Source organism: Shinella sp. 20P9.1.1, from assembly GCF_057798995.1.
The window spans coordinates 113,611-227,338 of sequence record NZ_JBYOLC010000007.1; the positions used below are offsets into that span (position 1 = coordinate 113,611).

General features: G+C 63.6%; 99 protein-coding genes, 1 other RNA gene, 1 pseudogene and 1 riboswitch (1 of these 102 cut by a window edge). Of the genes and pseudogenes, 63 read left to right on the forward strand and 38 right to left on the reverse strand.

The genetic code is table 11. The features are described 5' to 3' along the window. Positions 1-28: 28 nt before the first annotated feature. A riboswitch (FMN riboswitch) is annotated at positions 29-175 on the reverse strand. A gap of 104 nt (positions 176-279) precedes the next feature. The 5 genes from AC27VQ_RS14060 to AC27VQ_RS14080 form a co-directional block, all read right to left on the reverse strand. Beyond that, positions 280-1,341 (reverse strand): ABC transporter ATP-binding protein, encoded by a 1,062-nt coding sequence (locus AC27VQ_RS14060; RefSeq protein ID WP_313525771.1) that lies wholly within the window; start codon positions 1,339-1,341, stop codon positions 280-282. 9 nt (positions 1,342-1,350) lie between these two features. After that, a complete protein-coding gene (locus AC27VQ_RS14065) occupies positions 1,351-2,133 on the reverse strand; it encodes an ABC transporter permease (RefSeq protein ID WP_313525774.1) in 783 nt (260 codons plus the stop codon). After that, complete coding sequence (locus AC27VQ_RS14070; RefSeq protein WP_488716749.1) at positions 2,130-3,020, reverse strand: ABC transporter permease; 891 nt, start codon at positions 3,018-3,020, stop codon at positions 2,130-2,132. The genes AC27VQ_RS14065 and AC27VQ_RS14070 overlap by 4 nt, the downstream gene beginning before the upstream one ends. 84 nt (positions 3,021-3,104) lie before the next feature. Continuing rightward, positions 3,105-4,211: an ABC transporter substrate-binding protein gene (locus AC27VQ_RS14075; protein WP_313525780.1), complete on the reverse strand. Its 1,107-nt coding sequence runs from the start codon at positions 4,209-4,211 to the stop codon at positions 3,105-3,107. Between the two features lie 100 nt (positions 4,212-4,311). Then, entirely contained in the window at positions 4,312-5,190 is an 879-nt protein-coding gene (locus AC27VQ_RS14080) for a MurR/RpiR family transcriptional regulator (RefSeq protein ID WP_409530355.1), read from the reverse strand. A 247-nt stretch (positions 5,191-5,437) separates the two neighbouring features. On the opposite strand from AC27VQ_RS14080, the gene AC27VQ_RS14085 reads away from it, so the two are divergent. From AC27VQ_RS14085 to AC27VQ_RS14120, 8 genes are all read left to right on the forward strand, one after another. Next, positions 5,438-6,196, forward strand: a complete 759-nt coding sequence (locus AC27VQ_RS14085) for an N-formylglutamate amidohydrolase (RefSeq protein WP_488716750.1) — start codon at positions 5,438-5,440, stop codon at positions 6,194-6,196. 119 nt (positions 6,197-6,315) lie between these two features. Further along, complete coding sequence (locus AC27VQ_RS14090) at positions 6,316-7,899, forward strand: amino acid permease (protein WP_488716751.1); 1,584 nt, start codon at positions 6,316-6,318, stop codon at positions 7,897-7,899. Between the two features lie 102 nt (positions 7,900-8,001). Then, positions 8,002-9,366, forward strand: coding sequence for a glutamine synthetase family protein (locus AC27VQ_RS14095; RefSeq protein WP_488716881.1), 1,365 nt, complete (start codon positions 8,002-8,004; stop codon positions 9,364-9,366). Positions 9,367-9,485: 119 nt separating this feature from the next. Further along, positions 9,486-10,865 carry an aldehyde dehydrogenase family protein gene (locus AC27VQ_RS14100; RefSeq protein WP_488716752.1) on the forward strand — a complete coding sequence of 460 codons (1,380 nt, stop codon included), beginning with the start codon at positions 9,486-9,488 and terminating at the stop codon, positions 10,863-10,865. Continuing rightward, on the forward strand, positions 10,865-12,010 hold the full coding sequence (locus tag AC27VQ_RS14105) for an iron-containing alcohol dehydrogenase (protein ID WP_488716753.1): 1,146 nt from the start codon (positions 10,865-10,867) through the stop codon (positions 12,008-12,010). Before AC27VQ_RS14100 ends, AC27VQ_RS14105 begins: the two co-directional genes overlap by 1 nt. Positions 12,011-12,178: 168 nt before the next feature. Continuing rightward, the gene (locus tag AC27VQ_RS14110; protein ID WP_488716754.1) at positions 12,179-12,916 is read left to right on the forward strand and encodes an AAA family ATPase; all 738 of its coding nucleotides are present in this window, start codon (positions 12,179-12,181) and stop codon (positions 12,914-12,916) included. 231 nt (positions 12,917-13,147) lie between these two features. Next, positions 13,148-13,864 carry an AAA family ATPase gene (locus AC27VQ_RS14115; protein WP_488716755.1) on the forward strand — a complete coding sequence of 239 codons (717 nt, stop codon included), beginning with the start codon at positions 13,148-13,150 and terminating at the stop codon, positions 13,862-13,864. 229 nt (positions 13,865-14,093) lie between these two features. Further along, positions 14,094-15,617: a methyl-accepting chemotaxis protein gene (locus AC27VQ_RS14120; RefSeq protein ID WP_488716756.1), complete on the forward strand. Its 1,524-nt coding sequence runs from the start codon at positions 14,094-14,096 to the stop codon at positions 15,615-15,617. A gap of 132 nt (positions 15,618-15,749) precedes the next feature. On the opposite strand, the gene AC27VQ_RS14125 is transcribed toward AC27VQ_RS14120, so the two are convergent. Beyond that, positions 15,750-17,126 carry a L,D-transpeptidase family protein gene (locus tag AC27VQ_RS14125; RefSeq protein WP_488716882.1) on the reverse strand — a complete coding sequence of 459 codons (1,377 nt, stop codon included), beginning with the start codon at positions 17,124-17,126 and terminating at the stop codon, positions 15,750-15,752. 268 nt (positions 17,127-17,394) lie between these two features. On the opposite strand from AC27VQ_RS14125, the gene AC27VQ_RS14130 reads away from it, so the two are divergent. Beyond that, positions 17,395-18,249, forward strand: coding sequence for a DUF4432 family protein (locus tag AC27VQ_RS14130; protein WP_488716757.1), 855 nt, complete (start codon positions 17,395-17,397; stop codon positions 18,247-18,249). Positions 18,250-18,319: 70 nt separating this feature from the next. Further along, positions 18,320-18,658 (forward strand): protein tyrosine phosphatase family protein, encoded by a 339-nt coding sequence (locus tag AC27VQ_RS14135; protein ID WP_488716758.1) that lies wholly within the window; start codon positions 18,320-18,322, stop codon positions 18,656-18,658. A 36-nt stretch (positions 18,659-18,694) separates the two neighbouring features. Here the strand turns inward: AC27VQ_RS14135 and AC27VQ_RS14140 are convergent, their stop codons facing one another. From AC27VQ_RS14140 to AC27VQ_RS14155, 4 genes are all read right to left on the reverse strand, one after another. Next, entirely contained in the window at positions 18,695-20,344 is a 1,650-nt protein-coding gene (locus AC27VQ_RS14140) for a thiamine pyrophosphate-binding protein (RefSeq protein ID WP_488716759.1), read from the reverse strand. Continuing rightward, a complete protein-coding gene (gene caiB / locus AC27VQ_RS14145; protein ID WP_488716760.1) occupies positions 20,341-21,537 on the reverse strand; it encodes a succinate--glutarate CoA-transferase in 1,197 nt (398 codons plus the stop codon). Before caiB ends, AC27VQ_RS14140 begins: the two co-directional genes overlap by 4 nt. A 167-nt stretch (positions 21,538-21,704) precedes the next feature. Then, positions 21,705-22,649 carry a DMT family transporter gene (locus tag AC27VQ_RS14150; protein WP_488716761.1) on the reverse strand — a complete coding sequence of 315 codons (945 nt, stop codon included), beginning with the start codon at positions 22,647-22,649 and terminating at the stop codon, positions 21,705-21,707. Beyond that, positions 22,646-23,605, reverse strand: coding sequence for an alpha/beta fold hydrolase (locus tag AC27VQ_RS14155; RefSeq protein ID WP_488716762.1), 960 nt, complete (start codon positions 23,603-23,605; stop codon positions 22,646-22,648). Before AC27VQ_RS14155 ends, AC27VQ_RS14150 begins: the two co-directional genes overlap by 4 nt. 286 nt (positions 23,606-23,891) lie before the next feature. On the opposite strand from AC27VQ_RS14155, the gene AC27VQ_RS14160 reads away from it, so the two are divergent. The 4 genes from AC27VQ_RS14160 to metF all read left to right on the forward strand — a co-directional run bounded on the left by AC27VQ_RS14160 (position 23,892) and on the right by metF (position 28,475). Then, on the forward strand, positions 23,892-24,533 hold the full coding sequence (locus tag AC27VQ_RS14160) for a ribonuclease T2 family protein (RefSeq protein ID WP_488716763.1): 642 nt from the start codon (positions 23,892-23,894) through the stop codon (positions 24,531-24,533). 198 nt (positions 24,534-24,731) lie between these two features. Then, positions 24,732-26,381 (forward strand): energy-dependent translational throttle protein EttA, encoded by a 1,650-nt coding sequence (gene ettA, locus AC27VQ_RS14165; protein WP_313525829.1) that lies wholly within the window; start codon positions 24,732-24,734, stop codon positions 26,379-26,381. Between the two features lie 185 nt (positions 26,382-26,566). Further along, entirely contained in the window at positions 26,567-27,568 is a 1,002-nt protein-coding gene (locus AC27VQ_RS14170) for an ArsR/SmtB family transcription factor (protein ID WP_488716764.1), read from the forward strand. Between the two features lies 1 nt (position 27,569). Further along, a complete protein-coding gene (gene metF / locus AC27VQ_RS14175) occupies positions 27,570-28,475 on the forward strand; it encodes a methylenetetrahydrofolate reductase [NAD(P)H] (protein WP_488716765.1) in 906 nt (301 codons plus the stop codon). Positions 28,476-28,959: 484 nt separating this feature from the next. Here metF and AC27VQ_RS14180 read toward each other — a convergent pair whose 3' ends face one another. The 4 genes from AC27VQ_RS14180 to AC27VQ_RS14195 form a co-directional block, all read right to left on the reverse strand. Beyond that, entirely contained in the window at positions 28,960-29,892 is a 933-nt protein-coding gene (locus AC27VQ_RS14180) for a DMT family transporter (protein WP_488716766.1), read from the reverse strand. 115 nt (positions 29,893-30,007) lie between these two features. Beyond that, positions 30,008-31,216 (reverse strand): lytic murein transglycosylase, encoded by a 1,209-nt coding sequence (locus AC27VQ_RS14185; protein WP_488716767.1) that lies wholly within the window; start codon positions 31,214-31,216, stop codon positions 30,008-30,010. A 188-nt stretch (positions 31,217-31,404) separates the two neighbouring features. After that, complete coding sequence (locus AC27VQ_RS14190; RefSeq protein WP_488716768.1) at positions 31,405-32,184, reverse strand: glycoside hydrolase family 25 protein; 780 nt, start codon at positions 32,182-32,184, stop codon at positions 31,405-31,407. Positions 32,185-32,347: 163 nt separating this feature from the next. Beyond that, complete coding sequence (locus tag AC27VQ_RS14195; protein ID WP_313525847.1) at positions 32,348-33,016, reverse strand: outer membrane protein; 669 nt, start codon at positions 33,014-33,016, stop codon at positions 32,348-32,350. Between the two features lie 249 nt (positions 33,017-33,265). Between AC27VQ_RS14195 and AC27VQ_RS14200 the strand changes: the two genes are divergently transcribed. Beyond that, positions 33,266-34,810 carry a putative bifunctional diguanylate cyclase/phosphodiesterase gene (locus AC27VQ_RS14200; protein WP_488716769.1) on the forward strand — a complete coding sequence of 515 codons (1,545 nt, stop codon included), beginning with the start codon at positions 33,266-33,268 and terminating at the stop codon, positions 34,808-34,810. A 65-nt stretch (positions 34,811-34,875) separates the two neighbouring features. Beyond that, positions 34,876-36,279, forward strand: a complete 1,404-nt coding sequence (locus tag AC27VQ_RS14205) for a serine hydrolase domain-containing protein (protein ID WP_488716770.1) — start codon at positions 34,876-34,878, stop codon at positions 36,277-36,279. On the opposite strand, the gene AC27VQ_RS14210 is transcribed toward AC27VQ_RS14205, so the two are convergent. Beyond that, on the reverse strand, positions 36,264-36,665 hold the full coding sequence (locus AC27VQ_RS14210) for a ketosteroid isomerase-related protein (protein WP_488716771.1): 402 nt from the start codon (positions 36,663-36,665) through the stop codon (positions 36,264-36,266). The genes AC27VQ_RS14205 and AC27VQ_RS14210 overlap by 16 nt on opposite strands. An 81-nt stretch (positions 36,666-36,746) precedes the next feature. Here AC27VQ_RS14210 and AC27VQ_RS14215 point away from each other — a divergent pair, with 81 nt between their 5' ends. Next, a complete protein-coding gene (locus tag AC27VQ_RS14215) occupies positions 36,747-37,334 on the forward strand; it encodes a GNAT family N-acetyltransferase (protein ID WP_488716772.1) in 588 nt (195 codons plus the stop codon). A 22-nt stretch (positions 37,335-37,356) separates the two neighbouring features. Here AC27VQ_RS14215 and AC27VQ_RS14220 read toward each other — a convergent pair whose 3' ends face one another. The 3 genes from AC27VQ_RS14220 to AC27VQ_RS14230 form a co-directional block, all read right to left on the reverse strand. Continuing rightward, positions 37,357-38,292, reverse strand: coding sequence for a transglycosylase SLT domain-containing protein (locus tag AC27VQ_RS14220; protein ID WP_488716773.1), 936 nt, complete (start codon positions 38,290-38,292; stop codon positions 37,357-37,359). Positions 38,293-38,423: 131 nt separating this feature from the next. Continuing rightward, on the reverse strand, positions 38,424-39,053 hold the full coding sequence (locus AC27VQ_RS14225; RefSeq protein ID WP_488716774.1) for a LysE family translocator: 630 nt from the start codon (positions 39,051-39,053) through the stop codon (positions 38,424-38,426). 67 nt (positions 39,054-39,120) lie between these two features. Then, positions 39,121-40,335, reverse strand: a complete 1,215-nt coding sequence (locus AC27VQ_RS14230; protein WP_488716775.1) for a pyrophosphate--fructose-6-phosphate 1-phosphotransferase — start codon at positions 40,333-40,335, stop codon at positions 39,121-39,123. 220 nt (positions 40,336-40,555) lie between these two features. Between AC27VQ_RS14230 and AC27VQ_RS14235 the strand changes: the two genes are divergently transcribed. The 20 genes from AC27VQ_RS14235 (at position 40,556) to aqpZ (AC27VQ_RS14330) (ending at position 61,399) form a co-directional block, all read left to right on the forward strand. Beyond that, positions 40,556-41,122, forward strand: coding sequence for a hypothetical protein (locus tag AC27VQ_RS14235; protein ID WP_488716776.1), 567 nt, complete (start codon positions 40,556-40,558; stop codon positions 41,120-41,122). Positions 41,123-41,263: 141 nt separating this feature from the next. Further along, positions 41,264-42,004 carry a DnaJ family molecular chaperone gene (locus AC27VQ_RS14240; RefSeq protein ID WP_313525872.1) on the forward strand — a complete coding sequence of 247 codons (741 nt, stop codon included), beginning with the start codon at positions 41,264-41,266 and terminating at the stop codon, positions 42,002-42,004. Then, positions 42,001-42,762 (forward strand): N-acetylmuramoyl-L-alanine amidase, encoded by a 762-nt coding sequence (locus tag AC27VQ_RS14245; protein ID WP_488716777.1) that lies wholly within the window; start codon positions 42,001-42,003, stop codon positions 42,760-42,762. Before AC27VQ_RS14240 ends, AC27VQ_RS14245 begins: the two co-directional genes overlap by 4 nt. Positions 42,763-43,191: 429 nt before the next feature. Then, positions 43,192-43,686, forward strand: a complete 495-nt coding sequence (locus AC27VQ_RS14250; RefSeq protein WP_488716883.1) for a lytic transglycosylase domain-containing protein — start codon at positions 43,192-43,194, stop codon at positions 43,684-43,686. Positions 43,687-43,754: 68 nt separating this feature from the next. Then, positions 43,755-44,936 carry an NAD(P)/FAD-dependent oxidoreductase gene (locus tag AC27VQ_RS14255; protein ID WP_488716778.1) on the forward strand — a complete coding sequence of 394 codons (1,182 nt, stop codon included), beginning with the start codon at positions 43,755-43,757 and terminating at the stop codon, positions 44,934-44,936. A 41-nt stretch (positions 44,937-44,977) separates the two neighbouring features. Continuing rightward, positions 44,978-45,373: RNase P RNA component class A (gene rnpB, locus AC27VQ_RS14260), an RNA gene on the forward strand. A 420-nt stretch (positions 45,374-45,793) separates the two neighbouring features. Continuing rightward, complete coding sequence (mraZ, locus tag AC27VQ_RS14265; RefSeq protein ID WP_298100622.1) at positions 45,794-46,234, forward strand: division/cell wall cluster transcriptional repressor MraZ; 441 nt, start codon at positions 45,794-45,796, stop codon at positions 46,232-46,234. Between the two features lie 14 nt (positions 46,235-46,248). Continuing rightward, entirely contained in the window at positions 46,249-47,274 is a 1,026-nt protein-coding gene (gene rsmH / locus AC27VQ_RS14270; RefSeq protein WP_488716779.1) for a 16S rRNA (cytosine(1402)-N(4))-methyltransferase RsmH, read from the forward strand. Between the two features lie 3 nt (positions 47,275-47,277). After that, positions 47,278-47,685 carry a cell division protein FtsL gene (gene ftsL, locus AC27VQ_RS14275; protein WP_488716780.1) on the forward strand — a complete coding sequence of 136 codons (408 nt, stop codon included), beginning with the start codon at positions 47,278-47,280 and terminating at the stop codon, positions 47,683-47,685. Then, a complete protein-coding gene (locus AC27VQ_RS14280; protein WP_488716781.1) occupies positions 47,685-49,427 on the forward strand; it encodes a peptidoglycan D,D-transpeptidase FtsI family protein in 1,743 nt (580 codons plus the stop codon). The genes ftsL and AC27VQ_RS14280 overlap by 1 nt, the downstream gene beginning before the upstream one ends. Positions 49,428-49,491: 64 nt before the next feature. Then, on the forward strand, positions 49,492-50,943 hold the full coding sequence (locus AC27VQ_RS14285) for a UDP-N-acetylmuramoyl-L-alanyl-D-glutamate--2,6-diaminopimelate ligase (RefSeq protein ID WP_488716782.1): 1,452 nt from the start codon (positions 49,492-49,494) through the stop codon (positions 50,941-50,943). Further along, the gene (locus AC27VQ_RS14290) at positions 50,940-52,373 is read left to right on the forward strand and encodes a UDP-N-acetylmuramoylalanyl-D-glutamyl-2,6-diaminopimelate--D-alanyl-D-alanine ligase (protein ID WP_488716783.1); all 1,434 of its coding nucleotides are present in this window, start codon (positions 50,940-50,942) and stop codon (positions 52,371-52,373) included. Before AC27VQ_RS14285 ends, AC27VQ_RS14290 begins: the two co-directional genes overlap by 4 nt. A 118-nt stretch (positions 52,374-52,491) precedes the next feature. Further along, positions 52,492-53,592 (forward strand): phospho-N-acetylmuramoyl-pentapeptide-transferase, encoded by a 1,101-nt coding sequence (mraY, locus tag AC27VQ_RS14295; RefSeq protein WP_488716784.1) that lies wholly within the window; start codon positions 52,492-52,494, stop codon positions 53,590-53,592. An 8-nt stretch (positions 53,593-53,600) separates the two neighbouring features. Beyond that, entirely contained in the window at positions 53,601-54,998 is a 1,398-nt protein-coding gene (gene murD / locus AC27VQ_RS14300) for a UDP-N-acetylmuramoyl-L-alanine--D-glutamate ligase (protein WP_488716785.1), read from the forward strand. A 69-nt stretch (positions 54,999-55,067) separates the two neighbouring features. Next, on the forward strand, positions 55,068-56,222 hold the full coding sequence (gene ftsW / locus AC27VQ_RS14305; protein WP_313525906.1) for a putative lipid II flippase FtsW: 1,155 nt from the start codon (positions 55,068-55,070) through the stop codon (positions 56,220-56,222). Between the two features lie 9 nt (positions 56,223-56,231). Then, positions 56,232-57,353: an undecaprenyldiphospho-muramoylpentapeptide beta-N-acetylglucosaminyltransferase gene (gene murG, locus AC27VQ_RS14310; protein WP_488716786.1), complete on the forward strand. Its 1,122-nt coding sequence runs from the start codon at positions 56,232-56,234 to the stop codon at positions 57,351-57,353. After that, the gene (gene murC, locus AC27VQ_RS14315; RefSeq protein WP_488716787.1) at positions 57,350-58,765 is read left to right on the forward strand and encodes a UDP-N-acetylmuramate--L-alanine ligase; all 1,416 of its coding nucleotides are present in this window, start codon (positions 57,350-57,352) and stop codon (positions 58,763-58,765) included. The genes murG and murC overlap by 4 nt, the downstream gene beginning before the upstream one ends. Further along, entirely contained in the window at positions 58,762-59,736 is a 975-nt protein-coding gene (murB, locus tag AC27VQ_RS14320) for a UDP-N-acetylmuramate dehydrogenase (RefSeq protein ID WP_488716788.1), read from the forward strand. Before murC ends, murB begins: the two co-directional genes overlap by 4 nt. Positions 59,737-59,878: 142 nt before the next feature. Continuing rightward, a complete protein-coding gene (aqpZ, locus tag AC27VQ_RS14325; protein ID WP_488716789.1) occupies positions 59,879-60,565 on the forward strand; it encodes an aquaporin Z in 687 nt (228 codons plus the stop codon). A gap of 147 nt (positions 60,566-60,712) precedes the next feature. Then, positions 60,713-61,399, forward strand: coding sequence for an aquaporin Z (aqpZ, locus tag AC27VQ_RS14330; protein WP_421591474.1), 687 nt, complete (start codon positions 60,713-60,715; stop codon positions 61,397-61,399). 75 nt (positions 61,400-61,474) lie between these two features. On the opposite strand, the gene AC27VQ_RS14335 is transcribed toward aqpZ (AC27VQ_RS14330), so the two are convergent. Continuing rightward, positions 61,475-62,779 (reverse strand): MFS transporter, encoded by a 1,305-nt coding sequence (locus AC27VQ_RS14335; protein WP_488716790.1) that lies wholly within the window; start codon positions 62,777-62,779, stop codon positions 61,475-61,477. 438 nt (positions 62,780-63,217) lie between these two features. On the opposite strand from AC27VQ_RS14335, the gene AC27VQ_RS14340 reads away from it, so the two are divergent. From AC27VQ_RS14340 to ligA, 8 genes are all read left to right on the forward strand, one after another. Next, positions 63,218-64,144: a D-alanine--D-alanine ligase gene (locus AC27VQ_RS14340; protein ID WP_117366537.1), complete on the forward strand. Its 927-nt coding sequence runs from the start codon at positions 63,218-63,220 to the stop codon at positions 64,142-64,144. Further along, positions 64,132-65,052, forward strand: coding sequence for a cell division protein FtsQ/DivIB (locus AC27VQ_RS14345; protein WP_409530354.1), 921 nt, complete (start codon positions 64,132-64,134; stop codon positions 65,050-65,052). The genes AC27VQ_RS14340 and AC27VQ_RS14345 overlap by 13 nt, the downstream gene beginning before the upstream one ends. Beyond that, complete coding sequence (ftsA, locus tag AC27VQ_RS14350) at positions 65,049-66,380, forward strand: cell division protein FtsA (RefSeq protein WP_298099189.1); 1,332 nt, start codon at positions 65,049-65,051, stop codon at positions 66,378-66,380. The genes AC27VQ_RS14345 and ftsA overlap by 4 nt, the downstream gene beginning before the upstream one ends. 101 nt (positions 66,381-66,481) lie before the next feature. Further along, the gene (gene ftsZ / locus AC27VQ_RS14355; protein WP_488716791.1) at positions 66,482-68,221 is read left to right on the forward strand and encodes a cell division protein FtsZ; all 1,740 of its coding nucleotides are present in this window, start codon (positions 66,482-66,484) and stop codon (positions 68,219-68,221) included. Between the two features lie 325 nt (positions 68,222-68,546). Beyond that, positions 68,547-69,503, forward strand: a complete 957-nt coding sequence (gene lpxC, locus AC27VQ_RS14360; RefSeq protein ID WP_488716792.1) for a UDP-3-O-acyl-N-acetylglucosamine deacetylase — start codon at positions 68,547-68,549, stop codon at positions 69,501-69,503. 155 nt (positions 69,504-69,658) lie between these two features. Continuing rightward, positions 69,659-70,525, forward strand: coding sequence for an outer membrane protein assembly factor BamD (locus AC27VQ_RS14365; RefSeq protein WP_313532365.1), 867 nt, complete (start codon positions 69,659-69,661; stop codon positions 70,523-70,525). A gap of 17 nt (positions 70,526-70,542) precedes the next feature. Next, entirely contained in the window at positions 70,543-72,213 is a 1,671-nt protein-coding gene (gene recN, locus AC27VQ_RS14370) for a DNA repair protein RecN (protein ID WP_488716793.1), read from the forward strand. A 64-nt stretch (positions 72,214-72,277) separates the two neighbouring features. After that, the gene (gene ligA, locus AC27VQ_RS14375) at positions 72,278-74,437 is read left to right on the forward strand and encodes an NAD-dependent DNA ligase LigA (protein ID WP_488716794.1); all 2,160 of its coding nucleotides are present in this window, start codon (positions 72,278-72,280) and stop codon (positions 74,435-74,437) included. Here ligA and AC27VQ_RS14380 read toward each other — a convergent pair. The 4 genes from AC27VQ_RS14380 to AC27VQ_RS14395 all read right to left on the reverse strand — a co-directional run bounded on the left by AC27VQ_RS14380 (position 74,424) and on the right by AC27VQ_RS14395 (position 78,846). Further along, complete coding sequence (locus tag AC27VQ_RS14380) at positions 74,424-75,338, reverse strand: M23 family metallopeptidase (RefSeq protein WP_488716795.1); 915 nt, start codon at positions 75,336-75,338, stop codon at positions 74,424-74,426. The two genes, ligA and AC27VQ_RS14380, sit on opposite strands and share 14 nt — an antisense overlap. A 124-nt stretch (positions 75,339-75,462) precedes the next feature. Beyond that, positions 75,463-75,873 carry a TIGR02588 family protein gene (locus AC27VQ_RS14385; RefSeq protein WP_488716796.1) on the reverse strand — a complete coding sequence of 137 codons (411 nt, stop codon included), beginning with the start codon at positions 75,871-75,873 and terminating at the stop codon, positions 75,463-75,465. A 7-nt stretch (positions 75,874-75,880) separates the two neighbouring features. Then, a complete protein-coding gene (locus AC27VQ_RS14390) occupies positions 75,881-76,723 on the reverse strand; it encodes a TIGR02587 family membrane protein (RefSeq protein ID WP_488716797.1) in 843 nt (280 codons plus the stop codon). A 71-nt stretch (positions 76,724-76,794) separates the two neighbouring features. Continuing rightward, positions 76,795-78,846 (reverse strand): DEAD/DEAH box helicase, encoded by a 2,052-nt coding sequence (locus AC27VQ_RS14395; protein WP_488716798.1) that lies wholly within the window; start codon positions 78,844-78,846, stop codon positions 76,795-76,797. A 280-nt stretch (positions 78,847-79,126) separates the two neighbouring features. Between AC27VQ_RS14395 and panC the strand changes: the two genes are divergently transcribed. From panC to AC27VQ_RS14415, 4 genes and pseudogenes are all read left to right on the forward strand, one after another. Continuing rightward, complete coding sequence (gene panC, locus AC27VQ_RS14400; RefSeq protein ID WP_488716799.1) at positions 79,127-79,990, forward strand: pantoate--beta-alanine ligase; 864 nt, start codon at positions 79,127-79,129, stop codon at positions 79,988-79,990. Position 79,991: 1 nt separating this feature from the next. Further along, positions 79,992-80,816, forward strand: coding sequence for a 3-methyl-2-oxobutanoate hydroxymethyltransferase (gene panB, locus AC27VQ_RS14405; RefSeq protein ID WP_421591484.1), 825 nt, complete (start codon positions 79,992-79,994; stop codon positions 80,814-80,816). A gap of 129 nt (positions 80,817-80,945) precedes the next feature. Next, positions 80,946-81,623: pseudogene (locus tag AC27VQ_RS14410) on the forward strand (AzlC family ABC transporter permease); the annotation flags it as partial. A 52-nt stretch (positions 81,624-81,675) separates the two neighbouring features. After that, positions 81,676-81,987: an AzlD family protein gene (locus AC27VQ_RS14415; protein WP_488716884.1), complete on the forward strand. Its 312-nt coding sequence runs from the start codon at positions 81,676-81,678 to the stop codon at positions 81,985-81,987. Here AC27VQ_RS14415 and AC27VQ_RS14420 read toward each other — a convergent pair. From AC27VQ_RS14420 to AC27VQ_RS14435, 4 genes are all read right to left on the reverse strand, one after another. Continuing rightward, positions 81,977-83,812 carry an aminopeptidase P family protein gene (locus AC27VQ_RS14420; protein ID WP_488716800.1) on the reverse strand — a complete coding sequence of 612 codons (1,836 nt, stop codon included), beginning with the start codon at positions 83,810-83,812 and terminating at the stop codon, positions 81,977-81,979. The two genes, AC27VQ_RS14415 and AC27VQ_RS14420, sit on opposite strands and share 11 nt — an antisense overlap. Positions 83,813-84,345: 533 nt before the next feature. Continuing rightward, entirely contained in the window at positions 84,346-85,224 is an 879-nt protein-coding gene (locus AC27VQ_RS14425; RefSeq protein WP_488716801.1) for a 50S ribosomal protein L11 methyltransferase, read from the reverse strand. Between the two features lie 68 nt (positions 85,225-85,292). Beyond that, entirely contained in the window at positions 85,293-85,892 is a 600-nt protein-coding gene (locus AC27VQ_RS14430) for an SCO family protein (RefSeq protein WP_421591489.1), read from the reverse strand. Between the two features lie 110 nt (positions 85,893-86,002). Beyond that, positions 86,003-86,161, reverse strand: a complete 159-nt coding sequence (locus tag AC27VQ_RS14435) for a hypothetical protein (protein WP_257948693.1) — start codon at positions 86,159-86,161, stop codon at positions 86,003-86,005. Between the two features lie 291 nt (positions 86,162-86,452). On the opposite strand from AC27VQ_RS14435, the gene AC27VQ_RS14440 reads away from it, so the two are divergent. Both AC27VQ_RS14440 and AC27VQ_RS14445 read left to right on the forward strand, forming a co-directional pair. Beyond that, a complete protein-coding gene (locus AC27VQ_RS14440; protein WP_421591491.1) occupies positions 86,453-88,426 on the forward strand; it encodes a methyl-accepting chemotaxis protein in 1,974 nt (657 codons plus the stop codon). A 2-nt stretch (positions 88,427-88,428) separates the two neighbouring features. Then, a complete protein-coding gene (locus AC27VQ_RS14445; protein WP_117366518.1) occupies positions 88,429-88,893 on the forward strand; it encodes a chemotaxis protein CheW in 465 nt (154 codons plus the stop codon). A gap of 76 nt (positions 88,894-88,969) precedes the next feature. Here the strand turns inward: AC27VQ_RS14445 and AC27VQ_RS14450 are convergent, their stop codons facing one another. The 7 genes from AC27VQ_RS14450 to AC27VQ_RS14480 form a co-directional block, all read right to left on the reverse strand. Further along, complete coding sequence (locus AC27VQ_RS14450; RefSeq protein WP_488716802.1) at positions 88,970-89,476, reverse strand: CreA family protein; 507 nt, start codon at positions 89,474-89,476, stop codon at positions 88,970-88,972. A gap of 62 nt (positions 89,477-89,538) precedes the next feature. Next, positions 89,539-90,285: a copper homeostasis protein CutC gene (locus AC27VQ_RS14455; RefSeq protein ID WP_488716803.1), complete on the reverse strand. Its 747-nt coding sequence runs from the start codon at positions 90,283-90,285 to the stop codon at positions 89,539-89,541. A gap of 19 nt (positions 90,286-90,304) precedes the next feature. After that, positions 90,305-91,360, reverse strand: coding sequence for a dipeptidase (locus tag AC27VQ_RS14460; protein ID WP_488716804.1), 1,056 nt, complete (start codon positions 91,358-91,360; stop codon positions 90,305-90,307). 85 nt (positions 91,361-91,445) lie between these two features. Then, positions 91,446-92,606, reverse strand: coding sequence for an N-acetylglucosamine-6-phosphate deacetylase (nagA, locus tag AC27VQ_RS14465; RefSeq protein ID WP_488716805.1), 1,161 nt, complete (start codon positions 92,604-92,606; stop codon positions 91,446-91,448). Continuing rightward, complete coding sequence (locus AC27VQ_RS14470; RefSeq protein ID WP_488716806.1) at positions 92,603-93,625, reverse strand: SIS domain-containing protein; 1,023 nt, start codon at positions 93,623-93,625, stop codon at positions 92,603-92,605. Before AC27VQ_RS14470 ends, nagA begins: the two co-directional genes overlap by 4 nt. Before the next feature lie 24 nt (positions 93,626-93,649). Beyond that, a complete protein-coding gene (locus AC27VQ_RS14475) occupies positions 93,650-94,414 on the reverse strand; it encodes a GntR family transcriptional regulator (protein ID WP_488716807.1) in 765 nt (254 codons plus the stop codon). Continuing rightward, the gene (locus tag AC27VQ_RS14480) at positions 94,411-95,298 is read right to left on the reverse strand and encodes a glucosamine kinase nucleotide-binding domain-containing protein (RefSeq protein ID WP_488716808.1); all 888 of its coding nucleotides are present in this window, start codon (positions 95,296-95,298) and stop codon (positions 94,411-94,413) included. Before AC27VQ_RS14480 ends, AC27VQ_RS14475 begins: the two co-directional genes overlap by 4 nt. A 197-nt stretch (positions 95,299-95,495) precedes the next feature. Here AC27VQ_RS14480 and AC27VQ_RS14485 point away from each other — a divergent pair, with 197 nt between their 5' ends. The 9 genes from AC27VQ_RS14485 to AC27VQ_RS14525 all read left to right on the forward strand — a co-directional run bounded on the left by AC27VQ_RS14485 (position 95,496) and on the right by AC27VQ_RS14525 (position 107,134). Then, positions 95,496-96,389 (forward strand): N-acetylmuramic acid 6-phosphate etherase, encoded by an 894-nt coding sequence (locus AC27VQ_RS14485; RefSeq protein WP_488716809.1) that lies wholly within the window; start codon positions 95,496-95,498, stop codon positions 96,387-96,389. Positions 96,390-96,434: 45 nt separating this feature from the next. Next, positions 96,435-97,694, forward strand: coding sequence for an ABC transporter substrate-binding protein (locus AC27VQ_RS14490; RefSeq protein WP_313531388.1), 1,260 nt, complete (start codon positions 96,435-96,437; stop codon positions 97,692-97,694). A gap of 286 nt (positions 97,695-97,980) precedes the next feature. Next, positions 97,981-98,934 carry a carbohydrate ABC transporter permease gene (locus AC27VQ_RS14495; protein WP_488716810.1) on the forward strand — a complete coding sequence of 318 codons (954 nt, stop codon included), beginning with the start codon at positions 97,981-97,983 and terminating at the stop codon, positions 98,932-98,934. Positions 98,935-98,948: 14 nt separating this feature from the next. Beyond that, positions 98,949-99,788 (forward strand): carbohydrate ABC transporter permease, encoded by an 840-nt coding sequence (locus tag AC27VQ_RS14500; protein ID WP_313531392.1) that lies wholly within the window; start codon positions 98,949-98,951, stop codon positions 99,786-99,788. Between the two features lie 8 nt (positions 99,789-99,796). Next, a complete protein-coding gene (locus AC27VQ_RS14505; RefSeq protein ID WP_488716811.1) occupies positions 99,797-100,849 on the forward strand; it encodes a Gfo/Idh/MocA family protein in 1,053 nt (350 codons plus the stop codon). Positions 100,850-100,860: 11 nt separating this feature from the next. Beyond that, complete coding sequence (locus AC27VQ_RS14510) at positions 100,861-101,862, forward strand: ABC transporter ATP-binding protein (protein WP_313531395.1); 1,002 nt, start codon at positions 100,861-100,863, stop codon at positions 101,860-101,862. 186 nt (positions 101,863-102,048) lie between these two features. Further along, positions 102,049-103,356, forward strand: coding sequence for an efflux RND transporter periplasmic adaptor subunit (locus AC27VQ_RS14515; protein ID WP_488716812.1), 1,308 nt, complete (start codon positions 102,049-102,051; stop codon positions 103,354-103,356). Positions 103,357-103,367: 11 nt separating this feature from the next. Next, positions 103,368-106,505 (forward strand): multidrug efflux RND transporter permease subunit, encoded by a 3,138-nt coding sequence (locus AC27VQ_RS14520; protein ID WP_488716813.1) that lies wholly within the window; start codon positions 103,368-103,370, stop codon positions 106,503-106,505. 5 nt (positions 106,506-106,510) lie between these two features. Continuing rightward, positions 106,511-107,134 carry a TetR family transcriptional regulator gene (locus AC27VQ_RS14525; protein ID WP_488716814.1) on the forward strand — a complete coding sequence of 208 codons (624 nt, stop codon included), beginning with the start codon at positions 106,511-106,513 and terminating at the stop codon, positions 107,132-107,134. Here AC27VQ_RS14525 and AC27VQ_RS14530 read toward each other — a convergent pair. From AC27VQ_RS14530 to AC27VQ_RS14545, 4 genes are read right to left on the reverse strand one after another with little or no spacing between them, the layout of a single operon-like run. Further along, entirely contained in the window at positions 107,126-107,374 is a 249-nt protein-coding gene (locus AC27VQ_RS14530) for a hypothetical protein (protein ID WP_488716815.1), read from the reverse strand. The genes AC27VQ_RS14525 and AC27VQ_RS14530 overlap by 9 nt on opposite strands. After that, complete coding sequence (locus tag AC27VQ_RS14535) at positions 107,375-108,598, reverse strand: aminomethyl transferase family protein (RefSeq protein WP_488716885.1); 1,224 nt, start codon at positions 108,596-108,598, stop codon at positions 107,375-107,377. A gap of 5 nt (positions 108,599-108,603) precedes the next feature. Then, a complete protein-coding gene (locus AC27VQ_RS14540) occupies positions 108,604-110,160 on the reverse strand; it encodes a phytoene desaturase family protein (protein ID WP_488716816.1) in 1,557 nt (518 codons plus the stop codon). Continuing rightward, on the reverse strand, positions 110,147-111,766 hold the full coding sequence (locus AC27VQ_RS14545) for a phytoene desaturase family protein (RefSeq protein WP_488716817.1): 1,620 nt from the start codon (positions 111,764-111,766) through the stop codon (positions 110,147-110,149). The genes AC27VQ_RS14540 and AC27VQ_RS14545 overlap by 14 nt, the downstream gene beginning before the upstream one ends. Positions 111,767-111,929: 163 nt before the next feature. Between AC27VQ_RS14545 and AC27VQ_RS14550 the strand changes: the two genes are divergently transcribed. The 3 genes in view from AC27VQ_RS14550 to AC27VQ_RS14560 are tightly spaced (at most 41 nt apart) and all read left to right on the forward strand, a layout consistent with a single transcriptional unit that may run on beyond the window. Then, the gene (locus AC27VQ_RS14550; protein WP_488716818.1) at positions 111,930-112,748 is read left to right on the forward strand and encodes a methyltransferase domain-containing protein; all 819 of its coding nucleotides are present in this window, start codon (positions 111,930-111,932) and stop codon (positions 112,746-112,748) included. 41 nt (positions 112,749-112,789) lie between these two features. Then, positions 112,790-113,455, forward strand: a complete 666-nt coding sequence (locus AC27VQ_RS14555; RefSeq protein WP_117367042.1) for a TetR family transcriptional regulator C-terminal domain-containing protein — start codon at positions 112,790-112,792, stop codon at positions 113,453-113,455. 29 nt (positions 113,456-113,484) lie between these two features. Further along, on the forward strand, positions 113,485-113,728 hold the start of the coding sequence (locus tag AC27VQ_RS14560) for an ABC transporter substrate-binding protein (RefSeq protein ID WP_313530862.1). It continues 839 nt past the right edge of the window; 244 of the gene's 1,083 nt are visible here — the first part of the coding sequence; it begins with the start codon at positions 113,485-113,487; its stop codon lies beyond the right edge, outside the window.

The window sequence follows — 113,728 nt, forward strand, 5'->3', positions numbered from 1 at the left end:
GCGCTCCGCCTCACGCGGCGGTCTTCCTGCTTGCTCTCTTCCATCCGGACTTTAACCGTCGGCTCCGGCATCGCACCGGATCTGCTGACCCTTCCATTCGCGGAAGGCGCTCGCGGGCTCCGGAATTGCTTCCGATACCGCCGGTGGGGAGTTTCACCCCGCCCTGAGAACGAAGGAAGATTAACGAGCAAACGCCCGCGGATCAAATCCGCGGGCGACGCAAAAGGCGCAATTCACGACAGATTTTTCCAAGGCTTTGGAAAGGCCTGGAAAAAATGGCTAGTCGCGGATGATCAGGAGGTCGGTTGCGGTGAAGCGCAGGGTCGCGGTCTCGCCAACGGCCGGCGGCACGAGGCCGGGGCTGTTGAACATGTCGAAGGAGATGACCGCGGTGCCGACCTTCATGCGGGTGCGGATGACAGAGCCGAGGAAGTTGGACGAGATGACCTCGCCCGTCAGCGCGGTATCGCCCTTGGCGTCGGCGGCAATCGAACCGGCTTCCGGGCGCAGCGCCAGCGAGATCGTGTCGCCGGCCTTCACGTTGCCGAGCGGTTCGCGCAGCGTGACACCCTGGTCGCCGATCGAGATGCGGTTGGAGGCGGTATCGACGACCTTCGCCTCGATGAGGTTCAGCGTGCCGACGAAATTGGCGACGAAGCGGGTGGCCGGGCGGTTGTAGATTTCCGCCGGCGCGCCGATCTGGTCGGCCTTGCCGGCGTTCATCACGACGATGCGGTCGGAAATCGACAGAGCCTCTTCCTGGTCATGCGTCACGAAAACTGTGGTGATGCCGAGCTGCTGCTGGATCATGCGTATTTCTTCGCGCAGCGACACGCGGATCTTGGCGTCGAGCGCCGAGAGTGGCTCGTCGAGCAGCAGGACCTGCGGCTTGGGGGCGAGCGCGCGGGCAAGCGCCACGCGCTGCTGCTGGCCGCCGGACATCTGGTAGGGGTAGCGGTCGGCGAGGTGGTCGAGCTTGATCAGGCCGAGCATCTCCTTGACGCGCTGGTCGATCTCGGCCTTCGGGCGGCCGGCGACCTTGAGGCCGAAGGCGACGTTTTCGGCGACATTCATGTTCGGGAACAGCGCATAGGCCTGGAACACCATGCCGATATTGCGCTGGTTGGGGCGCAGGTTCGCCTGGCTCTTGCCGTTGATGGTGATCGTGCCGCCCGAGGGTGTCTCGAAGCCGGCGATCATGCGCAGGACCGTGGTCTTGCCGCAGCCCGAGGGCCCGAGGAAGGAGACGAATTCGCCCTTCTCGATGGCCATGTTGAAATCCTTCACGACCTGCACGGGGCCGAAGGACTTCTGGATGCTGGTGAGGTTGAGGAAGCTCATGAAAGGTCCTTAGGCGGGGCTTTGCGCGCCCTTCTGGAAACGGGAAACAAGCTGGATCAGGCCGAGGCAACCCCAGGTCAAGGCGAAGGACATGACCGCGAGTGCTGCCGGCTCATAGGCGCGGTTGGCGCCGAGCAGCTGCATGTAGGGGCCGAAGGCCGGGCGGTTGAGGAGTGCGGCCATGGTGAACTCGCCGATGACGATGGCAAAGGTCAGGAAGGCGCCGGAGAGAACCGCGACGAGCACGTTCGGCAGGATGATCTTGGCAAGGATCGTCGTCCAGCCGGCGCCGAGGCTTTGCGCCGCTTCGGTCAGCGTTGCGATGTCTATCGAGCGCAGGCCGGTATCGACGGAGCGGTACATGTAGGGCAGCGCCAGCGTCGCATAGCCGAACATCAGCAGGATGTTCGTGCCGGTCGTCGTGCCGGTCAGCGGCAGCCAGCTCGAGGTGTTGTAGAGCCTGATATAGCCGAAGACGATGACGATGGCTGGGATGACCAGCGGCAGCAGCGTGACGAATTCGATGTAGGGACGCAGGCCCGGCAGCTTGAGGCGCACCCAATAGGCGGTGGGCACCACGAGCAGCACGCCGAAGACGATGGTCGCGAGCGCCATCAGGATCGAATAGGTGAACGTCTCCTGGAAGCGCGGATCGCCGAGCACGACGGCATAGGCATCCAGCGAATAGACGCCGCGGCGCATCTTCAGCGAGAAGTTGGTCATGCCGAGAAGCGGCAGGATGAAATAGAGCAGCCCGAAAATGAGGGCGCCCCAGGCCCAGAACTTCTTCATTTCAGCCACCTTTCGCTGCGGGCGCGCAGCCAGATGTAGATCGTGTTGGCGATCCCGGTCACGACGATCATCCCGAAGGCGAGCGCATAGCCGAGATGCGGATTGCCGAGCACGTCGCCGCGGATCTGCGCGAAGAGCAGGATCGGCACGATGTTGAGCGAGGAGCCGGTGAGCGCGATGGCCGTGGCGACGGCGCCGAAGGCATTGGCGAAGAGAAGCGCCAGCGTGCCGAGGAACGACGGCAGCAGGATCGGGAAGGCGACCATGCGCCAGTACTGCGCATTGGTGGCGCCGAGGATCTGGGCGGCCTCACGCCATTCCCGCTTCAGTCCGTCGAGCGCTGGCGTGATGATGAGGATCATCAGCGGGATCTGGAAGAACAGGTAGGTGACCGTCAGGCCCCAGAAGGACAGGATGTTGAAGCCGAGCGCGCGCAGATCGATGCCGATCTGGGTCTTCAGAAACACCGTGAGAAGGCCGACCGGGCCGAGCGTCGCGAGAAACGCGAAGGCGAGCGGCACGCCGGCGAAGTTGGAGGCGACGCCGGAAAAGGTCAGAAGCGGGCCGCGGATCCATTTCGGCAGGCCGCCGAGGACAGCGGCGGCGGCGACGGAAAAGCCGATCAGGCAGCCGAGCAGGGCCGACGCGATGGAGATCTTGATCGAGATCCAGTAGGCCGAGAGGATCGAGGTGGTGAAGAGACCCCGGATATTGTCCAGGGTGAAGCTTCCCTCCGGCGTCTGGAAGGCCCCGACGACGATGCGCATCGTCGGCATGATCAGGAACAGCAGGACGAAGATCGCGAACGGCGCCGCGCCAAGCCAATGCAGCGGGAGGCGGAAGGGCTCCCGTGCCGGCGGTCTGGCGGCTGAACTGTCTGATGACATTAAGAAAACCTCTGATGGGTTGCCGTTATTGGCATACCGCAATCGTCGCCCCGGCCAACGAGCCGGGGCGACGAAGAATGTCGCTTACTGCACGTTCGCGCCGACGACCTTGTCCCATGCGCCGGTGACGGCAGCCTTGTTGGCGTCGACTTCCTCGAGCGTCGGGAAGTAGGCCTTTTCATAGGATGCTGCCGGCGGCAGGGCGTCGATCAGGTCCTGCGGAACCTTGCCGGCCTTGACCATGGCGTTGAAGCGGGTCGGGTGGCAATAGCCCTTCAGCCAGCCGAGCTGACCTTCGTCGGAATAGAGGTGCTCCATCCACAGCTTGGCAGCGTTCGGGTGCGGCGCGTAAGCCGAGATGCCCTGAACATAGACGCCGGCGAGAACGCCGGAAGCGGGAACGACGACTTCGGTCGGCGGGTTGCCGTTCAGCGTCTTGGCCCAGCCGAGCGCGTTGTAGTCCCAGGCGACGACGATCGGGGTCGAACCCTGGGCGAGCGTGCCGGACTTGCCGATGACGGGGACGAAGTTACCGGCCTTGTTCATTTCCGCGAAGTAGGCGAGACCTGCCTCACCGGCTTCCTTGCCCGACTTCGCACCCTTGCCGAGACCGGCGGCGAGAACGGCGAGAATGGCCTGGTTGGAGGCGCGCGGGTCACCGGCGAGAGCGACCTGACCGGCATATTCCGGCTTCAGGAGGTCGGCCCAGTCCTTCGGCGTGTTGGCGACGAGATCCTTGTTCACCAGAAGCGACATCACGCCGTAATAGTCGCCGTACCAGTAGCCTTCGGCATCCTTGACGGTATCCGGGATTTCGTCCCAGGTGGAGACCTTGTAAGGCTGCAGCAGGCCTTCGGCCTTGGCCTGCGGGCCGAAGGCGAGACCGACGTCGATCACGTCGGGCGACTGCGGACCGGCATTGTCCTTGTTGGCCTTGATGGCTTCGACTTCGTCAGCCGAGCCGGCATCGGGGTTCAGCTCGTTGACCTGGATTTCCGGATACTTCGCCTTGAAGGAAGCAATGACGTCGCCGTAACCGCACCAGTCGTGCGGCAGTGCGATGGTCGTCAGCATGCCTTCCTTCTTCGCCGCTGCGATGAGCTCGGCGCTCGGCTCGGCGAAGGCGAGCGAGGGGATGGCAATCGCAATTGCCGTGGAGAGCGAAAGCAGACGTTTCGTATGTGACATCACAGGTATTCTCCTTTGGTGTGTCAGTCAACTTCGGCGAAGCTGATACTGCTGGTGTATGAAGCTTATGTGACAGTTTTGTTTCGGTTTTTTCGTATTGCTGTCAGGGCTTGCCGGGAACCTCCGGCCGCGGTTTGCGAAAAAGCCGGCTGGCCTCGAAGAGGCCCTCCAGCGTCTTCATTCGGTCGCTGGTTTCCTCCCAGCCCGAGCTCTGGACGGCCTCGATCAGCGCCTCGACGATGAACAGCGTCACGACGGACGAGTCCCACGCCGAGGGCGCCTCGATATGCACGCGAAAGATTTTGGCGGCGGCCTTGGCGACGGGGGAGGCCCACTGATCGGTGAACAGGATGATCTCGATGCCGCGTTCGCGGGCAACCCGGCCGAGCGTCTCCATCTCCTGCTCGTAGCGCCTGATATCGAAGATCACCAGAACGTCGCCGGCCTTCATGTTCAGCACGTAATGCGGCCAGGAACTGGGATTGGAGGCGATCTGGGTGACGTTCGGGCGGATGACCTGAAGATGGGTGAACAGGTAGTCGGCCAGCGCCTTCGTGATGCGGCCGCCGATGATGTAGATGCTGCGCTGACGGTCGGCGAGGAGGGCGGCCGCGCCGTCGAATTCGGCGGTTTCCACCTGCGACAGCGTCTGGCGCAGGTTGGTCATGATCGCGTCGGCGAAGCGGTTGAGGATATGCGTGCCGGGTGCATTCGCCGCCCAGCGATCGTGTTTGGTGATCGGGTTCGACAGCGTCGCTTCAAGCTCGTGATGCAGCCGGGCCTGGAAATCCGGAAAGCCGCGAAAGCCGAGCTTCTGCACCATGCGCGCAACCGTCGGCGTCGACACGCCGGCGTTTTCCGCCACCGTCGTGATGGAGCCGAGGCCGGAGACGGGATAGTTGTCGAGCAGCGATGCGGCGAGCTGCTTTTCGGCGCGGGTCAACGCGTCGAAATGCGCACCGATCACATCCGACACCGTCATGGATGCTTGGTTGAGCGTCAAGTTATTCCCCTGCGCCCCGGTCTTTGCCGGGGTTTCAAACGATAAAACGCGCTGTCACAATTCGAGTCAAATGTTTTTTTGAAGAGATTTTTTCAAAACCCCGTTGACACCGGCAAATCCGTGAAGAATTCTTTTCATTAATGATAAGAGCAGCTCCAGCAAAAGTGCGAAGCGGTTTTGCGCTCGGAGTTGCGTAAAATGAAAAGCCGGTCGAGGGGATCAGGCTATGGGAATTCTGACTGGAGAGGAGGGCGATCCTGTCGCCCTTGAAAACGTGTCTGCCCGCGGCCGGGTCATCCTCGTCTGCGAGCACGCCTCACGTCTTCTGCCCAAATCGCTCGGCACGCTCGGCCTCTCGCAGGAGGCGCTGTCGAGCCATATCGCCTGGGATCCCGGTGCGCTCGCCGTTGCCCGCCGTATGGCGAAAAGCCTTGATGCGACGCTGGTTTTCCAGCGTTTTTCCCGTCTCGTCTATGATTGCAACCGCCCGCCGGAATCGCCTGCCGCCATGCCGGAAAAGAGCGAGGTGTTCGATGTGCCCGGCAATGCCGGGCTCGATCAGGCGGCGCGCGATGCGCGCACCGAAGCGCTCTACCTGCCGTTCCGCGCTACGCTCACCGAGCTGGTGCGCAGCCGCATAGCCGAGGGCAGGGCGCCCGTCATCGTGACCATGCACAGCTTCACGCCCGTCTATTTCGGCAAGCCGCGCGAGGTCGAGATCGGCATCCTGCACGATGCCGACACGCGCATCGCCGACGGCATGCTGACCGCTGCCAAATCGGCGGGTCTCTATACCGTTCGCCGCAACGAGCCCTATGGGCCGGAAGACGGCGTGACGCACACGCTTCGGGAACATGGCCTGGCAAACGGCCTGCCCAATGTGATGATCGAGGTCAGAAACGACCTCATCCGAGACGAAGTCGGCCAGGGGGTCGTGGCCGACTATCTGGCGGGATTGCTCACCGAGAGCCTTCCTGCCGCATAATCAAGAAAAAGACCCGGGGAGCGGCATGGCCGCGGCGCATATCCCACGCATTTCGTGGGCCTCAGACACAGGCGGTCTCTCGGCAATTCCGCCAGAGACCAGTCGAACAGGGGAAAAACATGTCAGATTATTCCGATAACGATAAACACGAGGATATGCAGGTCCTGCATTCCATGGGATACGCGCAGGAACTCGAGCGGCGCATGAGCCAGTTCTCGAACTTTGCCGTATCCTTCTCGATCATTTGCATTCTCTCCGGCGGCATCAACTCGCTGGCGCAGGCCACGTCGGGCGCGGGGGGCGCCGCGATCGGCATCGGCTGGCCGCTCGGCTGCTTCGTTTCCCTCGTCTTCGCCGTTGCCATGGCGCAGATCAGCTCGGCCTATCCGACGGCCGGCGGCCTCTATCACTGGGGTTCCATCCTCGGCAACCGCTTCACCGGCTGGCTGACCGCCTGGTTCAACCTGCTCGGCCTCGTCACCGTTCTCGGCGCCATCAACGTCGGCACCTACTATTTCTTCATGGGTTCGTTCGGCACGCCGTATTTCGGCATGGAAGACACGACGCTCACCCGGATCATCTTCCTGGCGGTCATCACCGGCGCACAGGCCCTGGTGAACCATATGGGCATCGGCCTCACCGCCAAGCTTACGGATTTCTCCGGCTACCTGATCTTCGCCACGTCGATCGCGCTCGCCATCGTCTGCCTTGCGGCCGCCGACAGCTACGATATCGGCCGCCTCTTCACCTTCTCGAACTTCTCCGGTGCGGCCGGCGGCAATGTCTGGCCGGAAAATTCGGGCACCTGGGTGTTCCTGCTCGGCCTGCTCCTGCCGATCTACACGATCACCGGCTATGACGCTTCGGCGCATACGTCGGAAGAAACCGTCAAGGCGGCAACCTCGGTTCCGCGCGGCATGGTCTCGTCCGTTCTGTGGTCGGCGCTGTTCGGCTACATCATGTTGTGCTCCTTCGTGCTGCTGATCCCGGCTTCCGTCACCAATGCCGACGGCACGACGATGGATGGCATGGCCGCTGCTGCCGCGCAGGGCTGGAACGTCTTCTTCTGGGCGATGGACACGCAGGTCAACGCGACCGTCAAGGACATCCTCTACTTCCTCATCCTGGTGTCGCAGTGGCTCTGCGGCCTTGCGACGGTGACCTCCGTCTCGCGCATGATCTTCGCCTTCTCGCGTGACGGCGGCCTGCCGTTCTCGCGCGGTCTGTCGAAGGTCAGCCCGAGCTACCGCACGCCGGTCGCCGCCATCTGGACGGGTTCGATCCTCTCGGTCCTGTTCGTCTGGGGCTCGTCGCTCGTCTCCATCGGCGAAACGCCTGTTTATACCGTCGTCGTCTCGTGCACGGTCATCTTCCTGTTCTTCTCCTTCGCGATCCCGATCGCGCTCGGCCTCTTCGCCTGGGGCACCTCGAAGTGGGACAAGATGGGGCCGTGGAACCTCGGCGAAGGCGTCTTCAAGCTGTTCGCCGTCCTGTCGATCATCGCCATGGCGCTGATCTTCATCCTCGGCATCCAGCCGCCGAACGACTGGGCGCTCTATATCACCGTCGGCTTCCTGATCCTGACCGCGATCATCTGGTTCGGCCTCGAAAGCCGCCGCTTCAAGGGCCCGCCGATCGGCGACGAAGTCATCCGCCGCAAGGCCGAGATCGCCGCTGCCGAAAAGGCTGTCGGCCAGGTCTGATCCTCTTGAATAGCGCGGGGGCCGCGCCTGCGGCCCCCGTTTCCATTTCCGACCGATGCGCGGCACTCGCCGGGCACATTGCTGGGACCAACGACCATGAGCATGACCTACACATTCGATGACCTGAAGAAGGATGTTGCCGAGGGCCGCATCGACACCGTTCTCGCCTGCCTCGTCGACATGCAGGGCCGCCTCATGGGCAAGCGTTTCCAGGCAGAATATTTCGTCGAAAGCGCCTATGAAGAAACGCATAGCTGCAACTATCTGCTCGCTACCGACATGGAGATGGAAACCGTCTCCGGCTACAAGTCGACGAGCTGGGCCGCCGGCTACGGCGACTATACGATGAAGCCGGACCTCGCCACGCTGCGCAAGCTGCCCTGGCTCGAAGGCACGGCCCTCGTGCTCTGCGACGTGCTCGACCACCACACCCATGAGGAAGTGCCGCATTCGCCGCGCGCCATCCTCAAGAAGCAGGTCAAGCGCCTGGAGGCCATGGGCCTCAAGGCCTTCATGGCCAGCGAACTGGAATTCTTCCTCTTCGACCAGTCCTTCGACGATGCCCGCGAGAGCGGCTATCGGGATCTGCGCCTCGCCTCGGGCTATAACGAGGACTACCACATCTTCCAGACCACCAAGGAAGAGGACGTGATGCGCGCGCTGCGCAACGGCCTGCAGGGCGCCTGCATTCCCGTCGAAAACTCCAAGGGCGAGGCCTCGGCCGGCCAGGAGGAGATCAACGTGCGCTACGCAGATGCGCTCGCCATGGCCGACCGGCACTCGATCATCAAGAACGCCACCAAGGAAATCGCCTGGCAGCGCGGCAAGTCCGTCACCTTCCTCGCCAAGTGGAACTATTCCGCCGCCGGCTCCTCCTCGCATATCCACCAGTCGCTCTGGACGCTGGACGGCAAGGAAGCGAAGTTCTTCGACAAGGGCGCCAAATACGGCATGTCCGACCTGATGCGGAACTATGTCGCCGGCCTGCTCGCCCATGCCAGCGAGATCACCTATTTCCTCGCGCCCTATATTAACTCCTACAAGCGCTTCGTCGCCGGCACCTTCGCGCCGACCAAGGCGGTCTGGAGCAAGGACAACCGCACCGCCGGCTACCGCCTGTGCGGTGAGGGCACCAAGGGTATCCGCATCGAATGCCGCGTCGGCGGCTCGGACCTCAACCCCTATCTCGCCATGGCCGCACTGTTGGCGGCCGGCATTGCCGGCATCGAGGAGAAGCTGGAGCTTGAGGCGCCCTTCGTCGGCGATGCCTATGGCGGCAAGGACATCCGCGAGATCCCGAAGACGCTGCGCGGTGCTTCCGCCGCCCTGAAGGACTCCAAGATGCTGCGCGAAGCCTTCGGCGACGACGTCGTCGATCACTACGTTCGCGCCGCCGAATGGGAGCAGGAAGAGTACGATCGTCGCATCACCGATTGGGAGGTGGCGCGCGGCTTCGAGAGAGCGTAAGGCTCAAGCCAGTCAAGGTCGAACCGGCCCCGGCGCATAACCCTCCAGGGATATTTGCCGCGTGGCTGGATCGGCTATTGTCCGGCGCGAAAATTCATATCGGAAACAGGAAGTCGATCATGACTGTGATCAAATGCATATCCCCCGTGGATGGCTCGGTTTACGCCGAGCGTGAGGCGATGCCGCTGGCTGCCGCACAAGAGGTTGTCGCGCGCGCGAAGAAGGTGCAGAAGGCCTGGGCGAAGCGTCCGCTGGAAGACCGTATCCAGCTCGTGCTGAAGGGTGTTGCCCGCGTCAACGAGATGGCCGACGAGATCGTGCCTGAGATCGCCTGGCAGATGGGCCGCCCGGTCCGCTACGGCGGTGAATTCAAGGGCTTCAACGAGCGTTCCAACTACGTCGCCGAGATCGCCGGCTCGTCGCTGGCGCCGATCGTCATCGAGGACAGTGCCAAGTTCGAGCGCCGCATCGAGCGCGAAGCGCACGGCGTCGTTTTCGTCATCGCGCCGTGGAACTATCCCTATATGACGGCGATCAACACGATCGCGCCGGCGCTGATGGCCGGCAATGTCGTCATCATCAAGCATGCCGCCCAGACGCTGCTGGTCGGCGAGCGCCTGGTGCGCGCCTTCAACGAGGCCGGCGTGCCGGAAGATGTCTTTCAGAATGTCTTCCTCGATCATGACACGACCTCAGCGCTGATCGCCGGCAATGCCTTCGACTTCGTCAACTTCACGGGCTCCGTCGAAGGCGGCCGCGCCATCGAGCGCGCTGCTGCTGGCACGTTCACGCCTGTCGGTCTCGAACTCGGCGGCAAGGATCCGGGCTACGTCATGGAAGACGCGGACCTCGACGCTGCCGTCGATACGCTGATGGACGGCGCGACCTACAATTCGGGCCAATGCTGCTGCGGCATCGAGCGCATCTACGTCAACGAGAACCTCTACGACGCCTTCGTCGAGAAGTCGGTCGCCTGGGTCTCCAACTACAAGCTCGGCAACCCGCTCGACCCCGAAACGACGCTCGGCCCGATGGCGCACAAGCGTTTTGCCGCGACGGTTCGCGCGCAGATCGCTGACGCCGTCTCGCGCGGTGCCAAGGCGCTGGTCGATCCCAAGCTGTTCCCGGCCGATGACGGCGGTGCTTACGTTGCCCCGCAGATTCTCGTCGATGTCGATCACTCCATGGAATTCATGACGGAAGAGACCTTCGGTCCCGCCGTCGGCATCATGAAGGTGAAGAACGACGCCGAAGCGCTCGCTTTGATGAACGATTGCAAATACGGCCTCACCGTCTCGCTGTGGACGAAGGACAGCGACCGTGCCGCCACCATCGCCCGTGATCTCGAAACCGGCACCGTGTTCCAGAACCGCGCCGACTATCTTGACCCGGCGCTGTGCTGGACCGGCGTCAAGGAAACGGGCCGCGGCGGCTCGCTCTCCGTCATCGGCTTCCACAACCTCACCCGTCCGAAATCCTATCACTTCAGGAAAGCATAATGTCCATCACCGCCAACTGGAGCTACCCGACAGCCATCAAGTTCGGGGCAGGCCGCATTTCGGAACTTGCCGATCATTGCAAGGCCGTCGGCATGAAGAAGCCGCTGCTGGTCACCGACCGCGGCCTCTCCACCATGCCGATCACCAAGAACGCGCTCGACATTCTCGAAGCCGCCGGCCTCGGCCGGGCGATGTTCGCCGAAGTCGATCCGAACCCGACCGACAAGAACCTCGAAGCCGGCGTGAAGGCCTTCAAGGACGGTGGCCATGACGGCGTCGTTGCCTTCGGCGGCGGCTCGGGCCTTGATCTTGGCAAGGCCATCGCCTTCATGTCCGGCCAGACGCGCCCCGTCTGGGACTTCGAGGATATCGGCGACTGGTGGACCCGCGCCAACCCGGCTGGGATCGCCCCCATCGTCGCCGTGCCGACCACGGCCGGCACCGGTTCGGAAGTCGGCCGCGCCTCCGTCGTCACCAATTCCGAGACGCACACCAAGAAGGTCATCTTCCACCCGAAGATCCTGCCTTCGGTGACGATCTGCGACCCGGAACTGACAGTCGGCATGCCGAAGGTCATCACCTCGGGCACCGGCATGGACGCCTTCGCCCATTGCCTCGAAGCCTATTGCTCGCCGTTCTATCATCCGATGAGCCAGGGCATCGCGCTCGAGGGCATGCGCCTCGTCAAGGAATACCTGCCGCGCGCCTATAAGGACGGCACGGATATCGAAGCCCGCGCCCACATGATGTCGGCGGCCGCCATGGGCGCCGTCGCCTTCCAGAAGGGCCTTGGCGCGATCCACTCGCTGTCGCACCCGGTCGGCGCGATCTACAACACGCATCACGGCATGACCAATGCCGTCGTGATGCCGCCGGTGCTGACCTTCAACCGCCCGGCTATCGAAGCGAAGATCAACAGCGCTGCCGCCTATCTTGGCATTGCCGGCGGCTTCGATGGTTTCTTCGACTATGTGCTGCGCCTGCGCGAAGAACTCGGCGTGCCTGACAAGCTTTCGGCGCTCGGCGTCGGCACGGACCGGATCGACGAAATGTCGGAAATGGCCATCGTCGACCCGACGGCCGGCGGCAACCCGGTGGAGCTGACGCTCGACGCGGCCATGCGCCTCTTCGTCGAGTGCATCTGAGCACAAGGACGCGATCATCATCGGGGCGGCGGTCAATCGATCGCCGCCCCTTTTTTATGACAATGGTTACCAATTGCGTCGCATGATGCCTGTCATCAGAATGTCATGCGACTGTCATGATTTGCCCGCTTCCGGTGCAGCCAGACGGTCCGATGCGGCGGTAGTAGAATGGCGGTCATATCGGTAGCGAACGCCAAGGGCGGCTCGGGCAAGACCACGGCGGCGGTCCTGCTGGCGACGGAATTCGTCGAGCGCGGCGAACGCACCGCGCTTCTCGATTGCGACGATCTGAAACTCGCCGCCGGCTGGGCGCGCATGGCGCGGCTTGGCGAAGGGCTGACGCTGGTCGATGCCGTCGCCGTTTCCAATCTCGCCGGTTACCTCAAGGCGCTGCGCGCCACACATACACATATCGTCATCGATCTCTCGGGCGCGCGCGATGCGCTCGTCGCCTTCGCCGCCGGGCTTTCCGATCTCGTTCTGGTGCCGGTGCAGGGCTGCGCCATGGACAGCCGTGGGGCCGCGCATGTGCTGGAACTCATCGATCTCGTCAGCGCCAATTCGCACAAGCCGATCAACCGAGCCGTCGTGCTGTCGCGCGTCAATCCGCTGGTGACCACCCGCGCGCTGCGCAGCGTGAAGGCCCTGCTCGACGGGGCGAAAATTCCCGTCATCGGCACGCCGGTCATCGAGCGCGCCGCATTCCGCGACATGTTCGAGACGGGCGGCACGCTCTATTCGATCGCCGCCGACCGCACCAGCAATCTCGACAAGGCGATCCTCAACATGCAGACTCTTGCCGACGAGGTGCTGCATTTCGCGTCGGGCGGCGAGAGCCGGAAACCCGTGCTGCGCGCTGACATCGGCCCTGCAATGCGGGTAGTTCAGCCTGCGATGGCCTTTTAGGCGCCCTGAATTCTTACCGTTAACAATTGACACAAGCCCGGAGAATGCTGGTTTTCCCGGGTTTTTTCTTTGCAGGCGTTAATTTTTCGGCGCGGCCTCATTAATCTTCGCGATCCGCAAATTTCCATTTCGTTAACCATCTTTTGAAAGATTTGATTAAGCGGGCGCCATCTCCACCGGGTCGTCTGACGAGAGCGATGACCAAGCTCGCAGCATTTTTACGAGGAAAACATGCCAGTCATCACATTTGCCAATGCCAAGGGCGGCGCGGGCAAGACCACCGCGGCGCTCATCCTTGCCACCGAGCTTGCAAGCCAGGGGCACCGCGTCACCATTCTCGATGCTGATCCGCAGCGCTGGATCAGCCACTGGCACGAGATTTCCGGCCGCCAGCGCAACATCGCCGTTATCTCCGAAGTCTCGATGGCCTCCCTCCAGTGTCATATCCGCGAGAACCGCGACACGACGGACTATTTCATCATCGACCTCGCCGGCGCCCGCGATGCGCTGGTCGGGACCGCCATCGGCCTGTCCGACCATGTGATGATCCCGGTGCAGGGCTGTGCGATGGATGCGCGCGGCGGGGCACAGATCCTCGAGCTTCTGAAGCAGCTCGACGAGAAGGCCGGCATCCGCATCAACCATTCGGTCGTGCTGACCCGCATGAACGCCATGGTGACGACGCGCGCGATGACGGCGATCAAGTCGCTCCTGTCCTCCCGTGGTGTCACGGTGCTCGATACGCCGATCGGCGAGCGCACCGCCTTCCGCGATATTTTCGACTGTGGCGGCACGCTCTATTCGATGGACCCGGCCAAGGTGAGCAATCTCGACAAGGCGCGCGAAAATGCCCGTCTCTTTGCTGAAGAAGTGCTGCGCTTGATGCCGTCGCGCAAGCGTTTGGCCACCGAGCGCGGTTTCTTCCGCACGATCCAGCGCGCGGCATAAGCGGCTGGACTTGATGACTGTCAGAAACGGCTGCGACCAATGGCGCAGCCGTTTTCTTGAATAAAAGCAAAGCTGGTAATGAACAATTTACCATGCTCCACCTAGGGATATGGCATCGGAAAGCTTGTTCCCATGGACCTATGACGGGTCGCGGGCGTGACGATGCCTTTGGTATTGCCGGCCTGCTGGACGATCGCCGCTTTCTCCTCTTGCCGCCAGGACTTTCAGCATGAAGCCAGCCTCCGGGACCGCCAGCCAGAACCACGATATCGCCCGCCGCCTGGACTATCTCGGCCTCGACGAGGCCGCGCTGAAGCGCCTGCGCAGCCTGAAGCCATTCATCGAGAAGGAGCTCGGCCCGGCACTCGACAAGTTCTACGCCATCGTGCGCAAGAGCCCGGAGGTCAATCACCTGTTTTCCAACGATGCGCATATCGACCGCGCCAAGACCGCGCAGCTTGGCCATTGGGTCAATATCGCCGCCGGCGATTTCACGCATGATTATGCCGCCAAGGTACAGACGATCGGCAAGGTGCATGCCCGCATCGGGTTGGAGCCGCGCTGGTATATCGGCGGCTACGCCCTGATCGTCGAGCATCTCTTGACGGAAGCCGTCAGGTCGCTCTGGCCGAAGGGTGGCCTGTTCTCGCGCCGGGAGATCGAGCCGGAAGAATTCGCGGCACGCTTCTCAAGCCTGCTCAAGGCCATGTTCCTCGACATGGACCTGTCGATCTCCGTCTATATGGACACATCCGACGTTACCAAGCAGCAGGCGGTGCAGGCGCAGGTGCTGGCCGAGGAGCGCAGGCTCGTCAGCGACAGTTTCGGCGCGGCGCTGAAGCGTATTTCGGACGGCGACCTAACGGCGCGCATCACCGGTGCGCTGCCGGAGGCCTATGAGACCCTGCGCGAGGATTTCAACCACGCGATCTCCACGCTGTCGCAGGCGATCGGCAATATCGGCGTCGGCGCCGGTTCCATTCATCTGAGCGCGCAGGAAATCGCGGCTGCCTCCGACGACCTTGCCAAGCGCACCGAGCGGCAGGCGGCCAATCTTGAGGAAACGGCGGCGGCTGTCGAGGAGGTGACGACCACCGTCCGTCAGACGGCGCAGAGCGCCAACGAAGCGAATGCGCTGGTGCAGGCTGCACGCGGCAATGCCGAGCGCAGCGGCGAGGTGGTGGAGCAGGCGATCACCGCCATGGGCGAAATCCAGGCCTCGTCCTCGGCCATCGCCAACATCATCGAGGTGATCGACGAAATCGCCTTCCAGACCAACCTTCTGGCGCTGAATGCCGGCATCGAGGCCGCACGCGCAGGCGAGGCGGGCCGTGGCTTTGCCGTCGTCGCTTCGGAAGTGCGCGCACTCGCCCAGCGCTGCGCCGATGCGGCGAAGGACATCCAGAACCTCATCGCCAAGTCGCATGGCCAGGTCGAGGACGGCGTGCGCTCGGTCAACGAGGTCGCGGATTCGCTCAGGCTCATCGTGACGCAGGTCGTGGAAGTCAGCAGCGTCTTCGATGCCATCCGCTCCAGCACCGCCGAGCAGGCGACAGGTCTGCAGGCCGTCAACCAGGCCGTCAACGCCATGGACCAGATCACCCAGCAGAACGCCGCCATGGTGGAAGAAGCCAACGCCGCGAGCCAGGCCTTGACGCAGGAGGCCGCCTCCATCGCCGCCCAGCTCAGTGCCTTCCGTACGGGCGGCACCGCCCAGCCGGCAAAGGGTTCCGGATACAGTCGCGCGGCATAAGCCGTCTTCGCGAAATCAACCAAAAGGCCGGGCTTCTGCCCGGCCTTTTGGTTTGAGGTTCACAATTCGGAAGTAGGAAACGAAAAAGCCGGCCCAATGGACCGGCTCTTCATCTCTGGCTTATGCCGTGTGTCAGTCGACGAATTCGACCGTCACGCCGGCGCTCGTCATCTTGGCAAGCTCGGTTGCGTCCCAGTTGGTCAGGCGGATGCAGCCGTGGCTCTGGGTCTTGCCGATCTTCGACGGCTCCGGCGTGCCGTGGATGCCGTAGGTCGGCTTGGAGAGCGCGATCCAGACGGTGCCCACGGGGCCGTTCGGGCCGGGTTGCAGGGTCAGCACCTTGTTGTTGGTGCCCTGCTGGAAGTTGATCTTCGGGTTATAGGTATAGCCGGGGTTCAGCGCGATGCGCTCGACCGTGACGAGGCCGGACGGCGAGGGCGTGTCGGCCGAGCCGATGCTGGCCGGATAGGCGGCGATCAGCGTGCCGGTTTCATCATAGGCGAGCACCTGCTTGCGGCCCTTGTCGGCGAGGATTTTTGCGACCTTGCCGGTCTTGGGCACACCGGTATCGATGACCTTGACGATCGTGCCGGGGATCGTGAAGTCGACGCCCGGATTGATCTCCTTGAGATAGGCCTCGTCCATGTGGAATTTCTCGGCCAGCATTTCGGTGGTCGAGGTGTAGGAGAGGTGCGGCAGGGCGGCCTTCTGGGCGTAATCTTCCGGAATGGCGGCGACGTAAGGGCCGGCGGCGTCCGCGGCGGTGATTTCATAGGTGGTGAAGGCCATGCCGCCGGACAGGCGCAGACGCTCCAGAATGTCGTCGGCATTGTTCGGGTCGAGCGTGTCGCCCGTCGCGTTCTGCCAGGCCTCGATCGCCTTGGTGACGTTCGAGCCCTTCTTGCCGTCGATCACGCCGGGCGAGAAGCCTTCGCGGTCGAGGAACACCTGGAGGGCCGTGATCTCGGCGGACGACATCTTGCCGAGCGCCGTCGCGGGCTGGAATTTTGGGCCGGGCACGAATTCGGCATTCGGATCGGTCGTCTCCGGCAGGGCGGCACTGTCGTCGTTGCCGTTGGAGAAGTCGGGCATCTGCTGCTGTGTATTGAAGTCGGCATCGGGCAGCGTCTGGCGCTCGATATCGCCCGGCAGCGCCTCGCGCATTTCCGGCACGGAGCTGGTGGTCAGGTCGTCGCCGAAATCGGACGAGGGGGCCGGCGGGAAATAATCCGGATTGGTTTCCGGATAGCCGCTGACCTCGCGATAGCGGTCGCGGCGATAATTGTTGCTGCGCGCGAAATAGCGGTCGGCCGGCATGGCGGTGGCGACGACATTGCCCCAGTTGTCGACCAGAACCGTGTTGCCGCGGTTATCCCGAGCCCAGCGCACGCTGCCGTCGTTGGGGACATAATCGAGAATATCGCCATCCGGCGAGACGAGAACCGTATCGCGGGTGGATTGCTGTGCATGCGCGGGCGCCAGGGCGATTCCCGTGAAGGATGCCGCTATAAGGAGCGAAACGCTTGTTTTAAAAATAGAATTCACGACTCTTGACCTGCCAGCTTGCACATATCGCGCGGACGGAACACTTCAATTCAGACCTTAATATGGAAAAACTGAATCGATGGTGAACGTAACGTCAACGCCGTGTGCAAAAACTTGTGATCGGGTTTCCCACGTCGGCGAAAAATTATGTGCCGACAGGCGGCTAACGGTGGTGTCGGCGAAACGTTCCCACTAGCATGCCCCAGCCTATCGCCCTTTGCCGGAGTTTTGGATGACCTTCGCCCTGACCGCCGAAACGCCAGACCAGTCCTTCCGTCTCGAGCTGACGCCGCACTCGGCGCTGGATGTCGGAAGCGCGATTTTTCACGGCGTCGACCTTTCGCCCGGATCGGCCGTTCCCTCGGATGGCGATCCACGCATCGACAGGGCGCTGCCCGGCTTCCTCTTCACCTGCGGGCCGGATCACATCCGCCACCCGGTGCCGATCGAAGGTGCCATCGACGGTCGGCGCTACCCGTTGCACGGCTCGCTCTCCTCGCATCCGGCAAAAGATATCCTGATCGAGGAGGACGAGGGTGAGGTCATCTGCGAGGGGCGTGTCGCCGTTTCGCTGGCCCACGGTGGCACGGCGGAACTGGTGCGCCGCTGGCGTGCCGACCGGTGCACCGGCCACATCACGCTCGACGACACCGTTTTCAACAGCGGCGAGAAGGCCTGGCCGCCTTTTGCCATGTACCATATCAATTTCGGCACCGGCCTTTTTGATGAGAACACGCGGCTGACCGGCGCGATGCTGCCCGGCGGCAGCCTGCCGTGGCGCTTCGACGAGGGCGACATGAAGGTCTTCTGCGTGCCGGCGGCCGAAACCGCGGAGCACGGCTGGGCGGAGATTGCAGTCGGTCCGATTGCAGCCCTCGGCGGACGCAGCATGGTCATCCGCTTCCGCACCGATACCTTGCCCTATCTCCAGGTCTGGCGGAACCAGTCGCCGGGCTGCGCCGTGCTCGGCATCGAGCCGGTGTCGCACCGGCTTGTCTCCCGTGAAGAGCTGATTGCCTCGGGTGAAGTAGAGGACTTTTCAAAAGGCGAGAGCGTCGATTATGGCCTTTCCCTAGAAATCCGCTAGATTTTGCATGATTGACGCCTTTATGGTGCGGGCTTAAACGGGAGCGCACCAATCGCGAAAGGATTTGTCCATGGATATCCGTGAGATCAACGACGAATATTCCGTCTCCGGCCAGATCACCGTCGAGGACCTCGACGCGATCGCCGCCATGGGCTTCAAGTCCATCGTCTGCCATCGCCCCGATCACGAGGAAGCCGGCCAGCCGGAATTTGCCGCCGTTGCCGCCCGCGCACAGGAACTCGGTATCCAGACGGCCCATGTGCCCGTCGGCCCGATGGGCGTGACGGCGGAAGCCGTCAACGGCATGATGGACGCGCTCGACGACCTGCCGCGCCCGATGCTCGGCTATTGCCGTTCCGGCATGCGCTCGACCAAGACCTACGAGCAGGCCCAGCACCTTCGCGGTTGATTATGGGAAGGGGCGGTTTTCACCGCCCCTCCATTATTACTTCCCGCTGCGGATATCCGAAAGCGTGCGCGTCGGCGTGATCGCTTCGGGATCGAGTTTCACCTCGATGATCGCCGGTTTGCCGCTGGCGCGGGCGCGCAGGAAGGCCGCCGCAAAATCCTCCGTCTTTTCCACCGTCTCGCCGTGGCCGCCATAGGCGACGGCAAGGGCTGCGAAATCCGGGTTGGTCAGGTCCGTGGCGCTGACGCGGCCGGGATATTCCCGCTCCTGGTGCATACGGATCGTGCCGTAGGTGCCGTTGTTCACGACGACGGTGATGATCGGCAGATTGTAGCGTACGGCGGTCGCAAATTCCTGGCCGTGCATCATGAAGCAGCCATCGCCGGCAAAGCAGATGACCTCGCGCTCCGGGAAGAGCTGCTTGGCGGCCACGGCGGCCGGCAGGCCGTAACCCATCGACCCCGAGGTCGGCGCCGCCTGTGTGGCGAAACGGCGGAAGCGGTGGAAGCGGTGCACCCATGTCGCATAGTTGCCGGCGCCGTTTGCGAAGATCGTGTCGTCGGCGACATTCTCCTCGAGCCAGGCCATGATCGGGCCCATCTGCACAGCACCGGGACCGGCCATCGGCGGCGTGGACCATTTCAGGAAGGACTCGTGCATGGCGGCGGTGCGGGCCGCCCAGCGCGGCGTGCTCTTCGGCGAGACGCCGTCAAGCGCTGCGACGAAATCCTCCGGGGCTGCGCAGATAGCGAGATCCGGACGGTAGACGCGGCCGAGTTCGGACGGGTCGGGATAGACATGCACCAGCTTCTGCGCAGGGTAGGGGACTTGCAGCATGCTATAAGTGGAGGACGGCATTTCGGAATAGCGGCCGCCGAGCAGCACGATGAGGTCCGCCTCGCGGATTTCCTTGCCTAGCGCCGGGTTGATGCCGATGCCGCTGTCGCCGGCATAATTGGGGTGCTGGTGATCGAACAGCATCTGCCGGCGGAACGAACAGGAGACCGGCAGCGACCAGCGCTCGGCGAAGTCCGTGAAGGCCGTGACGCTCTCCTGCGACCAGCGCGTGCCACCCAAGATAACGAGCGGGCGTTCGGCGGCTTCGAGAAGGCGTGTCAGTTCGGCGATCTGCTTGCGGCCGGGATGGGCCTCGACCGACATATAGGCCTGCGGCTCGACCGTCTCGACTTCGTCCGTCAGCATGTCCTCCGGCAAAGCCAGCACGACCGGGCCTGGGCGGCCCGAAGTGGCGACGGCGAAGGCGCGGGTCACGAATTCCGGAATGCGGCGGGCATCATCGATCTCCGCCACCCACTTGGCGACCTCGGTGAAGGCGCGGCGGTATTCCACTTCCTGGAACGCCTCGCGCTCGCGCGCCTCGCGCTGCACCTGGCCGATGAACAGGATCATCGGAATGGAATCCTGCCTCGCGATATGCAGGCCGGCCGAGGCATTGGTGGCACCCGGGCCGCGCGTGACCATGCAGATGCCGGGCTCGCCCGTCAGGCGCCCCCAGCAATCGGCCATCATCGCAGCCCCACCCTCCTGGCGGCAGACGAGCACGTCCACATCCGTGTCATGCAGCGCATCGAGCACCGCGAGGTAGCTTTCGCCCGGCACGCAGGCGACGCGCTTGACGCCATTGGCAACGAGGGCGTCGACGATCAACTGGCCACCGGTCTTCATGCGCTTTTCTTTCCTGCTTCAAGCGTTGCGAGTTCTGCCATCACGGCATCGGTATGTTCGCCGAGCCGCGGGCTGGGGCGATCGTAGACGAGCGGCGTGCCGGAGAAAACGATCGGTGTGCGTACGCCGGGAATAAGATTGCCGTCGGCATCCGGCAGGTCGACGCGCAGGCCGCGCGCTATAACCTGCGGGTCGTCGAAGGTCTCGGCAATCGAGTTGATCGGCCCCGCCGGCACGCCCTCGCGTTCGCAGGCATCGAGCAGTTCGGCCTTGCTGAGTGCGGCCGTCGCTTCCGTAACGAGGCGGCGCACCTCGACCCGACTGGCAACGCGGGCGCGGTTGGTGGCGAAGCGCTCGTCTTCGGATACGCCTGTGAGTTTCAGGATGCCGCAGAGCTTACGGAACTGCCCGTCATTGCCGACGGCGAGGATGATGTGGCCGTCGGAGGCCGGCACCACCTCGTAGGGCGAGATGTTCGGATGCGCATTGCCGAGCCGCGCCGGCGCCTTGCCGGAGGCGAGGAAGTTCATGTTCTGGTTTGCCATGACGGCGGACTGCACGTCGAGCAGCGCCATATCGACATGCTGGCCCTGGCCGGTCTTCATGACGTGGATGAGCGCGGCCTGGATCGCGGTGACGGCATAGATGCCGGTGAAGATATCGGCGATGGCGACGCCCGCCTTCATCGGTTCGCCATCCGGCGCACCCGTCACCGACATGAAGCCGGACATGCCCTGCACGATATAATCGTAGCCGGCCCGGGCGGCATAGGGGCCATCCTGGCCGAAGCCGGTGACCGAGCAATAGATGAGCTTCGGATGCTTCTTCGCGAGGCTCTGGTAGTCCAGCCCGTATTTGCTGAGGCCGCCGACCTTGAAATTCTCGATGACGATATCGGCGGTCGCGATGAGACGGTGAACCGTCTCGCGGCCTTCCTCGGTCTTCAGGTCGACGCTGATCGAGCGTTTGCCGCGATTGGTGGAGTGGTAATAGGCGGCCGAAAGGTTCTCGCCGTCCTTGCCCATCACGAAGGGCGGCCCCCAGGCACGCGTATCGTCGCCGCCGTCGGGGTTTTCGATCTTGATGACATCGGCGCCGAGATCGGCCAGCATCTGTCCGGCCCAGGGGCCTGCCAGAACCCGCGCCAGCTCGATGACCCTGATGCCCGACAGCGGCAGGTTCGACTTCTCCATCGTGTACTCCTCCTGGGTGGCCAGCGCAGACGGCCGGCCGTCGGGCTTTCCGCCCGTTTTCCCTTGGATAACAAAAAGCCGGCAGGCACGAAAGCCGGAGGCCAGGGAGAGATCATGACGCCTCAGACTGACTTGATGCCTGCTTAGGCGGCGCCAGCTGGCCTTTGTCAGATGGGAGCCGAGACAGGTGCCGCCGCCCCTATCTTGTTGAGTTGCCGCTCGCGCCAGATGACGTAGAGACCCGACGCGATGATGATGGCGATGCCGAGCCATTTCAGCGCATCCGGCAGGTCGCCGAATACAAACCAGCCGAGGATCGTCGCCGAGACGATCTCGAGATATTGCAGCGGCGCAAGCGTCGAGGCCGGGGCCGAGCGATAGGCATAGACCCCGAGCACGCCCGCAATGGTCGCCGCGACGGCGGCACCCGCGATGTAGAGCGTGTGCTGCATGTCCGGCATGACCGGCGTCAGGAAGGCAATGGCGGCGCGGCTGCCGAAGAAAAGCAGCAGGCCGGCAAAGACCGCACCCCAGAGGCCCGCATAGAACTGCATGGACCACGGGTCCTCCTTCTGCGCGACGAGACGTGTCAGAAGGAAGAAAAGGGCAAGCGAGAAGGCTGCGACGACCGGCAGCAGCGCGATCCAGCCCACCTCCTGCAGGCTCGGCTGGATGACCAGCAGCGAACCGAAGAAACCGACGCCGCAGGCCGTGTAGCGCCGCCAGCCGATGGTCTCCTTGAGGAAGATCGCGCCGAGAATGGTGAGGATGATCGGCTCGACGAAGAAGATCGCGATGGCATCGGCCACCTCCATCACGGCGAGCGGCGTGACGAAGCTGATCATGGTGATCGCCATCAGCAGGCCGCGGGCGGCATGCAGACCCATCTTGCGCCAGGTCACATCAAACAGCGTGCCGCGATAAAGACAGATCGGCCCCAGCACCGTCATCTGGAACAGCAGACGCACGAAGGTGATCTCGGTTGCCGGAACGGCCGTCACCGCAAGCTTGGCGAAGATATCGATGATCGGCGAGATGAGCACCGAGAGCACCATGAGGAGGAGCCCGAAGCCGATCTCCTGGCGCGGCGGCGTGGTGGCAGATGAGGTCATGTGTGTTCCGCAACCCGTCGCTTTTCGGCGATGACCCGCCGGCACCAGCCGGCAAAGGCTTCGATGGCGGGGTCGCGCAGGACAGGGCTTTCATTCAGCGTTTCGTGGCGCATTCCGCGATAGACCGTTGTCGTGACGTCCTCAAGCCGTGATTTTTTCAGTCGCTCGGCAAAGGCCAGCGTCGCCTTGCCGAAATCCGTGGCGGGATCCTCGTCGCCGCCGACGAGATTGACCGGCAGGTTTTTCGGGAGCTTCGAAATTCCCTCTGCCGAGGCGTCGGCGAAGGTGACGGCGAAGATGTCGATCCACATGGAGACATTGATATCGAAGCCGCAGAGCGGATCGGCGATATAGGCATCGACTTCAGCGGCATTGTGCGACAGCCAGTCGAAGGCGGTACGGTGTCCGGCAATCGCCTTGCCCCAGGCGGCGAAGGTGAGGCGGGGCAGGATACCGCTCGGCACGTCGGAACCCTTCAGCATGCGCTCGGCGGCGAGAACCACCTGGGCGATGCGCCCGGCAAAACCGGGTTCGAGATTGGAGTTCCAGACGGCCAGCGCATCGATATCGGCCGGGTGGGTCTCGGCGAAGGCCAGCGCCATGAGCCCGCCCATCGAATGGCCGAACAGCACGACCGGCAGGCCGGCATGGCGGGAAACCGCGTGGTCGCGCACCGCCCGCATGTCCGCGATCACCCGCGAAATGCCGTTGCGCGGCGCAAACTGGCCCTGCGGCGCATCCGGTGCGGTGGTGAAACCGTGGCCGCGATGATCATGCGCATAGACATGCAGCCCTTCGCCCGCCATGCGCGCGGCAAAGGCGGCGTAGCGCGCACTGTGTTCGGCAAGGCCATGACTCACAAGCAGGATACCGCACGCCTCGCCGCGCGCCGCCTCGTGGCGCAGCGCAAGCGTCGCGCCGGTTGCGCTCTTCAGCGTCTCTGCCTCTGAAAACACGGTCCGTCCTCCATTTCCTAGAGGTCAACGCGATTTGCCATGCAAAGACAATGGGATGACGCGTGTATTTTTGCTTCTGCTCCCGCATTTCGCGATTTATCCGATTCATGGTTGCATTTTCTTGGTTTTTGGTTGCATATGATCTTGTTTTGTTCTCATTCGGGAGCCGGTCATGATGACGAATGCTGCCTTGCCGTTCAAAGACGTCTTTTCTTTTTTTGTCCTGTGTCTTGCCTGCCTTGGTCTCCCGCATCCGGTCGCCGCACAGTCCGTGCCGGAAAAGGTCATGGTGCGGGAAGTCCTTTCCGTCAGCTGGCAGCGCGGTTATTGCGCGGCGCGGTCGAAAAGCCGGGGCTGCGCCGATTTTGCGGCGACGTCGCCGGCGGCCAAGCAGTTTTCGCTGCTGGGCCGCTTCCAGGTGCGGAAAAGCTATTGCGGCATCGATGCCGCGCTCCAGCAGAAGGCGCGCAAGGGCAAATGGACGGACCTGCCGGAAATCGTGCTGGCATCGGCCACGAAGGACCGACTGCTTGCCGCCATGCCTGCCGCGAAGCTCGGCCTCGACCGGCAGCAATGGCTGAGAAGCGGCAGCTGCGTCGCTGCCTCGGCAGAGGTCTATTACAGCCGCTCGCTGGACTTGCTCGACCAGTTGAACGCCTCTCCGGTGCCCGCCCTTTTCAACGGTAAAGCCGGAGCGACGGTGACGCTTACGGAGGTCCGCGCCACCTTCGACAAGGCTTTCGGTCCCGGTACCGGGGAGCGCGTTCGGCTCAGCTGCCGCAAGGGTGCGGATGGCAAGCCCATCGTCATCGGCCTCACCATCGGGCTTGCGGCGGGTGAGGGCACGCTGGAAACCTTGATCGACGGCTCCTCACCCACCAAGTCGCGCTGCACCGAGGGTGCGACGGGTATGGCGCAGGCGGGTTAGGGTCGGGCGGCTGTGGCGGACGGCGGGCCTCTGCCGGTCGGCTGTGTCGAGGATATTGTTCGCGTGGAGGGTCGCGCACGGTCCGTCACCTGGGTGATGGATTGCCATTCGCCTGTGCGCCGCGGCTTTCGCAGATTGCCGCGGGCGGAGAATTACCCTACATAGCGGGCAAATTTGTCCGATCCGGAGCACGTTCGCATGGCACGCCAGTTCATCTATCATATGTCGGGGCTCAACAAGGCCTACGGCGCCAAGAAAATCCTCGAGAACGTCAACCTGTCGTTCTATCCCGATGCCAAGATCGGTATCCTCGGCCCGAACGGTGCGGGTAAGTCGACGGTGCTGCGCATCATCGCCGGTCAGGACAAGGAATATACCGGTGAAGCCTGGCTCGCCGAAGGTGCGACGGTCGGCTATCTGGAACAGGAGCCGAAGCTCGATCCGGCCAAGACCGCCTTCGAGAACGTCATGGAAGGCGTGGCCGACAAGCAGGCCGTGCTCGACCGCTACAACGAACTGATGATGAACTATTCCGACGAGACGGCGGACGAGGGCGCCAAGCTCCAGGATATCATCGACAGCCAGAACCTCTGGGATCTGGAACAGCAGGTCGAAATGGCGATGGAAGCCCTGCGCTGCCCGCCGAAGGACGCCGACGTCACCCTGCTGTCGGGTGGTGAGCGCCGCCGTATCGCGCTCTGCCGCCTGCTTCTGTCGCAGCCCGACCTGCTGCTGCTCGACGAACCGACCAACCATCTCGACGCCGAGACCATCGCCTGGCTGGAAAAGCACCTGCGCGATTATCCGGGTGCCGTGATGATGATCACCCACGACCGCTACTTCCTCGACAACGTGACGGGCTGGATTCTCGAGCTCGACCGTGGCCGCGGCATTCCCTACGAAGGCAACTACTCCGCCTATCTGCGGGCCAAGGCCAAGCGCATGCAGCAGGAAAATCGCGAAGAAGCCGGCCGCCAGAAGGCGCTGTCGCGCGAACAGGAATGGATTGCCTCCAGCCCGAAGGCCCGCCAGGCCAAGTCCAAGGCCCGTATCAAGGCCTATGAGCAGCTGGTCGATGCGGCCGAGAACATCCGGCCCGGCGATGCGCAGATCATCATCCCGGTTTCCGAGCGCCTCGGCAACGTCGTCATCGAACTGGAAGGCATCAAGAAGGGCTTTGACGGCCGCACGCTGATCAACGACCTTTCGATCAAGCTGCCGCCGGGCGGCATCGTCGGCATCATCGGCCCGAACGGCGCCGGCAAATCGACGCTGTTCAAGATGATCACCGGTCAGGATAAGCCGGACGCTGGTTCGATCCGCATCGGCGATACCGTGCATCTCGGTTATGTCGACCAGAGCCGCGATGCGCTCGACGGCAACAAGACCGTCTGGGAGGAAATCTCCGGCGGCGCTGAGGTCATCAAGCTCGGCAAGTTCGACATGAACTCGCGCGCCTATTGCGGCGCCTTCAACTTCAAGGGCGGCGACCAGCAGCAGAAGGTCGGCAACCTCTCGGGCGGCCAGCGCAACCGCGTGCACCTCGCCAAGATGCTGAAGGCCGGCGGCAACGTTCTGCTGCTCGACGAACCGACCAACGACCTCGATACGGAAACGCTGGGTGCGCTGGAAAGTGCGCTGGAAAGCTTCGCCGGGTGCGCGATCATTATCAGCCACGATCGCATGTTCCTCGACCGTCTCGCGACGCATATCCTGGCCTTCGAAGGCGATGGCCATGTCGAATGGTTCGAAGGCAACTTCGAGGACTACGAAGAGGACAAGGTCCGCCGTCTCGGCCCCGATGCCCTCAACCCCGGCAGCCAGTCCTACAAGCGCCTGACGCGCTGATCGTTCAGCGGCTTGAAGTTCAGCCGCCACCAAAACGGGCGCGTTTGTTCGCTCTTCCTGAAAAACCCCGGCTCGCCGGGGTTTTTCTTTGGGCCAGTTGATGGAAAGATCGGCGACACGGATTTTGCCTTGCGCAACACGGCTTAATCACATAAACATATCTTTATGTCTTGATTGGAAAGATCATGGGCGACAAACTCGGACTGGATGACATCGTGGAGATCCTGAAGGCGGCGGGCGAACCGACGCGCCTTCGGTTGCTTGCGCTCCTGTCGCATGGCGACCTGACTGTGACGGATCTCACCGACATCCTCGGCCAGTCCCAGCCACGCATCTCGCGCCATCTGAAGCTGCTGGCCGAAGCGGCACTCGTCGATCGCTACCAGGAGGGCGCCTGGGCCTTCTTCCGCCTCAGCCAGGGCGGTCCGGCCGTCACGCTGGTGCGCCAACTCCTCGAAGCCTCCGAACCGGCTGATGCAGTGTTTGCCCGCGACGACGAGCGGCTGCGCGCTCTGAAAAAGATCCGCTCCGACAAGGCGCAGGCCTATTTCAGCCGCAACGCGGCGGAATGGGATGCCGTGCGCCGCCTGCATGTCAGCGAAGCCGAGGTGGAGGCGAAGCTCGCCGCGATGATCGGCACCGAGCCGGTCGATGGTTTTCTCGATCTCGGCACCGGCACGGGGCGCATCCTGCAGCTCTTCGAAGGCCTCTACCGCCGTGGCGTCGGCGTCGATGCCAGCCGCGACATGCTGGCCGTCGCCCGTGCCAATCTCGATCGCGCCGGCATCACCAAGGCGTCCATCCGCCATGGCGACATTTTCAACCTGCCGCTGGAGCGTGACGAATTCGACGTCGTGACGATCCATCAGGTGCTTCACTTCCTCGATGAGCCGGACGCAGCGGTCGGAGAGGCCGCGCGCATGCTGGCCCCCGGCGGCCGCCTTGCCATCATCGATCTCGCGCCGCATGCGCTGGAGCACCTGCGCGACGAACACGCCCATATCCGCCTCGGCTTCTCGCACCAGACGATGTCCGAATGGTTGGAGAAGGCGGGCCTTGTCGTCGAGGAGGTCGTCGATCTCCAGCCCGCGCATTCGGCCGCCGATGCGCTCACCGTTACCATCTGGCTTGCCCGCGACACGCGCGAACAGGCAGCCGACCCCATTGCCATTCGCAGGAGGAGTTGACATGACCCAGGCGACCGCCATCCCAGCCCGCAAGGACATCCGCCTGTCTTTCGAGTTCTTCCCGCCGAAATCCGCGGAAGCCGAAGGACAGCTCTGGGAGACGGCCGCTGCCCTTTCGGCCTACGATCCGGGTTTCATGTCGGTCACCTATGGCGCCGGCGGCTCCACCAAGGAGCCGACGCTGGCAACGGTTCGCCGGCTTCTCAAGATGGGCCTGCCGGCCGCTTCGCATCTGACCTGCGTTGGCGCCACGAAGGAAGAGGTTCATGCGGTGGTCGCCGACTTCCAGGCTGTCGGCGTCAGGCATTTCGTGGCGCTTCGCGGCGATCCGCCGGGCGGTGTCGGAACACCCTACCAGCCGCATCCCGGCGGTTATGCCAATGCGGCTGAGCTGACGGCGGGCCTGCGCGGCCTTGCCGATTTCGAGATCTCCGTCTCCGCCTATCCGGAAAAGCACCCGCAGAGCCCCGACGTCGCCGCCGATGTCGATATGCTCAAGCGCAAGGTGGATGCGGGCGCGACGCGCGCGCTGACCCAGTTCTTCTTCGAGAACGACGATTTCGAGCGTTATCTCGAGCGTGTGCGCAAGGCCGGCATCAGCATTCCGATCGTGCCGGGCATCCTGCCGGTGCACAATCTCGGTCAGGTCCAGAAGTTCGCCGGCCTCTGCGGTGCGAGCGTGCCCATTTGGCTTGCCGATCGTCTCGGTCCCTACGACGACCGGCCGCAGGAGCGCGCCGCCGTCGCCATCGAGCTTGCGATCCGTCAGGTGGGGGATCTCGTCGCGCGCGGCATTTCGGAGTTCCATTTCTATACGATGAACCGCGCGGCCATGGTCTCGGCCGTCTGCGATGGCGTCGGTTTCGCCAGGAACGACCGGCAGCCGGTAACCGGCGCTGCGGCTTGAGCCTTTATCGATTGTGCAAACAAAAACGCATGGCGCCGTCTCCGGGGCCATGCGTTTTTTGATAGGTTCGGCAGGGTTTGTTGCTTTTGTCCCTGACCTCTCTGACTGCGCTTGGGTCGCCTAGATAAAAATCATGGTGGCGACGAAGAGGAACGCTGCACTGATCATCAGAACATTCAAGGAATGTGTGAGTCCCATGGCTGACCTCCTTGCGTTGACGGATCGATATTACGACCGAAAAAAGCGTGTTGGAAAGGCGTTTTGTTGCTGCGTTGCAACATCCAGGCTTCGCCGGGTGTTTATTCACAGAGCTAACTTGCTGAATTTTCTCCTCTATTGTGCATGCCACAAAAAATTCACAATCCTTACCGGATGACGGGTGTCGACAGAGTTCATTTACCATAATGGTGCAGGTCGCCGTCCGTATCCTGGCAGTTTAATGAAATGGTCGGGATGATCGTTTGTTCCCGTGCGGCGTGAGTCGCTAGCGCCCGCGCAAACGGGCGACGGCGCGTCCGTCCAGCACCACCAGGCCGAAAAGAACCAGCGCCATGCCGAGAATGCCAAGCGGCGTCAGCGTTTCGCCGAGGAAGAGCATGCCGGCGATGATGGCGCTGGGCGGCACGAGCAGCGTGACGAGCGAGGTGTTGGTGGCGCCCGCCGCCGCCATGATCCGGAAGAACAGGATGTAGCCATAGGCCGTGGAGATGAGCGCCAGCGCGAGCACGGCGAGGATCGCCGACAGCGGCGGCAGGGGGAGTTGCCAGGGCGTATCGAGCGCGAAGGATACGGGCAGCATCAGCAGCGTGGACACCGTCATCTGGCCGGCGGCGATGACCGGCGGGGCGGTGCCGCGGAAGCGTTTGCCATAGGTCGCGGCAAAGCCGTAGGAGACCGCGGCGAGCACGGGCAGCAGCACGGCCCAGAGCGGTGGTCCGCTGTCACCGGTGAAGGGGGCGAGCGCGCGCGGGCCGATCAGCACGGCGGTGCCGACGAGGCCGATCAGGCAGCCGGCGACTTTTTCCGACGAGAGCTTTTCATCCGACGTGAATTGATTGGCCATGAGTACGGTGAAGATCGGTGTCGTCGCGTTGAGGATCGAGGCGAGGCCGGCGCCGATCTGCGTCTGGCCGAGGAAGATCAGCATATGCGGCACGGCATTGTTGATGAGGCCGAGCAGCAGGAATTCGCGCCAGCGGGTGCGCAGCGTTTCATAGATGCCGAAACGGCCGGCGACATAGATATGAAGCGCAAGGGCTGCGATGCCGACGCGCAGCAGCACGAGCGTCGCCGGCGGCACATGGCTGACGGCGACGCGAGCGAAGAAGAACGAGCCGCCCCAGATCATGCCGAGCAGCGCCAGCAGACCCCAGGTCTGCGCGTTCATGCGGGTCGGTGCCGTTACGGTCTTGTCCATCGTTTCCCTCCAGGCCATGCGCCAACGAAAAGAGCGGCCGCCGGTTTGACCGTGCCGCCGCTCTCAGTCTCGTCGCTTCATAGCACCGGGGGGGAGAACCGCCACCCGATTTCCGTCAGAGGGCGGAGAGCAGCGCCTGCGTCGCCCAGCCATCGGCGGGAAGGCCGAGCTTCTGCTGTTCCTTCTGGATGGCCGTGCGCGTGCCCGAGCCCAGAATGCCGTCGATCTTGCCGACATCGTGACCCAGCGCGTTCAGCTTGGTCTGCAACTGCTTCATGGCCTCTTCCGACAGGCCTTCCTCCGGGTTGCCGCGCTCATAGGGCGGAGCGCCGGCGAGGCGGGTCGCGAAATAGGCGGCGGAGGTCGTGTAGATGAACGACTGGTTCCATTCGAGATAGATGTTGAAGTTCGGATAGGTCATGAAGGCCGGGCCCTTGCGGCCCTGCGGCAGAACCACCGAGGCTTCGAGATTGCCGAAGGACGTGTCGCCGTCCCGCGGCTTGACGCCGAGGGCAAACCAGTCGGCCGCCTTCATGCCCGGCTGCAAGCCGGTCTTTTCGAAGGGCAGGTTTTCCGGAATGGAGATTTCCTGGATCCACGGCTGACCCTTGGTGAAGCCGAGGCTCTGGATGAATTTTGCTGCCGTCAGGATGGCATCCGGCGAACTCTGCTTGACGTTGATATGGCCATCGCCATCGCCGTCTACGCCATAGGCGATGATGTCGCGCGGCAGCATCTGTACCTGGCCGATCTCACCGGCCCAGGCACCCGTCGTGCCGTTCGGATCAAGATCGCCGTGACCGACCATCTCGATGGCGGCCAGCAGTTGCGGGCGGAAAATTTCCGGGCGGCGGCAGTCATGGGCGAGCGTCACCAGCGCATTGCGGGTGATGAAATCGCCCTGCACGGCGCCGAAGTCGGTTTCCATCGCCCAAAAGGCGGCGATGACCGGGCCGGGCACGCCGAATTCCTGCTCGGCGCGGCCGAAGACGTCCGAGAGGTCCTTCAGCTTCTTGCGGCCGATATCGAGGCGCGCCTGGCTGACCGTGCGCTTGGAGAATTCGAGGAAGGTCTGGCGGAAGACGCCCTGGGCGCGGTCGCGCGACAGGACCTTCTGGTCGAGGGCGGCACCGGCCAGCGCGCGGTCTGCCACCTCGGCGGAAACGCCGAGCGTCTGGACCTCGGCCTTCACGCCCTGAAGAAAGGTGCTGAGGTCGCCGCCACAGGCCGTTGAAGGCGCTGTTGCCGTCTGCGCATGCGCAGTCCCGGCAAAAAGAATGGCCGTGAGGCCCGCTGCGAGTGTCGTTTTCAGGTTCAGCCGCATCTCAATGCTCCCTAGGGTCCGTCGCCCTGCCGTCTTGGATTCTTGCCTGCCGTCTCCGCAAAGTTGCAGAAGCGACGGGCTCTGATGTCCGGCTGTCTCAAATGAATGTGACGGAAGCAAGAAGAAAAAGGCAACCGCAGCGCGCAGCCACCCTTTTCACGACATTGTGCCTCCGCTCGGTACCGGTCTTAGTGGGTGACCGAAGCCACCCACTTGTTCCAGTTCTTGGCCGAACCGGCAAAGACGTTGATATCGGTGTTTGTCGTCACACCCGGCACGACGCCCGTCGAAGTATATTGCCAGAAGGCCCATTTGCGCGCGGAGTAGATGTTCTCCGGGTGGTTGGCCACCGAGCGCAGCCAGAAGTGATAACCCTCGAAATGGCCGACGAGATTGTCGCGGTGGAAGTCGACCGTCGTGTAGATGATCGGCCGCTTCCCATAATGCTTTTCGAGGCGGTCCATGAAGCGCTGCAAGGCGGTGCGCACCTCGTCCGCCGGCGGGCGGGTCTTGCAGGTCGGCGAGGCTGGATTCCATTCGGCGTCCAGCACCGGCGGAAGCTGCACGGCCTCCTTCGGCACATTGGCGATGAACCAGTCGGCCTGGGCATCCGCCGTCGAGCAGAAATAATAGAAGTGATAGGGTGCGTGCGCCACACCGGCAGCATGCGCGCCGCGCCAGTATTCGCCGAAGCGGTCGTCGAGCCTGTCCGTGCCCTCGGTCGCCTTCAGGAAGGCGAAGGAAACGCCACCTTTCTTCACGGTCGGCCAGTCGATATCGCCGTTCCATTTGGAGACGTCGATGCCGTGCACCTGATGGCGATAGGGCGTGCGGGTGCCGAAATCCTGCGGGTCCTTGTCCTCGAAACGGGGAGCGACCGAGGCCGTCGACGCGAAATCGTAATCGGTGGTGGAACAGGACGTGGCGAGGAGGGCGAGGGGCAGCAAAGCCAGAATGAGCCGACGCATGGAGGTCCCGTGGTTCGCGCGATTGCCGATCCTGCCTCGAACGAAGCGGGCCGTAAAGGGGAGCGCGCGAGACAGGTCGTCGACCTATCGCGGATTTCCGTAAAATTATGGTTAGCGGGTGATTAAACGGGCGGCGCTTTTGCGCCGCCCGCAATCCACCGCATCAGAACTTCATGCTGACGCCGAGCATGATGGAGTGCGAATCGAGATCGCCATCCCGGCCGGCAGCCTGGAAGATGTCCGAGCTGCCATAATCGGTGTAGCGATATTCGAGACGGCCTGCCACGGTGTCGGTGAAGGCCTGCTCGACACCGGCACCGACCGTCCAGCCATGCGCGGTATCCTTCTCCTTCACGCCAGTCGTGACGTTTTCGAGCGCCGCATTGGTGAATGCCCAGCCGCCCGTGCCATAGATGAGCGTGCGGTCGAAGGCATAGCCGAGACGCGCGCGCACGGAGCCGCCCCAGTTTGTCTCCGCCTCGTAGGTGGTGCCACCCGAGGAGAAACGATCGTTGTTGAAGTCGTGTTTGACGTCGGCTTCAACGCCATAGACCCAGCCGTCGTTGAAGAAGTTATAGCCGGCGAAGGCGCCGAGCGCGAAACCGCCGGTGCGCTGGTCGATGGCCGGCGCCGGGCCGTCGGAATTGACGCCGGTCCAGGCATAGCCGGTGTTCACACCGACATAGAAGCCGCCCCAATCGTAAACGCCTGGCACCGTTTCGACGATCGGCGTCTCTACGGGCGGTTCGGCGATGGTCATGTCGGCCGCGAAAGCCGGTAGCGTGCCGGCAATGACGAGGATGCCGGCGGCACCCGAAATGATCGATTTCATGTGATGGTCCTTTTCACTCGATACTCGCGCGAAGCCCCGCACGCGAATGACAACACGGCCCCAACGCACAAGGACGTCGAGGGTTCCGGAGAAAATGAGACCCGCTGAATCTGGCAGGCGGACGCCAACCTTCGCTTAACACTCTGTCATTCTTTGTCGGCTAGAAACATCGCAGGGCCGATGACGGCCTCAACGCACCCTGTTGTCATGATAACAACGGTTTAGGGTTACATGATGTTGAAAACCTTGTTGCCGAGGATCGAGCTGCGCTATGCGCTGACCGGGTCCGTCTTCGGAGCTTTCCTGCCCACCCTCTGCCTTGCCGCCGACCAACTTTTGCGTGACGAAAAGCAAGCAAGCCTCTTCGGCTTTTCCGCCCCGACCGCGACGGCACTCGCCCTCATGCCGGTGTTCTTCGGTGTCGGCTTCTACCAGATCGGCCGCTCTAAGGCGCAGCTCATCGACGAGCTTGCCCAGCGGCGCCAGACGGAGGAACGGCTCTCGCACGATGCCTATCACGACCGGCTGACCGGGCTTGCCAACCGTTTCTGCCTGGAACGCGACATCCAGGCCGCGGTGGAGGAGGCGGACGAGGAGGCGCGGCCAGCGCTGCTGCTCATCGATCTCGACCGGTTCAAGTTCGTCAACGATAGTCTCGGCCATGATGCGGGCGATGCCTTGCTGGCGGCGATTGCCGGGCGGCTGCGGCGCGCGCTTGCCAACACGGCGCGCGTCTATCGGCTTGGCGGCGACGAATTCGTGGTGACGATCGCCGGCAATCCATCCGGGGGCAAGATCGAGAATGTCTGCCGCACGATCTGTGCGCTTTTCGAGGAGCCGTTCGACCTGAAGCGCAACCGCGTCACCAGCGGCTGCAGCATCGGCGTGACCTTCATGGAGGCCGGTGACGTCTCCATGTCCGAGCTGCTGAAGCGTGCGGATGTCGCGCTCTACGAGGCGAAGGAGGCCCATGGCAGCGGCTTCCGCTTCTTCGATGCCGATCTGGCGGCCGACGTGCTGGCGCGGGCGGAAATCGAATACGATCTCGCCAAGGCGATCGAGGCGCACGCATTTTTCCTCGAATACCAACCCATCGTCGGCGTCGAGAGCCTCGCCGTGCGCTCCTTCGAGGCACTTCTGCGCTGGAGGCATCCCGAAAAGGGACTGATCATGCCGTCGGTCTTCATTCCGGTCGCGGAAAAGACCGGGCTTATCCTGCCGCTCGGCAACTGGGTGGTTAGGGAGGCCTGCCGCGAGGCGGCGAACTGGCCGGCACCGGCAGGTGTCGCCGTCAATGTCGTGGGCGACCAGTTCAAGGATCGCGCCTTTGTCGATTACGTAAAGCAGTGCCTTGCCGAGAGTGGCCTCGCGCCCGGGCGCCTAACGATCGAGGTGACCGAGTCGGTGTTTTCCGTCGACGAGACCGTCATTCGCGAAAGCCTGTGCGAGCTTCGTGCAATCGGTGTTCGCGTCGCGCTCGACGATTTCGGCGTCGGCTTCTCCTCGATCAACAATCTCAGGGCTTTTCCCATCGACCAGCTGAAGATCGACCGGTCTTTCGCGCGGGCGATGATGGAGAGCAAGCGCGATGCGGAGCTTGTCGATATCATCCTGAAGCTCGGACAGACCTTTCAGGTCGCGACGACGGTGGAGGGGATCGAGTCCGAGAGCCAGCTCGATTTCATCCGCCAGCGCGGTGCGTCCGAGGCGCAGGGTTTCCTGATTTCCGCGCCTGTCGGGGCAGGGGATGTGCGGCGTCTTCTGCAAAAACCGGAGAGCCGGCTTTCGGCTTGAGGCTCAAAAAGCCTTTTCATGACAGCCAAATCCTGATTGTCTCAGGGTTCGACGGAGGGGCCTCGATGAGACGATTCTACAGGCTGGCCGCTTGGGTGCTTTCGCTTCTCGCCCTCACTATCGTGGTGGCGGCGAGCTGGCTTATCGTATCGCCGCCCGCGCTGCTGAGCGTCGGCTCCGGCTATGCCGCCAAGATCGTCTGCTCCAGCGTCTTCGTCTCCGGCCGCGACCCGGACCGGGTGCTCGCCGAGGACGTGCAGGCGCCCGGCCATCCGCTGCTGAAACTGATGCGGCAGGATGTCGATTTCACCGAAAAGACCGTGACGACCCATCTCCTGGGGATTTTTGCACCCGGTTATGCCGCCTGGCATGAGGGCTTCGGCTGCTCCAGCGTGCCGGACGGCGATTTCCGGGCGGCACAGCAGGCGGTTTCCGATATCCTGGTGCCGACGATCCCGGCGGGCGATCCGGCAACCACCTGGCCGGATGGCGAGGGCGTGACGCCGGATGCGGCGATTGCCGCCTTGCTGGCGGACACTGCCCTGACCGGCCCCGGCATGCGCGCGACCGTCGTCGTACAGGATGGCCGCATCGTCGCGGAGGCCTATGGCGACGGATTCAACGCCACGACGCCGCTGCTCGGCTGGTCGATGACCAAGTCGGTCAACGCCGCCCTGATGGGCCGGCTGATGCTGGCGGGAGCACTCTCGCCGCAGCTCAACAATCTCTTTCCGGAATGGCGCGGCGATGCGCGCGCCACTATCACGCTCGGCCAGCTGCTCGCCATGGAAAGCGGGCTTGCCTTCAACGAGAACTACGGCGACGTCGCCGATGTGACGCGCATGCTCTATCTCGAGCCCGACATGACACGCTTCGTGCTGTCGCTGCCGCTGGAAGCCAATCCCGGTGAACGGTTCAATTATTCGAGCGGCACGGCCCTCCTGCTGTCGCGCCTCTGGATGAGCACGCTTCCGGGGCGCAGCCAGGCCTTGTCGTTCCCGTCGAAAGGGCTGTTTGGACCGCTCGGCATGGCAAGTGCAGTGCTGGAGCCGGATGAAACCGGCATTTTCGTCGGCTCGTCCTACATGTATGCGACGGGGCGCGACTGGGCGCGGTTCTCGTTGTTGCTTTTGAACGATGGCGTTTGGAAGGGCAGCCGCCTGCTGCCGGAAGGTTTCGTCGCGGCCATGGGCACGCCGAACAAGACGTCTGACGGCACCTACAGCCAGATGCAGACCTGGCTCAAGGGGCCAGGCGCCAAGAGCGATGCGGAGCAGGGTCTACCGGCCGATACATTCTGGTTGCGCGGGCATGACGGGCAATCCGCCACCATCATTCCCTCCAGGAAGCTCGCGGTTATCAGGCTGGGACTGACGCCCTCCAAGCTCGGTTACGAGCCCCAGCCCTTGATCAAACGCATCCTTGATCTCGTGGATGCAAAGGCGGGGACGGCTCAGGCGCCGACCTGAGCGATCCAGTCGTTGAGATTGTAGGTGTTCGAGATGCGGGCGACTTTGCCGTCGCGGATCTGGAAGAAAGCGCCGGCCGGCAGCACATAGGTTTGGCCGTTCGCCTCCGGCAGGCCCTCGTCGGTTGCGAGATACTGGCCGTTGACCACGAATTCGGCAGCACCCCGCCGGCCGTCCTCGCTGGACATGATGACGATATCGGTCAGCGTCTCGCGATAGCTGCGGTTCATATGGGCCATGAAGGTGCGGAAGGCTTCCTTGCCGACCTGGCGGCCACCCTGATTGATGTCGTGGATGACATCGTCATGCAAGAGATCGAAAAAGGCCTCCATATCCTGCCTGTTGAAAGCATCGTAATAGGCGCGGATCGTCTCTTTTGCTGGCATGTCATCCCTCATATCGTTGTCACCGGGGTAAACCCCTGTGCCTTATAACATTGTTCAAACCGTTGGGAACGTTCACGGATCATGCAGATCAAGATTGTCCAGGGTAAGGCCGTGACGCCTTACATCGCCGATCTCGCGGGCCTGCGCACCACCGTCTTCCGCGCCTTCCCCTATCTCTACGAGGGCAGCGAGGACTACGAGGTGTCCTATCTCGCGACCTATGCGCAATCGCCCGAAAGCCTCTTCGTGCTGGCGCTGGATGGCGAGACGATCGTCGGAGCCTCGACGGGCGTGCCGATGACGGATGCGTCCGATGTGTTCAAGGCGCCGTTCGTGGCCGCGGGCATCGATCCGGAAACGGTTTTCTATTTCGGCGAATCCGTGCTGCTGTCGACCTATCGGGGCAGGGGGCTCGGCGTGCGTTTCTTCGAGGAGCGCGAAGCTTATGCACGCCAGTTGGGGCGTTTCGACTGGTGCGCATTCTGCGCCGTCGAGCGCCCGAGTAATCACCCGCTCCGCCCGGCCGACTATGTGCCGCTGAATGATTTCTGGAACAAGCGCGGCTACGCGCACCGCGCAGACTTGCGCATGATGCTGGCGTGGCAGGATATCGGTGAGGCCGACGAAACGGAAAAGCCGATGTCGTTCTGGCTGAAGGCGGCGCGGTAAAAGCGTTCAGGCGAAAACCGGCTTAACGCAGGCCGGTCTCGTCAAGCAGGCCCTTGCGCTTGGCATGATAGTAATAGCCAGCGGCGTAGAGGCGCACGGCGCCGTCATTCTTGTCGTCAGCCACCATCCAGGCGCCACGCAGATACTTGCCGGCATATTTGATGTTCGTCTCGGCATCGAACAGGCCTTCGGCCGGGCCTTCATAGCCCATGCTTCTGGCGGTCGAATACTTGATCTGCATCAGGCCGTAATGGCCGCGATTGAAGGCACGCGGATTATAGGTGCTTTCACGCTTCACGACGCGATGCAGGAGCGATTCTGGAATGCCGTAGAGGCTTGCGTATTTTGTGATGAGCGCGTCGATCGGCGTGCCGGACTTCTTGAAGGGCTGCTCGGCCTGCGGAACGACTAGACGCGTTTCCGTCGTCAGAACCGCGTTGCTGATCATGGACGGCTTGGCCATCGGCACGATCTTGTGGGTGGCGACAAGCTGCTCCAAGCCCTCGGGCTCGCCGCTGTCGAAACCCGGTTCCATGACCGAGACGCCAATCACGGTGTCATAGGTCTGTGTGGCCGCCATATCGGCGCTCGCCACCTCGACCGTATTGCCGGCAAGGGCGGCGGTCGCTGCTGCAGCGCCCGTCATGCCCCTGGATTCGGCAAGAGCCGAGACGGGAACTGCGCCGGCGGCCTCGCCCGCTGCGACGACGATCGGCGTCGGCAGGGCGGCCGTGGTGTTTTCCGTGCCCGGCTTTGCGGCCGGCAGGGCGGCATAGGCCACTTCGGTCGTCGTGCCATCGGCGGCGGCGAGGTCCGTGGTTGTCGTGGACGTGGGCTTCACCGTTCGGGCCGTCGTCGCATCGTCGGCAACGCTGGCGCAGCCGGCAAGCGTTACGAGAAGGCCTGCGCAGGCAAGCGTGGCAAGGCGTGCCGGACGGGAAACGGGGGTATCAGCCATGGTCGTCGCTCTCGGTTTGCTGGGGGGTAGGGCGCCGGAACGCCCTCGCTTTTGCAAATCAATCGGCCGTGGCCGTCTCCCGCTCATAGCCGATCAGGCTGAAAGCGGCAACCCGCAGAGTTACGGATGCGTCACGCCGCCGCCCGCTTGAGCCCGGCGGTGAGCAATCCGGCACCGATCAACAGCGTGCCGCCGGTGCGGTTGACGACCTTCTGTACCGAGGGTTTGCGGATGGTTTTGCGCGCGGCCGACGCGAGAAGCGCATAGGAAAAAGCGTTCAGCGTGGCGAGCACGAGGAAGGTTATTTCGAAGATCACCATCTGCGGAAGGACCGGCTGCGAGAGGTCGAGGAACTGCGGTAGGAAGGCGACGAAGAACACGATGCTCTTGGGGTTCAGCGCCGTCACCACATAGGCATGCGCGAAGATGCGGAAGGGTTTTTCCTGCGCCGGCGTCTCTCCTTCGGCTCCAGCAGAGACGGGCGCGCGCCAAAGCTTGATGCCGAGCCAGATCAGATAGGCCGCACCCACCCATTTCAGTACGGTGAAGATCGCCGCCGAGGTGGCGAGCAGCGCGCCAAGGCCGAGCATGGAGGCGGTCATGGCGGTGAAATCGCCGAGCGCCACGCCGGCAACCGTGGCGCCGGCCGTCTTGCGGCCGTGGCCGAGCGCGTAGGAGATGACGAGCAGGATCGTCGGGCCGGGAATGGCAAGCATCACGGCGGATGCGGCGGCGAAGGCAAGCCAATGTTCGAAGGACATGAAAAACTCCCCGGATCGATGTCGATCCGGGGAGCAAGCCATCACTCATTTTCGGCGTCAAGCGGGTTTAAGCCGCCGGCTTCCACTTTTGGCCGATCGTGTCCATCACTTCGCCGAACCATTTTGCCGAGGTGTCGAAGTGCTTGCCGCCCTTGATGCGTGGGAACTCGATGGTGCGCAGTTTGCCGCCCTGGCCTTCGTCATGGCCGGTGACGCCCGAAACCTTGTTGAGCGCGCTCTCGACGGCAAGATCGGTCATGCTCTGGATGAGGCGCAGGTCGTCGCGGTTGGCGGGGGCGGAGCGGGCGTAGTAGCCGGATTTCTGCACCATGGAGCGTTCCGCGCCCAGCAGCGCGCCGAACTGCTTGGTGAACCAGTTGCCGACATTGATCGTGTCGATCTTCACATGGCCGAAGGCATCGCGCTTGACTGTCTCACCGGCAGCTTCGCGCTCGGCGACGATGGCGTCGAGGCAGGCGCCTTCCGAAACGAAGAGTGTGACGTAGCCGGCGCGGTCCATGATGCCCTTGAGGCGCGCGGCCTCGGCTTCCAGGTTGAAGTCCAGTTCCGGCAGGTAGAGGCCGTCGATGTTCTTCAGCTGCTTGTTCATCATGAAGCCGTCGACATATTCGTTGCCGTTGGTCTTCTGGATGTAGGCGCGCGCGGTGGCGGCGGTGAGCCAGCCGCAATGACGGCCCATCACTTCATGAACGACCAGCGTCTTGGGGGCGGCACTCTGCTCGTTGCTGACATGATCGAAGAAGCCGGCGCCGACTTCGGCGGCCGTCCAGGCGCCGAGCGACTGGCGGATCGGCACGACGTCGTTGTCGACCGTCTTCGGCAGGCCGACGACGGTGAGGTCATAACCATTGGCGCCGAGATAGGCGGCAAGGTCGGCGGCCGTCGTGTTGGTGTCGTCACCGCCGATCGTGTGCAGAATGGTGATGCCGTCCTTGGCAAGCCGTTCGGCCGCCACGCGCAGCGGGTTCTCGCCGTCCTTGACGAGGCCGCGCTTCACGCAGTCGGCGGCGTTCGTCAGCTTCACGCGGCTGTTGCCGATCGGCGAGCCGCCGTAACGGTGCAGCAGAGGCGCCTTCTCGCGCATGTCCTTGGTGATCTCGATACGGTCGGCGAGCAGCAGACCCTGGTAGCCGGAGCGATAGGCGACGAGCTCGATATCGGGCGCGACATCGCTATAGCGTTCGATGAGGCCCCCGACAGCGGAAGACAGACAGGGCGCGAGCCCGCCGGCGGTCAGCATTGCGACTTTCTGCTTAGGCATAGTTCCTCCTCAGGGATTCCTCAAAACGCGCGCTCTCTCTAGCGGAAATCATACGGCATTTAAATGACGGTGCGACAAGGTTTTCCACCTCTTTGTTCCCTTGAACCTCGCGAGCGTGAGTGTAACTATGGGTTTCATTCTGGGGTCATTTTTAAGCTTGGCGTGTGGGGGAGAAATGTCAGGTCAAAAATCCATGGGAATATTCGCGTCGAAATGTCCCGTGGTTTTTCTGGTGGCGTCGGGAATGTTCATGGAGGTGGGCTTCGCCGCCATGCCGAGCGTGCCACGAGACCTGACGGTTTCCGATCCGCTGGACGATCTTCTCGTGCTGGCGAGCGTGAACAACGGCGCGACCGACAGCATCGTCAAGAATATTCAGCTGGTAAAGTCGGAATGCCGCAACTACGCGCCGGCCTATCGTATCGACTGCCTGTCGCAAGGGCTTAAGCAGGTCGCGTCGCGAATTCCAGGTGGGGAGTATGACCAGGCGCGCGCTATTTTGTCCCGCGCCGCGTCCAAGCTGGGCAGCCTGGTCGCGCGTAATGTGGATGCCGAGGCCGAGGTCATCGAGTCCAAGCCGAATGCGAACCCGCATTTCAAAGCGAAGCGCCGGTATCGGGCGGTCAAGAAGGCCGCGCTCGGTGCGGTCATGAAGGAAGCCCAGGCGATCGTCGAGGAGGCCGTCACGCAGTTGATGCGCTCCTATGAGAATGGCGACCGGCGGTCCGTGCATTATCAGAAGATCGCGAAGGCGACGGATTCCATGAAGGTGCTTTTGCGCTCCTGATCCATCGGTCAGGGCACGGTGGGGCGAAAGCAGATAAAGCGGCCGGCCCATCTATTGAGGGACATCAAAATTTCGTCATGCGGGCGGAATCCGGCCTTGCATGCCTTGCTTTCCCTGCAATTGTCTGATCAAAATCACCTTATGTTCCAGAATTCGCCAAGTTGCTTCATCAGTGCCGTGTGGGATCGCCTCGTCGGCATGGTGTCCGATGCCGCCAGCAATGTGCTTTCGGGCGTGGTCGAGGCCGTGCGCACGCTTTTCGAGGGCGACCCCGAAACGCGCCGGCAGGTTGCCTTTTCCGTCGCGATGATCGCGCTTTCCGCCAAGATGGCGAAGGCCGACGGTATCGTGACGACGGCCGAGGTCGACGCCTTCAAGGACATCTTCAAATACCCTGATAACCAGGCGGCCAATGTCGCCCGGCTATATAACCTCGCGCGCCAGGATGTTGCCGGCTACGAGGCCTATGCGGAGAAGATGAAGGCGCTTTGCGTTTCCTGCGAGAAGAACTGCCCGATCCTCGAGGATATCGTCGACGGCCTGTTCCACATCGCCAAGGCCGACGGTCTCATCCATGAGAACGAAATGGCGTTCCTGTCCCGCGTCGCCGAGATTTTCGGCATGGTGGACGAGCGTTTCGAGCAGATCACCGCGCGCCATGTCCATGTCAGCGGCCGTGATCCCTACAAGGTGCTGGGCGTGAAGCCGAGCGACGACTTTGCGGATATCCGCAAGCGGTATCGCGTGCTTGCCTCCGAACATCATCCTGATAGGCTGGTGGCGCGTGGCGTGCCGGCCGAGTTCCATCAGATTGCGAACGACCGCATGGCCGCGCTCAACGCCGCCTATGAGGCGATCGAGAAGGAACGCTGCGCCGCATGAGCGCATTCACATGTGATTATTCCGGTGCGACCTGCGCGCCGTCGCCGAATTTTGGCGAGCGCGCTGGTGGGCGCCTGCCGGATATCATCCTCCTGCATTATACCGGCATGCCGACGGCGGACGCTGCGCTGAAATGGCTCCGTGCGCCGGAAAGCCAGGTCTCCTGTCATTACTTCGTGCATGAGGACGGGCGCGTCGAGCAACTGGTGCGCGAGGCCGATCGCGCCTGGCATGCCGGCAAGAGCAGCTGGAAGGGCGAGGTCGATATCAATTCGGCTTCCATCGGCGTCGAAATCGCCAATTCCGGCCATCCCGACCTGCCGGATTTCCCCGAAATCCAGATCCAGGCGGTCGTCGAACTGTGTCTCGATTGTGGCCGAAGGTGGGGAATTGCCCCCGAACGGGTGCTGGCGCACAGCGATGTGGCCCCCATTCGCAAGGTCGATCCGGGTGAAAAGTTCCCTTGGGACCGCCTGCACAAGGCGGGTGTCGGGCACTGGGTGGAGCCGTCTCCCATTGCGGGCGGGCGCTTCTTCCAGCGGGGGGATGCCGGCCAGCCGGTCGAGGCCTTGCAGACCATGCTGTCGCTCTACGGCTATGGCACTGAAATCGATGGGGTTTTCTCGGAAAAAACCGAAGGCGACGTCGCCGCTTTCCAGCGTCATTTCCGGCCGGAAAAGGTCGATGGCATCGCCGATTTTTCGACCATCGACACGCTGCACCGGCTGCTTTCCGCACTGCCGCGGATCACGACGTAACAGCCTATTCGTTTATTCGAATATTACGGTTTGTAACAGAAGTTTACCGCTTCGCCACATCCTCACCCGATTGGGCATGTCTTTTCCGGCTGCGTTCGTTGCAGCGCAACATGCGGTCAGGGCCTGATCGCAATCAACAGGGATCACGACGTTAGCGCAGGGTGCGCGGCTTGAGGGCCGGCCCCCAAAGGCTCTGCCTTTGCGCCTTTTGGAGACTGAAACTAGATGAGAAGACTTGTTGCTGCCCTCAGCGCGGCCTGCTTTTGTGTGTCCGTTTTTTCCACCGGCATGGCGCATGCAGCCTCCGATAGAATGCAAACGCTGAGCCCCCGCCTTGCGGTCCAGCCCGTGGCAAAGACCCCGGTGAAAGCCAAGACGGTGCAGACGAGCAAGGCCAAGGCTTCCGGCAAGCACAAGTCCCGCAAGACCGTGAGCAAGCGCAACAAGCGCAAGACCGTCGTCGACAATGACGGCGTCGTCGTCGGCAAGCTGAAGACCTTCAGCAGCACCGCCGGCTTCCCGAAGGCGGAAAACCCGCTGACGGAGGCCGTCCAGTCGGCAAGCTATTCCAGCCTCATCCAGACCTATGCGAAGACCTATGGCGTGCCGGTCGATCTCGCCCATGCCGTCGTACGCGTCGAGAGCAATTTCAACCCGAAGGCGCGCGGCAACGCAGGTGAAATCGGCCTCATGCAGATCAAGCCGGCGACGGCCCGCATGATGGGCTACCAAGGCACCGCCAAGGGCCTCTACGACCCCGAGACCAACATCAAGTTCGGCATGAAATACCTTGCCATGGCGCATGATCTCGGCGGCGGCACGACCTGCGGCACCATCCTCAAATACAATGCCGGCCACGGTGCCAAGCGCATGAACCCGGTCTCCAAGCGCTATTGCGGCAAGGTGCAGAGCTTCATCGACTAAGTGATTTTTTGCGGACTGGATTCGAAATCGCGCCATGCTATCCATGCCTTGAAAGCTTGAGGTGAAGCATGGTTCGGCATTTCGATTTCGTCGTGGTGGGCAGGGGCATGATGGGGGCGGCTGCGGCACGCCACCTGACCCGGACGGGCGCTTCCGTGGCGCTAGTCGGTCGCGGAGAGCCAGTGGACTGGAAGGCCCACGACGGCGCCTTCTCCAGCCACTATGACAGCGGTCGCATCACCCGCACCATCGATGGCGACCCGGACTGGGCGCTGCTGGCGAAGCGCTCCATCGCCCGCTACCGCGAGCTTGAAGCCGAAAGCGGCATTCCCTTCTACGGCGAGACGGGGTGCCTGATCACCGGCCGGGCGGGTGGCGACTACATCACCGCCGTGGAGACGGTCGCCAGACACCACAAGCTCGATGCACCATTGCTCGATCGCGCAGCGCTTCGAGCGCAATTCCCCTGGTTCGACCTGCCGGAGACGTCGGCGGGCCTGTTCGAGGCGAAGGGGGCGGGTTATGTCGATCCGCGCAAGCTCGTCGCAGCCCAGGTCGCCTGCTTCGAGAAGGCGGGCGGCGTCTCCATTCTCGACGATGCTGTCTCGGTGACGGAAGCCGGTGGCCGGGCATCCATGGCGCTGAAAACCAGCGAAGCCGTGACGGGCGATCGCGTACTGGTGGCGACTGGCGGGTTTTCACGGGCGCCGGGGCTGCTGCCCAAGGTGCCGTCCCTCATCGTCAAGGCGCGCACCGTTGTGCTGGCGCGGCTTTCGCCGGAACAGGCCGAGGCCTATCGCGCCATGCCCTCCTGGATCGACGAGAGCGCCGATCCCTCCGAACACTTCTACTTCCTGCCGCCGATCGTCTACCCGGATGGATACGCCTATCTCAAGATCGGCGGCGACCCGACCGATATCGCAATCGACGACGAGACGGCGATCGTCGACTGGTTTCGCGGGGAGGGTATGCCAGGGGCTATCACCCATCTCCGGCAGCTGCTCGCCCGCTCGATCCGCGATCTCAAGCCTGTGCGCCTCATCTCCGCGCCCTGCATCACCACCTTCACCACGCATGGTTATCCCTATGCCGGCTTCGTGGATAGCGACCGCATCGCCCTTCTGACCGGCGGCAACGGCATGGCAGCGAAGAGTTCGGACGAAATCGGCCGCATCGGTGCCGATCTGGTGATTCGCGGCCGCATGGACGAACCGGACTATGCGACCGATTTCGCCGTTCATTTTCGCTGAGCCTCTGGTCTTTCCCGTCGCCATGGGCTAGTCAGCGCCTGCCAGTTGGCTGGGCAGCCGCGCTCTGCAAGTGCCGAAAGGCCGCAGGGGGAGGAAAGTCCGGGCTCCACGGAAACACGGTGCCGGATAACGTCCGGCGGGGGCGACCCCAGGGAAAGTGCCACAGAAAGCAAACCGCCTTCCTCGGAAGGTAAGGGTGAAAGGGTGGGGTAAGAGCCCACCGCGGCCATGGCGACATGGACGGCACGGTAAACCCCACCGGGAGCAAAACCGAATAGGGATGACGCGAGGCGCGCAAGCGCTTCAGCCCGTTTCCGGGCCGGTCATCCGGGTGGGTTGCAAGAGGCCGGGCGCAAGTCCGGTCCCAGATGAATGGCTGCCACGTTCCGGTGCAAACCGGAGCCATACAGAACCCGGCTTACAGGCCAACTGGCAAAAAACTTCTCCTCGGCATGATTTTTTCATGACCCGCTAACGCGCTGGAATCGCAGTGTTTCGCGCATGCCTTGCTGTGCGTTGAAACGCACGCAGGCGGTGCCTGCGCGTCTGCAAATACAAGGCGTTGCGAGGCCATTCCTAACCTTTTGTTAAACTTAACGGCTTATAAACGTTTGACGGTCTGAACACGGGAGATGAGGTCTCTTCCCATTGACGCCCATATGGTCCCATGGTATCCCAAAATCACACTGCACGAGGACGCATGAGCGTCCGATCATCGCAAAGCTTTGAGGCTAACCGGCTGGGGACGGTGCGACGCGGAAGCGTTGCATCAGCGCTGGTTTCTGCGCGCAGTGTGGTGTTGGATTTGCCGGGGTGGATGCACAGCGTCCCGGCTTGGGGAACGGCTGTATCGCGTCATGAACCGGTTCCTGTCGAATGCGACGAACAGGATCGATGCCAAGGGGAGGGTTTCCGTCCCTTCGGCGTTTCGCTCCGTGCTAGCGCAGCGCGACATCCGGGAGCTGTATTGCTTCCAGGACTTCATGTTTCCGGCGATCAGCGTCGGTGGGCTGGATCTGCTCGATCGTTTCGAGCGCCAGATCGCCAGCGAGGATGTTTTTTCGCCAAAAGCCAATCGGATGTCGCTCCTGATCCACGGGGGCGGGGTCTTCATGAAGCTCGATTCGGAAGGGCGCCTGGCGGTCACGGATTTCATCCGGGATTTCACGGGCATCACGACGGACGTGACCTTTGTCGGTCGGGCGGATCATTTTCAGCTCTGGGCACCGCAGACATTCGAAGCCACACAGGCGGCGGCCCGGGAAGAGTTCAGGACGCGAGGTCTGGGCTCGGGGTAAGACGGAGAATCGGAATGGCGGCGGATCTTGGCGGAGGTTTTACTGATGCCGATGGCGGACCGGTCCGTCACATTCCGGTTCTTCTCTCCGAAGTCATCGCGGCGCTTCAGCCCAAGCCTGGTGAGGTCATTCTCGACGGCACCTTCGGGGCGGGCGGCTATACGTCGGCCATCCTCGCCGCCGGTGCCGATGTCATCGGTCTCGACCGCGATCCCAACGCCATTTCCGGCGGGCAGGAGCTGGTCAAGGCGTCCGGTGGGCGGCTGACCCTCATCCATTCGCGCTTTTCCGAACTGGCCGAACACGCGCCGGCAGGTGGTCTCGACGGCGTCGTGCTCGATATCGGCGTCTCCTCCATGCAGATCGATGAGGCCGAGCGCGGTTTCTCCTTCCAGAAGAACGGTCCGCTCGACATGCGTATGTCTGCATCGGGCGTTTCGGCCGCCGACGTGGTGAACCGCGCCAAGGTTTCCGACCTCATCCGCATCTTCGGCTTCCTCGGCGAAGAGAAGCAGGCGGGGCGCATCGCCCGCGCCATCGAGAAGGCGCGCGAAAAGGAGCCGTTCACGACGACGCGGCAGCTGGCCAACCTCATCGAGCTGACGACGCCGCGCAAGGCCAAGGATAAGATCCATCCCGCGACGCGCGTCTTCCAGGCGCTGCGCGTCTTCGTCAATGACGAGCTGGGCGAGCTTGCCGAGGCGCTGTTTGCCGCCGAGCGGGCGCTGAAGCCGGGCGGGCGTCTCGTCATCGTTTCCTTCCACTCGCTGGAAGACCGCATCGTCAAGAAATTCTTCCAGGACCGCTCCGGCAAGGCCGCCGGTTCGCGGCATCTTCCCGAGGTTCACGACAAAGCCGCAACCTTCGCACCAGTCGGGCGCCCTATGGTGGCGGCCAGCGACGAGGAGAGTGCGGTCAATCCGCGTGCCCGATCCGCGAAGCTGAGGGCAGGCGAGCGCACCAGCGCCCCTGCCGGGACGGATGATCTGTCCATTTTCAACCTGCCAAACCTTGCCAGCATCGAGAAGATGGGAAGCTGAGTGATGTTCCGTACCCTTGATGTCGTGCTGATCGCCGTCATGACCGCAGCCGCCACCGTTACCTATTCGCTCAAGCATCAGGCTGAGAACAAGCAGGAAGAGGTGCGCAAGCTCGACGCCGAGATCAAGCTGGAGGAGGACACGATCGACCTCCTCAAGGCCGACTGGGCGCTCTTGACCCAACCGAACCGCCTCAATCGCCTCGTGACGACCTTCGCGGGCGACCTGAAGCTCGTGCCGACCGAATCGACCCAGCTCGCGCAGCCGAACGAACTGCCGATGCCGATGGCCGAACTGCCGGCGCTGGAGCCGGCCAAGGACGCCAAGGCGGACGATAAGGTCGCCGACGGCAAGAAGAACACCAAGAAGAAGAGCACGGACGCAATCCAAACCGGATCGGTGGCACGCTGATGTCGTTTCTCTCCCGCATCATGGTCGTCAAGAGCAAGGCGCATTTCAGCGCCGGCGGCAACAACAATACCGGCGCCGGTGGCCCCGCCTTCGAGGGCACGCGCAAGCGTTCAGGCTCGCAGGCCCGCAGCCGCGTTGCCGTCATGATCTGCTGCTTCGGCATGGCCTATGCCGTCATCGGCGGCCGCCTCGTGCAGTATGGCATGGCCTCGTCTGAAACCGTGTCCGCCATCGGTCCGGCAGACCACCTGATGGCGTCGCGTCCCGATATCGTCGACCGCAACGGTGAAATCCTCGCCACCGACATCCGCACCGTCTCGCTCTATGCCGAGCCGCACAAGATCGTCGACGCGGACGAAGCCGTCGAAATGCTGGCGACCGTGCTGCCGGATCTCGACCGTCGCGGCATTTATCGCAAGCTCACCTCGAAATCGCGCTTCCAGTGGCTGAAGCGCCAGCTGACACCCAAGCAGCAGAGCAAGATCCTCGCACTCGGCATTCCCGGCGTCGGCTTCCGGCCGGAAAAGCGCCGCTTCTATCCGGGCGGCGCAACGGCGTCGCACATCCTCGGCCACGTCAATATCGACAACCGCGGCATTGCCGGCATGGAGCGCTATATCGACAGCCAGGGTCTCGCCGATCTTGCCGCCATCGGCATGACGAGCGATGCCAAGCTGGAGCCCGTGCGTCTTTCCATCGACATCCGCGTGCAGGCCATCGTGCGCGAAGTCGTCAAGGAAGGCATGGAGAAATACAAGGCGATCGCCGCCGGTGCTGTCGTGCTCGACGTGCGCACGGGCGAAGTGCTCGCCATGGCCTCCTATCCCGATTACGATCCGAACAATCCGGCGGCAGGCGCCAAGGAAGGCTGGATGAACCGCATGTCGAACGGCACGTTCGAAATGGGCTCCACCTTCAAGAGCTTCACCACCGCCATGGCGCTCGATTCGGGCAAGGTGAAGATCACCGACAGTTTCGACGCCCGCGCGCCGATCCGCATCGGCGGCTTCACCATCAAGGATTTCCACGGCAAGCACCGTATCCTCACCGTGCCGGAAATCTTCCAGTATTCGTCGAACATCGGCACGGCCAAGGAAGCCGACGTCGTCGGCATCGCCGGCCACAAGGAATTTTTGACGCGTCTCGGTCTGCTCACCAAGATGGAGACCGAGCTGCCGGAAGTCAAAACTCCGACTCAGCCGCGCGAATGGAAGAAGATCAACTCGATCACCATCTCTTTCGGCCACGGCGTTTCCACGACGCCGCTGCAGACGGCCGTCGCGGGTGCGGCGCTGATCAATGGCGGCAAGCTGTTCAACCCCACCTTCCTGCCGCGCACACAGGAGGAGGCCGACGAGATCGCCAAGGTGGTCATCCACCCGCAGACCGTCGAGAACATGCGTTATCTCTTCAAGCTCAACGCCAATGACGGTTCCGGCCGCCGCTCGCTCGTTCCCGGCTTCAATGTCGGCGGCAAGACCGGTACGGCCAACAAGGTCGTCGGCGGCCGCTATTCCAACACGCAGAACTTCAACGCCTTCCTGTCCGGTTTCCCGATCGACGACCCGAAATATGTGGTGCTGACCTTCATCGACGCGCCGCAGACCGGCGAGGCCGGTGGCCGCACCGCCGGCAGCAACGCAGCCCCCATGGTGGGCGAGATCATCCGCCGCTCCGCCGCCCTTCTCGGTGTAAAGCCGAAATTTGGTGAGGACGGTTCTGCCACGCTTGTGTCTTATTGAGCGGAGAAGAGGGGATGCCGATTCGAAACGGAGACGGCACCCACAGACAGCAATAGAGCGGATAATGAAGATCAGTGACCTCGCCGGACCCGAAACCAACGACCTGGGCGCCGCAGCCGCCGCGACTATAAGCGGTATCACGAGCGACAGCCGGAAGGTAAAGCCGGGCGATCTCTTCGTTGCGCTGACGGGCACCAAGGCGGACGGCAGCGCCTTCATTGCCGATGCCATCTCGCGGGGTGCTGCCGCCGTCGCGGTGGCCGATGGTGTGAAGGCAGAGGCCGCCGTTCCCGTCATCGCCGTCGCAGAACCGCGCCGCTTTCTGGCGCTTGCCGCCGCGAAATTCTACGGCCGTCAGCCGGAAACCATGGTTGCCGTCACTGGCACCGCGGGAAAGACCTCCGTCGCGTCCTTCACGCGCCAGATCTGGGCCTATGCCGGCCATCCGGCCGCGATGATCGGTACGACCGGCGTTGTGGCGCCCGGCCGCAACGATTACGGTTCGCTGACGACGCCCGATCCGGTGTCGCTGCATGCGCTGCTTGCCGAACTCGCCGATGCCGGCGTCACCCATGCGGCGATGGAAGCCTCCAGCCACGGCCTCGACCAGTCACGCCTCGATGGCGTGAAGCTCGCCGCCGCCGCCTTCACCAATCTCGGCCGCGATCACATGGATTATCATCCGACGGTCGAGCACTATATGGCCTCCAAGATGCGGCTGTTCGATACGCTGCTCGCCAAGGGTGCGCCTGCCGTCATCTATGCCGATGACGAGTGGTCGGGCCAGGCCATCGACGCGGCGCGCAAGGCCGGTCTCGATGTGCGCACGGTCGGCCGCAAGGGCGATTATCTCGCGCTGAAGCGCGTCGAGCATTTCCGCCACAAGCAGACCGCCGAAATCCATGTCGGCGACGATATTTTTGAGGTGCATATTCCGCTTGCCGGTGATTTCCAGGTGGCGAATGCGCTTGTCGCGGCGGGTCTCGCCATGTCGACGGGCGTGCCGGCTGCGACGGCCATGGCGGCGCTCGAAAAGCTTATCGGCGCGCCCGGCCGCCTTGAACTGGTCGGTCACGCAAAGAACGGCGCGCTCACCTATGTCGATTATGCCCACAAGCCGGATGCGCTGGAAAACGTGCTGACCTCAGTACGCCCCTTCACGACGGGCCGCGTCATCGTGGTTTTCGGCTGCGGCGGCGATCGCGACAAGGGCAAGCGCCCGATCATGGGCGAGATCGCCACGCGCCTGGCCGACGTGGTGATCGTCACCGACGACAATCCGCGATCGGAAGTTCCTGCCGTCATCCGCTCCGAGATCATGGTGGCCGCACCAGGCGCGACCGAGATCGGCGACCGTGCGGAGGCGATCCGCAGTGCGGTCAAGATGCTGCAGTCGGGCGATACGCTGATCGTCGCCGGCAAGGGGCATGAGGAGGGGCAGACCGTGGGTGCGGTGACGCTGCCGTTCTCCGATCATGCCGAACTGCGCAAGGCGCTGGAGGAACTCGACCTGTGAAATGGCTCTGGACCAGCGCTGATCTCATCGCCGCCATGCATGGCCGGCCCATCGGCAACGTGCCGCAGGGCATTACGGGCATTTCCATCGACAGCCGCGCGATCGGCGCCGGCGAGGCCTTCTTCGCCATCAAGGGCGACCGCGTCGATGGGCATGACTTTGCGAGCTTCGCCGTTGCCAATGGTGCGTCGCTGCTCGTCGTCAGCGAAGGCAAGCTGCCGGCGCTCGGCCGTCTCGTCACGCCGATGATCGTGGTGCAGGACGTACTGCAGGCGCTGGTCGATCTCGGCTGCGCGGCACGCGACCGCACCGCCGCCCGCATCATCGCCGTCACCGGCTCGGTCGGCAAGACGACGAGCAAGGAGATGCTGCGCCAGGCGCTTTCGCCGTCGGGCAGCGTGCATGCCTCCGTCGCCTCCTTCAACAACCATTGGGGCGTGCCGCTGACGCTGGCGCGCATGCCCGAGACCACCGATTACGGCATTTTCGAAGTGGGTATGAACCATGCCAACGAAATCCGTCCGCTGGTCGCGATGGTGCGCCCGCATATAGCGATGATCACCACGATCGCGCCGGCCCATCTCGGCAATTTCCGCGACCTCGAAGAGATCGCCGCCGCCAAGGCCGAGATTTTCGAAGGCGTCGTGCCGGGTGGCCATGCCATCCTCAACCGCGACAACGAACAGTTCGGTTTTCTCGAAAAGGCGGCCAAGGCGGCCGGCGTCGCGCATATCCATTCCTTCGGCGCCGATGCCAAGTCGGACTTCCGTCTGCTCGATTTCCTGCCGAGCGGCGAGGGCAGCCTGCTGCGCGCCGCCATCGGCGGCCAGACGCTGGAGGTGCCGATGGGCGCGCCCGGCCGGCATATTGCCGAAAACGCCGTCGCCGTGCTCAGCGCCGTGTATCTGGCGGGCGCGGATATCGAGAAGGCGATGGGCGGCCTTGCCACCATGCAGGCCGAAAAGGGCCGTGGCCGGCGCTATCGGCTTGCCAAGGACGGCGGCTGGTTCACGCTGATCGACGAAAGCTACAATGCCAATCCGGCCTCGATGCGGGCGGCAATTGCGCTTCTGCGCGATGCCGAGCCGCAAGCCGGCGGGCGCCGCATTGCCGTGCTCGGCGACATGCTGGAAATGGGCGAGCATTCGCCCGACGTCCATGCCGGTCTTGCCGAGCCGCTTGTCGAGGCCGGCATCGTGGATGTCTGGCTGGGCGGCCCCGATATGGCCTCGCTGCGCGATGCTTTGCCGGAAGGCGTTGGCCGCGAATACCGCGATACGGCCGACGAACTTGCCAAATACGCGCTGGAGGCCGTGCGTGCCGGCGATGTTCTGGTCGTAAAATCGTCCAAGGGCACGGGTTTCAGCCGCATCGTGGCGGCCCTGCTTGACAAATATCCGGCGTTCTCCGAAGGGGAGCGCGAGAGTTGAGGAGGGGTTCGGCTGGACAGATGTCTGCCGGACCTTCTTCTTTATGTGATTTGCTTCTCTGTCCGCCGGCCCGTCACGCTGCGGATGTTTTGGAGAACCTTTTGGGGAAAGGGTGACAATGCTGCTTTGGCTCGTGGAGCTGGCTGACACCATCCAGGTGTTCAACCTGTTTCGTTACATTACCTTCCGGACCGGCGCTGCGCTGTTCACCTCCGCTACGATCGTCTTCCTTTTCGGGCCGATGATCATCGCATCGCTGCGTGTCCGCCAGGGCAAGGGCCAGCCGATCCGTGCCGATGGTCCCCAGACGCATTTCAAGAAGGCTGGTACGCCCACGATGGGCGGCCTGATGATCCTTGCCGGCATCGTCGGCAGCGCGCTGCTCTGGGCCGATCTCTCCAATGTCTATGTGGTCGCCACGCTGCTCGTCACCCTCGGCTTCGGCGCCATCGGCTTCTACGACGACTACCTGAAGGTCACCAAACAGTCCGACAAGGGCTTTTCGGGTAAGGCGCGCCTTGGTCTGGAGTTCCTGATCGCGGGTGCTGCGACCTATTTCATGATGCGCGCGTCGCTCGCCACCGGCCCGGCCGGCTCGACCTTCGGCTCGTCCATCGCCTTCCCCTTCGCCAAGGACCTGCTGGTCAATCTCGGTTTCTTCTTCGTGATCTTCGGTGGCTTCGTTATCGTCGCGGCCGGCAACGCGGTGAACCTGACGGACGGCCTCGACGGTCTCGCCACGGTTCCGGTGATGATCTCGGCCGCTTCCTTCGGCGTCATCGCCTATCTCGCCGGCAACGCCGTCTTCGCGAATTACCTGCAGATCCATTTCGTGCCCGGCACGGGTGAGCTTGCCGTCGTGCTCGGCGCCGTCATCGGTGCGGGTCTCGGCTTCCTGTGGTTCAACGCGCCGCCGGCCGCCATCTTCATGGGCGATACCGGTTCGCTGGCGCTGGGCGGCCTGATCGGCACCGTCGCCGTCGCCACCAAGCACGAGATCGTCATGGCGATCATCGGCGGCCTGTTCGTCATGGAGACGCTCTCGGTCATCATCCAGGTCGGCTCGTTCAAGCTCACCGGCAAGCGCGTCTTCCTGATGGCGCCGATCCACCATCACTTCGAAAAGAAGGGCTGGACGGAAAGCCAGGTCGTCATCCGCTTCTGGATCATCGCCGTCATCCTGGCGCTGGTCGGCCTCTCCACGCTCAAGCTGCGGTAAGGCCTCCGATGATCCCCGTCACCACATTGAAGGGAAAGTCGGTCGCGCTCTTCGGGCTCGGCGGCTCGGGTCTGGCGACCGCGCTGGCGCTCGCTGCCGGCGGCGCCGATGTCACCGCCTGGGATGACAGTGCTGCGAGCGTCGAGAACGCCTCCACTGCCGGCGTGAAGACCGGCGATCTGCGGACGCTCGACTGGAAAGCCATCGACGCGCTGGTGCTGTCGCCCGGCGTGCCGCTGACCCATCCGAAGCCGCACTGGAGCGCCGAGCTTGCGAAGGTCGCCGGTGTCGAGATCATCGGCGATGTCGAGCTTTTCGCACGCGAGCGCCGGGCGCATGCGCCCGATTGCCCGTTCATCGCGATCACCGGCACGAACGGCAAATCGACCACGACGGCCCTCATCGCCCATATTCTGAAGGCAAGCGGGCGCGACACGCAGCTCGGCGGCAATATCGGCACGGCCGTGCTGACGCTCGATCCGCCCAAGGCCGGCCGCTTCTATGTCGTCGAATGCTCATCCTATCAGATCGACCTCGCGCCGACGCTGAATCCCTCGGCCGGCATCCTGCTCAACCTGACGCCCGATCATCTCGACCGGCACGGCTCGATGCAGCTGTATGCCGATGTCAAGGAGCGGCTGGTCGCCCGGAGCAAGACGGCGATTGTCGGTGTTGACGACACCTATTGCGAGATCATCGCTGACCGCATCGAGCGCGCCGGCACCAAGGTCGTGCGCATATCCAAGCGCACTGCACTGGCCGATGGCATCTATGCCGAAGGTTCCCGGCTGATCCTGGCGCAGGGCGGTGCGACGCGCGAGATCGCCGATCTCTCGCCAATCCAGACGCTGCGCGGCAACCACAATGCGCAGAACGCAGCGGCGGCGGTTGCTGCTTGCCTCGCCGTCGGCGTCAGCGAAAACGAGATCCGGGCGGGCCTAGCGTCCTTCCCCGGCCTGAAGCATCGCATGCAGCCGGTCGGACGCCGGGGCGAGACGCTCTTCGTCAACGATTCCAAGGCGACCAATGCGGATGCGGCAGCGCCCGCGCTGTCGAGCTTCGAGCGCATCTACTGGATTGCCGGTGGCGTGCCGAAGGAGGGGGGCATCTCTTCTCTCGGCAGCTTCTTCCCGAAGATCGCCAAGGCCTATCTGATCGGCGAAGCGGCGCCGGCCTTTGCCGAGACGCTCGGCGGCGCCGTTGCCCATGAAATGTCGGGAACGCTGGAGAAGGCCGTGGCGGACGCGGCGGCGGATGCGGAGAAGGATGGTGGCGGCCCCGTTGCCGTTCTGCTCTCCCCGGCTTGCGCAAGCTTCGACCAGTACAAGAATTTTGAAGTGCGGGGCGATGCCTTCGTGAAACACGTTTCCGGCGTGCCGGGCGTGTCCATGCTGGTGGCCGTTTGACATCATGCAATTCTGGCAGGCGCGTGCGGCGGCTCGATCCGGAATTGATTTGAAACAGGGGAAAGAGACATGGTTAGTCGTGCCGAACGTGGTGCATTGGCGGACTGGTTCTGGACGATAGACCGGTACTTCCTCGCGGCCTTCATTCTTTTGATGGGCCTCGGTTTCATGTTGTCCTTCGCGGCAAGCCCGGCGGTTGCCGAGCGCATCGGCCTCGACAGCTTCCACTTCGTGCGGCGCCACGCGATGTTCCTCGTGCCCGCCATCGCCATCATGTTCGGCATCTCCTTCATGTCGCCGCGCCAGGTGCGCCGGGCGGCGATGATCCTGCTGATCGTGTCGCTGGGCGCCATGGTGCTGGCGCTGTTCTTCGGCGTCGAGGTGAAGGGTTCGCGGCGCTGGATCTCCATCGGCAGCCTTTCCATCCAGCCGTCGGAATTCATGAAGCCGGCCTTCGTCATCATCTGCGCCTGGCTGTTTTCCGAACATGCCCGCCAGCCGGAAATCCCCGGCAACCTCTTCGCCATCATCCTGTTCGGCATCGTCGCAGCCCTGCTCGTCGCCCAGCCCGACCTTGGCCAGACTATCCTGACGGCCGCCGTCTGGGGCGGCATGTTCTTCATGGCCGGCATGCCCTGGCTGTGGATCATCGTGCTCGGCGGAGCGGCCGTCGGTGGTCTTTTGACCGCCTATACATTCCTGCCGCACGTGGCGGGTCGTATCGACAAGTTCATGACTGGCGAAGGCGACACGTTCCAGATGGATACGGCGCGCGAGGCCATCATCCGCGGCAACTGGTTCGGCCAGGGGCCGGGCGAGGGCACCGTCAAGCGCATCATCCCGGACAGCCACACCGACTTCATCTTCTCCGTGGCGGCGGAAGAGTTCGGCATCATCTTCTGCATGGTCATCGTGCTGATCTTCGCCTTCGTGGTGATGCGCGGCCTCAACCATGCCTTCAAGGAACGCAACGACTTCACGCGCTTCGCCGTCGCCGGCCTCGTGCTGCAGATGGGCATCCAGTCGATGATCAATATCGGCGTGAACCTCGAACTGCTGCCGGCCAAGGGCATGACGCTGCCGCTCATCTCCTATGGCGGCTCGTCGATGATCGCGATCTGCGTGACAGCCGGCTTCATCCTGGCGCTGACCCGCCACCGTCCCGAGAAGCGCGCCTCCGAGCGCAGCCTCTTTCGCGGCGGCATCATGGCGCCCGCTGAATAAGGGTTTCGAATGACCAAAGGCATCGTTCTTCTCGCCGCCGGTGGTACCGGCGGCCATCTGTTTCCCGCAGAGGCGCTGGCGCATGAGCTGAAGGCCGGCGGCTGGTCGGTGCATCTCGTCACCGACAGCCGCGCCGAGCGTTTTGCCGGCAAATTCCCGGCGGACGAAATTCATGTCGTTCCCTCCGCGACGATCGGCTCGAAGAACCCGATCAGCGTCGCCAAGTCGCTGTTCACGCTGTGGAAGGGCATTCGCGTCGCGCGCAAACTGATGGCACGGCTGAAGCCGAAGGTCGTCGTCGGCTTCGGCGGCTATCCCACCGTGCCGCCGCTGCTGGCCGCCACCGGCATGGGCATTCCCTCGATGATCCACGAGCAGAACGCCGTGATGGGCCGCGCCAACAAGGCGCTGGCCGCCCGCGTGAAGGCGATTGCCGGCGGCTTCCTGCCGGAGACGGGCGGGCAATATTCGGAAAAGACGGTGACGACGGGCAACCCGGTGCGTCCGGCCGTGCTCGAGGCTGCCAATATCGCCTATGAAGCCTCGACGGATGGCGAATTTCGTCTCGTCGTGTTCGGCGGCAGCCAGGGCGCGCAGTTCTTTTCCAAGGCCATCCCCTCGGCGATTGCGGCCCTGGAGCCGGCCGATCGCGCGCGGCTGAAAATCACCCAGCAGGCCCGGCCGGAAGATCGCGACGAGGTGGTGCGCACCTATGCCGATCTTGCCATTCCCGCCGATGTCTCGCCCTTCTTCACCGATATGGCTTCGCGCATCGGCCATGCGCATCTGATCATCAGCCGCTCCGGCGCGTCCACCGTTTCGGAAGTCTCCGTCATCGGCCGCCCGTCCGTTCTGGTGCCCTATCCCTACGCGCTCGATCATGACCAGGCGGCGAATGCCGCTGCCCTTGCCTCGGGCGGCGGGGCGAAGGTGATCGCGCAATCTGAGCTTTCGACGGAGCGCCTTGCGAGCATCGTTTCCAAGGCCATGCACGATCCCTCAGGCATGGCGGCCATGGCCGCGAATGCCAGAAAGGCGGGCAAACCGGATGCCGCGCGCTTGCTCGCCTTGATGGTTGAGGCTATTGCGGGCGGCAAGACCATTGCACAATTCAAGGGAGAACGGCCATGAAGATGCCGCAGAGCATAGGGCTCGTTCATTTCATCGGCATTGGCGGTATCGGCATGAGCGGTATTGCCGAAGTGCTGCACAATCTCGGCCACAAGGTGCAGGGCTCCGACCAGGCGGAAAGCGCCAATGTGCAGCGTCTGCGCGACAAGGGCATCGAAGTCTTCGTCGGCCACAAGGCGGAGAACCTCGGCGAGGCGGAAGTCGTCGTCGTTTCCACCGCCATCAAGAAGGGCAATCCGGAACTCGTCGCGGCGCGTGAAAAGCTGCTGCCCGTCGTGCGCCGCGCGGAGATGCTGGCCGAACTGATGCGCTTCCGCAATGCCATCGCTGTCGGCGGCACCCATGGCAAGACGACGACGACCTCGATGGTTGCGACGCTGCTCGAAGCCGGCGGCCTCGACCCGACGGTCGTCAATGGCGGTATCATCAACGCCTATGGCACCAATGCCCGCATGGGCGAGGGCGAGTGGATGGTGGTGGAGGCCGACGAATCGGACGGCACCTTCCTGAAGCTGCCCGCAGAGATCGCCATCGTCACCAATATCGACCCCGAGCATCTCGACCACTACGGCAATTTCGACGCCGTGCGGGCGGCCTTCCGCCAGTTCGTCGAAAATGTGCCGTTCTACGGTTTTGGCGTCATGTGCCTTGATCATCCCGAGGTTCAGGCCATGGTCAGCCGTATCGAAGACCGCAAGGTCATCACCTACGGCGAGAACCCGCAGGCCGACGTGCGCTTTTCCAACATCCGCATGGATGGCGCGACCTCCGTCTTCGATGTCGAAATCCGCCGCCGCCGTACCGGCCAGGTGATTTCGCTGAAAGACCTGCGCCTGCCGATGCCCGGCCGCCACAACGTCTCCAACGCCACGGCGGCGATTGCCGTTGCCCAGCGCCTCGGCATCTCGCCGGAGCAGATTGCCAAGGGGCTTGCGAGCTTCGGCGGCGTCAAGCGCCGCTTCACCTTTACCGGCAGCTGGAATGGCGTCAGCGTCTATGACGACTACGGCCACCATCCGGTCGAGATCAAGGCCGTGCTGCGCGCCGCACGCGAAGCGTGCGCGGGCCGCATCATCGCCGTCCATCAGCCGCACCGCTACAGCCGCGTCGCGAGCCTCTTCGAGGAATTCGCCGGCTGCTTCAACGATGCCGACACGATCATGATCCCGCCGATCTATGCGGCCGGCGAAGACCCCATCGATGGCGTGACCGCGGAAGAACTGGTTTCCCGCATCAAGGCGGCCGGTCATCGCGATGCGCGGTTCCTGGCTTCCCCGGAAGGGCTGGCAGAGATCGTCGCCGGCATTGCAAAGCCCGGCGATTTCGTGGTTCTCTTGGGGGCTGGCAGCATCACGCATTGGGCGCAGGCGCTGCCGAAGGAATTGGCAGGCATTTCGGGTGAGGTGGCATGAGAACGGTCGATGGAGCAAAACTTCTGGCGTCGCTGGGCGAGGGCATCAAACAGGTGCGCGGCCGTCTGACGCCGGATGCGCCGATGGACCGCGTGACCTGGTTCCGCGCCGGCGGCTTTGCCGAGCTGATGTTCCATCCGCATGACGTCGAAGACCTCGCGACATTCCTGAAGCTGGTGCCGGAAGACGTGCCGCTGACCGTGACCGGCGTGGGCTCGAACCTCCTGGTGCGCGACGGTGGCATTCCCGGCATCGTCATCCGCCTTTCGGCCAAGGGTTTCGGCGATGTCGAACTCGTCGGCGACAACACGATCAAGGCGGGCGGCATCTGCCCGGACAAGAACATCGCCGCCATGGCGCTCGACCACAACATTGCGGGCTTCGAGTTCTATTACGGCATTCCCGGCTCGATCGGCGGCGCGCTGCGCATGAATGCCGGCGCGAACGGCGGCGAGACCAAGGATCTGGTCGTCGAGGTCCATGCCATCGACCGCAAGGGCAACCAGCATGTGCTATCCAATGCGGACATGGGCTACAGCTATCGTAAATCGACCGCCCCCAGCGACCTGATCTTCACGCATGCCGTTTTCCAGGGGCAGGCGGGCGACAAGGACGAGATTCGCGCCAGGATGGACGCCGTGCGCCAGCACCGCGAGACCGTCCAGCCGATCCGCGAAAAGACCGGCGGATCGACCTTCAAGAACCCCGACGGTCATTCGGCCTGGAAGCTCATCGACGAGGCGGGCTGCCGCGGCATGTTGATCGGCGGCGCGCAGATGTCGCCGATGCACTGCAACTTCATGATCAACACGGGGCAGGCGACCGGCTACGAGCTGGAATATCTCGGCGAAACCGTGCGCAGCCGCGTGCTGGAGCAGTCCGGCATCCTGCTGCAATGGGAAATCAAGCGTCTCGGCAATTTCATGCCGGGCTATGAGGTCAAGGAGTTTCTGGGCCGCGCAACGGCCTGATCCGTCTATCCTTGCTGGGGAGTTCCCGGGCGCCTCAGGCGCCGCGCACTCCCTCTCCCCCACAGGCAAGTCAATCCAAAACTTGTGACATCGCGCGCCGACGTGGCGCGCGGCCCTGTTTTGCGGGGCGATGGGGGCATTCTTGTTCAAAAAACTGACAGCCGAATTCATCGGCACCTTCTGGCTCGTCTTCATCGGCAGCGGCAGCGGCATCCTGGCCGCCACCTTTCCGGAGATCGGGATCGGCATCGTCGGCATTTCCTTTTCCGCCGGCATTGCACTGATGGCCATGATCTATACGATCGGCGGCGTTTCCGGCGGCCATATGAACCCGGCCGTTTCCGTCGGACTTGCCGTCGCGGGAAAATTTCCCGCCGCGCAGGTTCTGCCCTATGCCGTGGCGCAGGTGGCGGGCGCGACGGCGGCCGCGGCGACGCTCTATCTCGTCGCCTCCGGCAAGGCCAGTTTCGTGCCGGGCGGTTTTGGCGCGAACGGCTACGGCGAACTCTCGCCCGGCGGTTATTCGCTGAGGGCGGCGCTGGTGACCGAGGTGGTGCTGATGGCGCTGTTCCTCTTCGTGATCCTCGGCTCCATCCATGCGCGCGTCCCGGCCGGCTTCGCGCCCGTCTCCATCGGCCTCAGCCTTACGGCCATCAACCTCGTCTCGATCCCGATCACCAACACGTCGCTGAACCCGGCCCGTTCGACGGGGCTTGCGCTGTTTGCCGATACGGCGGCCCTGTCGCAGCTCTGGCTGTTCTGGCTTGCCCCGATGCTTGGCGCCGTCATCGGCACGCTGGTCTGGAAGGCGATCGGCGAGAGGGAATGAAGGCGAAAAATGCGCCTTTCATTAGAAAGCGCAAAGATTCTGATTTCGTTCAGCTTTCATTCAGAAAGGTTTAGCGAAATCTAGCCCCAGTCGTGCTATGGTTGCGCGACTGGCCTCGCTCCAGCGGGGCATGGATAGGGGGCACTCATGTTTAAAAAACTTTCTGCCGAATTTCTCGGCACGTTCTGGCTCGTCTTCGGCGGTTGCGGCAGCGCTGTTCTGGCGGCCGCTTTTCCTGAAGTCGGTATCGGCCTGCTCGGCGTTTCCTTCGCCTTCGGCCTGACAGTGCTGACCATGGCCTATACCGTCGGCGGCATCTCGGGCGGGCATTTCAACCCGGCCGTCTCCGTCGGCCTGACGGTTGCCGGCAAGTTCCCGGCCTCCAGCCTCGTGCCCTATATCGTGGCGCAGGTTGTCGGTGCTGTCGCCGCGGCTGCGGTGCTCTACCTTATCGCCTCCGGCAAGGCCGGCTTCGCCGCCGGTGGCTTCGCCTCGAACGGTTATGGCGAGCTGTCGCCCGGCGGCTATTCGCTGACGGCGGCGCTGGTGGCCGAAGTGGTGCTGACGGCGTTCTTCCTCATCATCATCCTCGGTTCGACCCATGGCCGTGCGCCGGTGGGCTTCGCGCCGATCGCCATCGGCCTCGGCCTGACGCTGATCCATCTCGTCTCGATCCCGGTCACCAACACCTCGGTGAACCCGGCCCGCTCGACGGGTGTGGCGCTGTTTGCCGATACGGCAGCCCTTTCGCAGCTTTGGCTGTTCTGGGTGGCTCCGATCGTCGGCGCCGTCATCGGCGGCGTGATCTGGAAGATCGTCGGCGAGAACGACTGATCGTTCCGAGGCAAAAAGAAACCCGCCGTGTCGCCACGGCGGGTTTTTGATTCGCAGCCTTTTGGAAAAAAAGGCTCAGACCTCTTCCTTGCCCGAGAGCAGGATGCAGGCCAGCGTGATCACGGCGGCGATGCCGAGGTAATAGCCGACATAGGTCATGCCGTAATTCGCCTGCAGCCAGGTCGCGATATAGGGCGCGAGCGAGGCGCCGAAGATGCCGGCGAAGTTGAAGGTGATCGACGAACCGGTATAGCGCACCGTGGTGGGGAAGGGCGCGGCCAGCGCCGTGCCGATCAGGCCGTAGGTCATGCCCATCAGCGCCATTGCGAAGATCACGAAGACGAAGATCGATGCTTCGCCGCCGGTCATCAGACCCGGCAGGAAGAACGAGAAGACGCCGATCAGAACGGTCGTGAGAATCAGCACTTCGCGGCGGCCAAAACGCTCGGCAAGCTTGCCGGCGATCGGGATGAAGACGCCGAAGAGCACCGAGCCCAGCAACTGGACTTCCAGCGCCTCGACGAAGGGGATGCCGAGAACCTTGACATTGTAGGAGAGCAGGTAGGCTGAGCCGATATAGAACAGCACGAAGGTGGCGAGCGCCACGAAGGTGCCGAGGACCAGGCTGCGCTTGTGGTTGCGGAAAAGCTCCACGACCGGAACTTCCACGCGTTCCTGCTTTTCGATGGCCTTCTGGAAGGCCGGCGTTTCGGTGATCGACAGGCGGACCCAGAGGCCGACGGCGATAAGCACGATCGAGGCGACGAAGGGAATGCGCCAGCCCCAGGCGAGCAGCGTCTCCTGCGACATCACATGCAGCAGCAGCCAGAAGATGCCCGACGACAGGAACAGGCCGACCGGTGCACCGAGTTGCGGGAACATGCCGTACCAGCTGCGCTTGCCGGGAGGGGCGTTTTCCGTGGCGAGCAGCACCGCGCCGCCCCATTCGCCGCCAAGCCCAAAGCCTTGGCCGAAGCGGCACAGCGCGAGCAGCAGCGGTGCCAGCACGCCGATCGTTTCGTAGGAGGGCAGGAGGCCGATGATCACGGTCGAGACGCCCATGGTTAGAAGCGCTGCGACCAGCGTCGCCTTGCGGCCGATGCGGTCGCCGTAATGTCCGAAGACGATGGCGCCGAGCGGGCGGGCGAAGAAGGCGATCGAGAAGGTCGCGAAGGAGGCGAGCAGCGCTGTCGTCGGATCGTTGTTCGGGAAGAACAGCGTCGGGAAGACCAGCACGGCGGCGGTGGCGTAAACGTAGAAATCGAAGAATTCGATGGTCGTTCCGACCAGACTTGCAAAAAGAACACGCGCCGGGGAGTTCAGCCCGGCACGGTTGGAATGCGTTGCGGTCGGCGACCCGGAAGCGAGTGTCTCACTCATCGTGGGTGCCTTTTCATGTTTCTTGTTTGCCGTCTTGGGAGGCAGCGGCGATCTATTACGTCAACCGAACGGTCGATGAAACAACAAAAGGTCGTTCTCGGATGAAAAATCGTACTTTTCGGTCTTCGCCGGTTTTCCGGTGTTTACCAACGCTTCCGGGCTTATTGCATGCTCGGGGCTGCTTGCTCAGCATCTTCTAATTTTTTGGTTTTTCTTGCGTCGATCGCAACTCTCTGATTCCAGAAGAGGAATCGAAGCGGGACTTGATTCGGAGCAGGAAAATTCGTCCCGCGACGGGTCAGGTTAACGAAAGTAAACGCTTCATTAACCTTAATGCCGCTCTAGTGGTCCCATCTCGCTCGCCGAGTCGGATCCGCAGAGAAAATCAGGTCCGCACAAGCGACGAGGGGCAGTGTGCGGTATTCAGTTGAGGGTTTCATGAGCGTCAAGCACGTCGCGATGTTGATGGGTGGTTTTTCGTCGGAACGGCCGGTGAGCCTTTCGTCGGGCAACGCCTGCGCGGATGCGCTCGAGGCCGTCGGGTACAAGGTTACCCGCGTCGATGTCGGCCACGATATCGCCAGCGTCCTTGCCGAACTGAAGCCCGATGTCGCCTTCAATGCGCTGCACGGCCCCTTCGGCGAGGACGGCACCATTCAGGGCGTGCTCGAATATCTCGAAATTCCCTACACCCATTCCGGCGTGCTCGCTTCCGCACTCGCCATGGACAAGGCGCAGGCGAAGATCGTCGCCAAGGCCGCCGGCATTCCGGTCGCCGAACAGCGCCTGATGAACCGATTCGAATTCACCTCCAGCCATCCGATGAAGCCGCCTTATGTGGTGAAGCCGGTGCGCGAGGGCTCCTCCTTCGGCGTCGTCATGGTCAAGGAAGACCAGTCGCATCCGCCGCAGATCATCACCTCGCAGGAGTGGCGCTATGGCGACAGTGTCATGGTCGAGCGCTACGTCTATGGCCGCGAACTCACCTGCGGCGTCATGGGCGATGTGGCGCTTGGCGTGACCGAAGTGGTGCCGCAGGGCCACGCCTTCTACGACTATGATTCCAAATACGTAAAAGGTGGTTCGAAACACGTCATCCCGGCGCAGATTTCACCAAATATTTACCAAAAAGTACAAACACTCGCACTCAAGGCGCATCAAGCGATCGGGTGCCGTGGCGTCAGCCGTTCCGACTTCCGTTACGACGATCGTTTCTCCGAGAATGGCGAGCTGATCTGGCTGGAAATCAACACCCAGCCCGGCATGACCCCCACCTCCCTGGTGCCCGAAATGGCCGATCATGCCGGCCATTCCTTTGGTGAATTCTTGAAGTGGATGGTGGAGGACGCGTCGTGTTTGCGTTGAGCGTCAAGAAGAGCAGGGTTCGTCCCGCAGGCCTCGCAGAGCCGGAAGCCGGTCGCGTGCTGCCGCGTCCGCTGCGCCGTATCGTCCGCTTCCTCGTCAGCCTCGCGGCTGGCCGAATCAACATTCCGCGCCATACCGGCAGCGTCGCCACCGCCGCCTTCATCGGCGCGACGGGACTCTACGGCATGTCGCTCGGCGGCCACTCGCAGGATGTCGCCCAGGCGTCGACGACCGCGATCGGCTTTGCCATCGAGGACGTGAAGGTCTCGGGAAATCGGGAAACCTCGGAGATCGACATTCTCGAGCGCCTTGGCCTCGATGGCACGACCTCGCTGGTCGCCCTCGACGTCAAGGAAGCCCGCCAGCGGCTCACCGAGCTGCCCTGGGTCGAGGACGTCTCGGTCCGCAAGGTCTATCCGGGCACGATCGAGATCGCGCTCAAGGAGCGCGAAGCCTTCGCGATTTGGCAGCACGGCACCGACCTGTCGCTGATCGAGAAGAACGGCAGCGTGATCGCACCGCTGCGCGACAACAAATTTTCCTCGCTGCCGCTGTTCGTCGGTCGCGATGCCGAAACCGCGGCGGCAAGCTTTGCCGACGAGTTCGACAGCTGGCCGGAGCTCAAGTCGCGGGTGAAGGCTTATATCCGGGTCGCCGGGCGCCGTTGGGATCTGCGTCTCGAAAACGGCATCGTCGTCAAGCTGCCGGAACACAATGTGCCGCGGGCCATGGACATGCTGGCCTCGCTCGATGCGAGCGAGCAGCTTCTGGAGCGCGACATCGCAGCCGTCGATCTGCGTCTCGAAGACCGCACGACGGTTCAATTGACGGAAGGAGCGCTCGAACGCCGCAACAAGGCGGTCGAGCAGAGGGCCAAGGACCTGAAGAAGGCAGCGAAGCGCACATGAGCATTTTCGGTTCGTCCCATTTCGGCCTGCCGCGCTTGAAGCCGCTGTCTTCCAAGCGGGCTCACGTCGTTTCGGTCCTCGACATCGGTTCCACCAAGGTCGTCTGCATGATCGGCCGGCTGACGCCGCGCGCCGAGAGCGAGATCCTTCCGGGCCGCACGCACAATGTCGAAATCATCGGCATCGGCCACCAGAAATCCCGCGGCGTGAAGAACGGCGTCATCGCCGATCTCGATGCCGCCGAGAGCGTCGTGCGGCTTGCCGTCGATGCGGCCGAGCGCATGGCCGGCCTCACCATCGAAAGCCTCATCGTCAACGTCTCGGCAGGCCGCCTGCAGAGCGACATCTACACCGCGACCATCGATCTCGGCGGCCAGGAAGTCGACGCCAACGACCTGCGCAAGGTGCTTGCCGTTGCCGGCCAGCAGTCGCTGCGCCAGGACCGCGCCATCCTCCACTCGCTGCCGACCGGTTTCTCGCTCGACGGCGAACGCGGCATCCGCGATCCGCTCTCCATGTTCGGCGACGTGCTTGGCGTCGACATGCATGTGCTGACGGCCGAGCGCACCTCGCTCAAGAACCTCGAACTCTGCATCAACCGCGCCCACCTCTCCGTCGAGGGCATGGTCGCGACACCTTATGCCAGCGGCCTTTCGGCTCTGGTCGACGACGAAGTCGAACTCGGCTGCGCCTGCATCGACATGGGCGGCGGCACGACGACGATCTCCGTCTTCGCCGAAGGCAAGCTGGTGCATTCCGACGCGGTGTCCCTCGGCGGCCATCACGTCACCACCGACCTTGCCCGCGGCCTCTCGACCCGTATCGAGGACGCCGAGCGTCTGAAGGTCGTGCACGGTTCTGCCCTGGCCAATGCCGGTGACGAGCGCGACATCCTCACCGTTCCGCCGATCGGCGAGGACGACCGCGACCAGCCGACGCATGTGCCGCGTGCGCTCATCTCGCGCATCGTGCGTGCCCGTATCGAAGAGACGCTCGAACTCATTCGCGACCGCATCCAGCGTTCCGGCTTCTCGCCGATCGTCGGCAAGCGGATCGTGCTGACGGGCGGCGCCAGCCAGCTGACGGGCCTGCCGGAAGCGGCCCGCCGCATCCTTGCCCGCAATGTCCGCATCGGCCGCCCGCTCGGCGTGTCCGGCCTGCCGACGGCGGCGAAGGGCCCGGCCTTTTCGACGGCGGTCGGCCTGATGATCTATCCGCAGGTCGCGGAACTGGAAGAACACGCTGTGCAGGGCGGCATGCTCTCGCAGCTGACGGGTGGCAATGGCCGCATAGCCCGCATGGGCCAGTGGCTGAAGGAAAGTTTCTGACGGGTTTTCCGGCGGCGTAGAGAGTGCCGGGAAAGACCGACAACTGAGTTTTGGGAATAGACCGGCTGGGCGAAGCGGCCGGAAACGAAAGGAACACTGCAATGACTATCAAGCTCCAGAAGCCGGACATCACCGAGCTGAAGCCGCGCATCACCGTCTTCGGTGTCGGCGGCGGCGGCGGCAACGCCGTCAACAACATGATCACCGCCGGCCTTGAGGGCGTCGACTTCGTCGTTGCCAACACCGACGCCCAGGCGCTGACCATGACCAAGGCGACGCGGATCATCCAGATGGGTGTCGCCGTCACGGAAGGTCTCGGCGCCGGTTCGCAGCCGGAAGTCGGCCGCGCCGCTGCCGAAGAGTGCATCGACGAGATCATCGATCACCTGAACGGCACCCACATGTGCTTCGTCACCGCCGGCATGGGCGGCGGCACGGGCACGGGTGCGGCTCCGGTCGTGGCCCAGGCCGCCCGCAACAAGGGCATCCTGACTGTCGGCGTCGTCACCAAGCCGTTCCACTTCGAAGGCGGCCGCCGCATGCGTCTCGCCGAAGAAGGCATCCAGGAACTGCAGAAGTCGGTCGACACGCTGATCGTCATTCCGAACCAGAACCTCTTCCGCATCGCCAACGACAAGACCACGTTTGCCGACGCCTTCGCGATGGCCGACCAGGTTCTCTATTCGGGCGTTGCCTGCATCACCGACCTCATGGTCAAGGAAGGCCTCATCAACCTCGACTTCGCCGACGTTCGCTCGGTGATGCGCGAGATGGGCCGCGCCATGATGGGTACGGGCGAAGCGTCGGGCGAGGGCCGTGCAATGGCTGCTGCCGAAGCCGCCATCGCTAACCCGCTGCTCGACGAAACCTCGATGAAGGGTGCACAGGGCCTGCTGATCTCCATCACTGGCGGTCGCGACCTCACCCTCTTCGAAGTCGACGAAGCGGCAACCCGTATCCGCGAGGAAGTCGATCCGGACGCAAACATCATTCTCGGTGCGACCTTCGATGAAGAGCTCGAAGGCCTGATCCGCGTTTCCGTTGTTGCAACCGGTATCGATCGCGCGGCCTCGGAGGTGGCTGCACGGAATGCTGACTTTCGCAGCCTCAGCAAGCCGGTAGTTCGTCCGTCCGCCGCCATTCCGGCTCAGCCGGTCGCCGTCGCCCCGCAGCCCCAGCCGGTCGTCCAGCAGCCGCAGCCCGTGCTGCAGCAGCCGGTTGTCCAGCAGCCGGTCATCGACCCGATCGCCGAAGCCATCCGCGCCTCGGAAGAAAGCCTGGAACGCGAATTGGCCATTCCGGTGAGCCGCCCGGTTCCGGCCCAGCCGGTTGCCCAGGTCCAGGAAGAGCCGCGCCTGCAGAACCGCCTGTTCTCGGCCCCGGCCGAAGCACCGGTCGTCCAGCGCGCCGCTCCGGTCCAGCAGCCGATGCAGCAGGCTCCGGTTCTGCAGCAGCGCGTCGAGCCCGCCGCTCCGATCATTCGTCAGGAGCCGCAGACCATGCGCATGCCGAAGATCGAGGACTTCCCGCCCGTCGTGCAGGCTGAAATCGATCACCGCTCGGCCCAGCAGCCGGTCGCGACCCACAGCGAAGAGCGCGGCCCGATGGGTCTCCTCAAGCGCCTGACCTCGTCGCTCGGCCGTCACGAAGAGCCGCAGCAGCCTGTCCAGCAGGAGCCGGTTGCCCAGCAGCAGCGCCGCGCGCTGTCGCCGGAAGCCAGCCTCTACGCGCCGCGCCGCGGCCAGCTCGACGATCACGGCCGCGCCAATCCGCAGCCGCGTTCGCTCCACGAGGAAGACCAGCTGGAGATTCCGGCCTTCCTGCGCCGCCAGTCGAACTGAGGCCAGACACGGCTTTGTAACGAAATGCCCGGATCTCGATCCGGGCATTTTTTTTCGCTTCTATCTCAATGGCTTATGCATTGAATAAAAGCGTAACAAAGCGAAAGAAACAGTGATTTGTAAGACGCTGAGGGACCTACTAGATTTAGGGTAGGCACAGGGGCCAGTCAGGATTCGGATCGCCGGCATGAGCCGGAGCGCATCAAGCCACTCCAGACGATCGGGCAAACTTTGTCGGCGGGCGCTGAGCGTCCGGCCAAAGGCCTTCCTTGGGCCAAGAATTGAAAGTGTCGGCGAAGAATGAGCCGGCAATAAGACGAGGCGAATGCATATGACGATGCTCGGTTTCCAGACCACGATTGCAAACCCGGTGACGATTTCCGGCACGGGCGTGCATTCCGGCGTGCCGGTGTCGATCACCTTCAATCCGGCCGAAGCCGACAGCGGCATCGTCTTCCAGCGCCAGTTCGCCGACGGCACCGTCAGCGAATACCGCGCGGTCTCCTCGCAGGTCGGCAGCACCGATCTCTGCACCGTGCTCGGCTTCTCGCCGGCGACCTCGATTGCGACCGTCGAGCATGTCATGGCAGCGCTCTATGCGCTCGGCCTCGACAACACGCTGATCGAAGTCAGCGGCGCCGAAATGCCGATCATGGACGGCAGTTCCGCGCCCTTCATCGAGGCGATCGACGAAGTGAGCCTGATCCCGCTTGCCGTGAAGCGCCGCTACATCCGAATCATCAAGCCGGTCCGCGTCGAGGCTGGCGCCTCCTGGGCCGAGTTCTCACCCTATGACGGCACGCGATTCGAAGTCGAGATCGATTTCGACTGCCCGCTCATCGGCCGCCAGTCCTGGAAGGGCGATCTTTCGCCCGCCACCTTCCGCACCGAACTGTCACGCGCCCGCACCTTCGGCTTCATGCGCGATGTCGAGCGTCTCTGGGCCGCCGGCCTGGCGCTCGGCTCCTCGCTGGAAAACTCGGTCGTCATCTCCGATGACAATACCGTGATCAATGTCGAAGGCCTGCGTTACGCCAAGGACGAGTTCGTGCGCCACAAGACGCTCGATGCCGTCGGCGACCTGGCGCTTGCCGGCGCGCAGTTCATCGGCTGCTACCGCTCCTATCGCGGCGGCCACAAGATGAATGCGCATGCCCTCAAGGCGCTGCTCAGCGACCGCTCGGCCTATGAAGTGGTCGAAGCCGCCGCACCGCGTTCGCGCGCCGGCCAGCGCGAGCTGATCGCCGTCAACGCACCGGAATTTGCGCCCTGGTCTCTCTGAGGCCGGGCCGCATTCCTTTTTCTTTCCCGACACGAATGCCATAAAAATGCGTTAATGCGTGGGCATGGCGTTGCGATCTTCACGCTTTTGGAGATACAACGCGGGGCGCATGTGCGGCCCGTCCGCATGGGGCGCCGTTGAACTGGGATTATCACATGGTTGTTGCAGGGTCTGTTGGTGTGAAGAAGACGGCGCGCATTGTCTATCTTACGCTTGTCGCTACGGCGTCTTCGATTGGTCTTTCTGCCTGCCAGTCTGATCCCGACATCGATATCACGAAGCTGTCGGGCGAGACCGAATCCGCCGATACGCTCTACAATCAGGGTCTGGCAAACCTGCAGGCCGGAAAGGTGGGCGAGGCGAACCGCAAGTTCGCGGCCGTCGATCGGCAGAACCCGTTCTCCGACCAGGCGCGCAAGGCGCTCGTCATGAGCGCGTTCACCAGCTATCGCCAGGGCGCCTATGAAGAGGCCATCACGGCCGGCAAGCGCTACCTGAACCTCTATCCGGAATCCTCCGACGCGGCCTACGCGCAGTACATCATCGGCCTCGCCTACTGGAAGCAGATCCCGAGCGTGACGCAGGACCAGCGCACCTCGCAGCAGACGCTCGAAGCGATGAAGGCCGTCGTCGACAACTATCCGGACTCGGAATATGTCGAGGATGCCCAGACCAAGATGCGTTTTGCCCGCGACCAGCTCGCCGGCAAGGAAATGCAGATCGGCCGCTATTATCTCGAGCGCAAGGAATTCATCGCGGCCGTCAGCCGCTTCCGCGTGGTCGTCGAAACCTATCCGATGACCAACCAGATCGAGGAAGCGCTGGCGCGTCTCGTCGAGACCTATTACGCGATGGGTCTTGCCAGCGAAGCGCAGACGGCGGCCGCCGTTCTCGGCCATAACTATCCGGACAGCCAGTGGTATGCCGACAGCTACAAGCTGCTGCAGTCGAAGGGCCTGGAGCCGCGTGAGAACAACGGTTCCTGGATTTCGCGCGCCGGCAAGAAGCTGATCGGCGCCTGAACCAAGAGATACGTGCCATGCTGGCGCAGCTATCGATCCGCGATATCGTCCTGATCGAACGGCTCGACCTTGCGTTCGAGCCGGGTCTCTCCGTGCTTACGGGGGAGACGGGCGCCGGCAAATCCATTCTTCTCGACAGTCTTTCGCTGGCGCTCGGCGGGCGCGGCGACGGTTCGCTGGTGCGCCACGGCATCGAACGCGGCCAGGTGACGGCCGTCTTCGACGTGCCGATGACCCATGCGGCGCGTGCGCTATTGCGCGACAACGGCATCGACGATGACGGCGACCTCATCTTCCGCCGCCAGCAATCGGCCGATGGCCGCACCAAGGCCTATGTCAACGACCAGCCGGTGTCGGTGCAGCTCATGCGCCAGGCCGGCCAGCTTCTCGTCGAGATCCACGGCCAGCACGACGACCGGGCGCTCGTCGATACCGATGCGCACCGCCTGCTGCTCGATGCCTTCGGTGGCCTGAGCGAGGCGGCGGCCGATGTCGGCACGCTCTATCACCACTGGAAGGAAGCCGACCGCACGCTGCGCCGCCACCGCGAGAAGGTGGACGCGGCGGCCCGCGAGGCTGATTATCTGCGCTCGTCCGTAGAGGAGCTGGAAGTGCTCTCGCCGCAGGATGGTGAGGAGGATGCGCTGGCGGAGGTGCGTGCCCGCATGATGAAGGCCGAGCGCATTGCCGGCGACATCAACGAGGCGAGCGAATTCCTGAACGGCAATGCCTCGCCCGTTCCGCTGATCGCCGCGCTCGTGCGCCGGCTGGAGCGCAAGAGCCATGAGGCGCCGGGCCTGCTGGAGGAGACGGTCGAACTGCTCGATCTGGCGCTGAACCACCTTTCCGACGCGCAGACGGCCGTCGAGACGGCGTTGCGCAAGACGGAATACGATCCCAAGGAGCTGGAGCGCACGGAGGAGCGGCTGTTTGCGCTGCGCGCCGCCGCCCGCAAATATTCCGTGCCCGTCACCGGTCTTCCCGCCCTGGCTGCCAAGATGATCGCCGACCTTGCCGATCTCGATGCCGGCGAGGAAAAGCTGGTGCAGTTGCAGGCGCGGCTGACCGAAGCGCGCGCCGCTTTCGAAATCTCCGCCAAGTCGCTTTCCGAAAGGCGGCATCATACCGCAGACGCGCTCGCCGCCGCCGTGATGGCGGAACTGCCGGCGCTGAAGCTGGAGCGGGCGCGCTTCACCGTCGAGATCACCACCGATCCGGACGGCGGGGCGGAGGAGGGGATCGACACGGTCGAGTTCCACGTCCAGACCAATCCCGGCACCCGCCCCGGCCCGATCATGAAGGTCGCCTCGGGCGGTGAACTCTCGCGCTTCCTGCTGGCGCTTAAGGTGGCGCTGGCCGATCGCGGTTCTGCGCCGACGCTCGTCTTCGACGAAATCGACACCGGCGTCGGCGGTGCTGTGGCCGATGCCATCGGCCAGCGGCTGAAGCGCTTGTCTGCCACCGTGCAGGTGCTCTCCGTCACCCATGCGCCGCAGGTCGCGGCACGCGCCGCGACGCATCTCCTCATTTCCAAGGGGCCGGTCGAGGGCAGCGAGACCGTCGCCACCCGTGTCGCCCGCATGGACGAGGGTGCGCGCACCGAAGAGATCGCCCGCATGCTGGCCGGCGCCTCCGTGACCGACGAGGCGCGCGCCGCGGCCGCACGGCTGCTTTCCGGCGGGACGTAACGGCGTCCCATCTTTCCTTTCGTCAGCTTTGCTCTAAAACCTTCTCCGAATCCCGGAGCATGTCATGGCGAACGCGAAAACCCCTGTCGAAACCCTGACCGAAGACGAAGCAGCAGCCGAGCTTGCATTTCTGGCGGCGGAGATCGCGCGCAATGACGAGCTCTATCACGGGCAGGACGCGCCGGAGATTTCGGATGCCAAATACGACGCGCTGAAGCGGCGCAACGAGCAAATCGAGGCCCGTTTTCCGGCTCTGGTACGCGATGACAGCCCGTCGCGCCGTGTCGGTTCCGCGCCGCTCCCAACCTTTGCGCCGATCACCCATTCCCGCCCGATGCTGTCGCTCGACAACACGTTTTCCGACGAGGACGTGCGGGACTTCGTCGCCTCGGTCTATCGCTTCCTCGGCCGCCTGCCGGACGATTCCATCGCCTTTACCGCCGAGCCGAAGATCGACGGCCTTTCCATGTCGATCCGCTATGAGAACGGCCGCCTGGTGACGGCCGCCACGCGTGGCGATGGCACGACGGGCGAGAATGTCACCGCCAATGTGCAGACCATCACCGAAATTCCGAACCGCCTGCCGGCCGGTGCGCCCGAGGTGGTCGAGGTGCGCGGCGAGGTCTATATGGCCAAGAGCGATTTTCTCGCGCTGAACGAGAAGATGGCGGCGGAGGGCAAGCAGACCTACGTCAATCCACGCAACACCGCGGCGGGCTCGCTGCGCCAGCTCGATGCTTCGGTGACGGCAAGCCGTAAGCTGCGCTTCTTCGCCTATGCCTGGGGCGAGATGTCCGCGATGCCTGACAATACGCAGTTCGGCATGATCGGCGTGCTGAAATCCTGGGGCTTTCCGGTCAATCCGATGACGCAGCGGCTGTCGCGCGTCGAGGATATCATCGCGCATTATCGCGAGATCGGCCTTGCCCGCCCGGACCTCGATTACGATATCGACGGGGTCGTCTACAAGGTGGACGAGCTGGCGCTGCAGGAGCGCCTCGGCTTCCGCTCGCGCTCGCCGCGCTGGGCGACCGCACACAAGTTCCCGGCTGAGCAGGCCTTCACCATCGTCGAGAAGATCGACATCCAGGTCGGCCGTACTGGCGCGCTGACGCCGGTCGCGCGCCTGACGCCCGTCACGGTCGGCGGCGTGGTCGTCACCAATGCGACGCTGCACAATGCCGATTATATCGAAGGCATCGGCAATAGCGGCGAGCGCATCCGGGCCGAGGATCACGACATCCGCATCGGCGATACGGTCATCGTGCAGCGCGCTGGCGATGTGATCCCGCAGGTGCTCGATGTCGTCATGGAGAAGCGCCCGGCGGACGCCCAGCGCTACGAATTCCCGAAAACCTGCCCGGTCTGCGGCAGCCATGCGATGCGCGAGCGCAACGAGAAGACGGGCCGGCTCGATTCCGTGACGCGCTGCACCGGCGGCTTCGTCTGCCGCGCACAGGCGGTGGAGCACCTGAAGCACTTCGTCTCGCGCAACGCCTACGATATCGAAGGCCTCGGCTCCAAGCAGATCGATTTCTTTTTCGAGGCGGAGGATCCGTCGCTGACGATCCGCACGGCTCCCGATATCTTCACGCTGGAAAAGCGGCAGGCGGGCTCGCTGACCAAGCTCGAGAATATCGACGGCTTCGGCAAGGTGAGTGTGCGGAAGCTCTATGACGCCATTGATGCCCGTCGCTCGATCGCCCTTAACCGCTTCATCTATGCGCTCGGCATCCGCCATGTCGGCGAGACCAATGCCAAGCTGCTGGCACGGGCCTACGGCACCTATGCCGCCTTCGAGGAGGCGATGAAGGCTTCCGTCTCGCTCTCGGGCGAGGCCTGGACGGAACTCAACAGCATCGACGGCATCGGCGAGGTCGTCGCTCGCGCCATGGTGGAATTCTACAAGGAGCCGCGCAACGTCGATGTGATCGACCGGCTGCTTCAGGAGGTGACGCCGGAAGCGGCCGAGGCGGTCGTTGCGACGTCGAGCCCCGTCGTCGGCAAGACGGTGGTCTTCACCGGCTCGCTGGAGAAGATGACGCGCGACGAGGCGAAGGCCATGGCGGAGCGGCTGGGCGCGAAGGTCGCGGGGTCGGTTTCGAAGAAGACGGATCTGGTTGTGGCCGGTCCGGGTGCGGGTTCCAAGCTCGACAAGGCCAAGGAGTTCAACGTCGAGGTGATCGACGAGGACGGCTGGTTCGAGCTCATCAAGGGATCATGACGGTCGAGCCGCGCACCAGGAAGCGGCCGCTGAAGGTCATCGGCACGCCTTCTCCGGCATTATAGTCCAATGTGCCGCCGAGATAGGCGTGCATGTGCAGGTGCGGCTCGGAGGAATTGCCGGAATTGCCGACGCGGCCGAGCGTTTCGCCCGCTGTCACGAGTTCGCCGCCCGTGATCGCGATCGACCCTTTGCGCAGATGGGCAAGCAGAACGCGTGCCGTGCCGCAGGCGAGAATGATGTGGTTGCCGGCCGGTTTTTGCGTGTTCGTTTCGGAAATCCTGTTGTCGTCGATGCCGTCATGCATGGAGATGGCGACGCCCGTGCAGGGGCTTTTCACCTCGCGGCCATAGATGACGTAGTCCGTGAGATCGTCTGGCATGACCCCCGCCGCCCGCGCACCAAAACCGTTGAGCGCGACGATGTCGAGCGCGTAGCGCTGGCTTGGGTCGGCATGGTGATTGTTGATCGACGTCGTGCTGCCGCCCTGTCCGACATAGTACTCGCCTGATGCGAAGGGGAAGGTGAGGTCGACAGCGGTGTCCTGATAGCCATAGCCTGACAGCGCTCGTGCGGTGAGCGCCAGGAAGAAGACGGCCATGGCGGCGGTGAAACCGTGGCTGCGCATGAGGGAGGGCGAGCGGTTCCAGGGCCGATGCCGGACGCGCCTATAGGCGAGCGCTGCCGAAACGGCGAAGGTGACAGGCAGCACCACCGCCAGTATCGTGCTCAGAAAATCCCAGCGGCCGATCACGGCGATGAAGGCGAAGTAGCAGGCGCCGTAGACGACGCGCATCAGCCAGCCGACGCGGTCGGCCGGGTGCGGCAGCCAGAGCCAGAGCAAAAAGAAAATCGGCAGAAGAACCTGCGTGGTCAGGAGGATGAGCAGGGGAAGTTCCATGGTTCCACCCTTCAGGGTCTGCCATGCCCTTCCATCGGCGGACACGGATATTGTCCCTGCTCAATCCGCGCCGACGGTATTGGTTCCGTTTTCCGGAATCTCTTCCACAGCTTATCAGCCTTTCCTAAGGATCCGTGTAACCGGCCGGATGGATATCGACCGTATGGCCGGCCGGATCGGTCTGGAAGAGAATGGCGCCCGTCGATTTGGATTCGGCGGCGACATAGTCGAAGACCACTTCGTTTTCCTCGATCACCTGATCGCCTTCCGTCAGTCGGCCGACGACGGTGACGGCCGCAGCTGTCGTCGTTGCCGTATTATAGATGTCGAAGGCCACGCGGTGGCCGGCTGACGTTTTTTCCGTCGTCAGCACGGTCACGGCGAGGTCCGGCGGCGTCGCTGCGCGGGTAAAGGCTTCCCAGGTCAGCCAGCCGAGCATGGCGGCGACCAGGAGCGCGGAGACGATGCCCGTCAGCCATTCGATCCAGTGCGGATCCTGGCGCTCCCGATGGCGGCCCTGTTCGGATTTGGTCATGAAAGCCTCACAGGATCAGGCGCGCGGCTGCGGCACCCAGCGACGCCGGGAAGCCGAGCACGATGACGGAAAGCATGATCTCGACGGCGGAACTGTCGCCCAGCCGCTCGAAGATCCAGAGGGCGAAGACGCTGATCGCGAGTGCGATGACGTAGCCGGGCAGGGTGAACCGAATGAAAGCGTGCCACCACGGCGTTTCCGGCTCAAGCTCGTGCCCGCCGATGAAGGAGACGGCATAGACGAAGCCGTGCATCAGCGTGATCGAGAGCAGGGTGACGACGATCGCATGCCAGATCGACATCTTGTAAGCGAGCACCATCATCTCGTCGGTGGGTGCGATGTTGAGCGAGAGGAAGAGGGCGCCGGCGGCCATCATCAGGAGTTCGCCGTGATAGGGCGTTTCCTGGCTGTCGTCCTCGGTTTCGTCGTGGCCGAGCTGGCTGCGGCCAAGCATGGCGCCGATGCTGGCCGGCACGGATTGCAGCGCGATCTTGGCGACGGCTTCGCTCGCCGGCATGTCGGCATGCAGCAGGCCGAGGGCGGCGAGCACGATCACGCTGGTCACGATGCCGATGCCATAGGCGATGATCGCGTCCCGGATCGCCTCGCGCCAGGTGAACGTCTCCTCGAAGCCGATGCGGCGGGCAAGCAGGATGAGAAGGGGGATGTTGAGGAGGAGAAGCAGCAGCAGCCGCTCGCGCGCAATGGTGAAGCCGAGATACCACATTTCCATGGTCATCAGCATGGGCAGCGCCAGGAAAAGCGCGCCGGCGACACCGCGGCCGAGGCCGGTCACGAAGCTGTTGAATTGGTTTTTTGTGTCGTCAGCGGATGTGGTCTCGCCTGCCATCGCTGTACCCCCCTGGCAACAAGCGCGGGGGAAATGCGGCGCGGAGCAAAGAGTTCCGCGCCGCCAACCGTTTAGGGACGGTCGAACTTCTTGGGCTTCGGCTTCTTCGGGCCGCCTTCCGGCTTGGCGAATTTTTCGTCGCGCTTGCCCTTGAAGGGCTTCGGGCCGCCGAAGGGCTTGCCCGGTTTCTGAGCACTCGCGTCGCGATCCTTCCAGTGCGCCGGCTTGGCTGCCGCACCCTCAGGCTTGTCGAACTCGCGCTTCTTGTCGGCGCTGTCGTTGCGATCCTTCCAGTGCGGCTTGGCTGCCGCACCTTCGGGCTTGTCGAACTCACGCTTCTTGTCGAAGTCCTTCTTCTTGGCAAAGCCGGGCTTCTTGTCGAACTCGCCGCGCGGCTTCCAGTCGGCGCGGCGTTCTTCGCTGCGCACCGGCTTGTCGTAACGCTGGGTCTTTTCGCCCGGCGTCCGCTCGTAGAAATGCGGGGTGAGGTCGGGCATGCCTTCGAGCACCGTCACGCGGATGCCGCGCTCCAGCATGCTGTTGGGACCGAGCGCGCCCATGAAACCGTCGGAGGCATCGGCGGAGAGCTCGATAAAGGTCTCCTCCGGCTGCATCTTGATGGCGCCGATCTCGTTCTTGGTAATATTGCCGTTGCGGCAGAGCATCGGGATCAGCCAGCGCGGCTCGGCGCGCTGCTTGCGGCCGACCGAGACGGAAATCCAGGTGCTGCGGGCAAAGCTGTCGCGCGGGCGCTTGGTTTCGGCCGGGATGGCGTCGTTGCCACGTTCGCGCGGCTTGCGCTGTTCGAGCGAGACCTCGATCAGGTCTTCCGGTGCGGAGCGGCCGGCCTTGAAGTAGCGCGCGACGGCGGCGGCGAGCTGGCGGGCATCGAATTTTTCGACCAGTGCGTCGATCGTCTCGATTTCGTCTTCGCCGATCGTCTCTGTCAGCGTCGCATCGGCGAGCAGGCGCTCGTCGTCGCGGCGCAGGATCTCTTCGGCCGACGGCGGCGTCGCCCAGTTGGCCTTGAGGTTGGCGATCTGCAACAGGCGCTCGGCCTTGCGGCGCGCGCTGAGCGGCACGATGAGGGCGCTCACGCCCTTGCGGCCGGCTCGGCCCGTGCGGCCCGAACGGTGCAGCAGCGTATCCGGGTTGGTCGGCAGGTCGGCATGCACGACGAGTTCGAGGTTCGGCAGGTCGATGCCGCGGGCGGCGACGTCGGTGGCGATGCACACACGGGCACGGCCGTCGCGCATGGACTGCAGCGCGTGGGTGCGTTCGTTCTGGCTGAGTTCGCCTGACAGCGCCACGACCGAGAAGCCGCGATTGTTGAAGCGGGCCGTCAGGTGGTTCACGGCCGCGCGCGTCGAGCAGAAGACGATCGCATTCTGCGCATCGTAGAAGCGCAACGTGTTGATGATGGCGTTCTCGCGGTCCGAGGGGGTGCAGAGCAGCGCGCGATATTCGATATCGACATGCTGCTCGCGTTCGGCCGCCGTCGAGATGCGCATGGCATCGCGCTGGTAGTTCTTGGCAAGCGCTGCGATTTCCTTCGGCACGGTGGCCGAGAACATCAGCGTGCGGCGGTCTTCCGGGGCGGCCTCGAGGATGAATTCGAGGTCTTCGCGGAAGCCGAGGTCGAGCATCTCGTCGGCCTCGTCGAGCACGACGGCGCGGATGGCGGAGAGATCGAGATTGCCGCGCGTGATGTGGTCGCGCAGGCGGCCCGGTGTGCCGACGATGATATGGGAACCGCGTTCCAGCGCCCGGCGCTCGTTGCGCACGTCCATGCCGCCGACGCAGGAGCCGATGACGGCGCCGGTCAGTTCATAGAGCCATTCCAGCTCGCGCTTGACCTGCATGGCGAGTTCCCGCGTCGGGGCGATGACGAGCGCAAGCGGGCTTCCCGCGCGGTCGAAACGTTCTTCGCCGGAAAGCAGCGTCGGCGCGAGCGCCAGGCCGAAGGCAACGGTCTTGCCGGAGCCGGTCTGCGCGGAAACCAGCGCATCGGAATTGCCGATCTTGGGGTCGGAGACGGCGATCTGCACCGGCGTCAAAGTGGTATAGCCGCGTTTTTCCAACGCCTTTGCCATCGCCGGAGCGAGGCTGTCGAAACTCGTCATGTGGGGTCTTTCGGAATTCGGGTTCAGCGACGATCTGGCGTCGCACTCGCAAGCCCGTACCTAACGAGCGTGTTGTGCGCTCTCTACTGCTCCTTGGCCAAAATGTACAGTGCGCAAAATGCAATGCTGCCCAGCGGGTTAAGCGATGGCGGGCAAAAGTCTTTCCCGATTGTCTTTTTGCGCTGCACAAGATAGAAAACGGCGCCCCCGGAAAGTGGTCCGCAGAGACGACATGGGAGCATCGCCCGCGGGAGAGGGCGAGAGCAAGGAGGAACCGCCGATGAAGACGTTCACCACCATCGCGGATTTGCGCGCTGCACTTGCGCCACACCGGCTGGATGGCCGCACGATCGGCCTCGTGCCCACCATGGGCTATCTTCATGTCGGCCATATGGAGCTTGCGCGCCGCGCCCGCGCCGACAACGACATCGTCGTCGCCACCATTTTCGTCAATCCGCTGCAATTCGGCCAGAACGAGGATCTCGCGCGTTATCCGCGCGATCTCGCCCGCGACCAGGCGATGCTGGAGGCCGAGGGTGTGCACTATCTTTTCGCGCCCGGCGTCGCGGACATGTATCCGCGGCCGATGGAGACCGTGGTGGACGTGCCGAAGCTTGGTGCTGAGCTGGAAGGCTCCGTGCGCCCCGGCCATTTCGCCGGGGTTGCGACTGTTGTGACGAAGCTCTTCAACATTGCCGGTCCCGACCGCGCCTATTTCGGCGAGAAGGATTTCCAGCAGCTCACCATCATTCGCCGCATGGTCGCCGATCTCGCCCAGCCGGTCGAGGTGATCGGCGTTCCGACGGTGCGTGAGGCCGATGGCCTCGCCTGTTCTTCGCGCAATGTCTATCTCTCGCCGGAAGAGCGTGCCGCCGCCGCCATCGTGCCACGCGCGCTGGAGGAGGCCGAACGGCTGATCGCCGCCGGCGAGACCGATGCGAAGACACTGGAGGCGGGCGTGATGGCCTTCCTCCGCACCGAGCCTCTGGCCAAGCCGGAGGTCGTTGCCATCAGGGATCCGGACACGCTGGCCGAAATCGACACGGTCGGCGACAGGCTGGTCCTTTTGCTGCTTTTTGTGCGTTTTGGAAGCACGAAGCTCCTCGATAACCGGGTCCTCAGCCCAAAGAAGAAGGTTGCGTGACATGAGCGTACACACCGCCAAGCGCCGTCTGGCTCCGTCCGACATCAAGGCCCTCAAGGGCGAACGTCCCATCGTCAGCCTCACCGCCTATACGACGCCGGTCGCCAAGCTGATGGACCCGCATGTCGATTTCATGCTGGTCGGCGACAGCCTCGGCATGGTGCTCTACGGTCTCGATTCCACTGTCGGCGTGACGATCGAGATGATGATCGCCCATGGCCAGGCCGTCATGCGCGGCTCGTCCAATGCCTGCGTCGTCGTCGACCTGCCGTTCGGCTCCTACCAGCAGTCCAAGGAGCAGGCCTTCGCGACGGCCGCCCGCGTGCTGAAGGAAACCGGCTGTTCGGCGATCAAGCTGGAGGGCGGCGCGGAAATGGCCGAGACGGTCGATTTCCTCACGCAGCGCGGCATTCCCGTGCTCGGCCATGTCGGCCTGATGCCGCAGCTCATCAACACAACGGGCGGTTACCGCTCGCTTGGCCGCAACGACAAGGAAGTGGAAAAGATCCGCAAGGATGCCGCCGCCATCGACGATGCCGGCGCTTTCGCCATCGTCATCGAAGGCACGGTCGAGCCGCTGGCGCGCGAAATCACCGGCAAGGTGAAGGCGCCGACCATCGGCATCGGCGCATCGCCCGCCTGCGACGGCCAGGTTCTGGTGGTCGACGACGTGCTCGGCATCTTCACGGATTTCAAGCCGCGCTTCGTCAAGCATTTCGCCAACCTGGCGCCCGTGATGAGCGAGGCTTTCGCGACCTATGCGGAAGAGGTCAAGGCGCGCAGCTTCCCCGCACCGGAGCACACGTTCCAGCTCAAGAAAGTTTGATCGTCCATCAGCGCCGGTCAGGGATCGGCGCTGATTGATCAACGGCGCTGAACGGTCCATCAGCCATATTGGTTTGCGGGTGGGCCGTGCCTGTTCTATGGCTTGCCTATCCTAGGATAGAGCAGACCCATGACCCCCGATACAAAAGAAGAAATCCGCGACGCCTTTCGGCGTGGTATCGCGGTTGCCGTTGCGGCATCGCCGTTTGCCGTGCTGTTCGGCGCCGTTTCCATCGACAACGGCCTGACGGTTGCCGAAGCGACCCTGATGAGTGCGACGCTCTATGCGGGCGCCAGCCAGCTCGTCGGTGTCGAGCTGTTCAATCATCATGTCGCGCCCTGGCTCGTCGTGCTCTCGATTTTTGCCGTCAACTTCCGCCACGTGCTCTATTCGGCGGCCATCGCCCCGCATATCCGGCATCTGACCTTTTGGCAGAAGGCGACCTCGTTGTTCCTGCTGACCGACCCGCAGTTTGCCGAAACCGAGCGGCGCGCGGATGCCGGTCTTCGGGTCAGCTATATCTGGCTGATGGTGCTGGGCTTCAGCGTCTATGTTCCCTGGCTGTGCCTGACGGTGGTCGGCGGGTTGCTCGGCAACCTGATCGGCGACCCCAGGGCGATCGGCATCGACGTGTTGCTGCCGGTCTACTTCATGGGCCTGGTGATGGGCTTCCGTAGTCGGGCGAACTGGCTGCCGGTCGTGCTCGCCTCCGGTGTCGGTTCGGTGCTCGCCATGCATTTCGTCGGCTCGCCCTGGCATGTCAGCCTCGGCGCACTTGCCGGCGTCGCCGTCGCGGCCCTGCTGCCGCTTGACAAGGAAGACGAGGCTCCCGCCGGGTTGCGGAAGGGGAGGCATGAGCATGGAATCCATGTTTCACATGCAGACGCTGCTGATCATCGCCGCCGGCGCTATCGCGACCTACCTCACGCGCGTCGGCGGCTATGTCTTCATCACGCGTATGAAGCGCATTCCGCCGCGCGCCGAAGCGGCACTGAACGCCGTTCCGGCGGCCGTGCTGACCACATTGGTCGCGCCGGCCGCCATCACCGGCGGGTGGGATGTCAGCATCACCATGGCGGTCGCCTTTCTCGTGGGGCTGCGCCTGAAGCTCCTGCCGATGCTGGCCGTCGGCTGGGTCGTGGTGATGCTGCTGCGTCACGTCATCGGCTGATCGGAGCGGTTACCTCTGCCAGCCAGGATTTGGTCGCGTCGTCCGAAAGGAGCGGCGCGATCTTTTCGTTCGTCTCGGCGTGATAGGCGTTGAGCCAGATCAGTTCCTCGTCCGTCAGCAGGCTTGCCACGACGAGGCGGCGGTCGATCGGGCAGAAGGTCAGTGTTTCGAAGCCGAGCATGTCGATATCGCCGCCCGCGACGGGCGCGGCGGGCAGGACATGCACGAGGTTCTCGATGCGGATGCCGAACGCGCCGGGGCGGTAGTAGCCGGGTTCGTTCGAGAGGATCATGCCGGGCAGCAGTTCCTGCGTCGAAAGCCGCGAGATGCGCTGCGGGCCTTCATGCACCGAGAGATAGGAGCCGACGCCATGGCCGGTGCCATGGGCGAAATCGGCGCCGGCCTTCCACAACGCAATGCGGGCGAGCGGATCGAGGTCGCAGCCGCGCGTGCCCTTGGGGAAGCGGGCAAGGCTGATGCCGATCATGCCCTTCAGCACCAGCGTGAAGAAGCGCTTCTGCTCCTCCGGCACGGCGCCTACGGCGACCGTGCGGGTGATGTCGGTTGTGCCGTTGATATATTGCGCGCCGGAATCGATGAGGAACATCGTGCCCGGCTCGATGACCGCGTCCGTATCCGTCGTCACGCGGTAATGCATGATGGCCGCGTGCGCGCCCGCGCCGGCAATGCTGTCGAAGGAGACATCCTTCAGCGGGTTCTGCTGGCGCTCGCCGACGCTGCGGCGCACCTCTTCGAGTTTCTTCGTGACGGTGATTTCCGTCTGGCTGCCGGGTGTCGTGCTATCGAGCCAGGCGAGAAATTCCACCATGGCGGCGCCATCCTGAAGATGGGCGCGGGCGGAGCCTTGCAGCTCGACGCTGTTCTTGCAGGCGCGGGGCAGGCGGGCCGGATCGACGGCCTCGACCAGCGTGCCGCCCTTGGCGCGAACGATCTCGCCGAGCGCGAAGGGTGCCTGATCGGGGTCGATCAGGATGCGCTTGCCTTCGGCGGCGAGGGCGGCGATGCGGTTGTCGAAATCGGACGGCGGCAGGAGATCGGCGAGCTGGGTGAGATAGGCTTCGGGCTCGATGCCGGTCTTGCGCTTGTCGAGGAAAAGCAGGGGACGGCCGTCCGCCGGGATGACGGCGCGGGCGAGTGGATGCGGCGTGTGCGGCACGTCGCTGCCGCGGATGTTGAAGATCCAGGCGATGGAAGAGGGGTCGGTGACGGCGAGTGCATCCGCGCCGGCCTTTGCCGTAGCATACGCCATCTTCACCAGCTTGTCCCTGGCGAGTTCACCGGCATGGTCGACGGCCTGGATGGTCACGCGGCCGAGCGGTTCGGCCGGACGGTTCGTCCAGGCCTTGTCGAGCGGGTTATAGGGCAGGAAGACGAGGCTGCCGCCAAGCGTGGCGAGCGCCTTTTCCAGACGGCGCACTTCGGCCGCGGTGTGCAGCCACGCATCGATGCCGAGCCGGAAACCCTTGGGACCATGGTTCTGCAGCCAGAGATGCGGCGGCTCGCCGACGAGATCGCCGCCGGTATAGACGCTGCCATCCACCTGTTCGGCGAGCTGCGTGACGTAGCGACCATCGACGAAGACCACGGCCTGACCGCGCATGACGAGCGCCACGCCCGCCGAGCCTGTAAAACCCGTCAGCCAGGACAGACGCTCCGCCGAGGCCGGCACATATTCGCCCTGATATTCATCGGCGCGCGGCACGAGAAAGCCGTCGATGCCAAGCGCATCGAAGGAGGCGCGCAAGGCATCGGCCCGTTCGCGGCCATATTGGGGCGTGGAGGTGACGTCGAAACTCTGGAACATGGGATGCTTCCGCTCAGGCGATGAATCGTGGCGGCAATCTAGCCCATCGCGGGGGCGCGTCAAAGGCAGGCGGCCGGGTCACCTTGCAAGCCGGTGGCGATACGCGTAGCAGTGCCGTCAGGTGGTTCCAAGAGGTCTCAGATTGGACTTATGCATGTCGCGCATGGCACCCATGCCGCATCAGCGCTTTCGCGATTTTCTGAAACGATTATAAGCGGCGCCAAGGAAGCGAACTTGAAACGCGCTTCAAGCGAAACTTCCTCCCGTCGCTCGTATCGCATAGAAAACGCCGAAAGGCGAAAGACTAGGTGTTCCGATCAGGCGTCTTTCTGGTCACTCCTCCTCCCTCCTCCGGGAAGGCGTTCGGAGCACATAGGTCCGCTTGAGCACTCCTCCTCCTCAAGCTCGCGGACAGGTCGGCTTGCCGGCCCATAGGCGGTGCCTCTGGCACCGCCTTTTTCTTTTCTCGTGACTCTGCGTTATTCCGCTGTGTGATCCCCGGTTTCGAATATGGGGATCACGGAAGAGCGACCTCAGCGCTTGGCGAGATGGATCGTCACCCAGCCTTCGCGCCAGATGGTGCGCATATGGCTGAGGCCGGCGCCGTTATAGGCAGCCAGCACCTTCCAGCGCTGCGAGGCGAGGATGCCCGACAGGATGACATCGCCGCCCGGCGTCAGTTGCGCGGCAAGCTGCGGCGCCATGCGCATCAGCGGGCGGGCCAGGATATTGGCGATGATGAGATCGAAGGGGCCGTGGCGGCCGAAGGCGGTGGAGTGGAAGCCTGGCGCGGTTTCCAGCGCGATGCCCGAGGCGATGCCGTTGATGCGAACGTTTTCGCGGGCGACGCGCGTGGCGATCGGGTCGATGTCGGTCGCCAGCACCTGGGCGGGCGACAGTTTTCGCGCGGCGATGGCGAGCACGCCGCTGCCTGTCCCGAGGTCAAGCACGCGCTTGACTCTGCGGGAGCGCATGACGCTGTTGATCACCTCGAGGCAGCCGGCTGTCGTTCCGTGATGGCCGGTGCCGAAGGCCTGGCCGGCATCGATCTCGATGGAGATTTCGCCGGGGCGGGCGGTGCCGCGGTCATGCGAGCCATGCACGACGAAGCGGCCGGCGCGGACGGGCTTCAGGCCTTCGAGCGACTTGGCGATCCAGTCGATATCGGGCAGCTCCTCGCGCTTGATCTCGGCGTCCGGAAATTCCTCGGCAAGCAGGGCGGCGAAGCGTTCGGCGATCTCGGCCTCGTCGACACGGAACATGTAGACGGAGGCTTCCCAGATATCGTTCTTCTCGTCGATCTCCATCGTCGCGATGGCGTAACCTTCTTCCTCGAAGGCGTCGGTCATCAGCGAGAGCGCGATATCGGCGCGCTTCTCGGTGGTGGTGATGTAGAGGCGGATTTCGCTCACGGCCGGGGTCCCTGTTGTCTCAGGGTTCGCCTAGCATGTCCGAAAGCCGAGGCAAAGGCGGATTGCGCTTATCGCTTGATCAGGTTGGCGAGCTTCTGCTCGGCGGTGTCGGGGTTCTCGCCATAGGCGATCGTTCCGACGAAGCGGCCGGTGGAATCGAGCAGGAAGACGGATGCGGTGTGATCCATCGTGTAGTCGCCGTCGGGCTTGGCTTCATCGAGCGGCACCTTGCGGTAATACACGCGAAAACCCTTGACCATCTCCAGAACCTTGTCGGCCGGGCCGGAAATGCCGGTGATGCGCTTGGAAACGTTGCCGACATATTGGCCGATCAGTTCGGGCGTGTCGCGCTCCGGGTCGACGGTGACGAAATAGGCCTGCAGCTTGCTGCCATCGGGGTCGACCTTGGTGAGCCAGCCGTTCATTTCGAACAGCGTCGTCGGGCAGACCTCCGGGCAATGGGTGAAGCCGAAGAACAGCGCCGTCGGCTTGCCGGTGAAGGCCTTTTCGGTGATCGGCTTGCCATCCTGCGCGACGAGCGTGAAGGGCACGCCGAACGGGCCGCCGGCGACTTCATCCTTCGTGCGCGTCGCCTCCAGCGTGAGCCAGCCGAGCAGCGCGGCGACAAGGGCAACGGCGATCCAGAGTACGAGGCGCAGGGTCTTCATGGCAGTCCTTCGGATGAATATCTGCCGGTGTCATAGTCCCTCGCAGGAGCACGCGCAAACGCGCCAAATGCCGCAAGGGGCATTGGACATGCGGTCTCGCGCAATTGTGATCAGAAGCACCAGGACATCCCGGATTCGGCAAGGCTGAGGAAGATCGCCGTGCCGTGCTCCATCCAGCCGGCAAAGGCGGCGGTGGCGGCCATGACGCCGAGGCCAAGCGCGATGAGTGCAGCCGGCAGAACGGTATAGCGGCGGGCGGTTTTGTTCATGCCGTCAGGGTAGCATGAAACGGCAGGTTTTGGAACAATGCCGGTTTTTCGCAACGTCCGGTATTCCGGCATGCCGGAATTTATCAAATTTTGCTAAAATGCAAGTTCCGGGGCAGGTTCCTTAGGTTTTGTTTAATCTTACTTTGTCACGGTCCGAATACGCGAAAGGGCCGGAATCGGCTCATCGGGCATGATGCCTGCACGACCGGGGGAGACGGCGGGAAGCGTATTTCACCCAGGATCCAAAAAGGGGATGCCGTGGCGAGGGCCATGGCTCGGGCGAACCGCATCATGTCTCAGATAAATGCAGTGAAGGGCCGGACCCTTTCCGTCAATTCTCGTCTCGCAACGCTCGGCGCCGCCGCGTTCCTCGGCTTCGGCACGATGCTCGCCGCCGGCTGGTACGGCAATGCGACGATCGGTGCGGCTTCCGAGGCCGCCGTCAATATCCAGAAAGAGGTCGATACCGTTGGCGCCATGCGGCTTGCCAATGTCGATCTCGTGCTCGTGGCGATGGACAGCATCATCGACCGCGACGAGAAGGTCATCCAGCCGGAGCGCGTGGAAATCATCGCGAAATCGCTGAAGACCTTGAAGGAAGGCACGGCCTCGGCCCGGAGGCTCGCCACCGAAATCGGCAAGCCGGCGTTGCTTGAAACATTCGACGGCGATTTGCAGATGATGGAAAAGGCCGTTGCCGTCGATCTCAAGACGATGATCGAGGCCGGTGCGCCCATGGAAGCGTTCTCGTCGCTCGACGACGCCGTCGATGCCGGCGGCGAGCGCATGACGGCAGCCCTCGGTGCGCTGGCCGAAGAGGGCTCGGCGCTCTTGGAAGCGCGCGTCAACGATGCACAAGTCGCCTCCGGGCAATCCATGTTCTACCAGATCGTCATCGGCCTTCTCGGTATGGGCACGCTGCTCGGCATGATCGTCTATCACGGCAACATGCTGCGCCGGGGCATTTTCGCTGTGCGCGACAGCATGCAGCGCATTCTCTCAGGTGACCTCAATACGGTGGTCGCCGCCACGGCGCGCGGCGACGAGATTGGTGACATGGCCCGCTCGGCGGAAGCCTTCCGCCTTGCCGCCGTCGAAAAGCGCGGCCTGGAGCAGGCGAGCGAAGAAAGCCGCTCGCGCAACGATGCGGAGCGGCACAACCGGGAAGCGTTGGCGCGCGAAGATGAGCGGCAGATTCGTGCCGCGGTCGAGGCGCTGGGCCGTGGCTTGACGCGTCTTTCGGACGGCGATCTCAGCGTTGCCATCCTCGAACCCTTCCGCGCCGATCTCGAACAGCTGCGTATCGATTTCAACGGTACCGTCGAACGCCTGCGCAATGTCATGGCCGAGGTGAAGGACAATACCGGCTCCATCCAGTCGAACAGTGGCCAGATGCGCGCTGCCGCCGATGATCTGGCCCGCCGCACCGAACAGCAGGCAGCGTCACTCGAAGAGACCTCCGCCGCCCTCGACGAAATCATGACCACGGTGCGCACGGCGACCGCGCGTGCCGAGGAAGCCGGCCGCATGGTCGATTCGACCAAGGCGAGCGCGGTGGAATCCGAGCGTATCGTCAGCGATGCCATGGCTGCGATGGACCGCATCGAAGGCGCCTCCAGCGAGATCGGCAAGATCATCAACGTCATCGACGAGATCGCCTTCCAGACCAACCTCTTGGCGCTGAATGCCGGCGTCGAGGCGGCGCGCGCCGGTGAAGCCGGCAAGGGCTTTGCGGTCGTCGCGCAGGAAGTGCGGGAACTCGCGCAACGCGCCGCTGGTGCCGCCAAGGATATCAAGAGCCTCGTCACCCGCTCGTCGGACGAGGTGAAGACCGGCTCGCGCCTCGTGCAGGCGACAGGCGAATCGCTCGGCCGCATCGGCGGCGACGTGCTGCGCATCCACGAGCACATGGCCTCCATCGTCACTGCCGCGCGCGAGCAGGCGGCCGGCCTTCAGGAAATCAACGTCGCCGTCAACCAGATGGACCAGGTGACGCAGCAGAACGCCGCGATGGTCGAGGAGACCAATGCGGCAAGCCATACGCTGGCGCAGGACGCGGAAAACCTCACGCGCCTTGTCGGCCAGTTCCAGATCCACGAAGGCGTGCGCGCCTCCGTCGGTAGCCCGAGGGCGGTTTCCGCCGCCTCCCGTCCCGCCCCGTCTCCGGCAAGAAGCCTTGTTTCCAAGGTTGCCGGGGCTTTCAGCAGCAGTGCAGCGGTCAGGGGCAATGCCCAAGCCGCCGCAGAGAACTGGGAAGAGTTCTGAAAATGTCCAATGCCATCAAACAGTCCGGCGCCTATCTCGAAATCGTCTCCTTCCACCTGGGAGAACAGGAATTCTGTATCGACATCATGGCCATCCGCGAAATCCGCGGCTGGGCGCCCGTGACGCCGATGCCCCACACGCCGCCCTATGTGCTCGGCCTTATCAACCTGCGCGGTGCCGTGATCCCGGTCATCGACATGGCCTGCCGCCTCGGCATGAAGATGACGGAACCGTCCGAGCGCTCGGCGATCATCGTCACCGACATCGCCGGCAAGCTGGTCGGCCTGCTGGTCGAGCAGGTTTCGGACATGATGACCATCAAGAGCGAGGCTCTGCAGCCGGCGCCGGAAATCATTCCGGAGGCCCAGCGCGCCTTCTGCCGCGGCATCGTGGCGCTCGAGAAGTCGATGGTCTGCTTCCTCAACCTCGACACCGTCATCGCCGACGAACTCGCCCAGGCCGCCTGATCGCGGCAGGGAAGGATCTCGGGTTTTGAAGCACCTGGCCGGTTTCCGGCCGGGTGCTTTCGCGTATCTATGGGGGTTACGGCTTGCCGTTCGTCCAGGTCACCGTCTGGCCGTAGAGCGGCACGGTGGAGATCGACATCTTGGCTGATCCCTCGGTCAGTTCGCGCGAATGGGCGAGATAGATCAGCGTGTCGTTCTTCTTGTCGTAGATGCGCGTGACGATCAGCGACTTCCAGATCAGCGACAGGCCTGACTTGAAGACCTCTTCGCCGCCCTTATCCAGATCGATGTCGCCGATGCTGATCGGGCCGGTCTGCTGGCAGGAGATCGCATTGTTCGACGGGTCCTCGAACCAGTTGCCCTTCTTGAGGCGATCGATGACGGAGCGGTCGAAATAGGTGACGTGGCAGGTCACACCGGTTACTTCGGGGTCGGTGACCGCGTCGATATAGATATCGTTGCCGATCCAGTCGACGCCGACCTTGCCGACCGTTTCGGCGGCTGCGGGCAGGGCGGCGAGCGCAAGCACGCCGGCGGCGATGGCCGTGCGGAGCGGCGAGGGGACGAAAGTCTTCAGCGACATGGCAGGTCTCCTTGTTCGCCTTACACGTAAGGATGCCCGCCTGCCGCTTGCAAGACCTGACCTTACGATTTTGCCGCTGCGATGGTGGCGCGCACCGCGTCCCTGTCGGTCAGAGTCAGTTCGTATTCGCGGTCCTTTTCCGTGCCGCCCATGCCGACATGCGGGTTGCGGAAGGCCATGCCGCTCGGCACGGTGGTCAGCGCGGCGAAATGCATTTCCACGAGGCCGGTCGCGTCACGCACGGTGCGGATATTGCCCGCGTCGAGCGCCCCGCAGCCCATGATGACGATGCGGCCGGCGGCCTGCTCGACGGCGGCCTTCAGGATGGCGATGCCTTCCACGGCGGTGTCGCGCTGGCCCGAGGTCAGCACGCGGTTGACGCCGCAGCGGATCAGCGCTTCCAGCGCCGCATGGGCATTTTCCGTCATGTCGAAGGCGCGGTGGCAGGTGACGGACATTGGGCGGGCGGCCTCGACCAGCGCCGTCGTCCGCGCCTCGTCGATGCGGCCATCCGGCGTCAGGCAGCCGATGACGACGCCGGCAACACCTTCGCTGCGCAGCGCCTTGACGTCCTCGACCATCGTTTCGAATTCCGTCTCGGAATAGAGGAAGTCGCCGCCGCGCGGGCGGATGATGACGTGAACGGGGATATTTGCGGCCTTCACGGCGGCGCGGATCGTCGCAAGGCTTGGCGTCAGGCCACCCTCGACCAGGCTTGCGCAGAGTTCCACCCGGTCGGCGCCGGCCTCCTGGGCGGCGAGGAAACCGTCGATACCTTCGACGCAGAGTTCGATGAGGGGCTTGGTCATGGGATGATCCGCAGGTTGGTCAGGCTTCGTGCCAGACGGTTTTCAGGAGCCGCAGCCAGTTTTCGCGGCAGAGTTTTGCAAGGTCGTCTTCGCCATAGCCGGCCGAACGCAGCGCCTCGACCAGCGCCTGGTTGCCGGCGGCATCGCCGATGGCGGCGGGAATGGTCGCGCCGTCGAAATCCGAGCCCAGCGCCACGCAATCGATGCCCATGCGCTCGACCATGTAATCGATGTGGCGCACCATGTCGCAGAGCGGCGTATCGGCGCTCTCCATGCCGTCGGCGCGCAGCATTGTCGTGGCGTAGTTGAGGCCGGCAATGCCCTTGCGCTCACGGATCGCGTCGAGCTGGCGATCGGTGAGGTTGCGCGAGATCGGCGTCAGCGCATGGGCGTTGGAATGGGTGGCGACGAGCGGCGCCGTGCTGACGCGCGCGACATCCCAGAAGCCCTGCTCGGTGATATGGGCGAGATCGACCATGATGCCGAGGGTGTCGCAGGCCTTCACCAGTTCGACGCCGTCTTCTGTGAGGCCGGGTGCGGTGTCGGGCGAGGAGGGGTAGGCGAAGGGCACGCCGTGGCCGAAGGCGTTGTGGCGGCTCCAGACCGGGCCGAGCGAACGCAGGCCGGCGGCATAGAGCGTTTCGAGCGTCGAGAGGTCTTCGGCAATCGGCTCGCAGCCTTCGATATGCAGGATCGCGGCGAAACGGCCGGCCGCGAAGGCGGCGCGGATATCGGCGGTGGAGCGGCAGATCGACAGTGCGCCGGCCCGTTCCAGCCGGAAGGCGATGGCGGCCATTTCGAGCGCCGTGTGGAGCGCTGCCGGCTGTTCCAGCGGGCCGACCATGCGGATGTTGTAATGGCCGTTTTCATCGACCTCGCGTGGCGGATAGTCTTCGTTCGGCGGGATGAACATGGCGCAGAAGCCGCCCGCCAGGCCGCCCTTTTGGGCGCGCGGGGCGTCGATATGGCCCTTGTCCGTGCCCTCGACGAATTCGGCGATCGGGTCCGCGCCCTTTTGGGCATGCTCCCACAGGCGCAGGAGAACGTCGTTGTGGCCGTCGAAGATCAATTGCATGTACCGCTCCCGGATCGAAACGCATCCTTTGGGCTGGGTAGAGCCGATTCCGCCGCAGCCCGCAAGGACTGCGGCGTCCTGCCCGTTAGGCTGCGAAAACCGGCGTGCCCGCGATCCAGGTGGAGACAACGTTGACGTCACCGTCGATGACGGCGAAATCCGCGTCGTGGCCATGCGTCAGGCGGCCCTTGCGGCCGGTCATGCCGATGGCTTCGGCGGGATAGAGTGCCGCCATGCGCAGGGCCTCCTCCAGATCGAGGCCGACTTCGTCGCGCATATAGCGGATGCAGGAGGCCATATCGATATCGGCGCCGGCAAGCGTGCCGTCGGCGAGCGTCAGGCGGCCGCCCTCGCGAAAGATCTCGCGGCCGTTGAGGAAGAAGCTCGTCATGTCGGTGCCGATGGTCGACATGGCATCGGTGACGAGGAAGATACGGCCGGGGCCGCGCTTGGCGCGCAGCGCCACGCGGATGGAGGCCGGATCGACATGGAAGCCATCGGCGATCAGGCCGGCATTGAGGGGGCCGAGATCGAGGGCGGCACCCACCATGCCCGGCTCGCGATGGCCAAGCGGGCTCATGGCGTTGAAGAGATGGGTCATCATGCGCGCGCCGGCTTCGACGGCACCGGCAGCCGTCTTGTAGCTGCAATCGGAATGACCGAGGCTGACGGTGACGCCGGCCGCATGCAAGGCCGCTATCTGTGCGTTCGTGGCGTTTTCGGGCGCAAGCGTCATCAAAAGCGCCGTCAATCCCTTGCGGGCGGCGATGGTGCGGTCGAGATCGGCCTGTTCCATCGGGCGGATGAGCGCCGGATCGTGCGCACCCTTGCGGGCGATGGAGAGATGCGGGCCTTCGAGATGCAGGCCGAGGAAGCCGGGAACCTTTGCCGCTTCGGCGGCAAGGCCGGCGGCAATCGTTCTGGTCGTCACCTCAACATTGTCGGTGATCAGCGTCGGCAGCAGGCCCGTCGTGCCAAAGCGGGCGTGCGCGGCGCAGATGGTGCGGATGCCTTCGAGATCGGGCCGCTCGTTGAGCAGTACGCCGCCACCGCCATTCACCTGCAGGTCGATGAATCCGGGGACGAGCGAAAACCCGTCCATCGGCACCGTGCGGGCGTCCGTCGGCACGTCGCGGCGGGCCGCGACGGCGGCGACCTTGCCGTCCTCGATGAGGAGCGCGCTGTGGTCGTGCCAAAGATCGCCGTCGAAAATGCGGGCGCCGGTAATGGCGGTGAGCGCTGTCATCGGGTTTCCGTCACTTTCTTCAGGTTGACCGGCTTGTCGGGATCGAGACCCTTGCCGCGCGACCAGGCTTCGACGAAGCCGTAGAACGGCACGATGAGCGCGAGCGCATCGGTGATCGGATGGCCGGTCGCAACGAAGGGCAATTTGCGCGCACTTTTTGCGCTGCTGCCGGTGACGCAGGCATAGGCGCCGCGGTCGGCCAGGCTGTCGGCCATGCCGGTGACGGAGGCTTCCGCGGCGTCCCGCGCGGCAAGCGCGATGACCGGGAAGGACGGGCCGACGAGGGCGACCGGGCCATGCAGCACTTCCGCGGAGGAATAGGCCTCGGCATGCATGCCGGAGGTTTCCTTGAACTTCAGTGCCGCTTCGCTGGCAATGGCAAGGCCGGGGCCGCGGCCGAGCACGTAGAGCGATTGCGCATCCTTGAGGTCACCGGCCAGATCCGACCAGTCGAGGGCGACGGCCTTGGCGAACTGCTCGGGCAGGCCCTTCACGGCGCGATCGAGATCGGCGTCGCCCGTCCATTCGGCGAGCACGGCAAGGCCGGCGACGATGGAGTTCACATAGGATTTCGTGGCGGCGACCGAGAGCTCCGGGCCGGCCGACAGGTCGAGCGAGTAGGAGCAGGCGTCTGCCAGCGGCGAGGGCAGCGTGTTGGTGAGCGCAATCGAGATGGCGCCGCCCTTCGTGGCGCCGTCGGCCATGGCGACGATGTCGGGACTCTTGCCGGATTGCGAGATCGCGATGGCGGCAGCGCCGCCGAGCTTCAGCTTGGCGCCGTAGATCGAGGCAAGCGAGGGCCCAAGCGATGCGACCGGCCGGCTGGCGGTGAGTTCGATTGCGTATTTCAGGAAGAGGGCGGCATGGTCGGAAGAGCCGCGCGCGACGGTGACGAAGAACTGCGGATCACGCTCCCGCAGTGCCTTGCCGGCGGCCGCGATGGCGCTTGACGAATTTGCCAGGACGCGGGCTGCCGCTTCGGGGATTTCATTGATTTCACGGCGCATGTTGGTCTGCATGGAAGTCCCTTTGCAATTAGACAGTCACGTCTCGGACAATGTCAGTTCGGCGACGAAGTCATAGGCGTCGCCGCGATAGATGGAGCGGGTGAATTCGACCACCCGGCCGGTGCGAAGATAGGAAACACGCTCGATGGAAAGCCCGGCCGAGCCCGGCGGCACGCCGAGCACCGACGCATCCGGATCCTTCATGTTATAGGCGGAGATGCGCTGCACGGCGCGCACCGGCCGGCAGCCGTGTTTTTCCAGCGCCGCATAGAGCGAGCCCTGGACCTGCATGGGGTCCGGCAGGAATTCGGAGGAAATGCAGGCGCGCTCGATGGCGAGCGGCATGTCGTCGGCGACGCGCAGGCGTCCGAGCCGGGCAACCAGCGCATCGGCTGGCAGGCCGAGCATCATCATCTCGTCCGGCGAGGGGTGGAACAGGCCGCGGTCGAGCCATTCCGCGCGGGTCGTCAGGCCGCGCCGCGCCATGTCCTCGGTAAAGGAGGTGAGGCGGGAGAGCGACTGCTGCACCTTGGAGACCGGCTTGGCGACGAAAGTGCCGGAGCCGTGGCGGCGGATCAAAAGGCCGTCCTTGACGAGATCGTCGACGGCCTTGCGCACCGTGACGCGGCTGACCTGGGCGTGATCGGCGAGATCGCGCTCGGCGGGCAGGGCATCGCCATAGTTCAGCTTGCCGGAGGTGATCGCCTCTTCCAGCGTCTGGCGCAGTTTCAGGTAGAGCGGGCCGGGTACGCCCGATTGCAGGCTCTCCGGCGTCAGGATTGCGGAAAGGGAGGTACTCATGCCGCCGCTCCCTGACGCTCTTTATAGCCCTTGGCGGCCAGCGCCACGGCACCCGTCAGCGCATCGGCCTCGGCTTCCACCAGGATCGAGCGGTGCTTTTCCGAAAGCCATTGCGGATAGAGCGGCGCAAGCCCGCCGAGCAGGCAGAGCCGCGGCGCGCCGGCCAGCGCCATGATGGCGTCGAGGGATTCGTTGACCGCGACCGCGCCCGTCTTGACGATGGCGATCGCCTGCGCGTCGCCCTGTCTGGCGTGATCGAACAGCAGGGGGGCGAAGCGGCCGAAATCGCCGGGCTTGGACAGGCGGGCGAATTCGACGATGCCGCGCGGATCGTGCTTGAATTCCTCGATAACCGCATCGGTGACGGGCGAGCGCGGATGCACGCCGTCATGGGCGAGCAGCGCTTCCTGGAGCAGGCCGTGGCCGAGCCGCGCGCCGCCGCCGAGATCGCCGACCGTAAAGCCCCAGCCGCCGATATAGCGGACGGTGCCGTCCTTGCGGCCCATATAGATGGAGCCGGTGCCGAGGATCGCAACCGCGCCGTCCTCGTCGCCGATCGCGCCTTGCAAGGCAATCAGGCCGTCCGAGTCGATGGCCGTGCGGCGGAAGGGCAGGCGATCGTGCACATAGCGCGTGAGATCGCCGACATTGGTGCCGGCCAGACCGAGAAACGCGGTGGCGCCGTTGACGCCGGCCTCGTCGAGGCCTGCGTCACGATAGGCGGCCTTGGCGGCCTCCGTGATGGAGATGATGGCATTGTTGGGGTCGGTCAGGATATTGGCCGCACCGCTCTTGCCGCGACCGAGAATAATACCGTCGGGTCTTGCGACCGCCGCACGGCAACTCGTTCCCCCACCGTCGATACCGAGAATGTAATCTGTCATGGGCACCTCCGAGCGCAACGATACCAAAAAAATACCATTAACCAAGGGGTATGGTGGTATCGAACATGAGCTTTTCGACAAATTATTGATTTTAAATTATAAAAATAATTGACTGCAAAAAAGTGGTCTCAAAAATTAATTTCCTATGGACAATTGGTATTTTTTTGGCATTAATTTGGGCCAGAGGAGAGCGAACGATGGCTGCAGGCAGGACAGAAGGCAGGCACGATCAGGCGAGGGGGCTGGACGAAAGTCAGCCTCTCGACGCGCTGAAAGTGCTTGCGGATGGCCAGAAGGCTGCGGCCGCCGTGGTCGACGGCGCGCTTGCCGATATCGCTGCCGCTGCCCGTCTTGCCGCCGATGTGCTGCTTTCCGGCGGCCGTCTCGTCTATGTCGGTGCCGGCAGCTCCGGCCTGATGGCCATGGCCGACGCGCTCGAGCTTCCCGGCACCTATGGAATTCCCCGCGACCGCATCGTCATCCTGCTTGCCGGCGGCGCTGCAAGCCTGGAAGACCTGGCCGGCGGCTATGAAGACGACCGTGCGCTCGCCGTCGGCGATGCCGAAACGGCTGACGTCGATGCCAAGGACTGTGTGATCGCCGTTTCGGCGAGCGGCAGCACGCCCTATGCGCTGGCCATCGCGGCCTATGCGAAAGGGAAGGGCGCCAAGGTCGTGGCGATGGCCAACAATCCGGGTGCCGCTCTCTTCGACGGCGCCGATGTCTCGATCCTCTTGCAGACGCCGCCGGAAGTGATTTCCGGATCGACTCGCATGGGCGCCGGCACGGCGCAGAAGATCGCCTTCAACATGTTTTCCACGCTGGTCGGCATCCTGCTCGGCCATGTGCATGACGGCCACATGGTCAATCTCAAGGCCGACAATATCAAATTGAAAGGGCGTGCCTGCCGCATCGTCTCCGACATCTCGGGTGTCGGTCTCGACGAAGCGGAACGCCTTCTCACGCGCTCCGAAGGCTCGGTCAAGGAAGCCGTGCTGTTGGCTGCGGGGGTTCCGGATGTCAGTGCCGCGAAGGCGGCGCTCACCCGGTCGGGGCAAAGTCTCCGGCGCGCCCTCAAGGCTCTCGGATAATTCAAGTCTCAAAACGCGCTGCGGCGCATAAAAGGGGAGAATGCAATGACACGCAACGCAATCAAGGGTCTGCTGCTCGCCACGAGCATCCTCGGCACGGCCGGGCTTGCCCAGGCGGCCGACGTCACGCTGACCGTCGAAAGCTGGCGCAACGACGACCTTGCCATCTGGCAGGAAAAGATCATTCCGGCCTTCGAAGCCAAGAACCCGGGCATCAAGGTCGTCTTCGCGCCGACCGCACCGACCGAATACAATGCCGCGCTGAACGCCAAGCTGGACGCCGGTTCGGCCGGTGACCTCATCACCTGCCGTCCGTTCGACGCCTCGCTGGAACTCTTCAAGAAGGGTCACCTGGCCAGCCTGAACGATCTGCCGGGCATGGAGAACTTCTCGCCGGTCGCCAAGTCCGCCTGGACGACGGACGACGGTGCGACGACGTTCTGCGTACCGATGGCTTCGGTTATCCACGGCTTCATCTACAACAAGGATGCCTTCGACACGCTCGGCATCTCGGTTCCGACGACGGAAGCCGAATTCTTCGCCGCCCTCGACAAGATCAAGGCTGAAGGCAGCTACATCCCGATGGCCATGGGCACGAAGGATCTCTGGGAAGCCGCGACCATGGGCTACCAGAACATCGGCCCGACCTACTGGAAGGGTGAAGAAGGCCGCGCAGCCCTCATCAAGGGCGAGCAGAAGCTGACCGACGACGCCTGGGTCGAGCCCTACCGCGTTCTCGCCAAGTGGAAGGACTATCTCGGCGACGGTTTCGAAGCTCAGACCTATCCGGACAGCCAGAACCTCTTCACGCTCGGCCGCGCTGCCATCTATCCGGCCGGCTCGTGGGAAATCGGCCTGTTCAACACGCAGGCCCAGTTCAAGATGGGCGCCTTCCCGCCGCCGGTGAAGAATGCCGGCGACACCTGCTATATCTCTGACCACAACGACATCGGCGTCGGCCTGAACGCCAAGGGTGCGAACCCGGAAGCTGCCAAGAAGTTCCTGACCTTCGTCGCTTCGCCCGAGTTCGCCGACATCTACGCCAACTCGCTGCCGGGCTTCTTCAGCCTGAACTCGACGGCCGTGAAGATGGCCGACCCGCTGGCGCAGGAATTCGTTTCCTGGCGTGAGAAGTGCAAGCCGACGATCCGCTCGACCTACCAGATTCTGTCGCGCGGCACGCCGAACCTCGAAAACGAGACTTGGACGGAATCGGCCAACGTCATCAACGGCACGGATACGCCTGAAGTGGCTGGCGAGAAGCTCCAGAAGGGCCTCGACAGCTGGTACAAGCCGGCCAAGTAAGCCCGGTTTCCGGCTGCTGAATTCTGCTTGAGGCGCGGGCATCGCCCCGCTCCGATCCTCCCCCCGTAAAATTCGGGGGGAGGAATTCCAGGCGGCGCGGCTCGAACAGTTCGACGCTTGCCTTACCCCTCTTCGTCCCGGTGGACAGAGGGTGCCGAAGGGCAAATTCGGGGCGCGACCCCGTCACTAATGTGTATGCTGATTTTGTCATGTGCGGCTGACGCTGCCGCGCAGGGCGTTCGCGCATGCGGATTTAACGACAACAAACGGAGGGGCAGGCTGGGCCATGAGCAACACACCTTCTACCCATGATGCAGCAGGACCTGTGATCAAGCGCCCGACGCGCTGGCATATCGTCGTCTTCCTGCTGCCGGCTTTCATCGTCTATTCGGCGGTGATGATCCTGCCGCTCATCGAAACGCTGCGCCTGTCGCTGTTCAACACCGTGGACGGCCAGTCGACCTTCGTGGGCCTTGGCAATTTCAAGGTCCTGTTCGGCGACGAGCGCTGGGCGCATGACTTCTGGAACGCGCTAAAGAACAACTTCATCTTCTTCGTGATCCACATGCTGGTGCAGAACCCGATGGGCGTGGCGCTTGCCGCGATGCTCTCGCTGCCGAAGCTGCGCTTCGCCTCGTTCTACCGCACGGCGATCTTCCTGCCGACGCTCTTGTCCTTCGTGATCGTCGGCTTCATCTGGAAGCTGATCCTCTCGCCGATCTGGGGCGTCTCGCCCTTCCTTCTGGATCTCGTCGGCCTGAAGTCGCTGTTTTCGCCCTGGCTCGGCAAGCCCGGCTCGGCCCTCATCGCCGTGTCGCTGATCTCGGTCTGGCAATATGTCGGCATCCCCATGATGCTGATCTATGCGGCTCTCCTCAACATTCCCGAGGAGGTCATCGAGGCGGCCGAATGCGACGGCGTCACCGGCTGGAGCCAGTTCTTCAAGATCAAGCTGCCGCTGATCCTGCCGGCCATCGGCATCATCTCGATCCTGACCTTCGTCGGCAACTTCAACGCCTTCGACCTGGTCTACACCGTGCAGGGCGCTCTGGCCGGACCTGACGGTTCGACGGATATCCTTGGCACGCTGCTCTACCGCACCTTCTTCGGTTTCCAGCTCCAGCTCGGCGACCGCTCGATGGGTGCCACGATCGCGACGGTCATGTTCCTCATCATCCTCGCCGGCGTCTCGCTTTATCTCTTCGTCATCCAGCGGCGTATGCGTCGCTACCAGTTCTGATCGGGAGGGCAACCATGTCTAAAGCACGCGCTTCTCTCACCCGCTCGTCTCTCGTTCACCTGGCGCTGATCAGCTATGCGATCATCTCCGTCTTCCCGGTGTTCCTGACGATCATCAACTCGATGAAGGATCGCAACGCGATCTTCCGTAACCCGATGCAGCTGCCGAGCCCGAAGACCTTCGATCTCGTCGGTTACTATACGGTGCTGGGGCAAGGCGACTTTGCGACCTACTTCCAGAACAGCTTCATCGTCACGGTGGCGGCAATCGCTCTCGTGCTGCTGTTCGGCGCCATGGCCGCCTTCGCGCTCTCGGAATACCGTTTTCGCGGTAACACGCTGATGGGGCTCTACCTCGCCATCGGCATCATGATCCCGATCCGTCTCGGCACGGTGGCGATCCTGCAGGGCATGGTGGCGACGGGCCTCGTCAACACGCTGACGGCGCTGGTCCTGGTCTATACCGCGCAGGGCATTCCGCTCGCCGTCTTCATCCTCTCGGAGTTCATGCGGACCGTCTCCGACGACCTCAAGAATGCCGGGCGTATCGACGGGCTCTCGGAATACTCGATCTTCTTCCGCCTGGTCCTGCCGCTGGTGCGCCCGGCCATGGCGACGGTCGCGGTCTTCACGATGATCCCGATCTGGAACGACCTGTGGTTCCCGCTCATCCTGGCGCCGAGCGAGGCGACCAAGACGGTGACGCTCGGCTCGCAGATCTTCATCGGCCAGTTCGTCACCAACTGGAACGCGGTGCTCGCAGCCCTGTCGCTGGCGATCTTCCCCGTCCTCGTCCTTTACCTCGTCTTCTCGCGGCAGTTGATCCGCGGCATCACCTCCGGAGCAGTCAAGTGAGTTCAGCCATGACCCCCATTCGCGTTCTTTCCGCCGGCCTCGGCAACATGGGCAGAAGCCATGCGCTCGCCTATCACGAAAACCCCGGCTACGAGATCGTCGGCCTCGTCAACCGCTCCAAGGTTCCGGTCCCGGCCGGGCTGCAAGGCTACGAGATCCACCCGTCGTTCCTCGATGCGCTGCATGAATTCAAGCCGGAACTCTGCTCGATCAGCACCTATTCGGACAGCCATGCCGAATATGCGATCGCAGCCCTCGAAGCCGGTTCACATGTCTTCCTCGAAAAGCCGCTGGCGACCACGGTCGCCGACGCCGAACGGGTGGTGGCCTGCGCCAAGGCGAACGGTCGCAAGCTGGTCGTCGGCTATATCCTGCGCCACCATCCCTCGTGGATCCGCCTCATCGAGGAAGCCCGCAAGCTGGGCGGTCCCTACGTGTTCCGCATGAACCTGAACCAGCAGTCGAGCGGCCCGACCTGGGCGACCCACAAGGCGCTGATGGACACGACCCCGCCGATCGTCGACTGCGGCGTGCACTATCTCGACGTGATGTGCCAGATCACCGATGCCAAGCCCGTCGAGGTACGCGGCATGGGCCTGCGCCTGTCGAACGAGATCAAGCCGGACATGTACAATTACGGCCATCTCCAGGTGCTGTTCGACGACGGTTCGCTCGGCTGGTACGAGGCGGGCTGGGGTCCGATGATCTCCGAAACCGCCTTCTTCGTGAAGGATGTCATGTCGCCGAACGGTTCGGTCTCCATCGTGATGGATCCGAACGCAAAGTCCGACGATATCGACACGCACACCAAGACCGCGGTCATCCGCGTTCACAACGCGGCCACCGGCCCCGACGGCAAGTTCCTGTCACCGGACGAGGAACTGAAGATGGCGGGCGAGCCCGGCCACCAGGAACTCTGCGATCGTGAACAGGCCTTCGTGCTTAAGGCCATTCGCGAAGACATCGACCTTACGCGGCACATGGACGACGCGGTGCAGTCGCTCAGGATCTGCCTGGCGGCCGATGAAAGTGTCAGAACCGGTCAGACGGTCAAGCTTTAAGGGGAAATCGAATGGGCTCTCTTCAACTTAAATCCATACGCAAGTCCTTCGGCAACGTCGATGTCATCAAGGGTATAGACCTCGACGTGAAGGACGGCGAATTCGTCATCTTCGTCGGGCCCTCGGGCTGCGGCAAGTCCACGTTGCTGCGCATCATCGCCGGTCTCGAGGACGCGACGTCGGGCTCGATCACCATCGACGGCGCCGAAGTCGTCACCGTGCCGCCGGCCAAGCGCGGCATCGCCATGGTGTTCCAGTCCTACGCGCTCTATCCGCACCTGACGGTCAAGGACAATATGGGTCTCGGCCTCAAGCAGGCCGGCGCGCCGAAGGAGGAGATCGAGAAGCGTGTCGCCAAGGCCTCGGCCATGCTGTCGCTCGAAAAGTATCTCGGCCGTCGCCCGGCGGAAATGTCCGGCGGCCAGCGCCAGCGCGTCGCCATCGGCCGCGCCATCGTGCGTGAACCGAAGCTCTTCCTGTTCGACGAGCCGCTCTCCAATCTCGATGCGGCGCTGCGCGTCAACACCCGCCTCGAGATCGCCAGGCTGCATCGCGAGCTGAAGGCAACCATGATCTACGTCACGCACGACCAAGTCGAGGCGATGACGCTGGCGGACAAGATCGTGGTGCTCGATGCCGGTGTCATCCAGCAGGTCGGCTCGCCGATGGAGCTTTACAACAAGCCGGCCAACCTGTTCGTCGCAGGCTTCATCGGCTCGCCTGCCATGAATTTCATCGACGCAAGCCGCCTTGGCGTGACCGACGCCAAGACCATCGGTGTGCGCCCGGAACACCTGGCGCTTTCGCGCGACGCCGGTGAGTGGCAGGGCAAGGTGGTGCATGTCGAGCACCTCGGCGCCGATACGATCGTCTATATCGAATCGGAGAAGGTCGGCCTCATCACCGTCCGCCTGTTCGGCGAGCATCACTATGCTGTCGACGACGTGGTCTATGCCACGCCGGCGGCCGGCCAGACGCATCGTTTCGACGCCAATGGCCGGGCGATACGTTGAGGTCCCTCATCACGAATCCGTGATTGGGGTGGATTGCGGCCTTACGGTGCGTGATCTACGATTGTCAAACATCAGGAATTAACATACAGCCCTGTTTGTATGTTGTGATGCGGTGGTCCTTCGGCCACCGCATCTCTTTGTTTTCAGCACTCGCCGCCCTTGCCGGCATCGCCTATGGAAGAACCCATGCGTTTCACGAGACCGATTTCGATTGCGACCTTTGGCGCCCTTTTGATTCTCGCCGGCTGCAGCGATGAGCAGGCTGCGCAGGGGGGCTTTTCCTTTCCACCGCCGCAGGTGGCCGTCATCACGGTGAAGGCCGAGGACGTTCCGATCACCAACGACCTGCCGGGCCGCATTGCCGCGACCCGCACTGCCGAAGTCCGTCCGCGCGCGTCCGGCATCATCATCGAGCGCGTCTTCGAGCAGGGCTCGTTGGTCAAGCAGGGCGACGTGCTCTACCGGATCGATCCGGCACCGTTCAAGGTGCAGGTCGACAGCGCCGAGGCGACGCTGCGCCGCGCCAAGGCCGTGCAGGCCCAGGCGAAGAACGATACGGTCCGCCAGGAACAGCTGAAGAAGTCGAACGTCTCGTCCGCGCAGAACTATGACGACGCCATCGCCAAGCTGGCGCAGGCCGATGCCGATGTCGCGATTGCCGAGGCGGGTCTCGCGTCCGCCAAGCTCAATCTCGAATATACCGAGGTCAAGGCGCCGATCAGCGGCCGCATCGGCCGTGCGCTGATCACAGAGGGGGCACTGGTTTCGACCAGCGGCACGGAAAACCTCGCGACGATCCAGCAGCTCGACCCCGTCTATGCCGACTTCACCCAGTCGGCGACCGACCTCATCCGTCTGCGCAAGGCGCTCGAAGACGGCGCGTTGATGGCCGACAACAATTCCGCCGACGTCAAGCTGGTGCTGGACGATGGGGCCGCCTATCCGCAGTCGGGCAAGCTCCTGTTTTCCGAAGCCGCCGTCGACGAGACGACCGGCCAGGTGACGCTGCGCGGCGAATTCCCGAACCCCGATGGCGATCTCCTGCCAGGCATGTATGTGCGCGTGCAGATCGAGCAGGGGATCGAGAAGGGTGCCGTTCTCGTGCCGCAGCAGGCCGTGCAGCGGGATGCTTCCGGCAGCGCGCTCGTCTATGTCGTTTCCGCCGACAACAAGGCCGGTCCGCGTCCGGTCCGTATCGGCCGTGCCGCCGGCACGCGCTGGGTCATCACCGATGGCCTGAAGGACGGCGAGAAGATCATCGTGGAAGGCTTCCAGAAGGTGCAGCCGGGCGCGGAAGTCGTTCCCTCCGCATGGGATCCGAATGCCGTGGCAGCCGATGCGCAGAAGCAGGCGGCCGATGGCGGCGAAGCCAAGGCTGAAGGCGCTGCTGCTGATGGTGCAAAGGCTGACGACAAGAAGCCTGCTGACGCCAAGGCCGGCGAAGCCGGCAAGGCCGAAGGCGGCGATGCCGCCAAGACCGAGCAGGCGAAGTAAGGACCGCAACGATGCCCAGTTTCTTTATCGACAGGCCGATTTTCGCCTGGGTGGTCGCGATCTTCATCATGATCGCCGGCGCCATCTCCATTCCGCTCTTGCCGATCTCGCAATATCCGAACGTCGCGCCGCCGCAGATTTCGGTCTCGACCTCCTATGCCGGCGCGTCCTCGCAGGACACCTATCAGAGCGTCACCAAGCTCATCGAGGATGAGCTGAACGGCGTGGAAGGCATGCTTTATTTCGAATCGACCTCGAGCGCTTCGGGTTCGGCCGAAATCAACATCACCTTCGCGCCGGGCACCGATCCGAGCCAAGCCTCGGTCGATGTGCAGAACCGCATCAGCCGCGTCGAACCGCGTCTACCCGATTCCGTGCGCCGCCAGGGCGTGCAGGTCGAGGAAGCCGGCTCCGGCTTCCTGCTGATCGTCTCGCTGACCTCCACCGACGGCTCGATGGATGCCATCAGCCTCGGCGACTATCTCAACCGCAACGTTCTCTCTGAGGTTCAGCGCGTGCCCGGCGTCGGCCGTGCGCAGCTGTTTGCGACCCAGCGTTCGATGCGCGTCTGGCTCGATCCCGCCAAGATGCTCGGTCTCAACCTGACGGCGGCCGACATTACCGCCGCCGTGCAGGCACAGAACGCCCAGATTGCCGCCGGCTCCATCGGCGCCCAGCCAAACCCGATCACCCAGCAGATCGCAGCCCCCGTCAACATCAAGGGCCAGCTGACGACGCCGGAAGAGTTCGGCGCCATCGTGCTGCGTGCCAATGCGGACGGTTCGGCCGTGCGCCTGCGCGACGTTGCCCGCGTCGAAGTGGGCGGCGAGACCTATTCGTTCTCCACGCGCCTCAACGGCAAGCCGTCCGCTGCTATCGGCGTCCAGCTTTCGCCAAGCGGCAACGCCATGGCGACCTCCGAAGCGATCAAGGCGCGCATGGACGAACTGTCGAAGTTCTTCCCGCCGGGCCTCGAATATTCGATCCCCTATGACACCTCGCCGTTCGTGAAGGTGTCGATCGAGAAGGTTCTGCACACGCTGCTCGAAGCCGTCGGCCTCGTGTTCCTCGTGATGTTCCTGTTCCTGCAGAACATCCGCTACACGATCATCCCGACGCTCGTCGTTCCCGTCGCACTTCTCGGCACCTGTGCCGTGATGCTTGCCATGGGATTCTCGATCAACGTGCTCACCATGTTCGCCATGGTGCTCGCCATCGGCATCCTTGTCGATGACGCGATCATCGTCGTCGAAAATGTCGAGCGCATCATGTCGGAAGAGGGGCTGCCGCCGAAGGAGGCTACCCGCAAGGCGATGAAGCAGATCACCGGCGCCGTCATCGGCATCACGCTGGTGCTCGCCTCGGTGTTCATTCCGATGAGCTTCTTCCCCGGTGCCGTCGGCGTCATCTATCAGCAGTTCTCGCTGACGATGGTCGTCTCGATCCTGTTCTCGGCCTTCCTCGCCTTGTCGCTAACCCCGGCGCTCGCCGGCAGCTTCCTGAAGCAGGTTCCGAAGGGGCACCACCACACCAAGCGTGGTTTCTTCGGCTGGTTCAACCGTGGCTTCGACCGTTCGTCGAGGGGCTATAGCAGCACGGTCAGCTGGCTGATCCGCCGGACGGGCCGCTTCATGGTGATCTATATCGCCATCCTCGCGGGCCTCGGCTACATGTTCATGAAGCTGCCGTCGTCGTTCCTGCCGGATGAGGACCAGGGTTTCGTCATCGTCATGATGCAGCTGCCCTCTGAAGCGACCGGCCACCGCACGGACGAAGTGCTTGCCCAGACCGAGAAGATTTTCGGTCAGGAACCCGCCGTGAACACCATCGTCGGCATCAATGGCTTCTCGTTCTTTGGTGCGGGGCAGAATGCCGGCCTTGCCTTCGTGACGCTGAAGGACTGGAGCGAGCGCGGACCGGAAAACTCGGCGCAGTCAATCGCCGGGCGCGCGAGCATGGCCATGAGCCAGATCAAGGATGCGATCAGCTTCGCGCTGTCGCCGCCGCCCATCCAGGGTCTCGGCACGACGGGCGGCTTCTCGTTCCGTCTGCAGGATCGCGGTGGTCTCGGCCAGCAGGCGCTGTCGGCCGCGACGGGGCAGCTGATCGGCCTTGCGGCCCAGAGCAATATCGTGACGGGCGTGCGCGTCGAGGGCATGCCGGATGCCGCCCAGGTCAATGTCGTGATCGATCGTGAGAAGGCCAACACCTTCGGTGTGACCTTCGCCGATATCAACTCGACGATCTCGACCAATCTCGGCTCGACCTACGTCAACGACTTCCCGAACGCCGGGCGCATGCAGCGGGTGACGGTCCAGGCAGACCAGAACGAACGTATGCAGGTGGCCGATCTCTTGAAGCTCAACGTGCGCAATTCGAGCGGCGGCATGGTTCCGCTCTCGGCCTTTGCGACCGCCGAGTGGGCGATGGCGCCGACGCAGACGGTCGGATACAACGGCTATCCGTCCATGCGCCTCAGCGGCGAGACCAAGCCGGGTTTCTCCTCCGGTGATGCGATCGGCGAGATGGAGCGGCTTGCCGCCCAGCTGCCGCCGGGCTTCGGCTACGAGTGGACGGGCCAGTCGCTGCAGGAAATCCAGTCCGGTTCGCAAGCGCCGATCCTGATCGGCCTGACAGTCCTGCTGGTCTTCCTGTGCCTTGCGGCGCTCTATGAAAGCTGGTCGATTCCGCTCGCGGTCATCCTCGTCGTGCCGCTCGGCGTCATCGGCGCGGTCATCGCGGTGACGATGCGCGACATGTCGAACGACGTGTACTTCAAGGTGGGCCTGATCGCGATCATCGGCTTGTCGGCGAAGAACGCGATCCTGATCATCGAGTTCGCCAAGGAACTGATGGAGGACGGCCGGTCGCTCATCGACGCGACCATCGAGGCCTGCCACCTTCGCTTCCGCCCGATCCTGATGACGTCGCTCGCCTTCACGCTCGGCGTTCTGCCGCTCGCGATCGCGACCGGCGCAAGCTCGGGCAGCCAGCGCGCCATCGGTACCGGCGTCATGGGCGGCATGATCACCGCGACGGTGCTTGCCATCTTCTTCGTGCCGGTCTTCTTCGTCTTCGTGATGAAGCTGTTCGGTTACGGTAAAAAGAAAGAGGAGCCGGCGAAGGCTGAAACCAGCCCGGCGGAGTAACCGCCATGCGCCGGACCAAGGCAGAGGCCAAGGAAACTCGCCAGCAGATCCTGCTGGCGGCGGAAAAGGTCTTCTACGAAAAAGGTGTCGCCCATGCCTCCATGGAGGATGTGGCACGCGCCGCGGGGGTGACCCGCGGCGCCATCTACTGGCACTTCGCCAATAGGGCGGATCTGGTGCTGGAGCTCTACAACTCGCTGCCCATGCCGCAGGAAGAGCTGATCGCCCGCGAGCTGGAGGCGGAGAATGCCGATGTCTTCGGCGTGCTCGAACGGGTCGGCCGTGAATGGCTGGAGCTGCTGGCCGAGGACGAGCACCGCCAGCGCATCCTCTCGATTCTTCTGCGCTGCGACACGACAGGCGAATTCGCCGCCATTTCCGAACGGCAGAACGACCTCGACGACGAGCATATGCAGGCACTGGAAGCAGCCTTCGTCAAAGCTCAGGGGCAGGGTAGGCTCGGCGGTGCCTGGACGCCCCGCTCGGCCGCCTCAATGCTGCGCTGGGTCATCAAGGGGCTGTGCTCGGAATGGCTGTTGTTCGGGCGCCGGTTCGATATTGCCAGCGAAGGCAAGGATGCGTTGCGCCGGCTGTTTGCGACCTATTCCGCGCCCACGCCGTCAATCTGATCGGCTGCGAAACGCCTCCAGCTTCGCGATCCATTCCGTGCCGACCTGCCAGCGGCGCAGCACCGAGACCGGGTCCTCCGCATCGAGCCGCGAACAGATGCGGTAGATCTCCAGCACCTCGGGCGCCATCTCGCCGCGCTGGCAGAAATACATCGCCGCCGCATAGCGTGCCCGCCCGGACCATTCGGCGCCGGTCGGCATGGCGATGATTTCCCAGTTGCGGCGGGTTTCCTCGTCCATTTATTTGAGGCCCGGCGGCGTGGCCGTGCGACGGGCGAGCTTGACGAAGGGGCGGGGCACGATCTTCGCCCGCTTCATCATCTTCTGGTATTTCAGCTCGCGCATCGCATAGATCTCCACCCAAAGGTCATTGGTGAACTTCGAGCCGTAGGGCCGCTCGAGGCTGGCGATGGCGATGTTGCGCTTGGCCGTCGGTGACCAGATCGCGGCAGTGACGAGGCCCGCCTCATGCTTTTGCCGATGATAGACGATGGCGTGCTCGGCGGAAATATTCCCTTCGATTTCAAGGCCTACCAGGATGTGCTTGAGAGTCTGATTCCGCCGCGCATCGAGGATGGCGCGGCGGCCGTTGAAATTCGGCTTGTCCGGATCGACCAGCCAGTCGAGGCCGATTTCATCGGGCATGCGTACGCGGTCGGCGCGCAAGGCGGCTTCGGCGGTCATGAAATCCGCATTGGCGACGATGAAGCCGGCCTCGATGCGCGTCTGGTTCAGCGCGCCGTAGCCGATGGCGCGAATGGCATGGCGCGCGCCCGCCGCCCACAGGCGATCCCAGAGCGAGAGTGCCCTGGCGCGCGGCACGAAGAGTTCGTAGCCCAGATCGCCGGTAAAGCCGGTCCGCGAGATCGTGACCTCGCCGCCCTCATGCGGGAAGGTGGCGATGTCGAAGGGTTTCAGCCGTTCCACACCGGCGAAACCCGCATCGCGCAGCACGGCGTAGCTGGTTGGACCTTGCAGCGCGAGACCGGCGATTTCCTCCGTCTCCTCGCGGATGTCGACCGTGAAGCCTAAGGCGCTGTCGAGCAGCCAGGGCAGGTGGCGCTCCTGGCAGCAGAGGCGGAATTCCTGTTCGCCGAGACGGAACAGCGTGCCGTCGTCGAGCACATGGCCATGGTCGTCGCACCACGCGGTGTAGTGCACGCGGTTGACGCCGAGTTTTCGGACGTCGCGCAGCGTCAGCCGGTCGAGGTAACGTTCCGCATCCGGCCCTGCGATGCGATATTTCACCATGGGCGAAATGTCGAACAGCGCGGCGGTGGAGCGGATGGCGAAATATTCGAGTTCACCGTCGATGAGCGAATGCGGCGCCTTGTAGCCGGCCCAGTTGTACCAGTCATTGACCTCGCTGATCGCCATCAGCCGGTCGTGGAACGGCGTTTCGAGGCGAGGCACGCGGATATGGTCGCGGGCCGCGCGGCGCAGGTCGGCGGCGGATTTCGTCATGGCGTTCATGCTGTCGCTCCCGAAAGTATGTGGCGCGCGGCGTTCCAGCCCGGCAGGCCGGAAATGCCGCCGCCCGGATGTGCGCCGGCGCTGGCGAGATAAAGGCCCTCGATCGGTGTCTTGTAGCCGGAGGCCGCGCCCGTCGGGCGGTTGACGAGCAGCTGGTCGGCCTGCAATTCGCCGTGATGCCAGTGGCCGCCGGGCAGATTGTATTCCGCCTCGATATCGACCGGCGTCATCAGATTGGTGGCGAGGATCGATTTACCGATGCCGGGGGCATGCCGCTCCAATGTTTCCAGCACGATCTTGAGGAAAGCCGGCTTGCCATGCTCCCAGCCGGCCTTGAGGCGGTAGGGCGCATATTGCACGAGTGCCGAGAGCGTGCAGGCGCCGGCGGGCGCAAGCAATGGATCGGCGAGGCTCGGCAATGTGATTTCCATGACCGGATCGGTGGAGAATTCGCCGTATTTCGCCGGGTTGAAGGCCGTCTCGACCTGTTCCTTCGAGCGTACCAGCACGATGCGGCCGTTGCGGGCCTCCACTGGCAGGCCGGTGAAGTCGGGAACGCGGTCCAGTGCAAGGTCGAGCTTGGCGACATTGCCGTGGCTGCGCACGTTCTTCACCGACCGCAAGAAGCCGGTGCCACTTTCGGCGGGATCGACGAGGCGCAGGAACGTCGTCTGCGGATGCACGGCCGAAACGACGACGGGGGCCGTGATCTCCGTGCCGTCGCCGAGAACGACGCCGCTGGTCCGGCCGCGATCGGCAAGGATGCGGGCGACGGGGGTCGCGCAACGGATGGTGACGCCGGCCTTTTCCGCAGCGCGCAGGAAGGCCGGCGCGATGCTCGCCATGCCGCCCACCGGTACGAACTGGCCGCCGGCGCGGCCGGCGACATCGCCGGTCAGGCGGTAATAGAGGCCGAGCAGGGAGGTCGGCGAGCGCGGGCCGAGATGGATGCCGAGCGTGGCGTCGAAGGCGAGCAGACCCTTCAAGCGGTCGTCGGTCAGGTATTCGTCTGTCACGTCGGCGACGTTCATTAACAGCATACGCAGGAAGTCGCGGCCCTCGCTGCGACCCTTGCGGATCAGGCTGAGGCCGGCGCCGGCGAGCGTCGAGAGATCGCCGAGCGAGACCGCGCCGATCTGCGGCGGCGGGCGGCGCAGGAAGCGTTTGAGAATGCCGGCCTGGAAGATGAGTTTCTTGCGCATCGCCGCAAAGGCGGCCTGTTCGTCGGCGGAGACGCCGTCAATGCTTTCGCCGTAAGCACCGTGCAGGGTTATTGCCTTGCCGGAGCCGTCGAGCACTGTCGTCGGAAGCAGCGTTTCATCGCCCTTCAGGTCGAGGCCGATATCCTTGGCGACCTCGGTATCCAGCCGGTTGACGAGATGGGCGAGGCCGGCGGAGCGGAAGCCGGGGGCGAACTCCCGGCCGCGGGTGGCGCCGCCCGGTTCGTTTGCCGCCTCCAGCACCAGGACGCGGCGGCCGCCCTTGGCGAGGCGGGTGGCGGCGGCAAGGCCGTTGTGGCCGGCGCCGATCACGATGGCATCAAATGACGTCATGGGCTTTGCTCATCTGTTCGGGGGCGCGCTTGAGGTCGCGCAGGATTTCGGCGGCGGCGTTGCGGCCGGGCGCGCCCATCACCCCGCCGCCCGGATGAGTGGAGGAGCCGCACATATAGAGGCCGTGGATGGGGCTGCGGTATTGCGCATAGCCGGGCACCGGCCGGTTGAAGAGAAGCTGGTCGAAGGTCAGTTCGCCCTGGAAGATATTGCCCTCGGTGAGGCCGACTTCCGCCTCGATCTCTCGCGGCGTGCGCACTTCCATATGCACGATGCGGTCGCGGAAACCCGGCGAATAATCGGCAATCTGGCTAATGACGGTCTCGGCGAAGGCGTCTCGGTCGGCATCCGTCCAGTCGCGGCCCTCCACCTTCGGCGGGCAATATTGCACGAAGCAGCTCATGAAGTGTTTGCCCGGCGACGTCATCGTCGGGTCGAGCAAGGTGGGGATCATCATGTCGAGGAAGGGATCGGCGGACCAGCGCCCGGCCTTCCAGTCGTCGTAGCCGCGTTCCATGCGCTCGATACTGTCGGTGAAATGCATGTCGCCGCGAATGCAGTTGGAGCCTTCGGGGAGGGCGGGGAATTTCGGCAGGCTGTCGAGGGCGATGTTCACCTTGCCGGAGGAGCCGCGCATCTTGAAATGCTTGACGCGGTGGACGAAATCCCCGGGCAGGTCCTGTTCCTCGACGAGCTTGAGGAAAGTGCGCTTCACATCGGCATTGGAGACGACGAGATCGGCGCGCACCTCGTCGCCATTGGCCAGCACGACGCCGGTGGTACGGCCGCCGTGCGTCAGGATTTTCGAGACTTCCGCATCCGTGCGGATCGTGCCGCCGGCGGCTTGGAAGGAACGGGACAGCGCCTGCGTTACCGCGCCCATGCCGCCGCGAGCGTAGCCCCAGGCGCCGACGGAGCCGTCGACCTCGCCCATATAGTGGTGCAGCAGCACATAGGCGGTGCCGGGCGACATCGGGCCGAGGGCGGTGCCGATGATGCCGGACAGCGCGAGATAGGCCTTGATGACGTCGGTCTCGAAATATTCGTCGAGGAAGTCGGAGATCGACATGGTCCAGAAGCGCAGCGTCTCGGCCATTTCATGCGGGCTGAACTCGCCGAATTTCTTGGCGAGGTAAAGCAGTTCGGAAATGTCGCGCGGGCGAAAACCGAACGGGTCGGGCGCGGTGCGCATGAGGAGCGGCTGGATGAAGCGGCACTGGCGCGTCACGTCGCGGGCATAACGCTCATAGGCTTCGGCATCGCGTTTCGAGTAGCGGGCGAATTCGCGGCGGTGGCTTTCATGGTCGCGGTAGGAGGCGAGGTAGTCGCCGTCACGGGTGAAGACCGCGCCGCCCTCATAGGAGATGACCTGCAGGCCGTGTTTGGGCAGTTCGAGATCGCGCATGATCTCCGGCCGGAACAGCGAGCAGACATAGGAACAGTTGGAATAGAGGAAGCCGGGCGTCAGCTCGCGGCTGGTGGCCGCACCGCCGACCCAGCCGTTCTTTTCCACGACGAGGACATTGAGGCCGGCGCGCTGGAGATAACAGGCCGTCACCAGCCCGTTATGGCCGCCGCCAACGATCAGGGCATCGTACTTTTGCATTTTTGATGTCTCCCTTGTTTCTAAAAGCTGCATCAAAAGCAAAATGTTGTCCAGATATTCTGAATGATCATTCAGCAAGTATCTTGCAATCGCCTGATTATGCGCTAAAATTTCGATCGATTGGAAAACGCACCGGCCATGCGGCCGCAAGAGCAGGGAAGCCATGACGGCGGCAGTCGAGGATGGTGCAGCGGCGGAACCGGAATACGACGAGGCGGCGATCCGCTTTCTCGGCGTGATGTGGGGCGAGGGCTATCTTTCGCCCGGCGGCCCGGCGGAAGTCGACCGCGTGCTCGCCGGTATCGATCTCGAAGGCAGGTCCGTGCTGGATTTCGGATGCGGCGCCGGTGGTGTCACGCTGCATATTGCCAGGACGTACCGTCCGGCGGAGATCGTCGGTTATGATGTCGAACAGCATGTCATCGAACGGGCAAAGATGGCTGCGGCCGCGCAGGGGCTGTCGTCCGTCACGCGTTTCGTCGCGAGCCCGCCGGGGCGGCTGCCGTTCGATGACGGCGCCTTCGATGTCGTCTTCTCCAAGGATGCGATGATCCATGTGTCGGACAAGGAGGCATTGTTTGCCGAATTGTTCCGCGTGCTGAAGCCCGGCGGCGTGCTTGCCGCTTCGGATTGGTTGATCGGTCACGACGGTGAGCCGAGCGTCGATATGCAGGACTATATCGCCGCCGAGGGCCTGAGCTTCGGCATGGCGTCGTCGCATCGCTATCTACGGGCGATGGCCAAGGCCGGCTTTGCCGATGGCGTCGCGGAGAGCCGCAATGGCTGGTATCGCGACGTGGCGCGCGGCGAGCTGGAGCGGCTGAAAGGCCCGCTCTATGCGCAGGCCGTCGCCGCCGTCGGCGAGGCCTATGTCGCCAAGAACATTCGCACCTGGACGGCCATGCAGAAGGTTCTTGACAGCGGGGAGCATTGTCCCACTCATCTGCGCGCAAGCAGGCCGGCCGCGGGAATTCGCCCATGACGGTGGTGCTGAAGAATCCCAAAGGCAAGGTGACGGTGAAGATGCGGGCAGGCGGGGCTGATCAGGGCTCGGGTGACGGCGAGAAGCGGGGCCGCAAGGCGTCCAAGGAAACGAGACGGCAGCAGCTCATCGAGGCGACGATCGATTCGCTCGCCAAACGCGGCTATTCCGACACGACGCTGGCGGATGTGGCCGATGGTGCGGGTCTGTCCCGCGGGATCGTCAACTTCCATTTCGAGAGCAAGGAAAACCTGCTCATCGCCACGCTGCAATTCATGTCGGAAGAGTATGGCGACCACTGGAATTCGGCGCTCGAAAAGGCCGGTCCCAGCGTCGCCAGCCGCCTGTGGGCCATCGTGCATGCGGATTTCGACCGAAAGATCTGCACGAAGCGCAAGCTTGCCGCCTGGTGTGCCTTCTGGGGCGAGGCCAAGTCGCGGCCGACCTATCAGGCGCTGTGCGGTGCGCGCGACGTCAAATACCAGGAGACGGTGATCGCGCTCTGCGCCGACCTCAAGGCGGAGGGTGGCTATGACTACGAACCGGAGCCGATGGCGCTGTCGCTCTGCGCCATGCTGGAAGGCCTGTGGCTGCGCCTGATGATGGGCGACGGCACGACGCGGGAAAAGGCGCTGGAGGCGGCCATCGCATTCGTCGTCGTGGCCTTCCCGAAACATCTCACTTTGCAAGGACCAAAACCACAATAGGGAACCCGAAAACGGGGAAGGAGAACGGCATGACGACTGCAAACACGGCCAGGTATCTTACGACAGCGGCGCTTGCCGCCGTCCTTGCCCTCGGACCCGCCCTTCCTGCCTTCTCCGCCGATAGCCTGACCGTCTTCGACTGGTCCGGCTACGAAGACCCGGCCTTCCACCCGAAATATACCGAGAAGACCGGTGCCGAGCCGGATTTCTCCTTCTTCGGCGATGAGGAGGAGGCGTTCCAGAAGCTGCGATCCGGTTTTAAGGCCGATGTGG

Bases quoted from the DNA above. Each gene is read 5' to 3' on its own strand.
- AC27VQ_RS14060 (WP_313525771.1), bottom strand. From the start codon at position 1,341: ATGAGCTTCCTCAACCTCACCAGCATCCAGAAGTCCTTCGGCCCCGTG.
- AC27VQ_RS14065 (WP_313525774.1), bottom strand. From the start codon at position 2,133: ATGAAGAAGTTCTGGGCCTGGGGCGCCCTCATTTTCGGGCTGCTCTAT.
- AC27VQ_RS14070 (WP_488716749.1), bottom strand. From the start codon at position 3,020: ATGTCATCAGACAGTTCAGCCGCCAGACCGCCGGCACGGGAGCCCTTC.
- AC27VQ_RS14080 (WP_409530355.1), bottom strand. From the start codon at position 5,190: ATGACGGTGTCGGATGTGATCGGTGCGCATTTCGACGCGTTGACCCGC.
- AC27VQ_RS14085 (WP_488716750.1), top strand. From the start codon at position 5,438: ATGGGAATTCTGACTGGAGAGGAGGGCGATCCTGTCGCCCTTGAAAAC.
- AC27VQ_RS14090 (WP_488716751.1), top strand. From the start codon at position 6,316: ATGTCAGATTATTCCGATAACGATAAACACGAGGATATGCAGGTCCTG.
- AC27VQ_RS14095 (WP_488716881.1), top strand. From the start codon at position 8,002: ATGACCTACACATTCGATGACCTGAAGAAGGATGTTGCCGAGGGCCGC.
- AC27VQ_RS14100 (WP_488716752.1), top strand. From the start codon at position 9,486: ATGACTGTGATCAAATGCATATCCCCCGTGGATGGCTCGGTTTACGCC.
- AC27VQ_RS14105 (WP_488716753.1), top strand. From the start codon at position 10,865: ATGTCCATCACCGCCAACTGGAGCTACCCGACAGCCATCAAGTTCGGG.
- AC27VQ_RS14110 (WP_488716754.1), top strand. From the start codon at position 12,179: ATGGCGGTCATATCGGTAGCGAACGCCAAGGGCGGCTCGGGCAAGACC.
- AC27VQ_RS14115 (WP_488716755.1), top strand. From the start codon at position 13,148: ATGCCAGTCATCACATTTGCCAATGCCAAGGGCGGCGCGGGCAAGACC.
- AC27VQ_RS14120 (WP_488716756.1), top strand. From the start codon at position 14,094: ATGAAGCCAGCCTCCGGGACCGCCAGCCAGAACCACGATATCGCCCGC.
- AC27VQ_RS14130 (WP_488716757.1), top strand. From the start codon at position 17,395: ATGACCTTCGCCCTGACCGCCGAAACGCCAGACCAGTCCTTCCGTCTC.
- AC27VQ_RS14135 (WP_488716758.1), top strand. From the start codon at position 18,320: ATGGATATCCGTGAGATCAACGACGAATATTCCGTCTCCGGCCAGATC.
- AC27VQ_RS14140 (WP_488716759.1), bottom strand. From the start codon at position 20,344: ATGAAGACCGGTGGCCAGTTGATCGTCGACGCCCTCGTTGCCAATGGC.
- caiB (WP_488716760.1), bottom strand. From the start codon at position 21,537: ATGGAGAAGTCGAACCTGCCGCTGTCGGGCATCAGGGTCATCGAGCTG.
- AC27VQ_RS14150 (WP_488716761.1), bottom strand. From the start codon at position 22,649: ATGACCTCATCTGCCACCACGCCGCCGCGCCAGGAGATCGGCTTCGGG.
- AC27VQ_RS14160 (WP_488716763.1), top strand. From the start codon at position 23,892: ATGGTGCGGGAAGTCCTTTCCGTCAGCTGGCAGCGCGGTTATTGCGCG.
- ettA (WP_313525829.1), top strand. From the start codon at position 24,732: ATGGCACGCCAGTTCATCTATCATATGTCGGGGCTCAACAAGGCCTAC.
- AC27VQ_RS14170 (WP_488716764.1), top strand. From the start codon at position 26,567: ATGGGCGACAAACTCGGACTGGATGACATCGTGGAGATCCTGAAGGCG.
- metF (WP_488716765.1), top strand. From the start codon at position 27,570: ATGACCCAGGCGACCGCCATCCCAGCCCGCAAGGACATCCGCCTGTCT.
- AC27VQ_RS14180 (WP_488716766.1), bottom strand. From the start codon at position 29,892: ATGGACAAGACCGTAACGGCACCGACCCGCATGAACGCGCAGACCTGG.
- AC27VQ_RS14185 (WP_488716767.1), bottom strand. From the start codon at position 31,216: ATGCGGCTGAACCTGAAAACGACACTCGCAGCGGGCCTCACGGCCATT.
- AC27VQ_RS14190 (WP_488716768.1), bottom strand. From the start codon at position 32,184: ATGCGTCGGCTCATTCTGGCTTTGCTGCCCCTCGCCCTCCTCGCCACG.
- AC27VQ_RS14195 (WP_313525847.1), bottom strand. From the start codon at position 33,016: ATGAAATCGATCATTTCGGGTGCCGCCGGCATCCTCGTCATTGCCGGC.
- AC27VQ_RS14205 (WP_488716770.1), top strand. From the start codon at position 34,876: ATGAGACGATTCTACAGGCTGGCCGCTTGGGTGCTTTCGCTTCTCGCC.
- AC27VQ_RS14210 (WP_488716771.1), bottom strand. From the start codon at position 36,665: ATGCCAGCAAAAGAGACGATCCGCGCCTATTACGATGCTTTCAACAGG.
- AC27VQ_RS14215 (WP_488716772.1), top strand. From the start codon at position 36,747: ATGCAGATCAAGATTGTCCAGGGTAAGGCCGTGACGCCTTACATCGCC.
- AC27VQ_RS14220 (WP_488716773.1), bottom strand. From the start codon at position 38,292: ATGGCTGATACCCCCGTTTCCCGTCCGGCACGCCTTGCCACGCTTGCC.
- AC27VQ_RS14225 (WP_488716774.1), bottom strand. From the start codon at position 39,053: ATGTCCTTCGAACATTGGCTTGCCTTCGCCGCCGCATCCGCCGTGATG.
- AC27VQ_RS14230 (WP_488716775.1), bottom strand. From the start codon at position 40,335: ATGCCTAAGCAGAAAGTCGCAATGCTGACCGCCGGCGGGCTCGCGCCC.
- AC27VQ_RS14240 (WP_313525872.1), top strand. From the start codon at position 41,264: ATGTTCCAGAATTCGCCAAGTTGCTTCATCAGTGCCGTGTGGGATCGC.
- AC27VQ_RS14245 (WP_488716777.1), top strand. From the start codon at position 42,001: ATGAGCGCATTCACATGTGATTATTCCGGTGCGACCTGCGCGCCGTCG.
- AC27VQ_RS14255 (WP_488716778.1), top strand. From the start codon at position 43,755: ATGGTTCGGCATTTCGATTTCGTCGTGGTGGGCAGGGGCATGATGGGG.
- mraZ (WP_298100622.1), top strand. From the start codon at position 45,794: ATGAACCGGTTCCTGTCGAATGCGACGAACAGGATCGATGCCAAGGGG.
- rsmH (WP_488716779.1), top strand. From the start codon at position 46,249: ATGGCGGCGGATCTTGGCGGAGGTTTTACTGATGCCGATGGCGGACCG.
- ftsL (WP_488716780.1), top strand. From the start codon at position 47,278: ATGTTCCGTACCCTTGATGTCGTGCTGATCGCCGTCATGACCGCAGCC.
- AC27VQ_RS14280 (WP_488716781.1), top strand. From the start codon at position 47,685: ATGTCGTTTCTCTCCCGCATCATGGTCGTCAAGAGCAAGGCGCATTTC.
- AC27VQ_RS14285 (WP_488716782.1), top strand. From the start codon at position 49,492: ATGAAGATCAGTGACCTCGCCGGACCCGAAACCAACGACCTGGGCGCC.
- mraY (WP_488716784.1), top strand. From the start codon at position 52,492: ATGCTGCTTTGGCTCGTGGAGCTGGCTGACACCATCCAGGTGTTCAAC.
- murD (WP_488716785.1), top strand. From the start codon at position 53,601: ATGATCCCCGTCACCACATTGAAGGGAAAGTCGGTCGCGCTCTTCGGG.
- ftsW (WP_313525906.1), top strand. From the start codon at position 55,068: ATGGTTAGTCGTGCCGAACGTGGTGCATTGGCGGACTGGTTCTGGACG.
- murG (WP_488716786.1), top strand. From the start codon at position 56,232: ATGACCAAAGGCATCGTTCTTCTCGCCGCCGGTGGTACCGGCGGCCAT.
- murC (WP_488716787.1), top strand. From the start codon at position 57,350: ATGAAGATGCCGCAGAGCATAGGGCTCGTTCATTTCATCGGCATTGGC.
- murB (WP_488716788.1), top strand. From the start codon at position 58,762: ATGAGAACGGTCGATGGAGCAAAACTTCTGGCGTCGCTGGGCGAGGGC.
- aqpZ (WP_421591474.1), top strand. From the start codon at position 60,713: ATGTTTAAAAAACTTTCTGCCGAATTTCTCGGCACGTTCTGGCTCGTC.
- AC27VQ_RS14335 (WP_488716790.1), bottom strand. From the start codon at position 62,779: ATGAGTGAGACACTCGCTTCCGGGTCGCCGACCGCAACGCATTCCAAC.
- AC27VQ_RS14340 (WP_117366537.1), top strand. From the start codon at position 63,218: ATGAGCGTCAAGCACGTCGCGATGTTGATGGGTGGTTTTTCGTCGGAA.
- ftsA (WP_298099189.1), top strand. From the start codon at position 65,049: ATGAGCATTTTCGGTTCGTCCCATTTCGGCCTGCCGCGCTTGAAGCCG.
- ftsZ (WP_488716791.1), top strand. From the start codon at position 66,482: ATGACTATCAAGCTCCAGAAGCCGGACATCACCGAGCTGAAGCCGCGC.
- lpxC (WP_488716792.1), top strand. From the start codon at position 68,547: ATGCATATGACGATGCTCGGTTTCCAGACCACGATTGCAAACCCGGTG.
- AC27VQ_RS14365 (WP_313532365.1), top strand. From the start codon at position 69,659: ATGGTTGTTGCAGGGTCTGTTGGTGTGAAGAAGACGGCGCGCATTGTC.
- recN (WP_488716793.1), top strand. From the start codon at position 70,543: ATGCTGGCGCAGCTATCGATCCGCGATATCGTCCTGATCGAACGGCTC.
- ligA (WP_488716794.1), top strand. From the start codon at position 72,278: ATGGCGAACGCGAAAACCCCTGTCGAAACCCTGACCGAAGACGAAGCA.
- AC27VQ_RS14380 (WP_488716795.1), bottom strand. From the start codon at position 75,338: ATGGAACTTCCCCTGCTCATCCTCCTGACCACGCAGGTTCTTCTGCCG.
- AC27VQ_RS14385 (WP_488716796.1), bottom strand. From the start codon at position 75,873: ATGACCAAATCCGAACAGGGCCGCCATCGGGAGCGCCAGGATCCGCAC.
- AC27VQ_RS14390 (WP_488716797.1), bottom strand. From the start codon at position 76,723: ATGGCAGGCGAGACCACATCCGCTGACGACACAAAAAACCAATTCAAC.
- AC27VQ_RS14395 (WP_488716798.1), bottom strand. From the start codon at position 78,846: ATGACGAGTTTCGACAGCCTCGCTCCGGCGATGGCAAAGGCGTTGGAA.
- panC (WP_488716799.1), top strand. From the start codon at position 79,127: ATGAAGACGTTCACCACCATCGCGGATTTGCGCGCTGCACTTGCGCCA.
- panB (WP_421591484.1), top strand. From the start codon at position 79,992: ATGAGCGTACACACCGCCAAGCGCCGTCTGGCTCCGTCCGACATCAAG.
- AC27VQ_RS14415 (WP_488716884.1), top strand. From the start codon at position 81,676: ATGGAATCCATGTTTCACATGCAGACGCTGCTGATCATCGCCGCCGGC.
- AC27VQ_RS14420 (WP_488716800.1), bottom strand. From the start codon at position 83,812: ATGTTCCAGAGTTTCGACGTCACCTCCACGCCCCAATATGGCCGCGAA.
- AC27VQ_RS14430 (WP_421591489.1), bottom strand. From the start codon at position 85,892: ATGAAGACCCTGCGCCTCGTACTCTGGATCGCCGTTGCCCTTGTCGCC.
- AC27VQ_RS14435 (WP_257948693.1), bottom strand. From the start codon at position 86,161: ATGAACAAAACCGCCCGCCGCTATACCGTTCTGCCGGCTGCACTCATC.
- AC27VQ_RS14440 (WP_421591491.1), top strand. From the start codon at position 86,453: ATGTCTCAGATAAATGCAGTGAAGGGCCGGACCCTTTCCGTCAATTCT.
- AC27VQ_RS14445 (WP_117366518.1), top strand. From the start codon at position 88,429: ATGTCCAATGCCATCAAACAGTCCGGCGCCTATCTCGAAATCGTCTCC.
- AC27VQ_RS14450 (WP_488716802.1), bottom strand. From the start codon at position 89,476: ATGTCGCTGAAGACTTTCGTCCCCTCGCCGCTCCGCACGGCCATCGCC.
- AC27VQ_RS14455 (WP_488716803.1), bottom strand. From the start codon at position 90,285: ATGACCAAGCCCCTCATCGAACTCTGCGTCGAAGGTATCGACGGTTTC.
- AC27VQ_RS14460 (WP_488716804.1), bottom strand. From the start codon at position 91,360: ATGCAATTGATCTTCGACGGCCACAACGACGTTCTCCTGCGCCTGTGG.
- nagA (WP_488716805.1), bottom strand. From the start codon at position 92,606: ATGACAGCGCTCACCGCCATTACCGGCGCCCGCATTTTCGACGGCGAT.
- AC27VQ_RS14470 (WP_488716806.1), bottom strand. From the start codon at position 93,625: ATGCAGACCAACATGCGCCGTGAAATCAATGAAATCCCCGAAGCGGCA.
- AC27VQ_RS14475 (WP_488716807.1), bottom strand. From the start codon at position 94,414: ATGAGTACCTCCCTTTCCGCAATCCTGACGCCGGAGAGCCTGCAATCG.
- AC27VQ_RS14480 (WP_488716808.1), bottom strand. From the start codon at position 95,298: ATGACAGATTACATTCTCGGTATCGACGGTGGGGGAACGAGTTGCCGT.
- AC27VQ_RS14485 (WP_488716809.1), top strand. From the start codon at position 95,496: ATGGCTGCAGGCAGGACAGAAGGCAGGCACGATCAGGCGAGGGGGCTG.
- AC27VQ_RS14490 (WP_313531388.1), top strand. From the start codon at position 96,435: ATGACACGCAACGCAATCAAGGGTCTGCTGCTCGCCACGAGCATCCTC.
- AC27VQ_RS14495 (WP_488716810.1), top strand. From the start codon at position 97,981: ATGAGCAACACACCTTCTACCCATGATGCAGCAGGACCTGTGATCAAG.
- AC27VQ_RS14500 (WP_313531392.1), top strand. From the start codon at position 98,949: ATGTCTAAAGCACGCGCTTCTCTCACCCGCTCGTCTCTCGTTCACCTG.
- AC27VQ_RS14505 (WP_488716811.1), top strand. From the start codon at position 99,797: ATGACCCCCATTCGCGTTCTTTCCGCCGGCCTCGGCAACATGGGCAGA.
- AC27VQ_RS14510 (WP_313531395.1), top strand. From the start codon at position 100,861: ATGGGCTCTCTTCAACTTAAATCCATACGCAAGTCCTTCGGCAACGTC.
- AC27VQ_RS14515 (WP_488716812.1), top strand. From the start codon at position 102,049: ATGCGTTTCACGAGACCGATTTCGATTGCGACCTTTGGCGCCCTTTTG.
- AC27VQ_RS14520 (WP_488716813.1), top strand. From the start codon at position 103,368: ATGCCCAGTTTCTTTATCGACAGGCCGATTTTCGCCTGGGTGGTCGCG.
- AC27VQ_RS14525 (WP_488716814.1), top strand. From the start codon at position 106,511: ATGCGCCGGACCAAGGCAGAGGCCAAGGAAACTCGCCAGCAGATCCTG.
- AC27VQ_RS14530 (WP_488716815.1), bottom strand. From the start codon at position 107,374: ATGGACGAGGAAACCCGCCGCAACTGGGAAATCATCGCCATGCCGACC.
- AC27VQ_RS14535 (WP_488716885.1), bottom strand. From the start codon at position 108,598: ATGACGAAATCCGCCGCCGACCTGCGCCGCGCGGCCCGCGACCATATC.
- AC27VQ_RS14540 (WP_488716816.1), bottom strand. From the start codon at position 110,160: ATGACGTCATTTGATGCCATCGTGATCGGCGCCGGCCACAACGGCCTT.
- AC27VQ_RS14545 (WP_488716817.1), bottom strand. From the start codon at position 111,766: ATGCAAAAGTACGATGCCCTGATCGTTGGCGGCGGCCATAACGGGCTG.
- AC27VQ_RS14550 (WP_488716818.1), top strand. From the start codon at position 111,930: ATGACGGCGGCAGTCGAGGATGGTGCAGCGGCGGAACCGGAATACGAC.
- AC27VQ_RS14555 (WP_117367042.1), top strand. From the start codon at position 112,790: ATGCGGGCAGGCGGGGCTGATCAGGGCTCGGGTGACGGCGAGAAGCGG.